General features: G+C 42.3%; 109 protein-coding genes (1 of these 109 cut by a window edge). 45 read left to right on the top strand and 64 right to left on the bottom strand.

From position 1 onward, the window contains the following. Positions 1 to 323 precede the first annotated feature (323 nt). Positions 324 to 2,159: an excinuclease ABC subunit UvrC gene (gene uvrC, locus AAFN85_RS15735; RefSeq protein WP_347528521.1), complete on the top strand. Its 1,836-nt coding sequence runs from the start codon at positions 324 to 326 to the stop codon at positions 2,157 to 2,159. 55 nt (positions 2,160 to 2,214) lie between these two features. On the opposite strand, the gene AAFN85_RS15730 is transcribed toward uvrC, so the two are convergent. From AAFN85_RS15730 to AAFN85_RS15690, 9 genes are all read right to left on the bottom strand, one after another. Continuing rightward, the gene (locus AAFN85_RS15730; RefSeq protein ID WP_347528520.1) at positions 2,215 to 2,610 is read right to left on the bottom strand and encodes a hypothetical protein; all 396 of its coding nucleotides are present in this window, start codon (positions 2,608 to 2,610) and stop codon (positions 2,215 to 2,217) included. A gap of 441 nt (positions 2,611 to 3,051) precedes the next feature. Beyond that, complete coding sequence (locus AAFN85_RS15725) at positions 3,052 to 3,444, bottom strand: hypothetical protein (protein ID WP_347528518.1); 393 nt, start codon at positions 3,442 to 3,444, stop codon at positions 3,052 to 3,054. Between the two features lie 392 nt (positions 3,445 to 3,836). Beyond that, a complete protein-coding gene (gldN, locus tag AAFN85_RS15720) occupies positions 3,837 to 4,823 on the bottom strand; it encodes a gliding motility protein GldN (protein ID WP_347528516.1) in 987 nt (328 codons plus the stop codon). Between the two features lie 6 nt (positions 4,824 to 4,829). Next, positions 4,830 to 6,347: a gliding motility protein GldM gene (gldM, locus tag AAFN85_RS15715; RefSeq protein ID WP_347528514.1), complete on the bottom strand. Its 1,518-nt coding sequence runs from the start codon at positions 6,345 to 6,347 to the stop codon at positions 4,830 to 4,832. Positions 6,348 to 6,394: 47 nt separating this feature from the next. After that, positions 6,395 to 7,198 (bottom strand): gliding motility protein GldL, encoded by an 804-nt coding sequence (gene gldL, locus AAFN85_RS15710; RefSeq protein ID WP_347528512.1) that lies wholly within the window; start codon positions 7,196 to 7,198, stop codon positions 6,395 to 6,397. Positions 7,199 to 7,265: 67 nt separating this feature from the next. Continuing rightward, positions 7,266 to 8,582, bottom strand: coding sequence for an SUMF1/EgtB/PvdO family nonheme iron enzyme (locus AAFN85_RS15705; RefSeq protein WP_347528510.1), 1,317 nt, complete (start codon positions 8,580 to 8,582; stop codon positions 7,266 to 7,268). A 254-nt stretch (positions 8,583 to 8,836) separates the two neighbouring features. Next, positions 8,837 to 9,565: a uroporphyrinogen-III synthase gene (locus AAFN85_RS15700; RefSeq protein ID WP_347528589.1), complete on the bottom strand. Its 729-nt coding sequence runs from the start codon at positions 9,563 to 9,565 to the stop codon at positions 8,837 to 8,839. Positions 9,566 to 9,613: 48 nt separating this feature from the next. Continuing rightward, entirely contained in the window at positions 9,614 to 10,558 is a 945-nt protein-coding gene (locus AAFN85_RS15695; protein ID WP_347528508.1) for a DUF4271 domain-containing protein, read from the bottom strand. Positions 10,559 to 10,759: 201 nt separating this feature from the next. Further along, positions 10,760 to 11,467: a hypothetical protein gene (locus AAFN85_RS15690; RefSeq protein WP_347528506.1), complete on the bottom strand. Its 708-nt coding sequence runs from the start codon at positions 11,465 to 11,467 to the stop codon at positions 10,760 to 10,762. A 155-nt stretch (positions 11,468 to 11,622) separates the two neighbouring features. Between AAFN85_RS15690 and AAFN85_RS15685 the strand changes: the two genes are divergently transcribed. The 5 genes from AAFN85_RS15685 (at position 11,623) to AAFN85_RS15665 (ending at position 16,620) form a co-directional block, all read left to right on the top strand. Next, positions 11,623 to 12,774, top strand: a complete 1,152-nt coding sequence (locus AAFN85_RS15685) for a hypothetical protein (RefSeq protein WP_347528505.1) — start codon at positions 11,623 to 11,625, stop codon at positions 12,772 to 12,774. A gap of 30 nt (positions 12,775 to 12,804) precedes the next feature. Next, positions 12,805 to 13,926, top strand: a complete 1,122-nt coding sequence (gene hemW / locus AAFN85_RS15680; RefSeq protein ID WP_347528503.1) for a radical SAM family heme chaperone HemW — start codon at positions 12,805 to 12,807, stop codon at positions 13,924 to 13,926. 100 nt (positions 13,927 to 14,026) lie between these two features. Next, positions 14,027 to 14,572: a fasciclin domain-containing protein gene (locus AAFN85_RS15675; RefSeq protein ID WP_347528502.1), complete on the top strand. Its 546-nt coding sequence runs from the start codon at positions 14,027 to 14,029 to the stop codon at positions 14,570 to 14,572. Positions 14,573 to 14,732: 160 nt separating this feature from the next. Next, on the top strand, positions 14,733 to 15,611 hold the full coding sequence (locus AAFN85_RS15670) for a cupin-like domain-containing protein (RefSeq protein ID WP_347528500.1): 879 nt from the start codon (positions 14,733 to 14,735) through the stop codon (positions 15,609 to 15,611). A 127-nt stretch (positions 15,612 to 15,738) separates the two neighbouring features. After that, entirely contained in the window at positions 15,739 to 16,620 is an 882-nt protein-coding gene (locus tag AAFN85_RS15665) for a cupin-like domain-containing protein (protein WP_347528498.1), read from the top strand. Positions 16,621 to 16,848: 228 nt separating this feature from the next. Here AAFN85_RS15665 and AAFN85_RS15660 read toward each other — a convergent pair whose 3' ends face one another. Continuing rightward, positions 16,849 to 17,823: a phytanoyl-CoA dioxygenase family protein gene (locus AAFN85_RS15660; protein WP_347528497.1), complete on the bottom strand. Its 975-nt coding sequence runs from the start codon at positions 17,821 to 17,823 to the stop codon at positions 16,849 to 16,851. 127 nt (positions 17,824 to 17,950) lie between these two features. Between AAFN85_RS15660 and AAFN85_RS15655 the strand changes: the two genes are divergently transcribed. Continuing rightward, entirely contained in the window at positions 17,951 to 18,802 is an 852-nt protein-coding gene (locus AAFN85_RS15655; protein WP_347528495.1) for an AraC family transcriptional regulator, read from the top strand. A gap of 63 nt (positions 18,803 to 18,865) precedes the next feature. Here the strand turns inward: AAFN85_RS15655 and AAFN85_RS15650 are convergent, their stop codons facing one another. Together AAFN85_RS15650 and AAFN85_RS15645 are read right to left on the bottom strand one after the other, a co-directional pair. Next, entirely contained in the window at positions 18,866 to 19,345 is a 480-nt protein-coding gene (locus tag AAFN85_RS15650; RefSeq protein ID WP_347528494.1) for an adenylyltransferase/cytidyltransferase family protein, read from the bottom strand. A 63-nt stretch (positions 19,346 to 19,408) separates the two neighbouring features. Continuing rightward, positions 19,409 to 19,828 (bottom strand): nuclear transport factor 2 family protein, encoded by a 420-nt coding sequence (locus tag AAFN85_RS15645; RefSeq protein ID WP_347528493.1) that lies wholly within the window; start codon positions 19,826 to 19,828, stop codon positions 19,409 to 19,411. A 188-nt stretch (positions 19,829 to 20,016) separates the two neighbouring features. Here AAFN85_RS15645 and AAFN85_RS15640 point away from each other — a divergent pair, with 188 nt between their 5' ends. The 7 genes from AAFN85_RS15640 (at position 20,017) to AAFN85_RS15610 (ending at position 27,267) form a co-directional block, all read left to right on the top strand. Then, positions 20,017 to 20,895: a carbohydrate kinase gene (locus AAFN85_RS15640; protein ID WP_347528491.1), complete on the top strand. Its 879-nt coding sequence runs from the start codon at positions 20,017 to 20,019 to the stop codon at positions 20,893 to 20,895. A gap of 219 nt (positions 20,896 to 21,114) precedes the next feature. After that, a complete protein-coding gene (locus tag AAFN85_RS15635; protein WP_347528489.1) occupies positions 21,115 to 22,212 on the top strand; it encodes a VWA domain-containing protein in 1,098 nt (365 codons plus the stop codon). A 163-nt stretch (positions 22,213 to 22,375) separates the two neighbouring features. Then, positions 22,376 to 23,881, top strand: coding sequence for a sigma 54-interacting transcriptional regulator (locus AAFN85_RS15630; protein ID WP_347528487.1), 1,506 nt, complete (start codon positions 22,376 to 22,378; stop codon positions 23,879 to 23,881). 14 nt (positions 23,882 to 23,895) lie between these two features. Next, entirely contained in the window at positions 23,896 to 25,194 is a 1,299-nt protein-coding gene (locus tag AAFN85_RS15625; RefSeq protein WP_347528485.1) for a metallophosphoesterase, read from the top strand. Between the two features lie 31 nt (positions 25,195 to 25,225). Continuing rightward, on the top strand, positions 25,226 to 26,116 hold the full coding sequence (locus AAFN85_RS15620; RefSeq protein ID WP_347528484.1) for a UbiA family prenyltransferase: 891 nt from the start codon (positions 25,226 to 25,228) through the stop codon (positions 26,114 to 26,116). Positions 26,117 to 26,122: 6 nt separating this feature from the next. After that, the gene (locus AAFN85_RS15615) at positions 26,123 to 26,743 is read left to right on the top strand and encodes a class I SAM-dependent methyltransferase (RefSeq protein ID WP_347528482.1); all 621 of its coding nucleotides are present in this window, start codon (positions 26,123 to 26,125) and stop codon (positions 26,741 to 26,743) included. A 29-nt stretch (positions 26,744 to 26,772) separates the two neighbouring features. Then, complete coding sequence (locus AAFN85_RS15610) at positions 26,773 to 27,267, top strand: hypothetical protein (RefSeq protein WP_347528480.1); 495 nt, start codon at positions 26,773 to 26,775, stop codon at positions 27,265 to 27,267. Between the two features lie 194 nt (positions 27,268 to 27,461). Here the strand turns inward: AAFN85_RS15610 and AAFN85_RS15605 are convergent, their stop codons facing one another. The 3 genes from AAFN85_RS15605 to AAFN85_RS15595 are packed head-to-tail and all read right to left on the bottom strand — an operon-like array spanning position 27,462 to position 31,676. Then, positions 27,462 to 28,154, bottom strand: a complete 693-nt coding sequence (locus AAFN85_RS15605; protein ID WP_119407045.1) for a response regulator transcription factor — start codon at positions 28,152 to 28,154, stop codon at positions 27,462 to 27,464. A 3-nt stretch (positions 28,155 to 28,157) separates the two neighbouring features. Then, entirely contained in the window at positions 28,158 to 29,804 is a 1,647-nt protein-coding gene (locus AAFN85_RS15600) for a HAMP domain-containing sensor histidine kinase (RefSeq protein ID WP_347528478.1), read from the bottom strand. Positions 29,805 to 29,813: 9 nt separating this feature from the next. Beyond that, positions 29,814 to 31,676 carry a prolyl oligopeptidase family serine peptidase gene (locus tag AAFN85_RS15595; RefSeq protein ID WP_347528476.1) on the bottom strand — a complete coding sequence of 621 codons (1,863 nt, stop codon included), beginning with the start codon at positions 31,674 to 31,676 and terminating at the stop codon, positions 29,814 to 29,816. Positions 31,677 to 31,857: 181 nt separating this feature from the next. On the opposite strand from AAFN85_RS15595, the gene AAFN85_RS15590 reads away from it, so the two are divergent. Both AAFN85_RS15590 and AAFN85_RS15585 read left to right on the top strand, forming a co-directional pair. Then, positions 31,858 to 33,660 carry a tetratricopeptide repeat protein gene (locus AAFN85_RS15590; RefSeq protein ID WP_347528474.1) on the top strand — a complete coding sequence of 601 codons (1,803 nt, stop codon included), beginning with the start codon at positions 31,858 to 31,860 and terminating at the stop codon, positions 33,658 to 33,660. A gap of 121 nt (positions 33,661 to 33,781) precedes the next feature. Then, on the top strand, positions 33,782 to 34,084 hold the full coding sequence (locus AAFN85_RS15585; RefSeq protein WP_347528473.1) for a DUF4286 family protein: 303 nt from the start codon (positions 33,782 to 33,784) through the stop codon (positions 34,082 to 34,084). A gap of 338 nt (positions 34,085 to 34,422) precedes the next feature. On the opposite strand, the gene AAFN85_RS15580 is transcribed toward AAFN85_RS15585, so the two are convergent. The 19 genes from AAFN85_RS15580 to AAFN85_RS15490 all read right to left on the bottom strand — a co-directional run bounded on the left by AAFN85_RS15580 (position 34,423) and on the right by AAFN85_RS15490 (position 54,372). Then, positions 34,423 to 35,253, bottom strand: coding sequence for an OmpA family protein (locus AAFN85_RS15580; RefSeq protein WP_347528471.1), 831 nt, complete (start codon positions 35,251 to 35,253; stop codon positions 34,423 to 34,425). Positions 35,254 to 35,276: 23 nt separating this feature from the next. Beyond that, the gene (locus tag AAFN85_RS15575; protein WP_347528470.1) at positions 35,277 to 35,939 is read right to left on the bottom strand and encodes a DUF2461 domain-containing protein; all 663 of its coding nucleotides are present in this window, start codon (positions 35,937 to 35,939) and stop codon (positions 35,277 to 35,279) included. Positions 35,940 to 36,383: 444 nt separating this feature from the next. After that, entirely contained in the window at positions 36,384 to 36,662 is a 279-nt protein-coding gene (locus tag AAFN85_RS15570) for a hypothetical protein (RefSeq protein ID WP_347528468.1), read from the bottom strand. Between the two features lie 25 nt (positions 36,663 to 36,687). Further along, positions 36,688 to 37,263: a DUF420 domain-containing protein gene (locus tag AAFN85_RS15565; RefSeq protein ID WP_347528466.1), complete on the bottom strand. Its 576-nt coding sequence runs from the start codon at positions 37,261 to 37,263 to the stop codon at positions 36,688 to 36,690. A 6-nt stretch (positions 37,264 to 37,269) separates the two neighbouring features. Continuing rightward, positions 37,270 to 37,968 (bottom strand): SCO family protein, encoded by a 699-nt coding sequence (locus AAFN85_RS15560; protein ID WP_347528465.1) that lies wholly within the window; start codon positions 37,966 to 37,968, stop codon positions 37,270 to 37,272. Then, positions 37,968 to 38,318, bottom strand: coding sequence for a cytochrome C oxidase subunit IV family protein (locus AAFN85_RS15555; RefSeq protein WP_347528464.1), 351 nt, complete (start codon positions 38,316 to 38,318; stop codon positions 37,968 to 37,970). Before AAFN85_RS15555 ends, AAFN85_RS15560 begins: the two co-directional genes overlap by 1 nt. A 13-nt stretch (positions 38,319 to 38,331) precedes the next feature. Further along, positions 38,332 to 39,051: a cytochrome c oxidase subunit 3 gene (locus AAFN85_RS15550; RefSeq protein ID WP_347528462.1), complete on the bottom strand. Its 720-nt coding sequence runs from the start codon at positions 39,049 to 39,051 to the stop codon at positions 38,332 to 38,334. A 21-nt stretch (positions 39,052 to 39,072) separates the two neighbouring features. Continuing rightward, positions 39,073 to 39,657 (bottom strand): cytochrome c oxidase subunit 3, encoded by a 585-nt coding sequence (locus AAFN85_RS15545; RefSeq protein WP_347528460.1) that lies wholly within the window; start codon positions 39,655 to 39,657, stop codon positions 39,073 to 39,075. Between the two features lies 1 nt (position 39,658). Then, positions 39,659 to 40,522 carry a heme o synthase gene (cyoE, locus tag AAFN85_RS15540; RefSeq protein ID WP_347528459.1) on the bottom strand — a complete coding sequence of 288 codons (864 nt, stop codon included), beginning with the start codon at positions 40,520 to 40,522 and terminating at the stop codon, positions 39,659 to 39,661. Beyond that, positions 40,519 to 41,577, bottom strand: a complete 1,059-nt coding sequence (locus tag AAFN85_RS15535; RefSeq protein WP_347528458.1) for a COX15/CtaA family protein — start codon at positions 41,575 to 41,577, stop codon at positions 40,519 to 40,521. Before AAFN85_RS15535 ends, cyoE begins: the two co-directional genes overlap by 4 nt. 142 nt (positions 41,578 to 41,719) lie before the next feature. Then, entirely contained in the window at positions 41,720 to 43,609 is a 1,890-nt protein-coding gene (locus AAFN85_RS15530) for a cbb3-type cytochrome c oxidase subunit I (RefSeq protein WP_347528456.1), read from the bottom strand. Between the two features lie 20 nt (positions 43,610 to 43,629). Then, the gene (locus tag AAFN85_RS15525; protein ID WP_347528455.1) at positions 43,630 to 44,820 is read right to left on the bottom strand and encodes a cytochrome c oxidase subunit II; all 1,191 of its coding nucleotides are present in this window, start codon (positions 44,818 to 44,820) and stop codon (positions 43,630 to 43,632) included. A gap of 48 nt (positions 44,821 to 44,868) precedes the next feature. Continuing rightward, a complete protein-coding gene (locus AAFN85_RS15520) occupies positions 44,869 to 46,137 on the bottom strand; it encodes a quinol:cytochrome C oxidoreductase (RefSeq protein ID WP_347528453.1) in 1,269 nt (422 codons plus the stop codon). A 12-nt stretch (positions 46,138 to 46,149) separates the two neighbouring features. Then, complete coding sequence (locus tag AAFN85_RS15515; protein ID WP_347528452.1) at positions 46,150 to 46,734, bottom strand: cytochrome c; 585 nt, start codon at positions 46,732 to 46,734, stop codon at positions 46,150 to 46,152. Next, positions 46,718 to 47,254: a DUF3341 domain-containing protein gene (locus AAFN85_RS15510; protein ID WP_347528451.1), complete on the bottom strand. Its 537-nt coding sequence runs from the start codon at positions 47,252 to 47,254 to the stop codon at positions 46,718 to 46,720. The genes AAFN85_RS15515 and AAFN85_RS15510 overlap by 17 nt, the downstream gene beginning before the upstream one ends. A gap of 7 nt (positions 47,255 to 47,261) precedes the next feature. Continuing rightward, on the bottom strand, positions 47,262 to 48,734 hold the full coding sequence (gene nrfD / locus AAFN85_RS15505; protein ID WP_347528449.1) for an NrfD/PsrC family molybdoenzyme membrane anchor subunit: 1,473 nt from the start codon (positions 48,732 to 48,734) through the stop codon (positions 47,262 to 47,264). 25 nt (positions 48,735 to 48,759) lie between these two features. Continuing rightward, positions 48,760 to 51,822, bottom strand: a complete 3,063-nt coding sequence (locus AAFN85_RS15500; protein WP_347528447.1) for a TAT-variant-translocated molybdopterin oxidoreductase — start codon at positions 51,820 to 51,822, stop codon at positions 48,760 to 48,762. A gap of 36 nt (positions 51,823 to 51,858) precedes the next feature. Continuing rightward, entirely contained in the window at positions 51,859 to 53,139 is a 1,281-nt protein-coding gene (locus tag AAFN85_RS15495; RefSeq protein WP_347528445.1) for a cytochrome c3 family protein, read from the bottom strand. A 252-nt stretch (positions 53,140 to 53,391) separates the two neighbouring features. Further along, positions 53,392 to 54,372, bottom strand: coding sequence for a deoxyhypusine synthase family protein (locus AAFN85_RS15490; protein WP_347528444.1), 981 nt, complete (start codon positions 54,370 to 54,372; stop codon positions 53,392 to 53,394). 205 nt (positions 54,373 to 54,577) lie between these two features. Between AAFN85_RS15490 and AAFN85_RS15485 the strand changes: the two genes are divergently transcribed. Next, entirely contained in the window at positions 54,578 to 55,705 is a 1,128-nt protein-coding gene (locus AAFN85_RS15485; protein ID WP_347528442.1) for a polymerase, read from the top strand. 133 nt (positions 55,706 to 55,838) lie between these two features. On the opposite strand, the gene AAFN85_RS15480 is transcribed toward AAFN85_RS15485, so the two are convergent. Next, entirely contained in the window at positions 55,839 to 56,441 is a 603-nt protein-coding gene (locus AAFN85_RS15480) for a hypothetical protein (protein ID WP_347528440.1), read from the bottom strand. 43 nt (positions 56,442 to 56,484) lie between these two features. Between AAFN85_RS15480 and AAFN85_RS15475 the strand changes: the two genes are divergently transcribed. The 3 genes from AAFN85_RS15475 to AAFN85_RS15465 all read left to right on the top strand — a co-directional run bounded on the left by AAFN85_RS15475 (position 56,485) and on the right by AAFN85_RS15465 (position 59,755). Continuing rightward, positions 56,485 to 57,357 (top strand): transglutaminase-like domain-containing protein, encoded by an 873-nt coding sequence (locus AAFN85_RS15475; protein WP_347528439.1) that lies wholly within the window; start codon positions 56,485 to 56,487, stop codon positions 57,355 to 57,357. A gap of 187 nt (positions 57,358 to 57,544) precedes the next feature. Continuing rightward, positions 57,545 to 59,074 carry a histidine kinase gene (locus AAFN85_RS15470; RefSeq protein WP_347528437.1) on the top strand — a complete coding sequence of 510 codons (1,530 nt, stop codon included), beginning with the start codon at positions 57,545 to 57,547 and terminating at the stop codon, positions 59,072 to 59,074. A gap of 3 nt (positions 59,075 to 59,077) precedes the next feature. Next, on the top strand, positions 59,078 to 59,755 hold the full coding sequence (locus tag AAFN85_RS15465) for a LytTR family DNA-binding domain-containing protein (RefSeq protein WP_347528435.1): 678 nt from the start codon (positions 59,078 to 59,080) through the stop codon (positions 59,753 to 59,755). A 174-nt stretch (positions 59,756 to 59,929) separates the two neighbouring features. Here the strand turns inward: AAFN85_RS15465 and AAFN85_RS15460 are convergent, their stop codons facing one another. From AAFN85_RS15460 to AAFN85_RS15440, 5 genes are all read right to left on the bottom strand, one after another. Continuing rightward, the gene (locus AAFN85_RS15460; RefSeq protein WP_347528434.1) at positions 59,930 to 60,361 is read right to left on the bottom strand and encodes a hypothetical protein; all 432 of its coding nucleotides are present in this window, start codon (positions 60,359 to 60,361) and stop codon (positions 59,930 to 59,932) included. A gap of 98 nt (positions 60,362 to 60,459) precedes the next feature. Next, positions 60,460 to 60,906 (bottom strand): ankyrin repeat domain-containing protein, encoded by a 447-nt coding sequence (locus tag AAFN85_RS15455; RefSeq protein WP_347528432.1) that lies wholly within the window; start codon positions 60,904 to 60,906, stop codon positions 60,460 to 60,462. Positions 60,907 to 60,916: 10 nt separating this feature from the next. Beyond that, complete coding sequence (locus AAFN85_RS15450; protein ID WP_347528430.1) at positions 60,917 to 61,828, bottom strand: alpha/beta hydrolase; 912 nt, start codon at positions 61,826 to 61,828, stop codon at positions 60,917 to 60,919. A 235-nt stretch (positions 61,829 to 62,063) separates the two neighbouring features. After that, positions 62,064 to 63,156, bottom strand: a protein-coding gene (gene prfB, locus AAFN85_RS15445; protein WP_347528429.1) for a peptide chain release factor 2 whose coding sequence is annotated in 2 segments (ribosomal slippage) — positions 62,064 to 63,095 and positions 63,097 to 63,156 — 1,092 coding nt in all. Because the reading frame shifts where the segments join, the coding sequence is not laid out codon by codon here. A gap of 105 nt (positions 63,157 to 63,261) precedes the next feature. After that, positions 63,262 to 63,699, bottom strand: coding sequence for a hypothetical protein (locus AAFN85_RS15440; RefSeq protein WP_347528427.1), 438 nt, complete (start codon positions 63,697 to 63,699; stop codon positions 63,262 to 63,264). A 253-nt stretch (positions 63,700 to 63,952) separates the two neighbouring features. Here AAFN85_RS15440 and pgi point away from each other — a divergent pair, with 253 nt between their 5' ends. Then, entirely contained in the window at positions 63,953 to 65,599 is a 1,647-nt protein-coding gene (gene pgi, locus AAFN85_RS15435) for a glucose-6-phosphate isomerase (RefSeq protein ID WP_347528425.1), read from the top strand. A 108-nt stretch (positions 65,600 to 65,707) separates the two neighbouring features. Here the strand turns inward: pgi and AAFN85_RS15430 are convergent, their stop codons facing one another. The 6 genes from AAFN85_RS15430 to AAFN85_RS15405 form a co-directional block, all read right to left on the bottom strand. After that, positions 65,708 to 66,103: a DUF805 domain-containing protein gene (locus AAFN85_RS15430; protein WP_347528424.1), complete on the bottom strand. Its 396-nt coding sequence runs from the start codon at positions 66,101 to 66,103 to the stop codon at positions 65,708 to 65,710. 182 nt (positions 66,104 to 66,285) lie between these two features. Then, positions 66,286 to 67,365, bottom strand: coding sequence for a glutaminyl-peptide cyclotransferase (locus AAFN85_RS15425; RefSeq protein ID WP_347528423.1), 1,080 nt, complete (start codon positions 67,363 to 67,365; stop codon positions 66,286 to 66,288). Between the two features lie 4 nt (positions 67,366 to 67,369). Further along, the gene (locus tag AAFN85_RS15420; RefSeq protein ID WP_347528421.1) at positions 67,370 to 67,738 is read right to left on the bottom strand and encodes a YraN family protein; all 369 of its coding nucleotides are present in this window, start codon (positions 67,736 to 67,738) and stop codon (positions 67,370 to 67,372) included. Beyond that, on the bottom strand, positions 67,738 to 69,687 hold the full coding sequence (dnaG, locus tag AAFN85_RS15415; protein WP_347528420.1) for a DNA primase: 1,950 nt from the start codon (positions 69,685 to 69,687) through the stop codon (positions 67,738 to 67,740). Before dnaG ends, AAFN85_RS15420 begins: the two co-directional genes overlap by 1 nt. A 92-nt stretch (positions 69,688 to 69,779) precedes the next feature. Then, entirely contained in the window at positions 69,780 to 70,265 is a 486-nt protein-coding gene (locus AAFN85_RS15410) for a hypothetical protein (protein ID WP_347528418.1), read from the bottom strand. A 6-nt stretch (positions 70,266 to 70,271) separates the two neighbouring features. After that, a complete protein-coding gene (locus AAFN85_RS15405; protein ID WP_347528417.1) occupies positions 70,272 to 71,141 on the bottom strand; it encodes a DMT family transporter in 870 nt (289 codons plus the stop codon). A gap of 111 nt (positions 71,142 to 71,252) precedes the next feature. On the opposite strand from AAFN85_RS15405, the gene AAFN85_RS15400 reads away from it, so the two are divergent. The 4 genes from AAFN85_RS15400 to AAFN85_RS15385 all read left to right on the top strand — a co-directional run bounded on the left by AAFN85_RS15400 (position 71,253) and on the right by AAFN85_RS15385 (position 74,318). Beyond that, positions 71,253 to 71,720, top strand: a complete 468-nt coding sequence (locus AAFN85_RS15400; protein WP_347528416.1) for a DUF6252 family protein — start codon at positions 71,253 to 71,255, stop codon at positions 71,718 to 71,720. 72 nt (positions 71,721 to 71,792) lie between these two features. Next, positions 71,793 to 71,999 carry a hypothetical protein gene (locus AAFN85_RS15395; protein WP_347528414.1) on the top strand — a complete coding sequence of 69 codons (207 nt, stop codon included), beginning with the start codon at positions 71,793 to 71,795 and terminating at the stop codon, positions 71,997 to 71,999. Between the two features lie 197 nt (positions 72,000 to 72,196). Then, the gene (gene asnS / locus AAFN85_RS15390; RefSeq protein ID WP_347528412.1) at positions 72,197 to 73,633 is read left to right on the top strand and encodes an asparagine--tRNA ligase; all 1,437 of its coding nucleotides are present in this window, start codon (positions 72,197 to 72,199) and stop codon (positions 73,631 to 73,633) included. Positions 73,634 to 73,847: 214 nt separating this feature from the next. Further along, positions 73,848 to 74,318, top strand: coding sequence for an SRPBCC family protein (locus AAFN85_RS15385; RefSeq protein WP_347528410.1), 471 nt, complete (start codon positions 73,848 to 73,850; stop codon positions 74,316 to 74,318). Between the two features lie 10 nt (positions 74,319 to 74,328). On the opposite strand, the gene AAFN85_RS15380 is transcribed toward AAFN85_RS15385, so the two are convergent. Then, positions 74,329 to 74,811, bottom strand: coding sequence for a hypothetical protein (locus tag AAFN85_RS15380; RefSeq protein WP_347528409.1), 483 nt, complete (start codon positions 74,809 to 74,811; stop codon positions 74,329 to 74,331). Positions 74,812 to 75,076: 265 nt separating this feature from the next. Here AAFN85_RS15380 and AAFN85_RS15375 point away from each other — a divergent pair, with 265 nt between their 5' ends. The 15 genes from AAFN85_RS15375 (at position 75,077) to AAFN85_RS15305 (ending at position 89,167) form a co-directional block, all read left to right on the top strand. Then, on the top strand, positions 75,077 to 75,448 hold the full coding sequence (locus AAFN85_RS15375) for a methionine-R-sulfoxide reductase (RefSeq protein ID WP_347528407.1): 372 nt from the start codon (positions 75,077 to 75,079) through the stop codon (positions 75,446 to 75,448). A 560-nt stretch (positions 75,449 to 76,008) separates the two neighbouring features. Further along, the gene (locus tag AAFN85_RS15370; RefSeq protein ID WP_347528405.1) at positions 76,009 to 76,983 is read left to right on the top strand and encodes a ribonucleoside-diphosphate reductase small subunit; all 975 of its coding nucleotides are present in this window, start codon (positions 76,009 to 76,011) and stop codon (positions 76,981 to 76,983) included. A 172-nt stretch (positions 76,984 to 77,155) separates the two neighbouring features. Then, a complete protein-coding gene (locus AAFN85_RS15365; RefSeq protein WP_347528403.1) occupies positions 77,156 to 79,528 on the top strand; it encodes a ribonucleoside-diphosphate reductase subunit alpha in 2,373 nt (790 codons plus the stop codon). A gap of 125 nt (positions 79,529 to 79,653) precedes the next feature. Further along, complete coding sequence (locus AAFN85_RS15360; RefSeq protein WP_347528401.1) at positions 79,654 to 79,917, top strand: cysteine-rich CWC family protein; 264 nt, start codon at positions 79,654 to 79,656, stop codon at positions 79,915 to 79,917. A gap of 77 nt (positions 79,918 to 79,994) precedes the next feature. Then, positions 79,995 to 80,747, top strand: a complete 753-nt coding sequence (locus AAFN85_RS15355) for a hypothetical protein (RefSeq protein WP_347528400.1) — start codon at positions 79,995 to 79,997, stop codon at positions 80,745 to 80,747. A gap of 74 nt (positions 80,748 to 80,821) precedes the next feature. Further along, the gene (locus AAFN85_RS15350) at positions 80,822 to 81,796 is read left to right on the top strand and encodes a hypothetical protein (RefSeq protein ID WP_347528398.1); all 975 of its coding nucleotides are present in this window, start codon (positions 80,822 to 80,824) and stop codon (positions 81,794 to 81,796) included. A 109-nt stretch (positions 81,797 to 81,905) separates the two neighbouring features. Beyond that, on the top strand, positions 81,906 to 82,094 hold the full coding sequence (locus tag AAFN85_RS15345) for a hypothetical protein (protein WP_347528396.1): 189 nt from the start codon (positions 81,906 to 81,908) through the stop codon (positions 82,092 to 82,094). Between the two features lie 523 nt (positions 82,095 to 82,617). Further along, entirely contained in the window at positions 82,618 to 83,358 is a 741-nt protein-coding gene (locus AAFN85_RS15340) for a hypothetical protein (protein ID WP_347528395.1), read from the top strand. Positions 83,359 to 83,521: 163 nt separating this feature from the next. After that, positions 83,522 to 83,935 carry a 30S ribosomal protein S12 gene (gene rpsL, locus AAFN85_RS15335; RefSeq protein ID WP_073405808.1) on the top strand — a complete coding sequence of 138 codons (414 nt, stop codon included), beginning with the start codon at positions 83,522 to 83,524 and terminating at the stop codon, positions 83,933 to 83,935. A 19-nt stretch (positions 83,936 to 83,954) separates the two neighbouring features. Further along, positions 83,955 to 84,422 (top strand): 30S ribosomal protein S7, encoded by a 468-nt coding sequence (rpsG, locus tag AAFN85_RS15330; RefSeq protein WP_347528393.1) that lies wholly within the window; start codon positions 83,955 to 83,957, stop codon positions 84,420 to 84,422. A gap of 141 nt (positions 84,423 to 84,563) precedes the next feature. After that, positions 84,564 to 86,669 carry an elongation factor G gene (gene fusA / locus AAFN85_RS15325; protein ID WP_347528392.1) on the top strand — a complete coding sequence of 702 codons (2,106 nt, stop codon included), beginning with the start codon at positions 84,564 to 84,566 and terminating at the stop codon, positions 86,667 to 86,669. Between the two features lie 134 nt (positions 86,670 to 86,803). Continuing rightward, entirely contained in the window at positions 86,804 to 87,109 is a 306-nt protein-coding gene (gene rpsJ / locus AAFN85_RS15320; RefSeq protein WP_022830652.1) for a 30S ribosomal protein S10, read from the top strand. 105 nt (positions 87,110 to 87,214) lie between these two features. Further along, positions 87,215 to 87,424, top strand: a complete 210-nt coding sequence (locus AAFN85_RS15315; protein WP_347528390.1) for a DUF2683 family protein — start codon at positions 87,215 to 87,217, stop codon at positions 87,422 to 87,424. Continuing rightward, entirely contained in the window at positions 87,421 to 87,708 is a 288-nt protein-coding gene (locus AAFN85_RS15310) for a hypothetical protein (RefSeq protein WP_347528389.1), read from the top strand. The genes AAFN85_RS15315 and AAFN85_RS15310 overlap by 4 nt, the downstream gene beginning before the upstream one ends. A gap of 385 nt (positions 87,709 to 88,093) precedes the next feature. Further along, positions 88,094 to 89,167 carry an Ldh family oxidoreductase gene (locus tag AAFN85_RS15305; RefSeq protein ID WP_347528387.1) on the top strand — a complete coding sequence of 358 codons (1,074 nt, stop codon included), beginning with the start codon at positions 88,094 to 88,096 and terminating at the stop codon, positions 89,165 to 89,167. A gap of 284 nt (positions 89,168 to 89,451) precedes the next feature. Here the strand turns inward: AAFN85_RS15305 and lepB (AAFN85_RS15300) are convergent, their stop codons facing one another. From lepB (AAFN85_RS15300) to AAFN85_RS15270, 7 genes are all read right to left on the bottom strand, one after another. Next, positions 89,452 to 90,933 (bottom strand): signal peptidase I, encoded by a 1,482-nt coding sequence (gene lepB / locus AAFN85_RS15300; protein ID WP_347528386.1) that lies wholly within the window; start codon positions 90,931 to 90,933, stop codon positions 89,452 to 89,454. Between the two features lie 21 nt (positions 90,934 to 90,954). Further along, positions 90,955 to 92,097 carry a signal peptidase I gene (lepB, locus tag AAFN85_RS15295; RefSeq protein WP_347528384.1) on the bottom strand — a complete coding sequence of 381 codons (1,143 nt, stop codon included), beginning with the start codon at positions 92,095 to 92,097 and terminating at the stop codon, positions 90,955 to 90,957. A 262-nt stretch (positions 92,098 to 92,359) separates the two neighbouring features. Further along, complete coding sequence (lepB, locus tag AAFN85_RS15290; protein ID WP_347528383.1) at positions 92,360 to 93,799, bottom strand: signal peptidase I; 1,440 nt, start codon at positions 93,797 to 93,799, stop codon at positions 92,360 to 92,362. Positions 93,800 to 93,835: 36 nt separating this feature from the next. After that, positions 93,836 to 94,585, bottom strand: a complete 750-nt coding sequence (gene dapB / locus AAFN85_RS15285; protein WP_347528381.1) for a 4-hydroxy-tetrahydrodipicolinate reductase — start codon at positions 94,583 to 94,585, stop codon at positions 93,836 to 93,838. Between the two features lie 24 nt (positions 94,586 to 94,609). Then, positions 94,610 to 95,302 (bottom strand): DUF5683 domain-containing protein, encoded by a 693-nt coding sequence (locus AAFN85_RS15280; protein WP_347528379.1) that lies wholly within the window; start codon positions 95,300 to 95,302, stop codon positions 94,610 to 94,612. Positions 95,303 to 95,317: 15 nt separating this feature from the next. Next, a complete protein-coding gene (locus tag AAFN85_RS15275; protein WP_347528378.1) occupies positions 95,318 to 96,229 on the bottom strand; it encodes a ParB/RepB/Spo0J family partition protein in 912 nt (303 codons plus the stop codon). A gap of 3 nt (positions 96,230 to 96,232) precedes the next feature. Then, positions 96,233 to 97,036, bottom strand: coding sequence for an AAA family ATPase (locus AAFN85_RS15270; RefSeq protein ID WP_347528376.1), 804 nt, complete (start codon positions 97,034 to 97,036; stop codon positions 96,233 to 96,235). A gap of 299 nt (positions 97,037 to 97,335) precedes the next feature. Here AAFN85_RS15270 and AAFN85_RS15265 point away from each other — a divergent pair, with 299 nt between their 5' ends. Further along, a complete protein-coding gene (locus AAFN85_RS15265) occupies positions 97,336 to 97,857 on the top strand; it encodes an NAD(P)H-dependent oxidoreductase (RefSeq protein ID WP_347528374.1) in 522 nt (173 codons plus the stop codon). A gap of 316 nt (positions 97,858 to 98,173) precedes the next feature. On the opposite strand, the gene AAFN85_RS15260 is transcribed toward AAFN85_RS15265, so the two are convergent. Both AAFN85_RS15260 and AAFN85_RS15255 read right to left on the bottom strand, forming a co-directional pair. After that, positions 98,174 to 99,100, bottom strand: a complete 927-nt coding sequence (locus AAFN85_RS15260) for a gliding motility-associated C-terminal domain-containing protein (RefSeq protein WP_347528373.1) — start codon at positions 99,098 to 99,100, stop codon at positions 98,174 to 98,176. Positions 99,101 to 99,182: 82 nt separating this feature from the next. After that, positions 99,183 to 101,141: a gliding motility-associated C-terminal domain-containing protein gene (locus tag AAFN85_RS15255; RefSeq protein WP_347528371.1), complete on the bottom strand. Its 1,959-nt coding sequence runs from the start codon at positions 101,139 to 101,141 to the stop codon at positions 99,183 to 99,185. Positions 101,142 to 101,306: 165 nt separating this feature from the next. Here AAFN85_RS15255 and AAFN85_RS15250 point away from each other — a divergent pair, with 165 nt between their 5' ends. Both AAFN85_RS15250 and AAFN85_RS15245 read left to right on the top strand, forming a co-directional pair. After that, positions 101,307 to 102,638: a sorbosone dehydrogenase family protein gene (locus AAFN85_RS15250; protein ID WP_347528370.1), complete on the top strand. Its 1,332-nt coding sequence runs from the start codon at positions 101,307 to 101,309 to the stop codon at positions 102,636 to 102,638. A gap of 129 nt (positions 102,639 to 102,767) precedes the next feature. Continuing rightward, entirely contained in the window at positions 102,768 to 104,846 is a 2,079-nt protein-coding gene (locus tag AAFN85_RS15245) for a TonB-dependent receptor (protein ID WP_347528369.1), read from the top strand. 244 nt (positions 104,847 to 105,090) lie between these two features. On the opposite strand, the gene AAFN85_RS15240 is transcribed toward AAFN85_RS15245, so the two are convergent. Further along, a complete protein-coding gene (locus AAFN85_RS15240) occupies positions 105,091 to 107,646 on the bottom strand; it encodes a family 20 glycosylhydrolase (protein WP_347528367.1) in 2,556 nt (851 codons plus the stop codon). A 376-nt stretch (positions 107,647 to 108,022) separates the two neighbouring features. Then, a complete protein-coding gene (locus AAFN85_RS15235) occupies positions 108,023 to 108,949 on the bottom strand; it encodes a cobalamin-binding protein (protein ID WP_347528365.1) in 927 nt (308 codons plus the stop codon). Positions 108,950 to 109,159: 210 nt separating this feature from the next. Between AAFN85_RS15235 and AAFN85_RS15230 the strand changes: the two genes are divergently transcribed. Next, positions 109,160 to 109,783 carry a LysE family transporter gene (locus tag AAFN85_RS15230; protein ID WP_347528363.1) on the top strand — a complete coding sequence of 208 codons (624 nt, stop codon included), beginning with the start codon at positions 109,160 to 109,162 and terminating at the stop codon, positions 109,781 to 109,783. 107 nt (positions 109,784 to 109,890) lie between these two features. Here the strand turns inward: AAFN85_RS15230 and AAFN85_RS15225 are convergent, their stop codons facing one another. The 5 genes from AAFN85_RS15225 to AAFN85_RS15205 all read right to left on the bottom strand — a co-directional run bounded on the left by AAFN85_RS15225 (position 109,891) and on the right by AAFN85_RS15205 (position 113,893). Next, positions 109,891 to 110,817 carry a bifunctional riboflavin kinase/FAD synthetase gene (locus AAFN85_RS15225; RefSeq protein ID WP_347528361.1) on the bottom strand — a complete coding sequence of 309 codons (927 nt, stop codon included), beginning with the start codon at positions 110,815 to 110,817 and terminating at the stop codon, positions 109,891 to 109,893. A gap of 75 nt (positions 110,818 to 110,892) precedes the next feature. Then, positions 110,893 to 111,615 (bottom strand): tRNA pseudouridine(55) synthase TruB, encoded by a 723-nt coding sequence (gene truB / locus AAFN85_RS15220; RefSeq protein WP_347528359.1) that lies wholly within the window; start codon positions 111,613 to 111,615, stop codon positions 110,893 to 110,895. A gap of 149 nt (positions 111,616 to 111,764) precedes the next feature. Beyond that, positions 111,765 to 112,559: an undecaprenyl-diphosphate phosphatase gene (locus AAFN85_RS15215; protein WP_347528357.1), complete on the bottom strand. Its 795-nt coding sequence runs from the start codon at positions 112,557 to 112,559 to the stop codon at positions 111,765 to 111,767. Between the two features lie 77 nt (positions 112,560 to 112,636). Next, positions 112,637 to 112,924 (bottom strand): DUF3098 domain-containing protein, encoded by a 288-nt coding sequence (locus AAFN85_RS15210; protein ID WP_347528356.1) that lies wholly within the window; start codon positions 112,922 to 112,924, stop codon positions 112,637 to 112,639. Between the two features lie 90 nt (positions 112,925 to 113,014). After that, complete coding sequence (locus tag AAFN85_RS15205; RefSeq protein ID WP_347528355.1) at positions 113,015 to 113,893, bottom strand: permease-like cell division protein FtsX; 879 nt, start codon at positions 113,891 to 113,893, stop codon at positions 113,015 to 113,017. 484 nt (positions 113,894 to 114,377) lie between these two features. On the opposite strand from AAFN85_RS15205, the gene AAFN85_RS15200 reads away from it, so the two are divergent. Then, positions 114,378 to 114,581: a hypothetical protein gene (locus AAFN85_RS15200; RefSeq protein WP_347528353.1), complete on the top strand. Its 204-nt coding sequence runs from the start codon at positions 114,378 to 114,380 to the stop codon at positions 114,579 to 114,581. Positions 114,582 to 114,652: 71 nt separating this feature from the next. Here AAFN85_RS15200 and AAFN85_RS15195 read toward each other — a convergent pair whose 3' ends face one another. Next, positions 114,653 to 115,343, bottom strand: partial view of an ABC transporter ATP-binding protein gene (locus tag AAFN85_RS15195; protein ID WP_347528587.1) — the end only. It continues 1,061 nt past the right edge of the window; the window shows 691 of its 1,752 coding nt (coding positions 1,062-1,752); the start codon falls outside the window, past its right edge; the stop codon is at positions 114,653 to 114,655.

The raw sequence follows: 115,343 nt of genomic DNA, 5'->3' as shown, positions 1-115,343 counted from the left end.
ATTTTTGTTAAGGGTTAATCCCGCACCGCCATTGCGAGGCACGAAGCAATCCCCAATAAGCAGAGCCGCTCTGTAAAGTTCGGGATTGCTTCGTTCCTCGCAATGACGTTTTAAAAGAAAAATGTTTCTCTTTTAGAAGTTGTTCAAAAACATATCCAAGCCGTCATTGCGAGGTACGAAGCAATCGCGAATAAGCAGAGTGACTATGCAAATCCGCCCTGTAAAGTTCGCGATTGCTTCGTACCTCGCAATGACGTGGGAGATATAGCGACTTTATTGAATCGCCTTTAAAACAGCTTCTTACATTTAAAACCAATAATTCAGTGAGCGAGAAATTTGATTATAGAGAAGCGTTAAAGGCCATTCCTCACCGCCCTGGTGTATATCAATATTGGGATAGTGAGAATGAACTGATATATATTGGCAAAGCCAAAGATCTGCGCAACCGCGTGGGATCGTACTTTAACCAGGATATTCATATCAATGCCAAAACACGTGTGCTGGTATCTAAGATCCGTGCTATAACTTTTACCATAGTTGATACCGAGGTTGATGCCTGGCTACTGGAAAACAGCATGATCAAAAAGCACCAGCCACGCTACAATGTGTTGTTGAAAGATGATAAAACCTATCCCTGGATCATCATCAAAAATGAAAACTACCCCCGTATTTTCTGGACACGCCGCATTGTAAAAGACGGATCGAAATACCTTGGCCCTTATGCTTCGGTGAGCATGATGCATAATATTTTAGGGCTGATCAAAGAAACTTATCCACTGCGTACCTGCAACCTCGCACTTACCCGCGAAAATATTGATAAAGGCAAATTTAAGGTTTGCCTGGAATATCAGTTGGGCAACTGCAAAGGCCCCTGCCAAAACTTCCAGACTGAGGATGATTACGATAACAGCATCGAAGAGATCAAAGATATCCTTAACGGTAAAATAGGCGCGGTGCTTCGTCGTTTAAAAAACGAAATGGAAGCCGCTGCCATGGATATGAACTTTGAGCTGGCCCACCGGCTTAAACGTAAGTTTGATATGCTGGAGAATTATCAAAGCAAATCAACCATCGTAAACTCGTCCATTACTGATGTGGATGTGTTCAGTATTGCTTCGGAAGAAAAACTTGCCTTCGTAAACTTCCTGAAGGTGATGAACGGCACCATCATTCAAACTCAAACCATCGAACTAAAAAAGAAACTTGACGAAACCGACGAGGAATTGCTTACACTGGCCATATCCGAGTTCAGGAGCCGTTATAGCAGTGACAGCAAGGAAATCATCGTTCCGTTTGATATCGACCTTGAAGATCATCCTAACATCAAATTCACAGTACCCAAACTGGGCGAGAAACGCAAACTGTTAGACCTGTCGCAAAAAAACGTGCAGTTCTTCAAAAAAGAAAAGATAGATCAATATGAGAAACTAAACCCCGAGGTACGCACCGAGCGCCTGCTTACGCAGATGATGAAAGATCTGCGCATGAACCAGTTGCCACGACATATCGAGTGTTTTGATAACTCCAACTTTCAGGGTAAATACCCGGTTTCGGCCATTGTGGTGTTTAAAGATGGGAAACCATCCAAAAAAGATTACCGCCATTTTCACGTAAAAACGGTTGAAGGCCCTAACGACTTTGCTACTATGGGGGAAGCAGTACACCGCCGCTACCGCCGGATGCTGGATGAAGGAACCGAACTACCACAGCTTATAGTGATCGACGGTGGCAAGGGGCAGTTATCATCGGCCATGCACAGCCTTAAATTATTGGGTATCGATAAAAAAGTAACCGTTATCGGCATTGCTAAACGGTTAGAAGAGCTTTACTATCCTAATGATCAATATCCGATGTACCTGGATAAAAAATCGGAAACGCTGAAAGTGATCCAACACTTACGGGATGAAGCCCACCGTTTCGGCATCACCTTTCACCGCAAAATACGCGACAAGGGCACGTTGGTTACCGAGCTTGAACTTATAGATGGCATTGGCAAAACAACGGCCGAGAAGCTTTTAAAATACTTTAAATCGGTAAAAAAAGTGCGTGAGGCTAATGAGGAAGTGCTATTGGAAGTAGTGAACCTAAAACAAGCCAAAGCGATACTGGGTTATTTTAGCGGAGGAGAAGAAACCATAAAAAATCAAGCGGCTAATTAAAACAAAAGCCCCGGCTGTAAAAACCGGGGCTTTGTTAATATATATGGTGGAGTAATTATTTCTGAGCGATATAGAATAATTTATTGTCGCCGTCCTGGTAAATGCGTACAGTTTCGTTGGTCACTTTACCGTCGGTAGTTATTTCGAGTTTGTATTCGCCTAAATCAAGTTCAGAGAATACGTAACCTTTGCTTACATCGGTTTTGGTATTAACCACATCTTTCATTATAAGCTGGTTGTCTTTATTGTAGAAGCGCACATAAGTACGACCGCTTTCTGATTTGGCTAAGGTAAGTTTCAAACCGCGATCGTGATCAAGAAGATCATAACTTACGGTTTGTTTTGCTTTAGGGGTAAGGTCTGTATTGTCTTTAGCCTGGGCTGCATTGGTAGCAAAAACGCCTGCACTTAATAAGAAAAATAATGCTGATAATTTGATTGAGGTTTTCATGGTTATAGAGTTTTATGAGTGATTAAAATTTGTTGTTGTTTGTTTCAATGATCAAATGAACAACATAATTTTCACCTGCTAAAAAGCGTTATACAACCTCCCGAAACAAATAGACCAACGCCAAAAAAAGGTTAAAATCGCTAAAAATGGGGTTTCGTCGATAGGTTTGGCGTTGGTCGGCTATTTCGGGTAGTTTGTCGAACGGCAGCAATAATTGGTCTTACGCGATGGCAGAAACCAACTCTAAAAATGGAAATTTTAATTAGTTAAAGATGATATAAGTCTCCTTTTGCTCTTGGTGAATAGGCAGTTAGTAAAAGGACAATTAATTAACACTATTTATCCCATCAATTGGGAGGATGATATACAATCTAACATCTTTGTAAACAAAAAAGCCCCGGCGCTAACGCCAGGGCTTTACATATATGATGGGGTTAATTATTATTGAGCGATATAGAATGATTTATTGTCGCCATCCATGTAAACGTGCACGGCTTTTTTAACCACTTTATTATCTGAAGCTATCTCGAGGGTATAATCGCCGCACTCCAATTCAGATAACACGTAACCTTTTTCAACATCGGTTTTAGTGTTCACATTATCTTTTAGCAAAAGCTGTTTATCGCTGTTGTAAAAACGAACGATGGTTTTACCGCTTTCTGATTTTGCGATGTTAGCTTTAAAACCACGATCATTTCCCAAAACATCAAAAGTTACGGTTTCTTTTGCTTTAGGGGTAAGGTCTGTATTGTCTTTAGCCTGGGCTGCGTTAGTAGCAAAAACGCCTGCACTTAATAAGAAAAATAATGCTGATAATTTGATTGAGGTTTTCATGGCTATAGAGTTTTATGAGTGATTAAATTTTGTTGTTGTTTGTTTCAATGATCAAATGAACAACATAATTTTCACCTGTTAAAAAGTGTTATACCACCTCCGGAAACAAATAGACCAACGCCGAAAACGGCTCGGCAAGCGCTAAAAACGGTGTTTCGTCGAAATATTTGGCGTTGATCGGTTATAGAAGGGAGTTCGTCGAACCAACGTGATAGTTGGTCATTAGCAGAGTGAAAATCGCACAGAAAAAGAAAAGTGACAATACCGTAGAAGCAGACTTACGAAGTTTTAGAAAATCGTAACTCTTAACAAGGCTGAGATGCAAAATCAGGTATAACAAAAAAGCGCGATGAAATTCACCGCGCTTTGTATATCTTAAAATATTTTAGCTATTAGTATTGCCAAAGGTTAAGCTCCCAATCCATCAACTCTTTTTTGATCCTTTCAGATTCGTAAAGCTTGTCGATACCTTGAGCGTAGTCTTTTATACGTTCGTCTTTATCGTTGCTTTCTTTTACAATGTAACTTGTAAAGATGCGTTTCATAAACACGTCGTCGAAGCTTAAGCCAGTTGCATCGCTTGCGCGGCTAACAACTTCTTTAGTGGCCAAAATAGGTCTTGCATCCTCAAAACGGATCCAAAATGCTGGCTGATAGTCAATATCCAAAGAACCGGCACCTTTAGGTTTGATCAAAGGAGCGATGCCAACAATGCGAGGCTCAAATATTGAACGCTGTCTGTCAAACACCCAATCCTCCTTAATACGGAACTTCAATACACTATCCGGGTTAAATTCACCAGCTACCATACTTGACGAGATCACGTTATTATCTTTATCACGTTTTTCAACCACACTGCTATCAGAAGCAAGGCGACCACGGGCCTGTCCGCCCGTTAAAGGTGTTGAAAATTCGTCACCATTAACATCATCTTTTTTACCAGGCGTAGGATCATAAGCAGTAAGCTCACCTGCAGAAATGGCATCAAGTAAAACATCGATCAAACGGCGTTTTGGCGATGCCAGGTATTGGTTCATTTTTTCGCGAACATCAATTTCACGCCATACCCTTTTTGCAAAAGCTACATCACTTTCACGCAGATTTGGATAAGGAGTAACCCTTGCGTTCAAAATATTCGATTTTTTATAGTAACCATCAAGCGGCCTTTCAAAAGGTTTACCGTTGGTTTTAGGATTTGCATCTAAACCTGTTGGTTGCTGACTGGTAACATTATCAGGCTGAACCTGCGTAGGCGCCTTTGTTACCTGTTTTGCTGTTGCGGCCGGTTTTCTTGCCGGAGCTCTTTTAGTACGTTTTTTCTGAGCAAACGCGGTTACGCATGCCAGGCAAAGTACAACAACTAAAATTCTCTTTTTCATACGCTTTTAGTTTGCTGATATTACAATCGGATCCAAAGATCGCGGTGAATGATCGGGGCCAACTGCTATAATATCTTTAAATACAATAGTAGTTCCGGGTGTAACTGTATTTAAGGCAGCATGCATAGCGCTGGTTAAGTCGCCGCTGCTTCCTGGTAAAATAATCGCATCCTGACGTGGTTTTACAACCAGCATAGTAAAGTGTGTTACGCTAAATTTAGCATCAAAATCAAAGTTATCCAACTGGGCAAAAAGCCTGTCTTGCGCTTTGATGTTTGCAGTACCAACGTTACCACCGCTTCTACCAGCAAATTGAGGCTTAGGATCCGGAATACGTTTGATACGGAACTCGGTTGAACCTAATACCATGCCTTTTTCGCCGGTAATGGTAATAGTTGTTTTTCCGATACTACTTACAGTTGCCGTAAAATGGCCACCTGAACCACTCAATGAACCGCTGGTCATGCGGGCATTGATACTGCTGGTTGGCACACCAGGTGCTGATACCGAGATAGGGTTTGGCACACCGATATAAAGCACGTTCATTTTATCAGGAGAAATAACTGCCGATGGTTTGGCAACTACGTAAGAACCACTAATTGGGTATGGTTGTGGTGGTCCGTCAACCTGCTTCACTAACAGCTGACCGCTCCAGGTATGCACACCTTCTCCGCTTGCAGTTGTAGTATAAACACCTACACCATTACTGGTTGGTACCTGTGAACCACCTACAGTAATGGTTGGGTTTGAATTTTTATCGTAAGCAGATAAATAAATTTCAGCTTTATAAGGTTGACCTGCTATTACATAATTGCTTGAAGGTACCACTACAGCTTTAAACGCGTTTAAAGTAACCTGCGCCTGGTCTATTTTACCTAACACTTTTTTAACAACCTCGTTTTCGGCATTTTTGTTATCAGCCTGGATCTTTGCTAAAGTTGTGATAGTTGCGCCCAATGGGATACCGTCGCCAAAATAAGCCTGCTGCCATGTTTTTGATGGGATACCGGCACGTTTTGGAGGATCGTTAGCATTTAGTGAAAAGTTTACGCCTACGCTATCTTTACCTAATATCTCAAATAATTTAGCCCTTGTAGCTCCAATTTTCTCTTTCAAAACATCGGCCTTTTTATGGTTGATCATTATTTCGGGCGAGATATCCAGGTTATCCCTTGCTTCGATATCATCGATCTCGGCACTGATACCACCACCTTGTTTTACCAACTCGGCTTTTAACTCTTCAATGTAAGCATTTAAGTCGTCAGTAGCTTTACTGGCTTCATGGGCCCTATCCAATAGCTGTTTAGCTTTTTCGGGCTGCTCTTTCATTTTAGTAGCCTCGAAAGCGCTGTATGTAGTTTGCAAGCTGGTAGTAACGTTATTTCTTGACGCATCCAGGCTTCGCGTTATGTTTTTGAAAGCGTCAAGTAAACTATCCGGTACGTTAAGGGCGATGAGGCCCAATAGTACCAGGTATAGAATACCTATCATTCGCTGTCTTGGGGTTTCCTTACCTCCGGCCATTTATTCTAAATCTTTATCTGGTAATCAACTAATTATTAATACTATAATCAAACTCGTGGTTGGTTCATGGCAGTAAGCATATTGCCATAAATTGAGTTTAATGATGCCAGGTTTTTAGCCAAACGGCCTACCTCTTCCTTAAACTGTTTCGAATCATCCATAGATTCGTTGAAGTTGTTCATGGTAAGAGCAAGGTTTTGGTAAAATTTATTCATTGATTTTAAGTGTGCGCTCGAATCCTGTAGCTCCAACTCGTAAACCGCGTTAAGGGCTGAGAGGTTTTTAGCCAGGCTGTTAACTTGCTCATGATAAGCCTTCGAATCAACGTTTGTATTAGCCATCTCGGTTAAGTTAGCCGATGCTTTTTCGAACGAGCTGCTTAATTTATCATAGCTTTCGGTTGCGGCTTTAACTTTAGAGGTGAATGCTATAGTAGCCTCTCCAGCGTCAGTTACACGTGAAATAGCAGCTACTTTATCGCCAAATGAGCGTAAACCATCGCCCAGGCTGCGTACCAGTTCCGGACCGATCTTAGCATCTTCCATCATTTTATCTAAAGCAACTGTAGTTGAAGGGCCAACATTGGCACCACCACCTCTTACAGTAGCTTTTGGTAGTTCTCCCTGAAAATCTTCATTTAACTCAGGATATACACGCACCCAATCAACTTCCTTATCTTCACGTTGAATACCTAACAATAAGAACAAGAACGCTTCCATGCCCAAACCTGCGGTAATGAATTCCGACGCGAAATGCCAGTGCTGAATTTTAAATAACAGACCGATAATTACTACGGTTGCACCCAATGATATTACGTTCCCAATTCCGAATGGTTTTTTCTTTCCAGCCATAATAATTCAGAAATAACTTTTATTAATTGTTTTTTTGATTTGCTTAATTATAAACTAACGTATGTTATTAGCGTTTGTCTTTAATGTCGCGACCCAGATAGTGGGTTACGCAACGGAAACCGATGTATGATTTAGCGGTATCCTGGTACTCGTACGAGCGGGTTGAATTTTGAAGGAAATAACCTATATCTTTCCATGAACCACCGCGTACAACTTTACGCTTAAGCACTTCCGGATCGGTAGCTTTAGCTTCGTAGTTAAATGTTGGTGCCTGATCATGCACAAATGTTGATGCCGATTCGTCGAATGCTGATAGTGTCCACTCGGCAACATTACCTGCCATATTATATAACCCGTAATCGTTAGGGAAATATGAACGAACGCTTACTGTATATGCACCACCATCATCAGTATAGTTACCACGGCCTGGTTTAAAGTTGGCCAGTAAACAACCTTTAGCATTTTTGATGTACGGACCACCCCATGGATAATCTGTACCTATCCTTCCACCACGTGCAGCGTACTCAAACTCAGCCTCGGTTGGCAAGCTGTAAGGAGCACGAAGTGGTAGGTGACGTTTATTTTTATACGCATCATTGTAACGTGTACGCCATACAGTGTACGCGCGGGCCTGCCTCCATGTTACACCCACTACAGGGTAATTACGAAAAGCCGGATGTGAAAAATAAGCCTCAACCATTGGCTCGTTAGCAGCGTATGAAAAATCGCTTAACCACACCAATGTATCAGGATAAACGGGAACCGTATCGCGAAAAATGAAATCAGAGCGTTTTTTTGATTTATCGTTGTGATAATTTGCAGCATCGCGCAGTGTATATAACGAGTAGTTATATTTTAACACACGCACATCCACCTCATCGCGGTCAAACACGCGGTCATCACCCTGATAGTACATGCCCTGTAACTTCTGTGAGTTATTGGCCTGACCTTTTTTGGTATTCCAGATAGGATTTTTCTTTACATAATCCCAGTTGATATATTTTTTACCATTACCACTTTTAGCGGCACCGCCCTGAGGCTGGATATAATATTTATTATCGTTTATATACTTTGATATAGCTATCGAATCCCTAACCCAGTTTACAAACATTTTGTACTGGCTGTTGGTGGTTTCGGTTTGATCCATAAAAAATGGAGGAATGGTTACCTGCTTTGTTTGCGCTATCTGCGCAAAAGTAACGTCCTGATCGGTTTGACCCATCAAGAAGCTGCCACCCGGAATATAAACCATGCCGTAAGGAACTTCTGCCCTAAACGAACGTGCCGGAACGCCTACAACCTCTCCCCTGTCGCCACCACCGCGGCCACAGCTACTCAATACACCACCAGCTAAAACAACTATTAAAAAGTATATCTGCTTCATTTTCAATTTCAAAATCTGTTATATCACTTATACACAATGCGACGCCCGAATATATTACATTTTGCGCAATGTACGTGATAAAAAACAATAATTGGGTAATAGTGAGTCGACACATACCACAGCCGGACAAACGCGCACAGCAAAAACGCTGTACACTTGAAGCCAAGCTAACTAATTGTTAATATGTCAATTAGTTAGCGGTTATACGGTATAATACGTTTAAAAGTTGCAGTAAGTTTGAATAAATTTGCAATTTATTTATTCACCAGCTTTGTATATTGCTCAATGGCCATGGTCATTGAAGGCGCTCCAGGGGTTGGGGCTGGGATATCCAAAATCAAACCAGCCTCAAGCACAGCCTTATGCGTTGTAGCACCAAAGGCAGCGATGCGGGTATTGTTCTGTTTAAAATCGGGAAAATTTTTGTATAAAGATTGGATACTTGACGGACTGAAAAAAGCGATCACATCATAAAATACATCAGCCAGATCAGAAAGATCGCTGCAAACTGTGCGGAACAGCACGGCCGGTGTAAAGTTATAACCGTTCTCCAACAAAAAGCGCTGAGTTTCTTCGGCAGCTACATCAGAGCATGGATATAAGAATTTTTCTGACGAATGCTTTTTCAACACCTCAGCCAGATCGGCAGCGGTTTGTTTGCCAAAAAATATCTTACGCTTGCGGTATTGGATATATTTTTGAAGATAAAGTGCTATCGTTTCAGACAGGCAGAAGTATTTCATTTCAACCGGCACCTCAAACCTCATCTCTTCGCAAATGCGAAAAAAATGATCAGCGGAATTACGGCTGGTAAAGATCACGGCAGTAAAATCGGCCAGGTTGATCTTTTCCTTCCTGAAATCTTTAGCTGGTACGCCCTCAACATGAATAAATGATCTGAAATCAATTTTCAGGTTAAGCTTTTTTGCCAGCTCGGCATAAGGATTTTTGTCGTTTTCGGGCTTAGGCAAGGTAACCAGCATGCTTTTAACCTTTTTCTTTCTATCTTCCAAATCAGTGCTTTTAATAACCTAAATTCTAATATTCAATGCCTTTATTAAAATCAAAACAGGGCAAATTTCGAGGGCACAAAGATACGTAAATAAATAAAATTTATGAAATCGAAACGTAGAAATTATGTTTACGCTGCTTCTGATGTATTGCCAAACGAAAATTATGATGATGATTACAAGGGTAATTGCGAGTAAAAGAGGGATATATTGCGCCCCAAGCAGACTAAAGCAAATCACTACAGGTAAAAAAGCGAAAGCTATATTAAAATAAGTAAGGTGCAATATGTTCAAATATTCGCTCACTAATTTATTGATATCAAAAACAAAGCCTAAAACCTTTAAAATTAAAAACTTAAGCGAAAACAATATAACAACAGCCACTACTATATATATAAACAAGCGGCTACCCGCTACACTGTAATATACCCCCTTGTAGGCGGCCAATTGAAACAGAAATAAGCCGAACGTAGCACAAAACAGCGCAAATAAACCCAGGAAGGCCCAAGTGCTTACCGGCCCTTCTTCTTTGCCTGCTATAGAAAGTACGCGCTTGCTGTAAAATGAGGTATAAACATTACTAACATCTTTATTTAAAACCAGGTTTAAAACAGCAATGTACAGTAACATACCAATTATGGTAACAACCGTCCAGGGATCGCGTGAGGGGCGGGCGTGGCCCTCCATTACTTTGTTTTTTGATTGTGAATGCAGATCCATAAAACCATAGCCATGATACATTTCCTTTTTGAATACGCTATCGGCGTATTGTGTACGCATAGCCTCATCGGGTGCTTTTAAATAACGCATCGAGACCGAGTCGGCTATAAACTTATCACGGTTTTGCATGGCATTGGCTACAGAATCCAATACCGAATTTCCGGGGCGGAAAGCCCGCGCACGTGTTGTTACCGGTGTATCTGCCGCTGTGGAGTCCTGCTGCGCGAAAGCGGCAGTACAGCTCATCAGGAAAAGAAAGCAACACCAAACAAATAAACGCATTTTTAAAGCTTAAACCGGGGCTATTATTTGGCTGCAAAAATAGGGTAATTATCTGAACCCGAATTTTATGAATTAAATATTTTTTATTTGATCACGAATTGATTTGTTTGGCGTAGAGGATTTAATCGATTTACACGAATTTTAAATTCTTGCAGGTCGCTTTAATCACCAGATAACTCCGGTGGCGGCCCAAAATACAAGATACCCTGCCGTGCTTTTACTTACCACAACACTTTTAAGGATCCTGTTTTTGTCGGGATGGATATTCAATGCGTTGATGTTGTGATGATCTGACTCGGTCATGTTGTTTCTTGGGCCCCATTTGGCCAGGTTATGTACAACGTAACTTAAATCCAGGTTGCTTTCGGGGATATCATCATAATAATCGGGCAAGGTAAAATCTTTGGTTCCTGATCCATCAGCATAATTAAATATGATATGCAGTTGTGATGGACCTTCGGAGCTGGTGAGACTAAGGTATAATCCCGAATATCTTTTATGAGGAATATCGATCTTAAAACTATCTGCGCCCGCAATATTGCGGGTTTGATTGCCGCCATCCCCGTTTTTGTAATGAAGCAAAATTGCGGGATGTTTTGCGTTGCCCGAAACTAAGGGATCATCGGGCAGGGCATAAGCGTTTTTATCGCCGTTAATTATAGCAGCAGCAGTGGTAAGGTAACCGTCACCTTTGCCTCCTCCATCGATGCCTGTTGTCCAGCTTTGTAGTTTACCGTTGGCCGCGGTTGTTACCGGGCGGGCGTTTAATAGTTTATCGATATTGATCTGAATGGTTTTGTCTTTATATTGAGCATTTGCAAGCAAAGCACAAAGTAAACAGCCCCAAAAAAGGATGAGTGGTTTTATTCTCATATATTGGTAAATTGAAAAAAGCAACTAAAGATAACTCGTTGAAGGGTTAAAAAATAATCGCGGTTATTTACTTTTGATAGGCAGCCTGTTTAAATCCTCATTTTCGATTTTTATTCGTTGTTCACTAACCTAAAATCACAAGCAAGTTGAAATATATGAAACGTATATACTTTCTACTAATCATTATAGCATCTTTAAATACCACAATAAAAGCACAAATAAATATCCCAACTTATTTACGAGTTGACACCCCCGACTCTTCCAAAACATTACTACTTGCCTCGCTGGATACCCTTTTCAAAACCATCAGTACAGGGAAAACACCCACTAATATCACCACAGGGAAAAATGCTAAACTTACCGCGTCGATATTAGGTAGCTTTAAAGGTTTAGAAGTTAATGAAAAAACCAAACAGGCTGATTTTTATAAAAAACAGTTAATTAATTGCTATTCGCTTGATAGCAACAACTTTGCTTTATCTATGGCTTACATAGCGCTCCAGCAGGATAGCTTGCCGAAGCTAAAAAACATCATAGCCCTCAACGCTCATATCGAAAACAAACATGTAACATACAGCCTGCCGCTACAGTATTTAACAACCAACTGGACCTTAAAAAAAGTGGGCGGCATCACTTATCACTACACAGGCAAGTTCAGTGCAAGTGTAGCTGCGGGATTTAATCGTACAAACAGCGAAATAGCAAAAAAGCTGTCACTCCCTACAGAACAATTTGATTTTTACCTGTGCGATAACTATCAGCAGATACTTACTCTTTTAGGATATACTTATGATGTTGATTCAAACGGGCGCACCAGAGATGGGTATGGAGTTGACGCGAACACCATATTTTCAATAATGCACAGCGAGGATTTTTCGCATGACCTGGTTCACTATTATATATCAAAAATCAGGACCGCGCCCCGAAACACCTTCGCAGAAGAAGGATTAGCCTATTATTGGGGAAATGCATACTACACCAATAACGAGGGATTAATGATAACACAACAAACATTAGTAAAAGCCTTACGTAAATATCTATTGGAGCACCCCGAAGTTACCCTTCTTTCGCTTTTCAAAAACAATCCTAAAGTATTTAATGAATATGCCCGCGAGCTATCGGTAAGGTCGGTTATTGCGGGCATTATTTGCGCTAAGGTTGAAAAAGAAAAAGGCGTAGCCGGTATAAAGGAACTGGTTAACTGTGGCCGGGGTGACGATAATTTTTATAAGGCGATAAACAAACTTGTTAACATAACAGAAACCAATTTTGATGAGGTGTTGAGACAACAAGCCTTCGGCAATTAATTAATACGGCACTTTATTTACCTTTGCCGCATGGCAGGCATTTACATCCATATCCCTTTTTGCAAGCAGGCTTGCCATTATTGCGATTTCCATTTCAGCACATCGTTAAAATATAAGGACGAAATGCTGCATGCACTGCTACGGGAGATCAAACTGCAAAAAAGCTATCTTGATAACGAAACCATCGAAACCATTTACTTTGGCGGCGGTACCCCATCTGTTTTAGAGGGAGACGAGATCAGCCGGATCATCAACACCATTACCGAACTCCACACCGTATCATCAACCGCCGAAATAACTTTAGAGGCCAACCCCGACGACCTGAAAGCGGATAAGTTGAGAGCGTTGAGAAATACCGCCGTTAACCGCTTCAGCATCGGCATCCAATCATTTTATGATGAAGATCTGGTTTGGATGAACCGCGTGCACCGTGCGCAGGAAGCCGAAGCAGCGGTTAAACGGGCGCAGGATGCGGGCTTTGAAAACATTACCGTGGATCTGATTTATGGCTATCCGATGCTAAGCGATACCAAGTGGAAAACCAATTTGGATAAAGTTTTCGAGCTGAATGTACCGCACTTATCCAGCTATTCGATGACAGTTGAACCTCAAACAGCGTTGGCCGCTTTCATCAACAAAAAGAAGCAGCCCGCCATGAACGAGCAGCAAAGTGCCGAGCAGTTTACGGTACTGATGGATGCCATGCAGGCTCATGGGTTTGAACATTACGAGATCTCGAACTTCTGCAAGCCAGGACATTATTCCCGTCACAACTCCAATTACTGGAAAGGCGTAAAATACCTGGGCATTGGCCCATCGGCTCACTCTTACAATGGCGATACCCGCACCTGGAACGTTGCCAACAATGCCAGGTACATCCAATCGCTCGAAACCAACAAGATCCCGGCCGAGACCGAAGAACTGACCGAAGAGAACCGGTTAAACGAATATATCATGACCTCGCTCCGCACCATTTGGGGGCTTGATCTGGATAAGCTGAACCAAATTGCTAAAGGAGCATCAGATCAATTATTAAAAGAAGCTGCCGAATTTTTTGAACGGGAATGGATCACCCAAAAAGAAAAAGTTATTTACCTCACCCCCACCGGTAAGCTTTATGCCGATCATATTGCGGCCGAATTATTTTTCTAAACCTTTGCCGTTTTTTATAGTCAGTACTTTGTTACAAAGCAAAATGGTTTCAAAAACTGTTTATCTTTATTAATCGTATTGTTTTATATAACCTGCAATCATGAAAAAATTATTCATTATCGCTTTATCATTTATAGCTGTTACTGTATCATCTAAAGCATTCGCTCAAAAAACTTTGGGTGGCGCAGTAATGTCGCCAACTAAAAATATTGTACAAAACGCGTCGGGATCAAAAGACCATACCACGTTAGTAAACGCCATCAAATCTGCCGGGTTGGCACCTACACTCTCTGCCGCCGGGCCTTATACCGTTTTCGCGCCAACAAACGAGGCATTTGCCCAGCTACCGGCCGGTACGGTTGATAATTTGCTGAAACCTGCAAGTAAAGCAAGCCTGATCAAGTTGCTTACCTACCATGTAGTACCTGGAAAATTAAGTTCGGCCGAGTTGTTAACTAAAGTAAAAGAAGGAAAAGGCAAACTGGAACTAAGCACATTGAGCGGCGGTACCATTACCGTAATGTCGCAGGGTGCTAAACTTTATTTGGTGGACGAGAAAGGCGGTAAAGCATTTATTACCATTCCCGATGTAGCCCAAAGCAATGGCGTTATCCATGTGATTAATTCGGTTCTGAAAACGAATTAAACCTTTCAGTAAGCAGTTTGCAGTTGATTAATTCAAACCTGCAAACTGCCTGCTTACAACTGCAAACTGTACAAAAACTGTCAGCAAAATTTCAAAATCCGCCAAAGGCGTTTACATATTTTTTACAAAGAATTAATTTTGCGCGTTAATTAATTGTGAAATGAGTATAACGCTTACACCTATAAACAGTGTAGACAATATAAGCAGAGAGGATTTTGTTAACAATTACTTAAATCCGCGTAAACCGCTTATTATTCGCAAAGCTACCGAAAGCTGGCCAGCCCTTCAAAAATGGACATTCGATTACCTGAAAGAAACCGTTGGCGACATCACCGTTCCCCTGTATAACAGTGCCAAAGCCGATCCATCAAAAGCCATCAACGCATCGGCCAGCGAGATGAAGTTTGGTGAGTATATTGACCTCATACAAAAACAACCTACCGATTTAAGGATCTTTTTGTTCGACCCAATAAAGCACGCCCCCAAACTGCTGGACGACTACCGCTCGCCATCCGACTTAATGGGTGGTTTCCTGGATAAATACCCAAACATGTTTTTCGGCGGTGCAGGTTCGGTTACGTTTTTACATTACGATATCGACCTGGCCCATATTTTCCATACCCATTTTAACGGCCGTAAACACGTAATGCTGTTCGACCAAAAATGGAGCGAGCGCCTGTACTGTATCCCATTTGCCACCTATGCGTTGGAAGATTATGATATCGCCAACCCCGATTTCAGCAAATTCCCGGCGCTTGATGGCATTGAAGGGCAGGAGGCTATTTTAGAACATGGCGATACCCTGTTTATGCCAACAGGCTATTGGCACTGGATGAAGTATTTAACCGGTTCGTTCTCTATCTCGTTGCGTGCCTGGGATAAATCATGGGCCATAAAAGCTAAAAGCCTGTATAACTTAACCGTACAGCGCAAATTTGATAACCTGATGAAGGCACGCTTTAAAAAAGATTATATGGATTGGAAGGAAAACCTGGCCATTAAACGGGCCAACAATGCACTTGCCGCGAGCAAGCCATAATATTGAGAATATCTTTATACTACTTTGGGGTTTATTTCGTTATTTTGAATGCTTTTAAATAACTAAGAAACATTGTTGTAACTTTATTTTAAAACAAGCATAATTCCCTAAGTAATAAAAACTATATATGTGCTTCATTCTTAACCCGATCGATACGGTTGAAAATATTTCTCCCGAAGACTTTAAGAAGAATTATTTAGACCCTCGTTGCCCGTTGGTTATTAAAGGGCTTACCAAAAGCTGGCCTGCCCGCGAAAAATGGACACCCGAATACCTGAAACAGGTGGTTGGCAACAAAGTGGTGCCACTTTACGATAATTCAAAAGCCGATCCATCAAAACCCATCAACTCAAGAGCATCAGAAATGCCATTTGATGAGTATATCGACCTGATCCGCAACAAACCAACCGAACTGAGGATCTTCTTCTTCAATATATTCAAACAAGCGCCTCAACTTTTAGATGATATTGTATTGCCTAAAGATTTGATGGGCGGTTTCCTGGAAAGCATGCCCGCCATGTTTTTCGGCGGATCAAATTCTGTTACATTTTTACATTACGATATCGATCTTCCGCATATTTTCCATACCCATTTTGGTGGCCGCAAGCATGTGATCCTGTTCGAGAATAAATGGAAACGCCGTTTATATTGCATCCCCAATGCTACTTATGCTTTGGAGGATTATGATGTATTAAACCCGGATGTTAAAAAATTCCCGGCATTGGATGGTGTTGAAGGCATCGAAGTATTCCTGGAACATGGCGACACCCTGTTTATGCCTACCGGCTACTGGCACTGGATGAAATACGTTGATGGCTCATACTCATTAAGCCTACGTGCCTGGGATGCAAGCCTTAGCCGTAAAGCGGCGAGCCTGTACAACCTGGCCATTAAAGGCGGGGTTGATAGCGCTTTAAAAATGATGTTTAAAGGTAAATATGCCAAATTCCGCGAAGGATTGGCCGTGAAGTGGGCCAATAAAGAACTGGCGGAGGGAAAGCCTTTTTAAGTTCGAAGTATTAAGTCTTTAGTTCAAAGTCTTTAATCATAAAACAAAAACAGCGATTGGCTTCTAATCGCTGTTTTTGTTTTATCCCTACGTTAGATCGTGTCTTTACGACCGGCTTTTCGTTCACTAAAATGATTTGGCTTGATGCGCGTGGAGACACGCGCATCGGTGAATGTCCGGGCGGCCGTGTCTCCACGGCCGCCTACTTGTTATTCACATTCATCAAACTTACCATCGCTCCAAACCCAACAGCCTTTTCCCTAAATCACTCAACTCAGCAACCTGGTTTTGTTTTTCACGTTCCATGGGATCGCCGGGAAAAGCGTAGCCCTGCATGGCTTCACGACTTTGCCAGCTGTTAATGCGCCATTGCCTTAGTTCTTCGTTATCTTCCTGGGCGGGCATCATGGAGATATACTGGGCTATGCGCACTTTATCTTCACTCCTGTTGGGCCTGATACCATGGGGTTGCAGGCTGTTAAATATCAATAGATCTCCGGCTTCCAGTTTTACTTTTACGGTTTCAAAACCGGTGGTATCGGGTTTATAGTGATCTCTGTCTTCGGGTTGGGTTAGCTTCCAGGTATCATAAGTACGATATAGTGCGGGGATGCATTGAAAGCCGCCCATGTTTTCATCAGTTTGATCGGCAAGGGCTAATACACCCTGTACATTTTGAGGTTTGGTTTCAGGGTCATAATCCCAATGGATAAATCCTTTATATTCAAAGCCTGGCCTTAAGGGAAAGTTGAGATTAGCCCTATCAATAGTAACCCACAGTTTTTCGGTTCCCCAGATATCGGCAAAGGCTGCATGAACTTTTGGATACTGGCGGTTATCCCACATAAATTGGTGGTTATAAATTTCAACCATCCCGGTATTGTTGAGTTCGCTCATTTGCATTTGGGCGTTCGGTTTTTTATACCATGTTTCTATATCGTTAGCATCCTTGCCCTCGTATTGCCACAGGTAGTTCGCCATTTTTTCAACTTGTGCTTTAGGTACCGCGTTTTTGATAATTACATAACCGTTCTCTATCCAAAACTTCCAATCATCTTCACTTAATACATTCAACGGCTCATTATTGGCCCGTTTATTCAGGCCTGCGTGACTTGATTTTGCTGTTGATGGATTGCCTGGAATTTCTTTATGAGCATTGGTTGGGCCGGGGGCCATGGTCATGGTTGCATTTTCGGTCTTCATAATTTTGTTTTGATTTACAATTCAAAATTAGGTGTGCATTCAGGACAACTTATTCTGTATAATGATCAATATTTGCTCTGTATTGATCATTATACTTACCTTCAATTAATTTAATACTCAATGCAACATGGATAAGATCCAGTTAGAGAAAGTAGATTTTGAACCGGGCAAATCATTTAAACTGTTTTCGCCGCGGCTCCGTAATACTTTCTTATGGCATTATCATCCCGAAGTTGAGCTGGTTTACGTAGAGGCCGATGCCGGGATCAGGCATGTAGGTTCGCATATATCAGGCTATACCCAGCAAGACCTGGTGTTGATAGGCAGCAACATCCCCCACCTAAATTTTGACTACCGTTTGCGAAGCGACTACCAGCAGATTGTGGTACAGTTAAAAGAGGATTTTATGGGAACGGCTATTGAGGCAACACCCGAGTTTGCTGCCATCAATCATCTGTTTAAGAAAGCTGCCAACGGCATAGCTTTTCATGGCGAAACCCGCGCTGTAGCCGTGGAAAAACTAAAGCAGCTACCTGGCATGGGCTCTTTCCAACAATTATTGGGATTGATAGAGATTTTCAATATCCTCGCGGCATCAAGCGAGTACACTGTTTTAAATAATGATGAACTGAACCTCCAGTTCTTTTTAAAAGATAAGATCAGGATGGGAGCGGTTTACGAGTACATCGACAAAAATTACAACCTTAAGCCCGATGTGAATGAGATAGCTGCTAAAGTAAATTTTGCCACCGCGGCGTTTTGCCGCTACTTTAAAAAGCAAACCAAAATGACCTTTACTGACTTTGTGAACCAATACCGGATAGATGTAGCCAAAAACTTATTGATGCAGGATAAAAACGTAACCGAAACATGCTACGCTGTGGGATTTGAAAGCCTATCGTACTTTAATAAGCTTTTCAACAAAATAGTGGGGATAAACCCCTCGGAGTTTAAAAAGGAGTGGGTTGATAGAAATTGACGTATCCCCCGGTGGTTGTATCTCCACGACCACGCGCTGTGTAATCAGATATGAATTTAAAGATTACACCTGTACTTTATAATACTCCCGCACAGCTTCGGGTATCAAGTGCGCGTATAAAGCCGGTTCTTCACGGATCCTGGCAGCAGCTACCGGCACTACCTTGCAGGGTTCTTCATAAATAACGCTTTCGCAATCCAAAAAACGGCTCATATAGGCCCCATACGATTCGGAGGCGAATATTACATCAATGCGCGGCAGGTTCTTTTTAAGATAACTGGCCCACAATCTCGACATGTTTTCGATCGAATCTGCTCCGGGCAACATCGCCTCATCATAGCTCAATAAAATTGGTTTAACCCGGCTATCACCCGCATAAGTTTGTTTAAGCCATTCCAATCGCACTTCGCCTGGGATAGGCTCGTCATCACTCGCACCAATTACCACCTCCAATTCATCGCAATGCTCAAGGGCATAACCAATCAGGGCCATATGCCCTATGTGCAGCGGCAAAAACTTCCCAATTACCAAACCTCGTTTCATGCCGCAAAATTAAACAAATTTGGAATTATTTAGCCAAACTCTAATTACCAACCAACAATCACCTCAACTCGTATGATCACAAACTATTTTCCACTTACCATCAATCTTCCTGAACCATAGCGTAAAGTAACCGCCGGGAGTATCTTTTTCGCGGGTAAGCTTCCATCCGCCCAAAACAAAAGCATTTTTTGGGTCGAGCACTTTTACCTGAATAATATTAAAGGCCAGCTGCCCCATAGCCGCCTTATCGGGGTATGTTTTTTTATAATGATCGAGCGTGGTTTGCCAGCCATAGGTCGGTGCTTCCTTGCCAACAAACAGCAACGAATCTGATTTCCAGTAGCCCTGCATAAAATCGCCAATATCGCCGCGGTTCCAGGCAAGTTCCTGAGTGTGGAGTACTTTAAGAATAGCCTGCTTATCCTGCGCGAAACAGAAAACCGACATGGTTAGGAGAAGGATGCTTAAGGTTAGTTTTTTCATATCTGTTTTTGTCTGAACCTGAATTTTAAGGAATTATCCGAATTAACAGAATAATAACAAGAAATTCTACTAATTATTTAATTCGTTTAATTCGAGTTCAGAAAAAATCAGCGAAATCAACGCAATCATTCAAATCAACGGTTCAGACATACTATCTTTGAGTTTCACCCTCATCAACATTATCAACTATGGGAAATAAAGTATTAAGCTTTGGCGAAGTTTTGTGGGATGCCTTTGGCGATGGTAAAAAGGCCGGCGGCGCGCCTATGAACGTGGCGAGGCACCTGGTGCAGCAAGGCATGGATGTAAGCTTTGCCAGTTCGGTGGGGATGGATGGCTCAGGCGATGCACTGATCGCTTTCCTGAAAAGCAATGGCCTGTACTCCGACCTGATCCAACAGGACGATGAGTTTCCAACCTGCGAAGTCACCGTACAGCTTGACGAAAATAATACCGCCACTTATATTATTCCTCAACCGGTATCGTGGGACAATATTGAAACGACTACTGCGCTAACCAAAGCGGCACAAACGGCCAGGGCAATTGTATTTGGCAGTTTGGCTTGCCGTGATGTTACCACCCGCGAAACATTGCTGAACCTGCTTGATGAAACCCCTGCATTAAAAATATTTGATGTAAACCTTCGTCCTCCGCATTACACGCTATCAACCATCGAAACCCTGGTAGCCCGTGCCGACGTGGTGAAAATGAACGAAGAAGAAGCCGACCTGCTAATTGGCGGTAGCAGCTCCTCCCTTCGTGATAAGATCAACGAGTTCCGCTCCAAATATCACGTAAAAACCATCTGCGTAACCCGCGGCGAACATGGCGCGCTGGTATGGCATGATCATGAGTTTTTTGACAGCCCCGGCTGCCCGGTTAAAGTGGCCGATACGGTTGGTGCCGGAGATGCTTTTCTGGCAACATTTGTTTCGGGTTTGCTTTCTGGCAGGCCTATGCAACAGGTGGTTGATAAGGCTTGCTCGGTAGGCTCATATGTAGCCAGCCAGCGTGGCGCTAATCCAGTTTACCCAGCCGAGTTGTTGAATAGTTTGGCATATATTTAATTTCGGATTTGGGATGTTCGATTTCGGATTTGTTACGTTGCGGATATTTCTTTTCAAATCCCATCGAACATTCGAAAATTTGAAATCCAAAAATCCCAAATCGAACATCCCAAATCCAAAATCTAATTGTCATGCTTACCTAACAATTTACTTTATCCCCCGCGCGGCCAAACTTTTCATTAAAATAATCCGTTCCTTTATGTACAGAAAGGACAAAATATGCGTGGTTTTGGATTTTCCAAATTTAAGCCCAACCAAATCCATAAAGGCGGATTTGACGAATTATTGAAATTATTCCTCGAGTTGCTCAACTACACTTCGGGCGACGCAGGCGAAGCTTTAGCCTGGCTTAACGAACTCGATAAGCAATACAACCTCACCAACGATGACTATGGCATGGGCGATTTTATCGACGAGCTGAAGCAAAAAGGCTATCTGAATGAGGATAATCAAAGCGGTGAGATCAAGATCACCGCTAAAACAGAGCAAAGCATCAGGCAATCGGCACTGGAAGAGATCTTTGGCAAACTGAAAAAATCGGGCAAAGGCAATCACCGATCCCCTCAATCGGGCCAGGGCGACGAAAAAAATGCCGAACGCCGGGAGTTTGAGTTTGGTGATAGTCTGGATCAGATAGATATGACCCAATCTATCCACAATGCCCAGGTAAACCATGGCATCGGCGATTTTATGATGACCGAGCGCGATCTGGAAGTTGAAGAAATGGACTACAAAACCCTTACTTCAACCGTGCTGATGATCGATATTTCACACTCCATGATCCTATACGGCGAAGACAGGATAACCCCAGCCAAAAAAGTAGCTATGGCGCTGGCCGAACTAATCCGCACCAAATACCCTAAAGACACTTTGGATATTGTAGTTTTCGGTAATGATGCATGGCCAATCAGTCTGCAGGATCTGCCTTATTTACAGGTAGGTCCCTACCATACCAATACCTACGCAGGGTTGGAACTGGCAACCGATCTGCTCCGCAGAAGAAAAACCCACAACAAGCAAATTTTTATGATCACCGATGGTAAGCCTACCTGCTTAAAAGAAGGCACCCGGTACTATAAAAACAGCATAGGTCTGGATAGGAAAGTGGTAAATAAAACCCTGAACATGGCTGCCCAATGTAAACGGTTAAAAATACCTATCACCACATTTATGATAGCTAAAGACCCATACTTGCAGCAGTTTGTACGTAAATTCACAGAAACCAACGGCGGCAAAGCTTTTTACAGCTCCCTAACCGGTTTGGGTGAATACATTTTTGAAGATTACATCAAAAACAGGAGAAAGACTGTCAGGTAGGCCCCCCGGCCCCCTAAAGGGGGAGGAAAACAGGTTAGTGGTTAGTGGTTAGAGATTGGATACTGACGAATCGGTGAAATCATAACAATCATCAAAAATCACAAAAACAAAAAAATCGGTGAGATCACAAGCAAATCTGTGAGACCCCAACAAATAAAAACGAATGAGCAAATTATTAGATATAAAAACTCTCGGCCAATTGAAGCAAACGGGCTACAAAAGCCGATCTGTTAAAGATGAATTACGTGCTAACCTTATTGAGCAACTAAAAAAACGCGAAGGCGGCTTTGAGGGTATTATCGGTTTTGAAGATACTGTTATCCCCGATTTGCAAACCGCCATTTTATCGCGCCATAATATATTATTGTTAGGCTTACGCGGCCAGGCTAAAACCCGTATAGCACGCTTGCTGGTAAACCTGCTCGACGAGTATGTGCCTTATATTGAAGGATCAGATCTGTTTGATGATCCATACAATCCTATATCATGGTATGGCCATAGTGTGATCACCGAAAAAGGTGATGATACTCCTATCGGCTGGATCCACCGTTCGGAGCGTTATACCGAGAAGCTGGCAACCCCGGATGTTACCGTTGCCGATTTAATTGGCGATGTTGACCCTATTAAAGCCGCTACATTAAAATTAACTTATTCGGACGAACGTGTTATCCACTTCGGATTGATCCCTCGTGCGCACCGCGGTATATTTGTAATTAACGAATTGCCCGATCTGCAGGCCCGCATCCAGGTATCGCTGTTCAATATTTTGCAGGAAAAAGATATCCAGATCCGTGGCTTCAAACTGCGTTTACCATTGGATATCCAGTTTGTGTTTACCGCAAACCCTGAAGATTATACCAACCGTGGTTCGATAGTTACGCCGCTTAAAGACCGTATCGAAAGCCAGATCCTTACCCACTACCCACGTTCGGTAGAGATCTCGCGTAAGATCACCCAGCAGGAAGCATCTTTAACCGATGATCAACGCATAGCTATTGAGGCTGATGGCCTGGTGAAAAACCTGGTTGAGCAGATCGCGTTTGAAGCACGTAATTCAGAATATATCGACAAAAAATCGGGCGTATCGGCACGTTTAACTATTTCGGCTTATGAAAACCTGATCAGTAATGCCGAACGCAGGATGATCATCAACCACGAAAAAACAACCTTCGTGCGTATTACCGACTTTTTAGGCGTTATCCCTGCCATTACCGGTAAAATTGAACTGGTTTACGAAGGTGAACTGGAGGGACCAGGCAAAGTGGCCAATATTCTGATAGGTAAAGCGATTAAAAGTTTGCTGTTATCCTTCTTCCCTGATCCTGAAAAGGCTAAAAAAGCCAAAGCACCTAACCCATACGCTACTATCATTAACTGGTTTGGCGATGGCAATAATTTAGCTTTGGTTGATGATATGCCACTGCAGGAGTATAAAAAAGCATTGGAAGAAGTGGCCGGACTTAAAGACCTGGTTAAAAAAGTTCATCCACGCTTAGGCGAGAGTCAGCAATTATTGCTGATGGAGTTTGTATTGCACGGCCTGTCGGAGTTTTCACAATTGAACAAAGGTTTCCTTGATAATGGCTTCGCGTTTTCGGATATGTTTAACAGTTTGTTTAACTTGCAGACCGATGATGACGACCTTGATCTCGACGACGACAGATACTAAACACCAGCGCTAATATGATACTAAAAGCGCTGAGTCTTTTATTTTGGATAATTATTGAAATACTTGTCGACAGTTATACCCTGACGGGTATACACGGCGCTTTCCCAAAATGGCGATTGCTTAAATCAAAAGCATTCGCCATTTTTTATTGGGGAAGTTCGGCATTGGTTGTTGCCGCGTTATTAACGGGGGCATATGTACCTTTTGCCGGTACCGGCGTACGTGCCGCATGTTTGTTAGTCACATTTTTATTGTTGATTTGCAAAGTAGTTTTCATTCTTTTTGTTTTTGCCGATGATATAAGGCGTAAGTTGATCTCTAAAAAGAAAACAGTTCCTGCTACCACCCAAACAATTGCTACTGCTGCTGAAATTCCTGCAACCGCGTCCGCTGATGCCATCCCTCGTTCCGAGTTCTTATTAAAAGCCGGTCTGCTTGCTGCGGCAGTTCCGTTGGCTGCTATAAAAAAGGCGATGCCCAAAGGTTCGTATGATTATCATGTACTTTATCAAACCATGTACCTGCCTAATCTGCCCAAAGCTTTTGATGGCTTGCGGATAGGCCAGATCTCGGATATCCACTCGGGCAGCTTCTACAATAAAACAGCCGTGCTTGGCGGTGTGGAAATGCTACTGAGAGAAAAAACCGATGTAATATTTTTTACAGGCGACCTTGTTAACGGCGAAGCTTCGGAAATGATCGATTACCAGGATATTTTCAGCAAGGTAAAAGCGCCTCTTGGTGTATTCTCAACCCTCGGCAATCATGATTACGGCGATTATGGTGATTGGAGTTCTGTTGTAGATAAAAAGCGAAACCACAAGGATCTGATAGCCACCCACAAAAATATGGGTTGGGATTTACTGCTTAATGAGAACCGCCGTCTTAAAGTTGGTAACGAAGAAATAGGCATTTTAGGTATCGAAAACTGGAGCGAATACAGCCGTTTCCCTAAATACGGCCGGATGGACCTGGCCACCAAAAACACGGATGATCTGCCTGTAAAATTATTGTTATCGCATGATCCATCACACTGGCGCGCCGAAGTATTGCCCAAGTATCCACAGATAGATGCCATGTTTGCCGGGCATACCCATGGGATGCAATTTGGCGTGCGTACCGAGCATTTTCAGCTTAGCCCCATAACTTATGTATATAACGAATGGGCCGGCCATTATCAGGAAAGCAAGCAACAACTATATGTAAACGTAGGCTTTGGTTTTGTTGGTTTAACCGGCAGGGTTGGAATATTGCCGGAGATTACGATATTTACATTAAAAGCAGGGCCTGATCCATCACCACCTGTATCTTAAAACATCAGGCCATAAGTTGTTATCATTACCGATGAAGAAATTATTACAATCTGTATTAGATTTTCTGCTCTTCAGTAATATTTTCATGTCGCTTTGTGCCGTTGCACAGGCTTTGCTTACGTTTCACCTCATCGGATCGAAACCGGTATTCCCTGTTTTAGGTTTGCTGTTTACCTCAACCCTTGGTATTTACAATTTCTGCATCCTGGTAACTAAACCTGCAAAGCCAGAAACATCACCTTATAAGCGGGTAAGATGGTTTTTTGCCCATTACAGGCTAATGGTAACGTTTACCATTGTTTCTACACTCTCGCTGGTTCCGCTGTTTTTTATCATCACTACCGAATCAAAGATCCTGCTCATCTTTTTAGGCATTCTATCGCTTGGCTATGGCTTACCTTTATTTTCAATAGGTGAACAGAAATTCGGACTCCGCAATATCCCGGGGCTAAAAGCCTTTTTAATAACCCTGGTATGGACAATGAGCTGCGTGTTGTTCCCGGTACTGGAGTCAATGCATAGGCACCTTACCGATGTTACCATGCGCGATACCACTATACTCATCGCCAAACGCTTTTTATTCATCGGAGCACTTACGGTACCCTTTGATATCCGCGATCTGTTCGACGACCGCAAAGTAGGCTTAAAAACCATCCCGGTAGTTTTGGGTGAGAAAAAGGCGTACCTGTTTTGCCAGGTTTTGTTAGCGGGCTATATTGTATTACTGTTCCTGTTCAGGCAGCACGGTTTTAATCTTGATTTTTTCGCGCTTACACTTACCGTAATACTTACCGGCTGGTTGATCTTTAAATCGGCCTGGCAAAAGGATGAGTATTATTATTTCTTCTATATGGATGGCGTGCTCATTCTCCAATACGTTATCATCGTGGCGTTTAACGCTATCCAATATTTTATTCGCTAATTGCTCATGGCCGCCAATTACGATAATTCGGCCTGGTTTTACGATAAACTTTCTCGTTTAGTTTATGGCAAGGCATTAGTAAATGCCCAGGTGTATTTACTGCGTTTTGTACCCGCAAACAGCAAAATACTGATAGCAGGCGGCGGAACAGGTTGGATATTGGACGAGCTTACCAAAATACATCAATCTGGATTAAGTATCACCTACGTCGAGATCTCGGCCAATATGCTTGCCCTTTCCCAAAAAAGAAATACCGGCAACAACGAAGTTGTTTTTGTTAACAATGCTGTTGAAAATGTGAAACTTGCCAAAGGTTTTGATGTGGTGATCACCCCCTTTTTGTTCGATAACTTTTTGGATGAAACCGTAAATAAGGTTTTTAACCATCTGCATCGCTTGCTTAAACCCAGCGGTTTATGGCTTAATGCCGATTTTCAGCTAACCGGCCACTGGTGGCAGAATGTTATGCTACAAAGCATGTTTGTTTTTTTCAGGTTGCTTTGTGGGATAGAAGCCAGCAGGTTACCGGCTATTGAGCAACGGTTTGATAATGCAGGGTATCGTGTGATTGAGGATAAGACCTTTTTTGGGGAGTTTATTGTGGCGAGGGTGTATCGAAGAAGGTAATTTAGAATACTAACTTAACCTTAAACATCATGAGAACAAGATATATTTACTTTGAAACTGACGAAGAACAGTGGCGATGGGACTTTGGTGTCTACCTATTGATTATCTACTATGCAAATGAGTTAAACAAGGAAAAAGCAAAAGCACTACTGGCTACCACCTTGAGTGAATTTGACTTTAGATTAAGCAACGGTCTTCCAACAGAGGATATTGACACAGAAGATAACACTTGCCATTTCGATTTAAATAATCTTGAACTTGCTATCAATTTCATTGACGCTGAACTAATCTCAGCGCTTAATAACGAGCCTGTAGGTTTGCTAACTAAATATGGAGGGGAAAGGAAATTCCTTGAATTATTTGATCTCACCACTGATATTTCCGCAACCATTGGCGTTAGTTATGGAGAAGAAGAATTTCTAAAAGGCGACGTCGGCTATTGTAGTCATATAGTGACTCTTTATAGAGAGTTTCTTCAGAAAGCTTTAGATTCAAATAAGCCGTACGAGGTTTACGTATATTAATAGTGATCAGAAATCAATTACGATAAGGTAAAACTTTCAGACTTACGAAGTTTTGGAAACTTCGTAAGTCTTTACTGCTTGTATAACCATAGCCGTTTTGCTTCCGTTCGATTGCTTCGTACCTCGCAATGACGTGGTGGTAAGCATGTTTCAAGCCGCTGCCAACTGCATACTCAAAACTGCAAACTGAAAAACTACTGATTATAAACAAACTTATACCCAATCCCCCTAACAGTTTGTAAATACTGCGGTGAATCGGCATTAGTTTCAATTTTTTTACGCAGGCGTACAATATGCATATCCAGTGTCCGGGTATTTACATCGGCATTGTAGCCCCAAACTTCCATCATTAGTTCTTCGCGGTTTATTACCTTGTTTTTGTTTTTGAGGAAGTAAAGCAGGATCCTGTTTTCGAGGATGGTGAGTTCTATTTTACGTCCATCACGGATAAGCAGGTGCGTGTTAGGCAGGTGCTCCATGTTGGCAAATTTGTACGATTCGGGTTTTTCGCTGTTTAACGAAAATTTGATCTTGTTTTCTATCAATGCTACCAGTACATCCATATTGTATGGCTTGGTGATATAATCGGATACGCCGAAGTTGTAGGCTTCTATCTTGTCAACATCCTGGGCTTTGGCGGTCATCATGATGATGAGCTTGTCAAAACCTTTTTCGCGGATGTTACCGCAAACTTCCGAGCCTGGTTTGCCTGGCAGCATCCAGTCTAACAGTACAATATCGGGTTGCTCGTCCAATATAATGGTTTCGGCGTCGTTACCGTTATCGGCTTCCAATACCTTGTAACCTTCCGATTGTAAGCGTTCGGCAACCAGGAAACGCAGGTTTTCGTCATCTTCAACCAGCGCAATTTTAATTTCTTTGTTCATATCTTAATTTTCGTATGGAAGCGTAACTATAAATTCCGAGCCTTCGTTAACCTTACTGTGTACGGTAATATCTCCGCTCATAAAATTAACCAGTTCTTTACAAAATGCCAAACCCAGGCCAACGCTCCCGTTTTGATTATATTGGTTCTCTATCCTGTAAAACTTTTTAAAAACATTACCCAACTCATTTTTGGGTATCCCTATCCCCTTATCAGCAAATGAAAATACAATATTGCGCTTTTCTTGTGAAATATTGATGAACAGCTCTTTCTGTTGCGGATGCGAATATTTATACGCGTTTTCTATCAGATTTTGAAACACGCTCCCTAATAATACCGGATCGGTGTAAAAAGTTTGCACACCGGTAACTTTATAAAGCAATTTAAAATTAGGGTATTTAATTTTAAAAGTTTCAATGTACCTGCCAACAAAACTTTCCAGTACTATCTCTTCTTTTTTTAGGGTGATGGATTTATTTTCGAGTTGTGTAAAGGAGAGCAGTTTGTTCATCAACTCGTTCAGCTTATCGGCCTCTTCATCCAGGATCTTGCCGTAGTGACGACGCTGCCGTTCGGTCAGTTCACCATCACCTTTCAGGTTGGAGCCTGCTATTTTTATAACGCTTACCGGCGTTTTAAACTCGTGGGTAAAGTTGTTGATAAAATCGTACTGGAGTTTAAACAGTTTGATATTCACATTCAGGTTGCGGTAAATAAGCCAGCCTATCAGCATTAAAATACCTGTCATGAGTAATACCACGGCCCCTATCGGCATAAACCTGCGGTTGATCTCGGCAGTAAGATACCCCTGCGCCGAACTGAAAAACAATTTGTAATCAGAAAAAGCCCCAGGGAATGCGACCTCGGTGATCAGCTTATCGCCCTCGCTATCTATGGGGTCATATACAACCGGTGTAATGGTTACGTTTTGGTACAACTCGGGATGCGTGTTTTTTACCTTCATCAAATAAGGATCAAGGTAAAAAGTCATCATGTTTTGTTTATAGGAAGCACCCCGGCTATTGCCCTGCAATTGCAGATCGCGATAAATACGTACATCTTCCCGTCGCAATATGTTGGTATAACTGATCTTGTCGGGTTTTACATCCCAAAAAGCTTTAAACAATTCGTCCTGGGTGGATATTTTTGAGGTATCTGAAAAAGCCACGTAATTGCTCAGCTTTACTGCCATTTCCCTAAAATCGTCCTCGTTCGTGGCATTGCGTTGCCTTGAGCCTTTAACTACTCCTTTTACATTCCAATACTGGTAAATTGCCTGGGCAGATATACTCAAATTGTTCCGGTTTACAGTCAGGCCTTCTTTGCCACCTATCCGCGCATCGTAAAAAATGATACGACGTACAAAGCCGAAATCGCTAAAAACCGTGGCTGCATATTTTCCGGCCGAGGCCGAATCCAGGAAGCCCTGGTATGAGGTTATTTCGGGAATTTTATTTTGGAAAAAATCATTGTAAGGTTTAACGGTTTGCTCCAATACCTCTATCTTTTTGGATGCGAACTCGTTCTCTACATATTTGGCAGTTAAATTATAGGATATAAAAAGCGCCACCACAAATGTTATGGAAATAAACACCAAAAACACAATGATCAATGAACGATTTTGCCGGTAAGCGTTTTTCTGTACTGCCATAGTAGCGGCTTATGGTTTAACCCGCATATTTTTATCTAAAAACTTCTCAATTTCAGTGTACATCTCCATACGGTTATGTTCGCTCCTGAAGTAAGCCCTTTCGTTAGGTTTTAAAAAGTATTTCACATCGACATTCCGTTTGCGCAGCTCGCGTACAAACTGGTTAAGCTCGCTAATGTTTGCCCGCTGATCTTTAGCCCCCTGGAAAATAATTAAAGGTACCTTAATTTTATCGGTATGAAAAACCGGCGAAATAGCCCTAAGCTGATCGGCATCCGTTTCGGGATTGCCCACCATTTCGTAGGTCATTTTTAAATATGGTTTAACAAACGGCGGGGCATCTTTAATGTAAGTAAAAAAGTTGATCAGCCCGTATTGTACCACCGCACAATTATATAATTCCGGGTGGAACGATACGCCATACAACGCAGAGAAGCCACCGAAACGACCGCCAAAAATGGCTATCTTTTTAGGGTCGGCTACTTTGGTATCAATCAGCCAATGTACACCATCTGTAATGTCATCCTGTATCTTTCCGCCTACTTGTTTATAACCCGCACTACGAAAAGCCTTACCGTAACCTGTAGAACCACGGTAGTTAACCTGGAAAACAGCATAACCTCGGTTAGCCAAAAACTGCACCTGCTCGTCATACCCCCACGAATCACGCGCCCACGGGCCATCATGCGGCATTACAACAACCGGAAAGTTGTCTTTTTTATCGCCATGGGGAAGTGTTAAATAGCCATTTATCAGCAAGCCGTCGCGGGCTTGGTATGATATAGGTTTCATATCACACAAGTCACTGGGCGACAAGGCAGGATTCACATCCGCCAGCTTACTTAGCTTGCCGGTAGTTTTTTCATACAAATAAAACGATCCCGGGTTACGGTCGGTAAAAGTATTTACAATGAATTTGTTTTCAGAACTATCGCGATCAACTACCCTTATCTGGTTCCCTTTCAGTTGTTGCTGTATGGTGTTATATACCTGCTCAATGTCAGGAGCCAGGAAATGTTTGCGGGGCATGGCCTCATCCCAGGCTGCGTACTCAATGCGATGTTTGTTTTTCGAATAATCAACCCAGGCAATATCTGCCATGTCGCAGCTAAAAATAGTGCGCTGTTCTTTACCGTCTTCCGCGTTGATCTCAACAAGGGCCGTTTTATCGCGGTTAACATTTGATAGTGCGTAAAAAAGGTTTTTAACACCGGTGAAGGCTATCGGCCTTACGTTGTTCTTAAAATTATTTTCGATGATGGGTTTAAACGGCGCGTTCTCATCCGGGCGAAACAGGATAGTTTCGTTTACCCCGTCGGATGCCCTTTCCAGCCTGATCCTGCCATCAGCATCAGCAAACCAGTCGGTAATATTACCGGGGTTAAGCAGGTAGGTTTTCATCTCGCCTGTTTTTATATTAAGGCGATAAACATCAAAGTTGGCGGGGTCACGTTCGTTCGTTTTTATGGTGATGATATCCGGTTGTTGCCTGTTGCGGTTCACCAGGCCAATCTTCACATTTCCGAGCGACAAAATGGTGCGCGTTTGGTTTGAGGCCACATCAAGCGCGTACATTTTTACCGAATCGGTAGCGATAATATCCTGCGAAAAAACAAGCTGATTGGCGTATGTCCAAAAATAATCGCCCCTAACCGAGTAATCGTTAAACGAAGTAGCCATATGCTCCTTACCATCAGCCAACGATTGTATAAAAATGTTTTGCTTATCCTTATAGGGCTTCAGGTACGATACATAATTACCATCGGGCGAGATCTTATAAGTACTTCTTTCGGGTGTTTTAAAAAAATCGATAATAGGGATGCGCTTCACCTTATTTCCATTGCAGGAAAAAATGGCGATGATAGTGCTCACGAGAAGAAAAAACCTGGTGCGGCTTAACATATTACAAGTACCCTATTTATTAGTGGTGTCAAATTAGATAAATAAGTTCGATGTTATCAAGATGTCACTACAATTTTACCCTGATATTCCGTTATATAAATAATACTATCGCGTAGGTAATCAATACCTTTTATTGACTATTTTTGAGCAGATGAGGGTTTTATATACTGTTATTATTTTCATTTTATGCTTTAGTGCCCGCACGTTGGCGCAGGACAATGAGTTGGCTTTGGCCAGGCAATACAGTGCCAATGGCGAGCCGCAAAAAGCGCTTGAGATTTTCCAAAAGCTGTACAAGCAAAACAACGAAACCTATTATAGCAGTTATGTAAACGCCCTGTTAAATCTTAAAAAATTTGACGATGCCGAAAGCATCACCAAAAAGCTTCAGCGCCGCCATCCGGAGGATCATCAGTACGCCATTATGTTAGGCAACATTTACACCCAACAGGGTAACATGACCAAGGCGGATGCTATTTATGATGACCTGCTTAAAAGCCTCCCTGCCGATCAGGGCGAAATCTCGGCGCTGGCATCGCAGTTTTATCAAAACTCCAATATTGATTACGCTATCAAGATCTTTTTGCAAGGCCGTAAGTTGCTCAAAAACGATAATGCTTTTGCTTACGAACTGATCAACCTATACCGTTACAAGCGCGATAAAGCATCCCTGACCGAAGAGTATCTCAACTTTTTGCCTCAAAACCCTAATTTCATAAACCAGGCCGAAAACGCCTTTTCAAATTTATACGAAGGGAACGCCGATTATGATATGCTGAAATTTGCGCTGTTAAAGCGGATTCAGAAAGATCCGCAGCAAACCATTTATGCGGATCTGCTTACCTGGCAATACCTGCAGCAAAAAGAGTTTGGGTTAGCGCTTAACCAGGCTTTAGCTTTAAATCGCAGGCAAAATGATGATGGCAATAGTATTTATGAGCTGTGCCGCACCTTTATCCAGAACGAGGCTTATGATGAGGCTATCCGTGGCTATGAATATATCATTACCAAAGGGCAAACATCACAGCTATATATCCCCTCAAAAATTGAGCTGATCAATACAAAAAACCTCAAGATCACGTCGGGTAAATATCAACAGGAGGATCTGCTCGGGCTTGAAAAGGATTATGCAGACCTGCTAACAGAGTTTGGCCGCAATGCCAGCACCGCCTTTGCCATGCAAAAGCTGGCTAACCTGGAGGCTTTTAAGCTGCATAAATTTGCCGATGCCCAAAAGTTATTGGAAGAGGCTACCCAAATAGCAGGAATCCGCCCCGCCCTACTGGCGGATTGTAAGCTTGATCTCGGTGATATTTACCTGCTTAATAACCAGCCCTGGGAGGCTACCCTGCTGTACAGCCAGGTTGAAAAAGATTTTCCGGCTACCGCCATTGGTCAGGATGCCGTTTTCAGGAATGCTAAACTGGCTTATTACACTGGTGATTTTACCTGGGCCAAAGGTCAGTTGGATGTATTGAAAGCAGCTACCTCGCAATTGATAGCTAACGATGCCCTTAACCTGCTATTGCTGATTCAAGATAATCTTGCAGCCGATAGCACAGGGGCCGCTTTGAAAATGTATGCCCGTGCCGATCTGCAGATCTTCGCTCAAAATACTAATAAGGCAGTTATGGTGCTGGATAGCATCGGCAAAAAATTCCCGAACAATAGTTTGGAGGATGATATCCTGATGTCGAAATCACGCATCCTCATCCAGCAAAAGGATTACCAGGGTGCTGTGCCCTTATTAAAAAAGATATTGGAAACACACCCTGCCGACCTATGGGCCGATGACGCTGTTTTTATGTTGGGCGATATCTACGAAAACCGCCTCGACGATAAAGCTACCGCCAAAACCTACTACCAAAAAATTATAAGTGATTATCCCGGCAGCCTCTGGATAAACGAAGCCCGTAAGCGCTTCAGGTTGCTGAGGGGAGATAAACCTGCGTAGTCATTGTTTCATTGAGTCATTAAGTCATTGCTTAGCATCTGGCAATTATTCTTCATCATTCAAAAAAATGACACAATGACCTAATGACTCAATGACTAACGGAAAATGATTATTTTTGAAAATGATTGTATACAACGATACCATAATAATTGACGAAAGCATTCATGATGAATGGCTTAACTATATTAAAACTGTTCATATCCCGGCTATAATGGCCACAGGACTTTTTGCTTCGTATAAAATGCTTACGGTGATCGATTCGCCTAATGAGGGCGTTACTTACTGCATTCAGTATAATGCCGATACCATCGATCATTTTCAGCAGTTTTATATGAACCACCTGCACAAATTCCAGGCTATCCACCAGGAACGCTTTGCCGAAAAATTTGTAATGTTTAATACTTTGATGGAAGAGGTTGAGTAAGCTCCTTCCCCAATATTATTGCATCACCTATCACGTCATTGCGAGTAAGTAAAAGCGGTCGCCTCTGAAGGATTATATGACATTAGGCGGGTCAGCCTGTCACCCTGAGCTTGTCGAAGGGTCGCGCGCAGAGGCCAGCCCACCATGCTTCGACACGCTCAGCATGACACCCTTTTTTAAACTTGTCATGGGTAGGTACGAAGCAATCGCACGGAAGCAGAGGGGCAATGCAAATCCGCCCTGTACAGTTCGCGATTGCTTCGTACCTCGCAATGACGTTGGGGGATAAGCGGATAAATAACTGAAAAGGCTCCCGGAATCCCGGAAGCCTTTTCTTTTTATTTAGTTGTGATCAAATTATATAACTCATCAAGCTTCGGCGTAAGCACAATTTCAATCCTCCTATTCTTAGCCCTTGCTTCATCTGTGCCGGTAGCATCTATCGGCTGGAACTCGCTTTTACCTGTGGCGGTCAGCCTTTTCGGATCAACGCCTTCGGTTTCGGTAAGGTAACGGGTTACCGATGTAGCGCGTAGTACGCTCAAGTCCCAGTTGTCTTTGATCTGGCCAAGGTTTTTCACCTTTTTATCATCGGTATGGCCTTCAACTGCCATGTTAATATCCGGTTCTTTATTTACCACTACAGCTAATTGTTTAAGGGCCGCTTTACCTTTTTCATCAATAATGATACTGCCTGATGGGAAGAGCAGCTTATCGGCTAAAGAAACATAAACTTTACCGTTCCTGATATCAACTGTTAAACCACTTTGCTGGAAGCCTAACAATGCTTTCTGTAGTTTATCCTTCAACGCGTTAGTAGCCTCATCGCGTTTTTTGAGTATATCTTCAACTTCTTTTAAGCGGGCTTCGCGTTTTTTCAGGTCGGCTTCAAGCCTTGCAGCTTGCGAGGCCAGTTCGTTTGCTTTTGACGAGGTTGCATCGAGGTTACTGTTCAGCACACTATTATTGCTGCGCAGATCGGCAAGCTGGCGATGCAGACGGGCAGTGTCCGATTGCAGCTGGGCAAGCTGTCCTTCTAAAGTGGTAGTACGGTTTGCCAATGAATCGCGCTCAGCAACAAGGTTTTTGTAGGCTTTGGGCGACATGATCTTGCAGGAGTATGTTGTTAAACATACCACAAGCACTAATAAAGCATATTTAATTTTCATTGTAATTAGGGGTTTGTTTATGATTACGCAAGAGCGTTATTTAAAAAAACATTCAATGGATGTATGCGACTACAGATATCGATGATCAGTTTTTCGGCACCGGCTTTGGTCAATTCCTTATCATCCAGTTTATGCCAAGCTACAAAGCTTTTAAGCTTTATCAGGTCGAGATTTTCATTATCCGGCTCGTAGCCTTTAGGTAACGATTTTAATTGCTCCTGGCTCCTGAAACTGCCAAAAAGCTTAATAAACCCCTTATCATCGATGATCTTTTTAAGATCGGCCGCGTTATAGTCAATTTCCTGGCGGATGGCCTTCAGATGCGGGGCCTCGGGCATCCAGTAGCCGCCGCCAATAAATGAGTTGCCAGGTTGGATGTGAAAGTAATATTCAACACCGCCCCCCTTTGTGCCGGTTGTCGGGAAACTTACACCGAAGTTGTTTTTATATGGGGTTTTATCTTTACGGAAACGGATATCCCGGTAAATACGCATTACACATTTCTTCGCGTCAAGGTTTTCGTCCATCCCGGCTTCTATCTTGCGTACGCCATCAAGTACCTTGGCTGTAAAGTCAACTACATTTTCGCGGGCTTTTTCGTAGCGTTCCTTGTGGAGGGCAAACCATTCGCGGTTATTATTTTCGGCGAGATCCTTTAAAAAATCAAGACTTTCCTGGTATATCATCAGTATCTAAATAGGATTGGTAGTGTATTTTGGGCGATAACCAATATAACAAAATAACACGCGAATATCTGAAATTTATAGGAGCGAGTAAAAGGCAGCCTAAAATTATCGTGGCCAAATACAACCAGGGCGAATCGTCATTATGTGTAACCAGGTAGGTAAGCATGGCAATCCCGATAGCCTCGCCTACGTTAAGTGCATAACTCACGTACATGGCCGCGTAAAAGTAACCGGGTTCTATCTCAAAGAATAGGTTGCAACGGGGGCAGTTAAGATTAATTTTATTGTTGAAACTATAAGGGCCGCCCTGAAACATATCGCCCCTACGGCAACGGGGGCATTTACATTTAAGCATTGCCCATGACTTGGGGGTTTCAGACATGGGAAGAGAAGTTTTAAAATGACAATGCCGGTGATCATCTCAACCGGCATTGGTATATTTTTTTAATTAAGATTAAGCTTTTCGGTACGCATATCCAGCTTTACATCTTTACGGCGATAGTTTTTGTACCAAACATAACCGCCTATAGCTACTGCAAGGTATGGAGCGGCTAATAAAACCAGGATACCGTTGTTTAAGCCATTTGCTTTGGTGCTTCCTGCCTGCGTGCTGGTTTCAACCTGGGCGGCACATTGCGCGCACTGCGCGTTGGCCGGTACACGGGCAATCAGCATTAAACCAAAAGCCAATACAAAAAGGATAATTTTAAAGCCGTTTTTCATAATCACAAAGTTAACCAATTATAAATTAAAAATGATAATACGGGCGGATCATCAGGTAAACCACAACCCCACTTGCTGTAACATACAGCCAGATAGGGAATGCCCAACGCACCAGCTTGCGGTGTTTTTCAACCTGCATTTGTAAGCCGCGGTAAAAACTCAATAATATTAACGGTAAAACGGCCGCGGCAAGTATAATATGGGGAGTTAAAATGGCAAGATATAACGGACGTAAAAATCCGGCCGAAGCTTTCTCTGCCTCTGATAACTGCCCATCACCATTGATATCACCATAAAAGATCTCATTACGCATCAGGTAATGAAAAAGAATATACGACACCAGGAAAAGCGACGACAAGCAAAACGTAAGGATGTTAAGGCGCTTGTGCACCGTAACATTTCCTTGTTTAATGTAGTAAAGCGATGCAAGCAGCAATATGGTACAGGTACCGTTTAACACCGCATTAAGCATTGGCAGGTAAGGCGTAAACGCCGGGGCTACTGCAGGGCCGGGAATAAGGTGCCTGTTCAACAAAACAACCACCGCAATTACAAATATGGTAACACCCGCAACAAAGCGGATTATAAATTTATCGCTCATGATCAATTAATAAAGGGGCTTATCTATTTTACGCAACTCTTCGGCTATTAACACCTTTATCTCGTCGTTTAGGCGGTTAACCTCGCTGGTTACAGCCGCACGGTAATATCCGCGGATGCGGTGTTCCTGATCTATCAGTACAAAGTTATCGCTGTAGATAAAATCACTGCCAGCTTTGGCGGCATTGACAAACAAACCTTTGCGGGCAAAGTTATAAACAGCAGAGGTATCGCCGTTGCACATCAGCCAGCGGTCTGATTCGGGTTTAAAAGTTTGCAGATATTTGTTTAACACATCGCGGGTATCGTGTTCCGGATCAACCGTAATGGTTAAAAAGTACACCATCTTATTTTTATAATAGGTGCCCACAAGCCAGCTCATGTTTTTATTGATGGTTTGGCAAACTGTAGGGCAACCGGTATAAAAAAAGTTTATTACGAAGATCTTGCCTTTAACGGTTTCGAGGGTTACCGCTTTACCGTTTTGATCGGTAAGCTTAACATCAGGAAGGGTATGGTAAATAGTATCGGGGATATACTCGCCATGCACCTTGTGGCCGGTTTTGGCAACCACTTTAGGGCCGAAAACAGCCAGCGGTTTGTACCTGTTTTTACCCTTAGCGGTAAGTAAATAATATAAAAATCCTGGTACTGCTAATATGAGCACCAGGATCGCTATTTTTTTTCCTATTGCAGCCTTGTTCATTAGAACGCAGGGCGCAGGTCAACCCAGTGGTGGCTTTCGTTAGTAAGTACCAGGATCAAACCTATTATGAATATGATGGGAATAACCAATGAAAGGATCAAACCCATTTTTTCAAACTTCAAGTGCATAAAGTACGCAACGATATAAAACGCTTTAAGCAATGTTAAAACGATATAAACCGGGTTTGCAAATTTCAACAAGTTAGGATGGCTTGGAATAATTGCAAGCGCTATGATAAACTCAACACAAGTAATAAGCGTTAAGATACCAGCAACCTGCCAGATACGCTTTTTGCTCATTGATTCGTGCTCACCATCGTGGTGAACTTCGTGAGATTCTGCTGATGACATATGTAAATGTTTTTTAAACTAAGTAAAAGAATGTAAATACGAATACCCAAACAAGGTCTACAAAGTGCCAGTACAAACCAACTTTTTCAACCATTAAATAGCTACCGCGTTTTTCATATGTACCCTTCAATACGTTAACAGTAATGATGATGTTGATAATAACACCTGTAAATACGTGGAAACCGTGGAAACCTGTGATAGTGAAGAACAAGTTAGCAAACTCCTGCGAAGTCATATGCTGAACTGCTTCTTTACCACCGGTAAACAAATGTTTCAGTTCCTCAGCAGGCGGCACGCTACCCCACCAAAAACCTTCGTGGTGTAAGTGTCCCCATTCTAAAGCCTGGCAACCTAGGAACATAAAACCACCTATAACGGTAGCTATCATCCATCCTAAAACTTCTTTTTTGGCGTTACGGTGTCCTGCTTCAACCGCAAGTACCATAGTTACCGAACTTAAGATCAGGATAAAGGTCATTAAACCTACGAAAACCAAAGGGGCCCCATGATCAATTAATCCGGGTACTGATTGGAAAACTTTATCTGCAGCCGGCCATACATCAGCACTAAAACGTAGTGCGCCATAAGCTATCAATAACGATGAAAAGGTAAATGCATCCGAAAGGAGGAAAAACCACATCATTATTTTTCCGTACTCCACGTTGAACGGGGATCTTCCTCCCGACCAGGGCGAAGTTTTTACTTCGTCAATTTGTGAAACTGTTGTACTCATCTGTACTAATCTATGGGTGTATTAATTATGATTCAAAAGTAAAAAAACATACAGATAAATCCATATAATATCGAGAAAATGCCAGAAAATGGAGGTAAACTCCATCTTAAACATGTTCTTAAATTGGGGGATATTACGGTATGTACCTATAAGTGTATTTATTAGCAATAACACGGCCGCTAAAATGTGCAATAAATGCGCGCCTACAAAAACATAAACAAAAGAACGGGATGCGTTAGGATCAACAAAATAGATCCCCATTTTGAACGTTAGCACATAACAGGCATAAACCTGTAGCGCGAAAAACGCCAAGCCTAAACCCAGGGTGATCCACAAATACAATTTTTGTTTATCAAACTGTGATTGCTTTGCTGCCCTCGATGCTAAAAATAAACTAACGCTGCTTAAAGCAATAACAACGGTGCTATATAAAAACGAGCCCGGCAAGATCACGTTTAAGCCATGGCCGCTGCCTCCGCTGTAAACGATAAAACCACTGGTAAGCGCAGCAAAAAGCATAAACGATGTGAATATGAAGATCCACATGTTAAACTTTTTGGCACCAAGGTTAAGCCTGTCGTTATCTTGTTCAATCCTTGCCATCATCTCACTTAACTACAAAATTCACTAAAAACATTATCTGAACTACCGGCAGGTAAAAAAACGAGCCGAACATTAATTTACGTGCCTCGGGGATTTCACGTGTACGTAATAACATAAATGCCTGGTATAAAAAGATCAGGCTGCATATCAATGATACGCCACCTACCCAATAACCGCCGTAACCGTAAATAGTTGGCAATAAACTTACCGGCACCATCACAATGGCAAATATAAAGGTAATTACCGCGCTGGTTAAATCTCTTTTTCCCGATGGTAATAACCTGAAACCAGCCAATTTATAATCATCATCCAATACCCATGCAATGGCCCAAAAATGGACAAACTGCCAAATGAACTGGATGCTGAACAATATTATCGCTATCTCATCAATCCTACCGTGCACCTGTGCTGCCACATACCCGATAAGCGGTGGTAAAGCACCTGGTATAGCTCCAACAAAAACCGCTATCGGCGATTTACGTTTCAGCGGTGTATAAGCAAAAGCATATAACAATATCGAGAACACCGATAGTAATCCTGTCAATAAGTTTAAGCTTCCTAACAGGTAAGTACCAGCCATTCCCATTCCTAAACCTAATACAAGCGCTTGTCCGGTTGTCATTTTTCCCGAAGGAATAGGACGATCCATGGTACGCTTCATCAGTTTATCAAGATCCTTTTCGATGATCTCGTTAAACGAATTGGCAGCTGCGGTAACCAGGAAACCACCGATGATCAACTTAACCCAATCAATCCAGATAACGTGGCCATTGGCCCTACTACCTATTAAAAACGATATTGATGCCGAGAACACTACCAAAAAGGTAAGCCTCGTTTTTATTAGTTTTGAAAAATCAGCCCATTTCATTTGCTTACCTCCCTACCTTTAACACCCTGAAATAAATTCAAAAGCAAATAAAACTGAGCACCGAACAATAAACTGGCCAGCACAATGTGCGATGCTTGTGCCACCGGAGGTAATGCCATATAGGATAGTAATATGCCGGTAACGATCTGTAAAGTGATGATCAAAAATGTAAAGCTCATCAACTGCTGTTGTGTAGAGTGACGATTAAAACTTTTCCTGATCAATGCAAACAAAGCTACGTTCAATATCAAAACTATAATGGCGATATCCCTGTGCTGCTGAAATATCTCTCCTGCATTAGCAACCCAACTATCACGATAACCTCCCTGAAAATGGTTGGCAACCGCGTCTATCTTTTCACGGACTTCAGTACCGAAAGCTATTTGCATAGTGCTAATAACAAGCGCCGCAAAAGTTACTATAAATACCAAAGGCTTAGCACTACCTGTGTGTTTACCGGATATACGCGCTGCATGATAGGTATAAATACATATAGCCAATATAGCCAGGGCAAGCAGCATGTGTACGGTAACTATCCAGGCAACCAAATTTGTTGATACAACTATAGAACCTAACCAAGCCTGAAAACCTACCAATATGAGATTAAAAAAACTCAGTACAGCAATACGTTTATCTGTTTTCCAATAGCTGAAAGAACAAACTAATGATGCCAACAGGAAGAAACCAGATAAAACGCCTACCAAACGGTTAACATATTCTGTCCAGGTTTTGCTTGCGTTAAACTCTTCCGGAACAAGGATCGACCTGTCTTCGCGAATGCGTTTTGCAAGGTCGCTGTAACCAAATACATCCAGTGTTTTAGCAAAACGTTGGTTCTTCTCAATCCGCTTGGCTACATATTTTTGTTTGTAATCCTTCGGTAGTTCGCTGATATCAGTTGGAGGAATATACCTTCCAAAACATTTTGGCCAATCAGGACAGCCCATACCTGATCCTGAACTACGTACAACACCACCGGCAAGTATCAAAACAAAAAGTACAATAATTGTAGCAAGATTGACTTTCTGAAACCTATTTTGTGCGGCTGTGCTCATCTAAATATTTCTAAAAATTTAGGGCACCTTGCCAAGTCGGAAGTTCTAAGTTTTAAGTTCAAAGTATTATAAACTCAGGACCTAAAACTTCCGACTCAGGACTTAACCGGGTACCCTAAAAGATCAGATTATAGTATTAAATCTATTTAACTTGTTCGTTTGCTTTCAGTGTACTTGTGTACTTATTCAATGCTTCCAAACCTGCAGGATTATCTTCAAAATCGTGCGGAAGGTTTGAGCTCATGGTTTGAGAATAAGGCACTGTTTGCGGGATATAATCCTCTTCTGCCCCTGGCTTGCTGTAATCATATGGCCAACGGTAAACAGTTGGGATCTCGCCTGGCCAGTTGCCGTGTAAATGTTCTACCGGAGTAGTCCACTCCAAGGTGTTTGACTCCCATGGGTTCTGAGTAGCTTTAGCACCTCTAAACATCGATACAAAGAAGTTATAAAGGAAACCAAACTGGCTCAACGCCGCGATGATAGCTGCCCATGTAACGAATGTATTGATGGTTAACCATTTTTGCATTGAAGCAAACTCGGTGAATGCATAGTAACGACGAGGTACACCGTCCAAGCCCATAAAGTGCATTGGGAAGAATACCAGGTAAGCACAGATAAATGTTAACCAAAAGTGCAGGTAACCTAATTTCTCGTCCATCATACGGCCGAACATTTTAGGAAACCAGTGGTAAACACCTGCAAGCATACCAAATATCGCTGCCGAACCCATTACTAAGTGGAAGTGGGCAACTACGAAATAAGTATCGTGTAAATTGATATCCAAAGTAGCGTTACCCAGGAAGATACCTGTTAAACCACCAGAGATAAAAAACGAAACCATACCGATAGCGAACAACATAGCAGGTGTAAACCTGATGTTACCGCGCCATAATGTAGCTAACCAGTTAAATGTTTTTACCGCCGATGGTACCGCAATGATCAACGTAGTGATCATGAATACACCACCCAAGAATGGGTTCATGCCAGTAACAAACATGTGGTGTCCCCATACGATGAACGATAATACTGTGATACCGATCAGTGAGTAAACCATCGCGTGGTAACCGAAGATAGGTTTACGCGAGTTTACCGACATTACCTCTGATGAGATACCCATCGCAGGCATAATTACGATATATACTTCCGGGTGACCAAGGAACCAGAATAAGTGCTGGAATAAGATCGGGCTACCACCTTCAAACGGTTGTTGTACACCGTTCAATACGATATCAGATAAGTAGAAGCTTGTACCAACGCTACGGTCAAATATCAACAATACCACACCGGCAACTAATACAGGGAAAGCAAGGATACCTAATATAGCGGTTAAGAACAATGCCCAGATAGTTAAAGGCATTTTCCAAAGGTCCATACCTTTTGTACGCATGTTTAATACAGTACTTACGTAGTTGATACCACCCATTAATGATGATGCAACAAACAATACCATACTGATCAACCACAAGGTCATACCTTCACCAGAACCTGGCATAGCTTTAGGCAATGCAGATAATGGGGGATATATTGTCCAACCACCACTGGCCGGGCCTTTTTGTACAAAGAATGATGATAACATGATAACACTGGCCAAAAAGAATAACCAGTACGAAAGCATGTTCATGAATGGCGAAGCCATGTCACGTGCACCTACCTGCAATGGGATAAGCAAGTTGGCAAAAGTACCACTCAAACCTGCAGTTAATACAAAGAATACCATGATGGTACCGTGAATGGTAACCAATGCAAGATAAAAATCAGGGCTGATACGTCCGTTAGGAGCAAAACGACCTAATAATGTTGTTAAAAGTGGGAATGTTTTTTCAGGGTAAGCAAGCTGGATCCTGAATAGTATCGATAATATCATCGCGATAACCGCCATAGTAATACCTGTTATCAGGAATTGCTTGGCAATCATCTTGTGGTCCATGCTAAATACGTATTTAGACAGGAATGATTGGTCATGGTGATGTTCGTGACCGTGGTCGTCGTGATGGGCTACTTCGTGGTCGTGAACTGCTAATGTTGACATATCTCTCTTTCTTATCTTAATTAATTATTTACCGCTAACCTATTTGCTGAAACATTACTTTGCGGCTCATTGGCCGAAGCGAAGTTCAACTCTTTCTTTAAAGCATCATTGAGGTAAGGTTTTTGCCTTGACAACCATGATTGATATTCGGCTTCAGAAACTACACGCACAACTTTTTGCATGTTGTAGTGACCGCCACCGCATATCTTGTTACATAAAAGGATGTATTCGAACTTAGGATCATCCAATTTTGTACGCATTTGCGCGGTAGTAATAGTAGGTACAAATTTAAAGTAGGTTGGTAAGCCAGGAACCGCGTTCAACTGTACCCTGAAGTAAGGGATGTAAACGCTATGGATCACGTCTTGAGCCAAAATGTTAAGCCTGATAGATTTATTAACAGGTAGGTACATGGTATCAACCTTTAAATCGTCAAAGCTGCTTTTCTTTTTGAAGTTTACGCCCAGGTTATTATTGGCGCTTACCAAACGGAAATCTTTAGGACCTAATTTACCATCTTTACCAGGGTAACGAAGTTCCCATGCAAACTGATGACCGGTTACATCGATATTGATATCGCCATCAACGTTTTCGCTGTTCATAATTTTTTGCCATGTAAAGAAACCGAACACTACCAGGATTGTTAAAACAACAGCTGGGATAATGGTCCAAATTTTCTCGATGGTATTATTATGCGGCAGGAAGTGCGCGCGGCGTTTTTCAGAATAACGGTACCTGAACAGGAAAGTAAACAGCAAGATCTGGGTGATGAAAAACACTATCATCGTTAAAATTGTAGTGACGGTAAACATCTCATCAATTTTAACACCGTGTTGCGAAGCTGCTTCCGGCAAGGTCATGCTTCCCTGTTCGGTAAACGACCAGTAGGAACCATAAAGACCAAGGATAAGGAAAATGAGACAGATGATTCCCATTACATTATTCCATTTCAAACCTTTTTTACCCTGCATTTTCAGGGTTAGGTCATACACTTTAAGGATTTTGCCAACAATAGCAATACCTAAACAGATCAGGAAAAATATAAGCACATAGTATGCAACCCCTGTCCAGTCAACCTTTGGAGCTTCCGCCTGGCCTGCAGCTGTACCGCCGGCTTCGGTTTGCGCCATCAACAGGTTCGTGCCCAAAAGCATGAACGCCGCGAAGAACGATAGTAATTTTTTAGAATTTATTAATTTTCTGAATCCCATTTTAGTATGCTGTTTGGTATTCCGTATTTTGGTGCAAATGTAATAATATTATATGTGTAGGTGTAAGCTTTCCGACAAGAACGGGTGCTTTTTAGGAGCCAACGCCTTGAACTTGGTTAAAGCTGTCATTGCCAGGAAGGTGAACAAGCCACCAAAGCCTATAAATGTACCTGCCTCTATCCAACTGATCTCGGTGTACCAGTGTTCAGTTGGGCCAATTGTACCTGGCATAACCATCATAAAGTAATCTAACCAGTGACCGATGATCAGGATAATACACATGATCTCAACTGTACGGTAAATACGTTTTGAATCGCGCGACATTAACACCAATAATGGAGTAAGGAAGTTAATCACGATATTGATCCAGAACCAAGGTTTAAACTCAGGCTCCCAACGTTTAAAGAAGTAAACAGTTTCCTCAGGTAAGTTAGCGTAGTAGATCAGCAAAAACTGAGCGAACCAAACGTAAGTCCAGAAGATAGAGAAACCAAAAATGAATTTGGTTAAGCTATGCATATGATCTTCAGTAACCCATTCAAAATAACCGATCCTTTTTAGCCTGATCAATACAAGTGTGATAACCGATAAACCGCTTACCCACATTGCAGCGAAGTTATACCAACCAAACATGGTTGAGAACCATTCTGCCTCTAAAGACATGATGGTATCGAACGCGTAGATAGGAGTTGTAAAACCGAAGATCACCAGGAACAAGCATGACATGTTGAAGCTCTTTTTGTAGTAGAACATACCACCCAGATCGTCTTCCAATTCTGAATATTTAGCTAATAACCTGCCGAATATGCAATATGAACCAAGGAATACAACTAAACGGCCCAAAAAGAACCATTTGTTCATGTAACCTGATTTACCTGCGATAATTGCGTTATAATTTTCGCTGTGAGGATCGGTAACACCAACAGCACCCCAAATTTTGTATAAATAAGGAGCCACCACTTCTTTACCTTCCTCGTTAGTAACGTGATGAGTTATAGAAAGACCGGCCAAAACAACAGCGATCAAAATTAAAGCCGCAATTGGAAGTACTTTTCCAAAAGCCTGCGGAATCCTGATCATTGAAGCCGACCAACCAGCCTGCGCAGCGTATTGCACCGCGCAAAAGAAAATACCGCACATACAAACCGCTGCGAAGTAATACGACATGATCAAAAGGTTAGCGAATGTACGCTCGGTTTGACCAACCGCGAAGCCTAAAGCTACGATAACCAAACCAACCACGATAGCTGCAAGGCTCCATGTTTTGGCTTTGCCCACAAATTCGTATCGTGCGTCAAAATTATTATGAGTCTTCATTAATATCTTTTCTTATAAGGTTTGTAAATGGTGAACATACATTACCACTTTCCAACGTTCTTCCGGAGATAACTGTGATGCGTATGAACCCATCGCGTTTACGCCGTAAGTAATGGTGTGATAAATTTTACCGTCGGTAAGATCTTTCATTGCACCACCGCGTGATGACTGACCTTTTGAATATGACGGTGGCGGCGGATAACCGTGTTTGGTTACTTCACCATCGCCCTGTCCGTTAATACCGTGGCAAGGAGAGCAAAAATGCGCGAACAATAATTTTCCATCCGCATAGTTTGCCTGGGTTTGCGCAATTACGGTTTTAACCTCAACGCTGGCCAGTTCATAACCATCTTTAGTATTTGGATAGTCAAACCTTGTGAAACCAATTGGAGTAGTTCCCGCAGGTGGCACCTGCGCGGTTTTACCATCTTTAAAATTGTTATTTTTCTGATCAGGATCGTATGCCAAATGCTCGTACATATTAGGTGCATACTCCCAGCCCGTGCTCCTTTTATCTTTGCACGACGTGAAAACTATCGCAGCGGTGATAATAGTAACAAGTGTTCCTAATACTTTAATTTTATTCATAGCTAACATATTTTCTATCGTTATGCTTCACTTCTGTAGCACCCGCTTCTTTTAGTAAATTAGTGATATCGTCGTGTGGGATATTTCCTTTAGCGTTGATAGCGATCACAAACTTGTCGTCAGTTGCCCGCAAATCCATTACCCTTGGCGTACGGCCGGGGAAAAGGTGAGTAGCAAAGAAGAAAGTGAAAGTCATACCGAACGAAGTCCACAAGATTGTCCATTCGAAAGTAACCGGAACAAAATCGGGGATAGCAAAAGAGTTTTTACCACCGATGTTCATAGGCCAGTCATGAACCAGCATGTAATAAACCATGCTAAACATGATCGATCCACCTAAACAACCGAACATAAATGCCGCGTAACCCAAACGCGAATCCTTAATGTTCAATTTAGCCTCGATACCGTGGATAGGCATCGGGGTATAAACATCATAAATAGGAACGCTGTTTTTTTGCAGCTTATCGATCCCGTGCATCATTTCATCGGGATCATCAAAAACGCCTAATATATATTTAGTGCTACTCATTGTAATATTATGCTTTTAGGTATTCAGACTGGTCAACACTATCAAATTTCTCCAATGAAGCGATGTAGAATTCTGCTTCTGCAGGTACCACATGGCCTTCTTCCATAAGTTTTTTCTTAGACTGCTCGCTCGAGCTTTTCAGCAATAGTTTAACTTCGGCCATAGCCACTGAAGGTAATACCCTGATGAACAACAGGAACATGGTAAAGAATACACCTATCGAACCGATGAAAACGCTTACGTCAACCCAGGTTGGATAAAACATCGCCCAGCTTGATGGGATAAAGTCGCGGTGTAACGAGGTTACGATAATTACGAAACGTTCGAACCACATACCGATGTTTACCACGATAGATAATACCCATGACAATGGAATATTGGTACGGATCTTTTTAAACCAGAACAGCTGAGGAGTAATTACGTTACAGGTCATCATGCTCCAGTATGCCCACCAGTACGGACCCGAGATACGGTTTGCGAACGCGTATTGCTCGTATTCGTTTTGTGAGTAGAAAGCGATGAACAATTCTGTTAAATAAGCCACACCTACTATCGAACCGGTTAACATGATGATCTTGTTCATCGATTCGATGTGGAACATGGTGATGTAGTTTTCCAAACCTAATACTTTACGTGCGATAAGCAACAGGGTTTGCACCATGGCGAAACCTGAGAAGATAGCACCCGCAACGAAGTATGGAGGGAAGATGGTGGTGTGCCATCCTGGTTCCAGTGATGTTGCAAAGTCCATTGATACAATGGTGTGTACCGAAAGTACCAGTGGTGTTGAAACGCCCGCAAGGATAAGCGATACGGTTTCAAAACGCTGCCAGGTTTTTACTGAACCAGTCCAGCCGAATGAAAGTACTGAATAAATTTTGCGGCGTAAGCCTTGTGCACGGTCACGGATGGTAGCGATATCAGGCAATAAACCTGTGTACCAGAATACCAATGAAACCGAGAAGTATGTTGAAATCGCAAATACGTCCCAGATAAGCGGTGAGTTCCAGTTTACCCATAATGAGCCATACTGGTTTGGAAGTGGCAATGAATATACTGCCATCCAAGGGCGACCCATGTGAGCAGCGATATAGGTGGCCGCACAAATTACCGCGAAGATCGTCATCGCTTCTGCAGAGCGGTTGATGGAGTTACGCCAGTTTTGACGGAACAGTAACAATACGGCCGAGATCAATGTACCGGCGTGACCGATACCTACCCACCATACGAAACCGGTGATATCCCATGCCCAGCCTACTGTTTTGTTCAAACCCCACTCGCCCAAACCGAACCAGAAGGTCCAGCTGATAGCGAAAACCCAAAGCAGAGCGCCAAGCGAGGCTACGCTAAAACCGATCCACCAGGCTTTACCCGGCATATTTTCTACAGGGCGTAATACATCATTCGTAATTTTTGCATACGTGATGTCCTTACCCGTAATTAACGGTTCCCTTATTATTGATTCACTATGAGATGCCATATATCTTAATCTCTGTATATAAAATTTATGCCTGAGCTTCAGTTTCTACTATGTTCCTGATTTTGGTTTGGTAACCAATACCTGGTTGTACGTTCAATTCTTCAAGCACGTAGTAAGTTCTTTCGCTTGCAAGTGCTTTTGAAACCTCCGAGTTAGGATCGTTCCTGTTACCGAACACGATAGCGTTAGCTGAACATGTTTGCTGACAAGCCATTTTGATCTCGCCATCTTTCAATGGGCGTTTTTCAATTTTAGCTTTCAGTTTACCGGCCTGGATACGTTGGATACACATTGAGCATTTCTCCATAACACCACGGAAACGTGTAACTACGTCTGGGTTCAATACTAATTGTGTATGCTCACCTTGCAGGTAGTTATCGAAACGAGCGTCGTTCCAGTAGTTGAACCAGTTAAAGCGGCGTACTTTGAACGGACAGTTGTTAGCGCAATAACGTGTACCTACGCAACGGTTGTAAGCCATGTGGTTCAAACCTTCTGATGAGTGAACGGTAGCTAATACCGGGCACACAGTTTCGCAAGGTGCGTGGTCACAGTGCTGACAAAGCATTGGCTGGTGAACAACCGATACATTATCAAAGTTATCAAGCTTATCTATCTCTTTCTCTTTAGATACTGCTTCTTCAGCATCACCATGATCATTGTAAGCATAGTAACGGTCGATACGGATCCAGTGCATTTCACGGCGACGTGCAACCTCTTCTTTACCTACAACCGGGATGTTATTTTCAGCGTTACAAGCTACCACGCAGGCACCGCAACCGGTACAAGCATTAAGGTCGATAGCCATAACCCAGTCATAAACAGGGCGATCGTGGTTATCCCAAAGTGATTCTGCATTGTAATCTTTACGGCCATGCTCGTTACCACTACCTTTAGCAGGGTTCTTTTTGTATTCAACAAAAGTAGCCTCGCGGATCACGCTCCTACCCTCGTACGAGTGGTGGGTTTGTGTTTGAGCTAACGGAGATTTGTAACCTGAAGATTTGAATGAAGCTACAGCTGCAGTTTGGAAAGTACCATTGCTTAAGCTGAAGAATGGGTAAGCATTTTTACCTACGTTGTTACCAACCGGACCAGCATTTGTACGTCCGTAACCTACAGCTACTGATAAAGTGCCTTGAGTTTGACCTGGCTGAGCCAATACCGGCAACTCTACTGAGTAACCATTAGCATCAATTTTGATCACATCACCCTCTTCCAGTTTCAATTTCTTCATATCAGAAATTGACATGGCAGCGAAGTTATCCCAGGTAACTTTAGATACCGGATCTGGCAGCTCCTGTAACCATGGGTTGTTGGCAAATCTTCCATCACCAATAGCCGGGCTTACGTAAAGGCTCAATTCAAATTTGTCGCCATTAGCAGCAACAGCTTTGCCTTGAGTTAATATTTTTTGAGCTACACCGGCAAGGTCAAGGCTAAAAGTATAAGAAGCCGCGGCTACAGGAGCAGCGATCACCATACCTGTTTGCAACAGGGTTTCCCAACCTTTTTGGCCAGCTAAACCGCCTTTTGCTAACAAACCCGAATCCCAGGTTTTGCGAACGTAGGTGTAGTAATCTTTTATAGGGTTTTCCATCCAAACCAATAAGCTATGCTCGGCCTGGCGGGTGCTGTAAACAGGATTAATAGTTGGCTGAATTACAGTGTAGTAACCTTCAACAGCGTTGGCATCACCCCATGATTCAAGGTAGTGGTGATTTGGCGCGTTAACTGAAGATAATAAAGCAGTTTCATCAGCATGATCAGCAAATGATACGCTTAAACGTGCTTTTTTCAAAGCTGCTGTAAACTCAGCACCTTTATAATAATCGTAAGCAGGGTTAACATTCAGGAAGAATACTGCACCTACATCACCACGGTTAAGTTCACTTACAAACTCAACAAAAGTAGCGTCGTTACCGGCGTATTGTTTTGATGGGTTATCCAGATCAATAGTTGTACCGTAGCTACCTAACAATGAGTTGATGGCGTTAACCAATACTTGTGTAGCAACATCGTTTGATCCTGAAACAACAAGGGCTTTACCTTTAGCTGCAACAAGTTCTTTAGCTGCCAACATAATTGCGGTATCAACTTTTTTGCTGCCGGTTGCTTTTGAACCAGCTAAAGTGGTACCTGCAATAGCATTGTATAAGTTGATCAATGCAGCACCCATTTCTGATGGTTTGGTAGTGATACGAGCATCGGCGTTAGTACCGGTTAAGCTCATACCAGTTTCAAACTGAATGTGGCGCGACATTTTTTTGTTAGCAAGCGATTTGCTGTTACGGTTTGATACGTACTGGCGGGTAAATTCTTCGCCCGAGATCCAGGTACTAAGGAAATCAGCACCAAAGCTTACAATTACATCAGCTTTATCAAAGTTGTAGTGAGGCAATACTGCTTTACCAAAGCTGTTTTGATTAGCCTGGATGATACCGGTATATGATACCGCATCATAATTGATGTGTTTTGTAGTAGGGTATTTAGTGATGAACTCGGCAATAACAGCTAACGTTGAAGGGCTGTGTACAGTTGAAGTTACTATACGGATACCTTTACCTGAAGCGGCAACAGCGGCAAGTTCTTTTTTAACATAAGCATCTGCTTCTTCCCAGCCTGCTTCAACACCTTTAATTTTAGGGTTTTGCAAACGGTTTACATCGTACAGGTCAAGTACAGAAGCTTGCGCCTGTGCACTTAAACCACCTTTTGAAAAAACATCGTTAGGGTTACCTTCAACTTTAATAGGACGGCCTTCGCGGGTTTTAACCAGGATAGCCTGACCTTCGTAGCTTGAAGAGTAGTAGTTGGCCACACCCGGGGTTACCTCTTCAGGTTTGATCAGGTATGGGATCGATTTATGCACCGGCACTTTCTGACAAGCCGCCAATGTAACCGCACCTACACCAAAGCCTAGCGCCTTTAAAAAGTCGCGGCGTGGGGTTGGAGCTGATAAACCAGATCCGCTAAGCAGTTCCTCGATAGGAAGCGGCTCGGCAAATTCGTTTTTATTTTTCTCAACAAATTCTGGTGTTCTGTTTAGTTCTTCTAAACCTTTCCAGTATTTTTTATTGCTGTCCATTTAAGCTATATAAACTGTAATGCTAAATTCTTTTTATTAATAGTGACATTTACCGCACTCGATACCGCCTAACACTGCTGCGGTAACTTTCTCACCTTTCTTGATCTTATCGTGAGCGGCCAGGATGCTATCGTAGTAAGCATTGCCTTTACCGTTAACTTCGGTACGTTTGTGGCACTGGATACACCATTTCATAGTAAGCGGAGAGTATTGGTAAACCTCTTTCATGGTTTGTACCGGACCATGACATTGCTGACATTTGATACCACCAACTTTTACGTGTTGAGAGTGGTTGAAGTAAGCAAGATCTGGCAGGTTGTGGATACGTACCCACTGAATTGGTTTAGCCATTGTGCTATCATACTTCTGGGTTTTAGGATCGTAACCCAAAGCGTCATAGATCTTATGTATCTCTTCCGACTCGGTTTTAACAACCTTGTGGCAGTTCATACATACGTTTAATGAAGGTATTGAAGCATTTTTTGATTTGTATGCACCTGAGTGACAGTATTGGCAATCAATTTTCATCACACCAGCGTGTAACTCGTGCGAGTATTTGATCGGTTGAACCGGCTGATAACCTTGGTGAACGTTAGTGTTCCACAAAGTTTCCCAGCCCCAGCTACCCATGGCGATGGTACCACTAACCAATATAAAGAATACCAGTTTTTTGTTTTTAAGGATCTTGGCGATGAACGCTTTCCTCGCGTCGATAGCAGCCGTACCGGCAGCTTCTGCAGCAAGTGCATCTTCAACCAAAAGGTCTTTGTTTTTCAGTAATACACGCTCTAACGAACCTACTACCCTGTTCAATACCAGGATAACAATGAACGCGATAATGATAATACCGATCAACCCGAAAACAACCATTTCGCTTGGACCACTTTCGGCAGCTGCTGAAGGAGCAGGTGCTTTAGCTTTATCTTCCTGGATCTTTTTCCAGTCTTCGCGAATGTAAGTGATGATGTTGGTTACATCACCTTCGCTCAGGCTGCTAAATACAGTCATACCTTTTTGTTGGTATTTGTTGTAAATAGCTAAAGCTTTAGGATTTTTAGCGGCGATCAATGCCTGGTTGTTCTGGATCCACTGCACGAGGTATTTATCGTCAGTTTCTTCAGTAAGTTGAGGACCGAGTGCCGGACCAGTCATTTCCTGGTCGATTTTGTGACAAGCGGTACAGTTTGCCTTAAAAAGGGCCTCGCCTTTGGCCGCGTCACCTTGAGCGTGTGCAACGGATAAACTTCCAAATGCAAACCCTGCAATCAGTAAAACCGACCTTGAGAATTGTTTAAGAATCAATGAGAAGCTTCTCATACAGTGTATTTATGCTTAATAAATTTGTATTAGATGTGTGAAATTGTTGAAAGAACTTCGTTTCCTCGGGCAATTACAGGCACAAAAGTATAATTTTATAGGCTATCGGTGACACATTTATGACACCAACTATCAATTTATAATCGTTCTAAATAGTTTAAAAATGCCTTTTAAACGCTGCTAAATGCATATTAATGTCATTTAGCATTTTTTTAGCCCAATTGCAGCCAAACTTTAATTATGAAATTTTGACTATTGTTTTAATAACCAGGCAAAAATGAGTGGTGCAACAATAGTTGCATCACTTTCAACTATAAATTTTGGTGTATGAATATCAAGCTTGCCCCAGGTAATTTTTTCGTTTGGCACTGCGCCGGAATATGAACCGTATGAGGTAGTTGAATCAGAGATCTGGCAGAAGTAGCTCCAGAACGGAACATCGTGCATTTCCATATCCTGGTAAAGCATAGGTACCACACAAATAGGGAAATCGCCGGCAATACCACCACCTATCTGGAAAAAGCCAATGCCTTTGCCCGATGAGTTTTTAGTGTACCAATCAGCCAGCCAAGCCATGTATTCGATACCGCTTTTCATGGTTGAGGCTTTAAGCTCACCTTTAATTACGTATGAAGCGAAGATGTTACCCATGGTTGAATCTTCCCAACCTGGTACCACGATAGGCAGGTTTTTCTCGGCAGCAGCCAGCATCCATGAGTTTTTTGGGTCTATCTCATAGTATTGCTCCAGCTCGCCGCTTAATAATATTTTGTACATGTATTCGTGCGGGAAATAACGCTCACCGGCGTCATCAGCATCTTTCCAAATTTTGTGGATATGTTTTTGCAAACGACGGAAAGCTTCTTCCTCCGGGATACAGGTATCGGTTACACGGTTGTAGTGATTTTCTAATAAGTCCCACTCTTCCTGAGGGCTAAGGTCGCGGTAGTTAGGTACGCGTTTGTAGTGCGAGTGTGCTACCAGGTTCATGATATCCTCTTCGAGGTTGGCACCTGTACATGAAATAATGGCGATCTTATCCTGACGGATCATCTCGGCCAGCGAAATACCAAGCTCGGCTGTACTCATGGCACCAGCTAAGGTTACCATCATTTTACCGCCTTCTTCAAGGTGTGTTTCATAGCCTTTGGCTGCATCCATTAATGCCGCGGCGTTAAAGTGCAGATAGTTTCTTTCAATAAACTGCGAAATAGGTCCTCTTGTAGTGCTCATAGTATTTCATTAAAAATTCAGGCGCAAAAGTAGGCATTTTAGTTAAATTGAATTTCAAATGATACTTTATCTTTTTGTGAAGATTTAGCAGTCTCAATTATCTCTCCCCAAAATCACCATTCGCCTCCCCTACCCCGTGTAATTTAAAGTGTAGCTTTACAAACCTTATGCGGCAAATTGGGTTATATTAGCCGCAATAAATACTATGAAAAAGATTATCACAATTACGCTGTTTGTTGCCGGTTTTCAGAGCGCTAATGCACAAATAACCAAGGTGATAAAGCGGATGTATTTTGATAAAGATACCACCCGCAAAAGTAGCTTCGTTATTTTACCAGTGCTAAGTTCGGCCCCCGAAACGGGGTTAGAAGTAGGTGGCGCGGGCTTGCTTTCTTTTTATACAGATACCTCCAAATCAAATACCCGTGTATCAAACGTATTTGCTTACGCCACTATAACAACAAAAGGGCAAAGCCGTTTAAGCCTTACCAGCAACTACTGGACACCCGGCAACAAATACCATCTTACAGGCGGCGTAAGCTATATTAACTTTCCGTTTGATTTTTATGGAATTGGTAACCATACGCTTAAAGCAAACTCCGATCGTCTTGGTCAAAAACGCGTGAAGGTTAATTTCATTGGCGAGAAAAGGATCACCAATAACCTATATGCCGGGATAACCGTGGGGGCATGGGATTATAGCTTTAGGGACGAAGATAAAACGGGGATTTTTTACACCGATCCGCGAGTTGAATATCGTGGCGGTGGCCCAAGTGCCTACATTGGGCCAACTTTAGTATTTGATAACAGGAACAACAACACTTATACCACCAGTGGTATGGTGATCAATACCTCGTTCGAGGCTATACATGGCATGTTCAGCAACAACGGTTATAAAGGCGGTTTCTTCAATATTGAATATTCTCAATTTTTTCTGCTGGCACCTAAATGGGTTCTTGGCCTGGATATCCAGGAACAAAGCCTTACCGGGACTGATTCGCCATTTTATTTATTGCCTGATCTGGGCAGCGATGAGCTGATGCGCGGTTATTACAACGGTCGTTTTCGGGATCGTAATATGATTGCTGGTCAGGCCGAGCTGCGTTATCGCCTCAGCAACCGAATAGGCTTTGCCGGTTTTGTAGGAGGTGGCGAAGTATTTCAAAGCAGTTTTAAAACATCCGAACTAAAACCGAACTACGGCGGCGGCATCCGTTACTTTTTTGATGTGGAGAAAGGGTTGGCGGTACGTATTGACTATGGTGTAGGGCAGAAAACACCTAATGAAAAAAGGTTGACTGGATTTTATATCGGGTTGGGGCAATCGTTTTAATTTCTGAATCAGAATTTACAGAATTTTAGGATTCACAGAATGGCATAGCAATACCCGCTACTCTTTAATTTTAAGCAAGGCATTCTTTATTCTGAAAATTCTCAAATTCTGTAAATTCTGATTCAGACAACCGCTAATACCTCACCCTAAAATCTTCCTTACTCATCCCCGGTTTAAAAAACACCAGCCCGAGGTAATAAAGATCGATAGTTACCCGCACCCGCTCATCTGCTTTTAAAATGCTCCAACCTTTTTTTGTTTTTTGGTTGCGATGAATATTAGTAAACATCAATGTGGTATCATCATGAATATAATGCAGAACTTTTTCAAGATATTGGGTAATATCGTGCACAGCAGCATCGATAATGATCATGTCTGCCGATGCACCCTTTGTGGGTTCAGGCAGATCTAAAAAAGCCACATTGGGAATAGCCTTTTTTATCGGTAGTGACAAAAAACCGCTCTCACCTCCATCAATCGCAACCGTACTCGGCTTAAAATAAACAGCGAAGCGATAAATTAATTGATACACTTTAAACGGCAGCTTATTTATCACCCGCCCGTCAGGATGTTGTGCTTTGACGGTACTTTTAATTTCCCGGTACACTTTTTGGGGGCGATAATCGTATATAACCGTATCGATCAGCTTGTAAACAAATGGCGAATGGATACCGTGCCTGTTGTTGGCTTTGAACCGGTGCAGCAGGTAACTGAGCCCGTACCTAATATTATACATCGCTGTAAAAATAGAAAAGGTTTAGTATTTTAGCATACAGCGTATGATTAATCCCAACGAAGTAAATTCATTGATCCGCCTGTTGGACGATCCGGATGGCGAAATTTTCGATCATGTACATGGTAAGCTCCTTGCTTACGGAGCCGAGGCTATAACTTACCTCGAATCGGCTTTTGAGCAGGCTTTCGATCCGATACTACAGGAACGCATAGCCGATCTGGTTCATGAGATCCAATTCGGCAGTCTTAAAAATGATCTGAAACTGTGGAACCAAAGCGGCGCTTTTGATCTGCTGCAAGGCATCCTCATCATCAACCGTTATCAATACCCCGATCTTGATGAGCAAAAAGTAATTAACCAGATAGAGGCTATTAAACGTGATATCTGGATCCAGATGATGAACGAGGCCAGCCCCAAAGAGCAGATCAAACTCATTAACCACGTTTTTTATAATATATACGGTTTTAGCGGTAACACGGCCAACCACCTCGACCCGCAAAATAGCTACCTGAGCCAGGTGCTTGAAACAAAGAAAGGCAACCAGATCTCGCTGGCTATTATCTATTCAATAGTGGCCCAAAAACTGGATATCCCGGTTTATGGTGTAAACCTGCCCCAGCATTTCATCCTTGCCTACCTTGATGAAAGCCTGCAAAGCGAATTTGAAAGCGGCATTATGTTTTACATCAACGCATTTAACAAGGGCCTGTTATTTGGCAGGCGCGATGTTGATATGTTTTTAAAACAGCTTAACCTAAAATACGATAAGCAGTTTTACGAGCCATGCTCCAACACTGATATCATTAAACGCGTGCTCCGCAACCTCATTAGCGCCTACGAAAACCTTGGCTCGGCCGAGAAGGTTAGGGAATTGAACGAGTTGCTTCAAATAATGGAAGCCCCCCTTGGCCAGTAGGCAGTTGGCGGTTTGAAGTATGCCGTTTATAATGGGCGGTTAAACTGCCAGTAAACAAACTTTCAACTGCAAACTGTCCGCTATAAAACTGCAAACTGATATCCCGTCACACAGGGAAGCGGTTTCATCCCATTTATTTATTCAGTAGTATTGTGCATTATACCTTGCGGGCATAATTAAAAACACAATGAACCAACTGCTAAAAAAGAACCTTAACCTGGGCAAAATTGAATTTTGGGCCGCAAGTACCATTTATGCTTTTGCCGTTATGCTGCTGCTGGCCAAAGTAGCCAATAGTGGTGATACTGAAATATGGACCCCGTACCGGTACATGTTCAATAACTATCACCTCCATTATTCTTACTCTAAATATTATTTCTTCCCGGAGGTGTTCAGGTACACTGGTTATTACGGTGGGTTCCTGCTTTGGAATTTTGTTATTATACCCGCCCTTGCCGAAAAACGCAAAGTGTTTTGGCATGTAACGTTAGCCGCGACACTGTTACTATTTTTCTGGGGATTATTTGGCATCACCGATACCTGGCTTAAAGGCTACCTTTTTTACCACAAAACCGCCGATTACGTTTATAATCTCGTTTTTAAACTGAACGTGATCTACGCCCTGTGGGTTATGATGATGCTTACTTTTTACAGCGCTATCAAATACTCGGCCCAGTTTCTGTTAGGTAATGTTGATAAGATCCAGGCCAAATACCGCATCCTTACACAGGATTGTATTACAGCGATAGTGGTTGTAATGATCATAGCGTTTTTAATGACGCTGGTTGATGCCCAGGTTGAGCTTATCACTACTTTTATTATTACAGCCCCAACCGCGATAGGCATTTATGCATTATCGTTTTACAGCCTCATCCCTCAAACGCTTGATAAAAACAAAGGCGTTTTTATTTACCTTTTAAAAGTTGCCGGTATAATGGCACTTATCAGCATACCTATCGCATTTTTAACGGCGTTGATATTTGATCAGAAAGATCCGGTTGGTATCGTATTCGCTTTTAATTGCAGTATCCAGATCTTGTTAACTGGTCCATTCGCGTGGATAGTTTACAAGCGTAAAATGGCAGGTAACCAGGAGATCACGTTTTTGAAAACCGCACTCGGTCGCTCTACTGCCGATCTGGATTTTCTTCGCTCGCAGATCAACCCCCATTTTTTGTTTAACGCGCTTAACACCCTTTATGGTACAGCTTTACAGGAAAACTCCGACCGTACGGCCGAGGGCATCCAGCGCCTGGGCGATATGATGCGCTTTATGCTACAGGAAAACATGCAGGAGAAAATACTGCTGGTACGCGAGATCGATTACCTGAACAATTACATCGCCCTGCAAAAGCTGAGAGTGCAAACCTCGCCCGATATTGCTATTGTTTTACAGATAGAAGAACATGTTGAAGGGTTGCAGATAGCACCTATGCTGTTGATCCCTTTTATTGAAAATGCTTTTAAGCATGGTATCAGCCTGCGCGAGCCATCGCACATCAACATCAGCTTGCAAACTAAAGATAGCACGCTTTATTTTGATGTTCATAACAGCATCCATGCTAAAACAGCTAACGATACCGAGAAGTATAATAACGGCATCGGCCTGGAAAATGTAAAACAGCGGCTCAGCCTGATGTACCCGGCCAAACACGAGCTGGTGATCCGCGAAAGCGCGAAAGATTTTTTCATACATTTAACTATCCAACTTAAATAAGCATTGATAACAGCCATTGCCATTGATGATGAACCTATAGCGCTTGATGTGGTGCGTTCGCATGCGGCCAAAGTACCTTTTGTAGATCTGAAAGCGGAGTTTACAGATGCTTTTAAAGCGATGGAATACCTGCAACGCAACCCTATCGACCTGCTGTTTCTGGATATCAAGATGCCCGATATATCGGGCATCGATTTGTTAACGTGCCTCAATAAAAAGCCGCTGGTAATATTTACCACAGCCTATACCGAGCACGCAGTAACCAGCTTTGAACTCGACGCGGTGGATTATCTACTGAAACCGTTCCCGCTTACACGTTTTATGAAAGCCTGCAACAAAGCCTATGAGCTATATAATTTCAGGAACACGGCTGAAGTAAAAGATTATGTTTTCCTGAAAACAGGCTACGAGCAGGTAAGGGTAAGCTTTGACGACATTTGCCACCTTGAAGCCACAGGAAACTATGTAAATTTTATTTTGAAGGATAATACGGTAGTAACCCGCATGACAATTACCGAGATTGAAGCGTTATTACCTACAGACAAATTTGTACGGATCCACCGCTCGTTCATAGTAGCTATTAACAAAGTTGATAAAGTAGAGCGGCACCAGATAACGGTTAACGGCTTTGTATTGCCTGTGGGTGGGGCTTATGTGCAGAATTTGGGGATAATTAAATAGGAACATTTCGACGAACAGCGCGTTAGGTAAGTGCGCGGGGGAGGAGAAATCTTGTACGCCATGCATGCCAAACTGTGCATGGCCACTTTGCAGGACGTATAAGATTTCTCTTTCGCTCCCACACTCAACCCACCCCGGCTCTATCGAAATGACATTTTTTTATTTTATGCGAATTTACTCCACCACCAGCTTCTTCAGCATAATACCAATCGTAGCCGTTTTCCGCTTCACCGCCGCGCCATAGCTAAACGCTATCTTATACATTTTTTTGGATTTGACCCAGTTGATAAACTTCGGATCGCAAACGGCGTTTAGTTTATAAACGTGCTGCTCGGGATCGGGTTTATTAACTTCAGATACGGCGACGTAAATAGATTCAGGATTTTTGCAATCGGCGGGGGCATCAGGATCACCTTGCTGGTCGGCTACCAGGTAAACTGCTATATTGAGTGTTTTATGATCGGTATATACGTACCGCTTTTGCAGGTTATTTAAAACGTAGGTAAGATCCTTATTTGATACGTTTTTATAATTGATAGCTTGAGCTAAGGAATTAAAAGCGGCACCTATGGTTATCAGCGCCGCCAACAATATTTTCTTCAACATAAAATGATGTATTGTTAAGGTAATAGCTTTATAAATTCTGTTTACCTCAACAATAAAATCAAGCTACGGTTTTTCTGGTCATTAAAATTCAACAACGTTTATTTCAGGCTGTCTTCTATCAGTTTGATCGCATCGACATTTTTACCTTCTTTAGCTGCAGATAAAACCGTATTGCCCTGCTTATCGGCAAAATGTACATCAGCTCCGTTTTTAATTAGATAACTGATGATTGCAACATTACCTTTATAGGCGGCGTACATTAACGCGGTGCTGCCAAACCAGTCTTTCCAGTCGATATCAATTTTATGATCTACTAAGATCTTAACCATTTTTACCTGGCTCTGCTCAACTGCCAAGATCAATAAACTCATCTCGGCATTCATCATTTTTGGCCTGAAATTAACATCGGCGCCGTTGTTAATTAACTTTTCGGCAACGGTAGTATCATTGGCCTTTACAGCCTTATATAAGTTATCATTACCCGTTTGCGCCTTTACACAAATAGCAGATAGCGCGAAAGCCAGAAACAGGACAAAGTGTTTCATCAACATGAGGTTACTTTCCGCTTAAAAAGCCATTCTCATCCAACCATGAAGCAGCCCATTCAAACCATTTGCCTTTGTTTTTAGGATTGTTCATACCGAAGCCATGGCCACCTTCCTGAAAAAGGTGCATCTCGGCTTTAACCTTATTTTTTAACAAGGCATCGTAAAACAGCAAGCTGTTTTGCACCGGCACAACATTATCATCTTCGGCGTGGATCAAAAATGTTGGCGGGGTATTGGCAGTTACCTGTTTCTCGTTCGAGTACAGATCAACCTGCGCTGCCGATGGCGTTTTACCGATAAGGTTTTCCCTCGAGCCAACATGAGCGTATTCACCAAAAGAGATTACGGGATAGATCAGCATCATAAAATCCGGGCGAACGCTGATGTTCTCTTTATCTTCAATAACAGGCTTATCAAAGTGTGTACCCTCGGTGGAGGCCAGATGCCCACCTGCCGAGAAACCGATAATGCCTATTTTTGAAGGATTGATACCCCATTGGGCAGCATTTTTGCGTACAATATAAATAGCCATCTGCGCATCCTGTAACGGCCCGATAGATTTATCGGCCATGATATCATCACTTGGCAAGCGGTACTTTAGTACAAACGCGGTTACACCAATATCTGCAAACGCCTTAGCAACAGCTTTACCTTCATGATCTGAAGCGAGGCCTGAATATCCTCCACCAGGGCAAACAACTATAGCCGCGCCGTTTGCTTTTCCTTTTTCTGGCAAATAAGGTGTAAGCGTTGGGTCGGTAACTTTGTAGATCCAGTTTCCATCTATCTTTTCGACGTATTCTGCCGGTGCTTTTTTTGAATTGGGTACGCCTTTTGGATAAAGCGGGATCGGTTTTTCCTGTGCAAAGGCAGTTAATGTCATCGCGGTTAAAATGATGGCTGATAGGATGATTTTCATAATTAGTTATAAAGGCAAATTGGATCTGTCCAAAATACAATTAATCTGCCTAAAACAAAAAACGGAGTATCATTTCTGATAACTCCGTTTTTGTTAGATTGATATCTATCAAAGTCGTCATTGCGAGGAACGAAGCAATCCCCGACTGTACAGGGCGGATTTGTATAGCCTCTCTGCTACTTGGGGATTGCTTCGTACCTCGCAATGACGATCTATTTATTACTTTGTTATTTTTTTAACTCTTCGGCCCGCCAAACTCCATCAGGTAGGCTTTCAGAAAATCATCCAGGTCACCATCAAGCACCGCGGCGGCGTTTGAGGTTTCATGATCGGTACGTAAGTCTTTCACCAGTTTGTATGGGTGTAACACATAGTTACGAATTTGCGATCCCCATTCAATTTTCTTTTTATTGCCTTCAATGGCGTTGGTTAACTCCATACGCTTACGCATCTCAATTTCATATAACTGCGATTTAAGCAAGCGAATAGCGTTATCCTTATTTTGTAACTGTGAGCGTGATTCCTGGTTTTTAATAATAATGCCCGATGGTTTGTGGTATAAACGTACGGCAGTTTCCACCTTGTTCACGTTCTGGCCACCGGCACCGCCTGAGCGGAAGGTTTCAAACTCGATATCGGCCGGGTTAACTTCGATCTCGATAGTATCATCAACCAATGGATAAACGTAAACCGAAGCAAACGAAGTATGGCGTTTAGCGTTAGCATCAAAAGGCGATACGCGCACCAGGCGGTGTACTCCGTTTTCACCTTTAAGGTAACCGTAAGCAAATTCGCCTTCCAGCTGCAGGGTTACGGTTTTTACGCCGGCAACATCACCTGGTTGGTAATCCTGTTCGGTTACCTTAAAGCCACTTTTTTCGCCGTACATAATGTACATGCGCATCAGCATACCGGCCCAGTCGCAGCTTTCGGTACCACCGGCACCAGCCGTGATCTGCAATACCGCGTTCAGCTGATCTTCTTCGGCCGAGAGCATGTTTTTAAATTCAAGTTCTTCAACCGCTTTTATGGCGATATTAAATTGCTCCTGCATTTCGGCCTCGGTAGCATCGCCGCCCTGGTAAAATTCAAACATCACCACGGCGTCGTCAACCACCGATACTACTTTTTGAAAAGCATCTGTCCAAACCTTTTTTAGTTTGATGGATGCCAGTACTTTTTCGGCTTCTTTGGGATGGTCCCAAAAATGCGGACCAATGGTTATTTCCTGTTCTTCGTGTAGTAATTCAAGCTTCTTATCAATGTCAAAGATGCCTCCTCAGGGAAGTTACTCTATCCCTTAAATCCTGAACTTGTTCTTTAGTCATACGGCAAATATATATAATTTGAAAATCGCCATAAATAAAAAAGACCTGCAAATTGTTTAACAATCGGCAGGCCCTTCCAGTAGGCAGATGTAATAATATAGATCGTTAAGCAACCATCAGGTTCTTTACAAGCGGATTTAGATCTGTACGGTTTCCGTTAAGTTTGGTTAACAGGGTTCCCAAAGCAAATTCTTTGGCCTCACCGCTTTTTGTTTCTTTAACCAACTCGTTCATTACATTAGGGATCAATGCTTTCGCGGCGGCTAAAGCATTAGCCGGATCAATACTGTAAAAATTGTTAAGCTTGTTAGCAAAACTGTTGGTGATGCTTGATACTAATGAATTGTTGTAACTACCCGAAAACTGAAAATACTTGATCAATTCTTTTACCTTACCACTCTCTAACTGGCCCTTTAACACTTCAATAATAGAACTTGAAGCTTCATTGATCACCGCCTCGTGATGTTTTGCGGGGATTACGGGGTTGTTGATAACAGCCGTCCCGGCGTTATCTTTTACAAGCAAAAACAGTTTCTCAAACATAGTAGTACGTGCTTTTAAAGTAAATTGACAAATTGATGATAAATCCCTCATTTGATTACCATCGACACAAAGATGATAAATAAAAATTTACAAATCCTAAATTATTTTGTAATTCTATTGTAATTCTGGCAATTTTTTGGTGTAAAACAAACACTATCCATACCGTGTTTAATAAACACTATGCCAGACAATTATTTTATTTAACAACCACCTTACAATTAACTTTTTACTTTTGTTAAAAAACAACACAATTATGCTGCCAACTACCGATTTTACAACAACCCAGGCGTATAAATACCTTACAGATCATTACATTGATATTGTATCAAAAAGCCTTAAAGAATTATTCGATGCTGATGATCAGCGTTTTAATAAATTTTCTATCCAATTTGAGGACATCCTGCTGGATTACTCAAAGAATCGTATTGACGATGAAACCCTTGCTTTGCTGATTCAATTGGCTAAAGAGTGTTCATTAAAAGAGGCGATAGAAGCCATGTACAGTGGCGAAAAAATTAACGTTACCGAAGGCAGACCAGTACTGCACATCGCTTTGCGTAACCGCAGCAATACGCCTATTTATGTTGATGGCAAAGATGTGATGCCCGATGTAAATAAAGTGCTCGACCAGATGAAAGCTTTCAGCGAAGCTATCATCAGCGGTGAGTGGAAAGGCTATACCGGCAAACCTATTACTGATGTGGTAAACATCGGCATCGGCGGTTCTGACTTAGGCCCGGTAATGGTTACCGAAGCTTTAAAAGCATATAAAAATCATTTAAACCTCCACTTTGTAAGTAACGTGGATGGTACCCATATTGTTGAAACCCTGAAAGCGGTTGACCCTGAAACTACACTATTCCTGGTAGCTTCAAAAACTTTCACCACGCAGGAAACCATGGGCAACGCTCACAGCGCCCGCGATTGGTTCCTGGCCAGCGGCGCTACCGAGGCTGATGTAGCTAAACACTTCGCGGCGTTATCAACCAATGCAGCAGCTGTTGAAAAATTTGGTATCGATACCAAAAACATGTTCGAGTTTTGGGATTGGGTAGGCGGTCGTTACTCTTTATGGAGCGCTATCGGTTTATCTATCGCCCTGAGCATCGGTTTTGAAAATTTCGCCGATTTGCTTGCCGGTGCCCACGCTACCGATAATCACTTTAAAACTGCCGAATTTGATCAAAACATCCCGGTTATAATGGGCTTGTTAGGCATCTGGTATAACAACTTCTTCGAGGCCGAAACCAACGTGATCCTTCCTTACGATCAGTACCTGCACCGTTTCTCGGCCTATTTCCAACAAGGTGATATGGAAAGTAACGGTAAACATGTTGACCGTAACGGCAAAGATGTTGATTACTCAACCGGTCCGATCATCTGGGGCGAACCTGGCACTAATGGTCAGCACGCGTTTTACCAATTAATTCACCAGGGTACTAAATTGATCCCTGCCGATTTTATCGCTCCTGCACAATCACACAATCCGCTGGGCGAGCACCACAATATGCTGTTATCAAACTTCTTTGCACAAACCGAAGCTTTGATGAACGGTAAAACCGAAGAGGTAGTTATCGAGGAATTAAAAGCAGCCGGTAAATCGGATGAAGAAATTGCCAAGATCGCTCCTTTTAAAGTGTTTGAAGGCAACCGCCCTACAAACTCGTTCCTGATCAAAAAGATCACTCCTTATACATTAGGTGCATTGATCGCTGCTTATGAGCACAAGATCTTTACTCAAGGTATTATCTGGAATATTTACAGCTTTGACCAATGGGGTGTTGAGCTTGGTAAACAACTTGCCGGCAAGATCCTTCCTGAATTGAAAGATGATGCTGAAATTTCAAGCCATGATTCATCAACCAATGGTTTGATCAATCAGTATAAAGCCTGGAGGTAAATCCCCCGCTCCCTAAAGGGGAGCTTTAGTATAAAACACAAAACGCCCGGAATAATTCCAGGCGTTTTGTGTTTTATGTTAGTATTCTCAAGCTATAGTGTAGAATATCTATTCTTTGGTTTCTGAATAAGTTTCTGTTGATGATTCTTGTTGACCAGGAAACGGGCTTTTGTAATCGTAAGGATCATATGGGTCGTTCACAGCTTTTGGATTTTCGCCGTATTGGTTTTCGCCTGCCCTTCCTTCCTGAAATATCAGTGCTAAAAAATAAAAAGGAATAAGCTGATACCAACCGCTATTGCCTAAATCGTGGCAACGCTTAGCTCCCTGCGACCAAAAAAACCACAATAGCGGAACTAATGCAAGAACCCCTATCCCTGCAATCGCACTGCCCGACTGCAAAATAGCGAGTGTTATCACATAACAAATTGCATAAATAATAAAGCTGATACCATACTCGGTTCTGCGGATGCGCCCCTGGAAAGAAAATAGATTTCGGAACATGATTAAATGATTAGGTTAGGAATAAAGATATATTGTTTAGATATAAAGCTAAAAATATTTTTTCTTATTTAGTTGTTGGCTCAACGGTTGAGGGGTATCCATATAACAACAACGGCCCGGGAAAATCCCGGGCCGTTGTTGTTATATATTTTCTCGAACTATAAGTTCTCCCCTTCTGCGGGTTAGGGGGCAACCGGGCTAAACTTTACCTGGTATATATAAGGCCATCTTTTACCGGTTACAAATAAACGCTGTCCTTTAGCATCCCAGGCTATACCGTTAAGCACATTATTATCCCAATCCCTGCCTTGCGGACGACTGGCTACCGGGTAAATCTCCTTCATATCAATCACCTGCTCAACAGCGCCGGTTTTAGGATCTATCACCAGGATATTATCGGATTGATAAATATTAGCATAAATTTTACCGTTAATGAACTCAAGCTCATTAATGGAATCGATCTGTTGTTTATCGTCACATACGTCGATGTGGCCAATTTGGTGATAATTATTTTTATCCAAAAACCAGATGCGGTTAGTGCTATCATCCATGTATAGTTTGGTACCATCAAAACACATTCCCCATCCTTCAGGGCCAACATTATTTGTAAAATTGCCTAAAAGTTTCAGGGTATTTTTATCATACACAAAACCAACTTTTTCTCTGTAAGTAAGCTGAATTACCTTATTGCCCACTACCGAGATCCCCTCGGCAAAATACTGGTCATCTACTTTGGTTTGCTGCAAAACCTTGCCGGTATTCAAATCAACCTTGCGAATAGCCGATTGCTTATACTCGCCTATACTTTCATACAAAACGCCATCAACATATTGCAAACCTTCGGTATAGGCAGCAGTATCATGAGGGAAAGTTTTTTCAACCTTATAGGTGTATCGGGCGGGCGCTTTAGCAGCCAGCAACAGGATATTGGTTGATACATCGTTACTTGTACCACCGGCATAAACTTTAGCAGTGATGATCCGGATACCTAAACCTATACTATCAGTTTTCAGGATTACAGCCGCGGTGTCTTTACTTGATGTGATCCGGGCTGAATCAAGCAGGTACACTACCGAGTCGACTTTGCTACCGCTGGGGTAACCTACTTTAATGTCGATCTTATCGCCTGCTTTGTAGGTTGCGCCAGCTTCAGGCGTTATAGTATAATCGTTAGCAGCGCTATCTGTTTTAGGCTTACAGCCGTAATAACCAATTGCTGATAAGGCGAGTACTGCAAAAAATAGTTTTATGTTTTTATTCATAGTATTAAGTGGCCGAAGGCCAAAACGCATCTTCAATGTGGTTTAGTATATAATTGCCCGCTTTATCAAACAAAATAGCGATGATATCAAAGCGCACTTCGCCCTGGTGGTTCATGAGGTAAATGTATTCGTCAGCGGCATCGGCCAGTAGCCTTTGCTTACGGTTATCTACAAAATCCTCAGGCTCGCCAAAACTGTTGCCTGTGCGGGTTTTTACTTCGGTAAATATAATAACCTTGTTTTTATAAGCAATGATATCTATTTCAGCTTTTCCGAAAGTCCAGTTTTCGTCAAGTATTTCGTATCCTGTCTTTTCGAGGTGTGTTTTGGCTAAAGCTTCGCCGGTGCGGCCCAGTTCAAGGTGTTGGGCCATTATTTGATAATTACTGAACCCAAGAAATCGGATATGGATTTTTCAACCTTTTTCATGCGCATGTATTGGTTAAGCAAAATCTCGGTATCCGCTTCGTTATCAGCTATTTGAAGTTGCGTACGCAGGTCCTCCAGCATTTTACCAACTTTATGCTTTTTGAGGTGGAAAATAGCGCCGAGGATGGTGGCTTTCATATTTTTCTGCTCATCATTCACGGTAATTTTGTGCATCTCGTACCAGTTTTCGCTTAAAGAGTATCTGCTGGCCAACATGTTTATAGTCAGATCAACAATCTCTTTATCCTTATGGTGAATAAAGTAATTATCTTCCGGCAGCACACCGTTTTCAACTTCACGGCGGTACATTTCTGTTATTTGCTTACAAACCGGGTGCTCGAAAGTAACATCGCTCAGCTCGGCTATGATGAAAGGGCCTATGTATGTATTAGCGATGCCATCCCAATCAATCATACGACTGCCATAGTGAAGCAGTAAGCGCACAATTTCCTTTTCCTGGTGGGCCTCATCTTTTGGTGCCGGCGGGGGCAATTCAACCGGTTCATCAAAAAAGTGCGGTTCATCGGGCGGCAGTTCAGTATAGCGGGGCTGTTGCTGCTGTTGGCGTTGCTGCTCTTCTTTTTTAGCCTTAGCAGCACGCATTTTGGTCAACTCGGATAACAGCGCGCGCTCGTCAATGTGTAGTAAGCTACTGCACTCCTTTATAAACACCGAAGCCTTGATGCTATCCGGAATCTTGGCGATACTTTCCACTATCTCGCGGATCACGTCAGCCTTCTTTATCGGGTCGTTACCAACCTCTTTAAGCAGGATCTGCGTTTTATAAAGGATAAAATCTTTTTTATTTTCTTCGATGTGCTTTTTAAAAGCACTCGAACCTTTGGCCTGTACAAACGAATCCGGGTCGTGCCCATCCGGGAAGGACACTACTTTTACATTCAGACCCGCCTCCAAGATCATGTCTAACCCACGAAGCGATGCTTTGATACCTGCGGCATCGCCATCATAAAGAATGGTGATGTTTTGAGTAAAACGGGCAATTAACTTGATCTGTTCGGTAGTGAGCGATGTGCCTGATGATGCTACCACGTTTTCAACCCCTGCCTGGTGTACCGAAAGTACATCGGCATAGCCCTCAACCAGATAACAGTTATCCTGCTCGCGGATAGCTTTTTTGGCGAAGTAAAGCCCGTAAAGGATGTTTGATTTATGGTAGATCTCCGACTCGGGCGAGTTAACGTATTTGGCTACGTTTTTATCTTTTTTAAGTGTACGGCCACCAAAGCCTATTACCCTGCCCGTAAAGCTATGGATAGGGAACATTACCCTGCCGCGATACCTATCAAACAACGAACCGTTATCGCGTTTTACCGATAGGCCACTCTCCACCAAAAACTGTTCTTTATAACCCTGGTTTAATGCCGCACCGGTAAATGCTTCCCATTGATCGGGCGAGTAGCCTAAATCAAATTTCCGGATAGTTTCGGCATTAAAACCGCGTTCTTTAAAATAGCTTAAACCAATACTTTGCCCCTCTTCGGTGTTAAGCATGGCTTCATGAAAGTATTTGGCAGCAAAGGCCGTTACTATCATGAGGCTTTCGCGGCGGAGCTCTTCTTCCCGGTTTTCCGGGGCTTCAATAGTTTCTTCTACCTCGATGCCGTATTTTTTGGCCAGCCATTTCAGGGCTTCAGGATAGCTGAATTTTTCCAGCTCCATTAAAAATGTAACTGCCGAACCGCCTTTTCCTGTAGAGAAATCTTTAAAAATACCTTTAGCCGGCGATACCGTGAACGATGGAGTACGCTCGTTGGCAAAAGGCGAAAGACCTACGTAGTTAGCACCACGTTTTTTTAACTGCACAAATTCCCCTATCACCTCCACAATGTCGGTGGCTTCCATAATACGGTCGATAGTGGATTTTTGGATCATGAGTTAATTGCAAATGTAGGCAAAGATCATCCCCCGCTCTAAATTCGAAAACGTTAAAATACGCTTTTGTTTGATAACGAGGGGTTTAAAATTCAATTCCCGTTGCGAGCAAGTGTACCATTTAATACCTTGAGAAAAATCCTGCGATATACTCCGGTTTCATATTTCACAAACGCTATTAGTAAAAAATACCCCAATAGGGCAACAACCAAAGGAACCCAATAAGGAATGCCGCCGCCCTCCTCCGAAAATGTTAAACAAATCAGTATAAATTCAAAAACAAGGAACATGCAAACTGGCATAAGGCTCCAGGGAGCAGGAGATACCTTCACCTCTATTTTACAGCTTTCGCCGTCAGGCAGTATAATACCGGCAAAACTTATTATCAGACCACTTCTACCAACTCTCGCTTTTTCAATCTTAAATTTTCCGTTTAATGCAGTACCATTATAGTCGGGATATTTTATCTTTTTAGAGTTTACAAATTGAGGTGTTATCAGGATGTTTAACTGAGCTTCGGCATCCGCTGAGCTAAGCGGGCTGATAATACTAAAATCGCGATAAGGGAAAAGGTTCATCAAGTATTAAATTACTACGTTTTCTTTTCGACTTCGAGGTTTTAAAAATGTTACCGCTATTCCTCCTAAAACAATTACACTTCCCAGTATCTCGTTAAACCCCAACCGCTCATTAAGCAAAAAAGCAGCAAGCAATCCCGCAAAAACAGTTTGACTAAGCAAGGCGATAGATACTTTGGTAGATTCAAGGTACCTCAAAGAATAATTAATAGTAAGCCACCCGGCCAGCTGGCAGATCAATCCTATCCCTATAAAACACAACCATACTTTTGGCGACAGGTGAATAATATCATTATGCATATAGCCATTTATCAGCAATAAAAATATACTTGAGCTTAGCATGCTGTAAAACATAAAGGTGAACACATCAATACCGGCCATAATATTTTTGGTGATCATGATATAGGTGGCATAAAAAAAGCTGGCCAAAACAGCCAGTAATATGCCCGTATTAAGCTCCAGGTGTAAAATGTGCTGATAGCCTACCAGCACTATCATACCAATAATAGCTATTATGGTACCCAACCAAAACAGCAGGCCCGATTTTTTCCTTAAAAACAAAAAGCTCATCAAGCCTACCCACACCGGGGCCAGGTTGGCTATCAGGGTTGATACCGTAGCGCTGATCTTTAACAGCGAGATATTCCAAACAGCAATATCCAGCGCGAAAACCATACCCGCCACTACCGAAATAATCAATTGCCTTTTTTGAACAGCGAGCTTCTTTTTAAAAACACAAAATGGTGCCAGGCATACCCAGGCCACAAACACCCTGTAAAACGCCGACCCAATTGGCGATACCCCGGCAAGCTTTACAAATATTGGCGAAAAAGAAATACATAAAATGCCAATAATAAGGCTTACCCTGGGGTTCATGAGCGATAATTAAATGAGCGGCAAACTTACTGAAAGCCTGCTTAATATGGCTTACTTTTAGATATCTTTATATTTCCTGTACGTTCTGTTAACTTATCATTATTCCAGGCAATGAAATACATTTGGTTTGTGTTGACCATGGCGCTACTTTTTCAATCGTGTAAGAAAAAAGCTTGCTGCGATATTCCTGTCGCGCCAGATTTTATGCTGGCACAAAAAAACGGTGCACAATGGGAAGCGAGCTCCTCAGGTTCAAACCTAACAGGCGATACAATTACCATATCGGGAATAAACCAGGACGAACAAATAGCTTTTAAAATAAGGTTTGATGGCCTTGGCTATTACACGCTTAAAGCAAATGAAAACTATTACAAGCTAAAAGGCACTTCGGCAGTAAGCTACCAACCCGATCCTACACATGTTAATAATGTAACCATAATAGCTTATAACCAAACCGGCAAAATAATACAGGGATTTTTTGAACTCCGTTTTATAAAAATAAGCGACGATGCAAATAATTCGGCTCCAGATAAGATTATTGTGAGCGGAGGGAAATTTAAAGCTACTTTAAATCACTAACTTATTTTAAATTATAATAACTTTGAAACCATTTTAACTATTATTCGTAATAGTTGTATATCCGTATTAAATATGAAAAAAACCTTATTAGCCATCGCTGCAATTTCATTTTTAGCATTTGCAGGCTGTCAAAAAAACAATGTAGCACCATCAAAAGATAGCGTTTCTACAAAAAGCACTAAACTTGATGCTGCAAGCAAAAGCAAAGATACCATCTGGATCTCGAGCAAAGCTGCACCAGCTAAATCAGCTCCAAAAGATACTATCTGGCTTAAGTAAAAAAATTGACAAGCAACCTGTCCCCATCGGACGGGTTGTTTGTTTTCTCCACTTCCGCGCTATACGGTGTTTCTCCCACCGGCCACATTTTCTCCTCAAACAATCGGGCATTTTAGCTAAGCTTTATAAATAGCGGTTACATAATTAATTGTATTTTTGCGGCTCTAAATTTTTATACAAATACATAATTACAAATTATGAGCCAGCGAACTAAGATCAAAGCATTGCTGCAAAGCCAGCAAACCGAAATTGATGTAACCGTTAAAGGATGGGTGCGTGCATTCCGTTCCAATCGTTTTATTGCTTTGAATGATGGCTCAACTAATAATAACATCCAGGTAGTTGTTGATTTTGAAAACACCGATCCGGCTTTGCTTAAACGCATCACCGTTGGTGCAGCGCTTAGCGTTCAGGGTAAACTGATAGCATCGTTAGGTAAAGGCCAAACTGTTGAAGTGGTAGCTACTGATATCGAGATTTTAGGTGATAGCGATCCCGAAAAATATCCTATCCAACCTAAAAAACACAGCCTTGAATTTTTAAGGGAAAATGCTCACTTGCGTTTCCGCACCAGCACTTTCAGCGCTATTTTCAGGGTGCGTAACAGCCTGGCATTCGCGGTGCACCAGTTTTTCCAGGAGAGGGGCTTTGTTTACCTGCATACGCCTATCATCACCGCATCGGATGCTGAAGGTGCGGGCGAAACTTTCCACGTTACCAACTTCGATCTGGATAACATCCCGAAAACTGATACCGGCGAGATCGACTTTAAGCAAGACTTTTTTGGTCGTGCGGCTAACTTAACTGTATCTGGTCAGCTGGAAGGTGAGTTGGGCGCTATGGCTCTGAGCGATATTTATACCTTCGGCCCGACGTTCCGCGCCGAAAACTCTAACACTACCCGCCACCTGGCCGAGTTTTGGATGATCGAGCCTGAAGTTGCCTTTAATGACATTGTTGACAACATGGACCTTGCCGAGGACATGCTGAAATACGTGATCAAATACACGCTCGATAAAAACGCCGACGATATTGAGTTTTTAACACAGCGTTTGGAGGAAGAAGAAAAAACTAAACCTCAAAACGAGCGCTCGGAAATGACGTTGTTAGAAAAACTGCAGTTTTGTTTAAATAACGATTTTGAACGACTTACTTACACCGAGGCAATCCAGATATTAAGGGATTCTACTCCAAACAAGAAGAAAAAATTCCAATATCCGGTTGAAGGTTGGGGAACTGATCTGCAAAGCGAGCACGAACGTTACCTGGTTGAAAAACACTTTAAAAAACCGGTGATCCTGACTGATTATCCTAAAGAGATCAAATCGTTTTACATGCGCCAAAATGACGATGGCAAAACGGTAGCTGCAATGGATATCCTTTTCCCGGGTATTGGCGAAATTGTAGGTGGTTCACAACGTGAAGAACGTTTGGATAAGCTTGAGCAGCGTATGGACGAAATAGGTATCCCTAAAGATGAGCTTTGGTGGTACCTGGATACCCGCCGTTTTGGCACTTGTCCGCATGCCGGTTTTGGTTTAGGCTTTGAGCGTTTGGTGTTGTTTGTTACCGGTATGGGTAACATCCGCGACGTGATCCCTTTCCCAAGGTTCCCGAAAAACGCAGAATTTTAATTTGGGGGATTACACCGATTGATTTTTTGATTACACCGATTTTTTCGGGTTGAGTTCTGATGATTATACTTAAATACTAATTATCTTAACTCGACCCGAAATGACGATTTCAACTTTCAATCGGTACAATCATTTTAAAGGTGGCGGAATCCTTAAGTGAAGCAATCGTAAATCGGTGTAATCATCCTAAAAATCGGTGTAATCCCAACAAAAAATGTCATCACAGATCCTGCTTGCCACCCATATTAATGCCCCGGTTGAAAAGGTTTTCGATATAGCCCGCAATATTGATATCCACATAGAATCAACCAAACATACCGGAGAGCGTGCCATTGCCGGGCGAACCAGCGGCTTGATCGAACTGGGAGAAACGGTTACCTGGCGGGCTAAACATTTTGGTGTGTGGCAAAACCTCACCTCAAAAATTACCGAAATGGAATACCCTTACCATTTTACCGATATTATGGTTGAGGGGGCTTTTAAAAACTTTACGCACGAGCACTATTTTTATCCGGTCCTCAATCAAACTATGATGCGGGATATTTTCACGTTTGAATCACCCGGCGGGATTTTGGGCGATGTGGTGAATAAGCTTTTTCTTTCGGAGTATATGACGAGGCTGTTGTTGACGAGGAATGAGGTGATCAAGCAATACGCTGAAGCTGCCCCACGCCCTGAAAGATGAGCTTTTTAAGCTACGCTACACCATTAACCGAAAAACTAATAACTTTTCCTGTTTTTAGATTTAGCCTTACCTGAAAGAAGCAATTTCCACCGTCGAACACTGTTTCAAGTTGCTTGTCCCAATTCTTGAGATTTCGAATGGCGCACAAACAGTTTAGGTACACTTCCTTTTCCCCTTTTTTATTTATCACTGCTATAATCTGCTTATAGTATGTATCCGGATTGTATACAAACCCGTATTCTTTTCTGTCGTTATGATCTTTTACCGCTTTAATTAAAGCGTTGTCGATCTCTACAAAATCTACTCCTGTTAATGTTGTGCTATGGTAACCTTTTCCAAACCATGAATCAATTAATTCCTGTCCCGCTGGTAAAACAGTATATTTTGACATATCAACAGCATGAAGTTTCTTGTACTCAAACAGGGACTTAGATTTGCCAAGCGGATTTACCGATTGCAATAAAATGAATAAGGATAAAATAGCTAAACGCATAATAAAAGGTAAATAAGTTTTAAGTTACTTCTAAACGTTAATTGAGGTTTTTTATTTGACTGGTTGAACACCGAAAGATGTAATCAATCAATCTGCATATCTAAAATCCGCACATTTGCACATACATGCCCTCCCCGTCAAACCAGTGTAAACATCATTTCGACAAACATAATATCGCTTCAATTTGTCGTATCTTTATATATCATTATAAACCGAAATGAAATCGGTGTAATCATCAAAAAATCTGTGTAATCCCAATAGAAAAATGGAATACAATCAATTAACGCCCGATGAAGAAAGGGTAATATTATACAAAGGTACCGAGCGCCCGTTTACCGGCTCATTGCTCAACAACAAAGCACAGGGCCTGTACGTTTGCAAACGTTGCGACGCGCCGTTATACAATTCGGAAGATAAATTTGAATCGTTTTGCGGCTGGCCAAGTTTCGACGACGAGATTCCCGGTGCAGTGCGCCGTGAGGTTGATGCCGATGGCCGTAGGGTTGAGATCCTTTGCGCCAATTGTGGTGCACACCTTGGTCACGTGTTTGAGGGCGAGTATATGACCCCTAAAAACACCCGTCACTGTGTAAATTCAGTATCGATGAAATTTGTTCCGATTGAGGACGTAAAATAAATCGTAAAACTTTAAGGAGTACGCCCGTTGGTTTATCACTAACGGGCGTATTTGTTTTCCACATACGTGTTAACAAGGTACTTTTAGCCTGCCATTTACATATTGATACCGTCGCGAAGCAAAAGCATTTCGTTATTGGTAATAATTGTCGGTGTTAAGTCAAGTAATTTATAATGTTAAATTATTGTAATCCGCAAGTATTGAAGCCATTAATTTCTATCCACATTTTTAATTGGCTGTTTTAAAGTTCATTAATTTTTAGTGTTTACAACTTGCATGTATGAAGTGTTGATAACTCGGCACTTTGTGAAAAACTATCATTAACAAGTACACAACCCAAACATTAACTTTGCTGTACAAGGTAATAAAAAGGCACTCGGCCGACAGCCCGACGCACTCGTCAACCCCTAATTAAACTACTGGCTGTCAGAAAGTTACAAAATACAATTGCTAAGGAGTGATCTGAAGGCAACAAAATGTAAGGCTTTATTGAAAAGTAAGGCTGGCTTTCGTGTCTGAATACCTCAACTGAAGGAAAAAATAAAAAAAGGTAAACGTCTATGAGTTTGGAAAACGAATTATTGCTACGGGAAAACAAGGACCGGTTTGTTATCCTTCCCATCAAGTATCCCAAAATTTGGGAGATGTATAAAAAGGCGGAAGCCAGCTTTTGGACTGCCGAAGAGATCGACCTGTCGGACGATCTTAAACATTGGGAAAACCTTAATTCGGGCGAGAAACATTTCATTTCACACATACTTGCATTTTTCGCGGCAAGTGATGGTATTGTGAACGAAAACCTGGCAGTAAACTTCATGAGCGAGGTTCAATTGCCTGAAGCACGTTGCTTTTATGGTTTCCAGATCATGATGGAAAACATCCACTCTGAAACCTACGCCCTGCTGATAGATACTTACGTTAAAGACGCGGCCGAGAAAGACCGCCTTTTCCACGCCATTGAAACTGTACCATGTGTAGGCAAAAAAGCTGAGTGGGCATTGAAATGGATCAATAACGGCAACTTTGCCGAGCGTTTGGTTGCTTTCGCTGCTGTGGAAGGAATCTTCTTTTCGGGTAGCTTTTGCTCTATATTCTGGCTTAAAAAACGCGGCTTGATGCCGGGCTTAACATTCAGCAATGAGCTGATCTCGCGCGATGAAGGTTCGCACTGCGAATTTGCCTGCTTATTATATAGCATGCTCGAAAACAAACTATCACAAGAGCAGGTTACCAAGATCATTACCGACGCGGTAGAGATCGAGAAAGAATTTGTTACCGACGCGCTGCCGGTTAACCTGATAGGCATGAACGCCAAACTGATGAACCAGTACATTGAGTTTGTGGCCGACAGGTGGTTAGGCGAACTTGGTTACGATAAATATTACAACGCAACCAATCCGTTCGATTTTATGGAGATGATCTCCTTACAAGGTAAAACCAACTTTTTTGAAAAACGCGTAGGCGATTATCAAAAAAGCGGTGTGCTAAACGCGTCTGCCGAGAGCAAAAGCTTCTCGTTAGATGATGATTTTTAGGTTTAGAGATCAGAGGTTGATGAGAGAGATCAGAGACTGGAGATTAGAGGTTAGGCCTCGCTTCAATATCAAGTAATTCTCAAATCAAAAGAATCAAGGTTCAGAAAATAATCAAATCACAATAATATTAACTTAAAAAAGCTTCGCTTTTAACGGGGCAAGGAGGGGGAAAATGTTCGTAGTAAAAAGAGACGGTAGAAGAGAGTCCGTAAAATTTGACAAGATCACAGCACGTATTGAAAAACTGTGCTACGGGTTTCAATATGTTGACCCGATTGATGTAGCTAAAAAAGTAATTGAAGGTTTATTTGATGGCGTAACCACCTCCGAGCTGGATAACCTGGCTGCCGAAACCGCCGCTTCATTAACCACCAAACACCCGGACTACGCTTTATTAGCGTCGCGTATCGCGGTATCAAACCTGCACAAAAACACCATCAAATCGTTTTCTGAAACCATGCGCCTCCTGCATGAGTATGTTGACAAGAAAACCGGCAAAGATGCATCGCTTATTGCCGATGACGTGTGGGAAGCGATCCAGGAAAATGCTGAGTTGCTTGATAGCACCATTATTTACGACCGCGATTTCGGTTTCGATTATTTCGGTTTTAAAACCCTCGAAAAATCATACCTGTTAAAAATAGACGGTAAAATTGCCGAGCGCCCGCAGCACTTGTTTATGCGTGTTTCGGTAGGTATCCACAAAAATGATATTGAGAGCGCCATTAAAACATACCATTTAATGAGCGAGCGTTGGTTCACACACGCTACACCTACATTATTTAATGCTGGTACTCCGAAACCGCAAATGTCGTCATGCTTTTTGTTAACCATGAAGGATGACAGCATTGAAGGTATTTATGATACATTGAAACAAACCGCTAAAATTTCGCAGAGCGCGGGTGGTATTGGTTTAAGCATCCACAATGTACGGGCTACAGGTTCATACATCAGCGGCACCAACGGTACCAGCAACGGTATAATCCCAATGCTGCGCGTATTTAACGACACTGCTCGTTATGTTGATCAGGGCGGTGGCAAGCGTAAAGGCGCTTTCGCTGTGTACTTAGAGCCATGGCATGCAGATATCTTCGAATTTTTGGATCTACGTAAAAACCACGGTAAAGAAGAAATGCGTGCCCGCGATTTGTTCTATGCCCTTTGGGTATCTGACCTGTTCATGCAACGCGTTGAAGCCAATGAAGATTGGAGCTTATTCTGCCCGCACGAAGCACCAGGCCTGGCCGATTGCTGGGGTAAAGAATTTGAGGCCCTTTACACTAAATACGAAAAAGAAGGTCGTCAGCGTCGTACAGTAAAAGCACAGGAACTTTGGTTCGCGGTGTTAGATGCACAAGTTGAAACCGGTACGCCTTACTTATTATATAAAGATGCTGCCAACGGTAAATCAAACCAGCAAAACCTGGGTACCATTAAAAGCTCAAACCTTTGCACCGAGATCATCGAGTACACCGATGCAAACGAGGTAGCTGTTTGTAACCTTGCTTCATTAGCACTGCCACGTTACATCAACAACGGCGCTTTTGATCATGATAAACTGTATGAAGTTACTTACCAGGCAACTATCAACCTTAACAGGATCATTGATGGTAACTACTACCCGGTTAAAGAAGCTGAATATTCAAACCTACGCCACCGTCCTATCGGTTTAGGTGTACAAGGTTTGGCCGATACTTTCATTCAGCTACGTATGCCGTTTGAAAGCGATGAAGCTAAAAAACTGAACATCGAGATTTTCGAAACCATCTACTTTGCAGCTATGACAGCTTCTAAAGATATGGCAATTCAGGATGGCGCTTACGAAACTTTCAAAGGTTCACCACTGTCACAAGGTAAATTCCAGTTCGATCTTTGGGGTGTTAAACCAGAAAGCGGTCGTTGGGATTGGGAAAACCTTCGTTTAGACGTAATGAACCATGGCGTGCGTAACTCATTGTTAGTTGCTCCTATGCCAACTGCTTCTACATCACAAATTTTGGGTAACAACGAGTGCTTTGAACCATACACTTCAAACATTTACACCCGCCGTGTATTAAGTGGAGAGTTCATTGTAGTGAACAAATACTTACTGCGTGACTTGGTTAACCTTGGTTTGTGGAGCACCAGCATGAAAGATAAGATCATCAGCGCCAACGGCTCGATCCAGGATATTGCCGAGATCCCTGATGAAATTAAAGCATTGTACAAAACTGTTTGGGAGATCAAAATGCGCAGCATTATTGATATGGCTGCCGACAGGGGCGCTTACATTTGCCAGTCGCAATCGTTAAATCTGTTCATCAACTCGCCAAATGCTTCGAAGCTGACTTCAATGCACTTCTACGCATGGAAAAAAGGCTTAAAAACAGGTATGTATTACCTGCGTACTCAAGCTGCATCGCAAGCGGTTAAATTTACAGTTGAAAACCAGGGCGGTAAAAACATGGATCCGGTTATCCCGGCCGTTGTTGACGCCGTTGCCGACGAAATTCCTGCAGGCCCAACCTGCTCAATGGAAGAAGGCTGCGTGACTTGCTCGGCGTAAGTTTTAAGTCGGGAGTCCGAAGTCGGAATTCCGGAAGATAATTTCAAAGCCCATGAACTTCGGTTTATGGGCTTTTTGTTTTAGTGGGATTTCTTTGACACTCTGCACAAGTTTAATTAATACTTTTGACCAATGACTTCCGCATCCCCCTTTCGGACTTGCGGACTTCGGGCTTAAAAAGAATGACCAAACACGAGATCATCCGTTGCGAACGCTGCCAAACGCCTTTTGAATGTAAAGCCAATTCATTCACAAAGTGCCAGTGCAGTACGGTGCAGCTTACCATTAATGAGGTGCAGTATGTTAGTGAATTGTACGATGGGTGTTTGTGTGCTAATTGTTTGCTGATCATTCAGCAGGAGTATAGGGAGAGTATGGGGTTGGTTTGATAAAAACCGCAGGATTGTAAATTCATTTATAATTCATTGAATGCAATTACTTTAGCTTACCAATTTCTAACAAAGAAATGAAAAGCCTAAAAAGTTCCCTTGCATTATTGTGCCTTTTTCTGTTCATAGTAACCGCCTGTACCAAAAACGGCGAGCCTAATGCTCCAAACGGGCAAATAGCTATCAGCAAATTAAAGTTAAAAATTAACCAGCCCGACTCGATGCTGTTGGTTGGTGCGGATACTACCAAATCTGTAACCTGGACTATCAACCCTACTGGTTCGGATGATATTCAAACCCATACCATTGCTGCGCTGATCAAATTTAGCAAAGCCGGGCAGTACACTATCAAGGCAAGCAATGGCGATATTACATCCAATACCGTTACCGTAACTGTAATTGATTCTGTTTACGAACCGGTTTATAACGCTAAGTTCTCTGCGGGTGAACAGATCAACCTCACCCCCCGGATTATTAAAAGCACTAAATCCGATTCAAGTTATATGGGTTTTACAGCTACTACCAAAAACAGTTACTGCACCAATTCACGGCTGGACTATGGCATATATTTCGGCGCGTCTACTTATTACATCCAGTTCAATGGCATATTTTTCGTAACACCAGAATGCGGTATTGGTAGCAGTCCGGTTTCGGCCAGCAACGATTTTAGGTCGTACTTAACCCCGCTAAAGCTGGGAAGCTATCCAATTCATATTTCTTTTGAGGGTACGAATTACGATGGAACTATCGAGGTAACTCAAACACAGGTTATCTTTCATTGGGATAACTCCTCGGGTATTATAATTTCGCCAACTACGTTAACGAGGTAGGGCGGTTGCTTTGATAGTTTTAGAGGTTGCTTTATTTTATTTCTCTACCTTTATATCTAATATTCAACAAACTAATGAAGCCTATCCTTATCCTGCTATTACTTTCCATACTTTGTTCTAACTCATTCGCCCAAACTATTGAATATTCGCTGCCTCCCAACCTCGAAAAAACAATCAGTCCGAAAGATTATAAAACAATTGTTGATCAATCGGTTGGGCTTGTTTCAAAAAAATATAAAATTGAAAGCGTAAAGGATGCAACCATCACCATGGATGGGCATCAGATGTTTAATTTGGATAACCTGATCAGTAAATGTCTTGCCGAAACCGATCATGCCAAATGGCAGTCAGTGATTAATGATCATTTCAATGCGCTGTTTGTCTCGATGGAGCAGAAAGGAAATATCGACCTTCACAATTACGAAGCTGTAAAACCATACTTAAGTATCCGTATTTACCCAACAATTACGGTGAATGAGAGAGGGGGAACAGACAAGCTAATTACACAGAACGATCTTGAAGGCACACAAACCTTACTTATGCTCGATCTTCCACAAGCCTTTACAACAGTATCAAAAGCTGATTTTGAAAACTGGCATAAAACCGCTGAAGAAGCGTTTAAAGCCGCATCAGAAAACATCGCGAAGCAACCCGTAAACAAAGCCAGCAAAACTTTTAAGATTGACAATACCGACGTTGAATTTAACTTTATCGAGAACGAAGACTACGCCGCCAGCTACGCGCTCAACCTCGAAGCAAATGCTCCGGAGATGGTTGGCGAGTGGGGCTCGGTAATGGCTTTTCCTAACAAGGGATTGGTAACTGTATGCAAGGTAAGCAAAGCACATCCGGTTGAATTTGTAAAATTTATTCAGCGCATTAAACCCTTGATTGATCAATCGTATTCACAACATGCTTACCCGGTGTCGACAAACTTTTTTTGGTATTACCAAGGTAAGTTTACCACTATTCCCATCAATGTAGATGCCCAAGGAATACTGCATGTAACAGCTCCTATTGGGTTAGGAACGCTGATGGCCGGTAAATAATTAAACACGTTATATATATTAAACTAACTGCCGATTAATCCTTTTCCATTTCTATTAGTCATATATGTGTACATCTTCAATATAGATGATGGATTAAAGAATTGACGCCATGAAAAGGAAATTTGTTGCTTTGGCACTATTAATATCAGCAGTAGTATCTGTAACCTCAGGTTGCATGGTACGTGAAGACTACGGTGGCCGCGGTCGCCACAGATACCATAATGGTTATAATAACGGCTATAACAATGGCTACCAAAACGGTAGCGATCATGGCCATTATCACGACAGAGGTTATTAATTTAAGTTTTCCATAAGTAGTTTTATTGAGTGAGTGATGAAAGAGGGCGTCGGTTTACCGGCGCTCTTTTTTAGGGCAATATTTAACCGTCATAAAAACATTAAACAAATTTAATATCTAAAAATAAAAATAAACAAAATTTAATTTTGTTTATTTAATGTAAAGTTATAGCTTTGATCAGCAAACAAGCTTTCTCCTAAAACTATTGATAAAGATATATGGGCCGGCCCGCTGTTTCCTAAACCAGGTCACATCGGTAACCGGCCCTTTTTATTGTGCTGTTATATAGTACGCATATCAGCAGAAACGAAATTTGCAATAGGGATGGGAGCGGATAACAGTGCGTTAGCTAACTGATAAGGACCGTGCAGTATAAGCGCACAGCTCGGGCCGGAGGCATTGCTATTATTCTGAACTATTGATATTACTAACATCCCGGACTTGTAATCAAATCACATTATAAATAGTCGTTTTCATACGCTGGTAATTATCACGTATCTTGTTTTGATAAATACTATTTGCTATGATCAACGAGTTTTCATTAAACACCAATTCGCCCAATCAACTGATTGCTGAAATTTCTGATGCTATTGTAAAATATTATCCAATTGGTATAGACAATTTCGATCCAGCCTATTCAGAATATCCTGGATTTGTTGAACAAACGAAAATTGTCAACGAAAACATGATGAATTATAAGAGGTCATTTAAACCGTGGAATGATTTTCTGAAAAAGGTAAGAACCGGCACAACAAAAAAAGTACACAACAGCGGCTTCCCACACGAGATAGCCTTTAGTGGCGAATTGATTGTCCAACGCAATAGTTATAAATCAGTTAAGCACACAAAAAAAATAGTTTTTTCGGTAAGCATGCTGGCACCTCTTTTTTCAGTTTTTGGGATAGATGAAACTTTTATACCTGCTTATGATGATACATTGCAGCGGGAACTTACCTATAGTGCTATCAACGTGGTGACTACTTCCCCTTATCAGGAATTTGAAAGCGGCTTCAACTATATCATGCAATTGATACAGGAACAATTCCCCAATCACAAATTTGTTGCTTTTCAATTAACTCAACGATTTGTTAAAGGCTTGCACACCCCGGATAACCATACAAGCAAAGCGAGGGTACACAATGCGCTTTTCAATGGTCTTTTTAATTTCAGTCCTGATACGATCTTTACCAAAGGGGATAGGTTTTTTGGATTAGAAAAAGGCAATACAAAAGCTGTATTACTCCCGCCAGCCCCAACTGATTAATTGGCGTTATTAGCCATCATCAAAAACAAAATCTAAACCATCTCAACTTCAACCCCTTCCCCCTCAAAAAAACTTTCACACAACTACTTGAAAATCAAAAATAATGTTCGTACTTTTGCAGTCCCGAAATGCGGGATAAAATAATTAGACAAAAAAGCAAGAAATGCCTACTATTCAGCAATTAGTTAGAAAAGGTAGAGTAGCTCTGGTTGACAAGAGTAAGTCACCAGCGTTGGACAGCTGTCCACAGCGAAGAGGCGTGTGCACCCGTGTGTACACCACTACCCCTAAAAAACCAAACTCAGCAATGCGTAAAGTTGCCCGTGTGCGCTTAACCAACGGTAAAGAAGTAAACGCTTACATCCCAGGTGAAGGTCACAACTTACAGGAGCACTCTATCGTTTTGATCCGCGGTGGTCGTGTTAAAGACTTACCAGGTGTACGTTACCACATCATCCGTGGTGCACTGGATACATCAGGTGTAGCTGGCCGTAACCAACGTCGTTCAAAATATGGTACCAAACGTCCTAAACCAGGTCAGGTAGCAGCAGCGCCAACAAAAGGTAAAAAGAAATAATTAAGGAGGATAGAAAGCAATGAGAAAGTCAAAACCAAAAAAGAGAATTATCCTTCCTGATCCAAAGTTCAATGATACTTTGGTAACAAGGTTTGTAAACAACATGATGTATGATGGTAAAAAATCTACCGCGTACTCTATTTTTTACAACGCTGTTGATATTGTTGAGAAAAAAACAAGCGAAAACGGCTTAGAAACCTGGAAAAAAGCTTTGAACAATGTAATGCCTGCTGTTGAAGTAAAAAGCCGCCGTGTAGGTGGTGCTAACTTCCAGGTACCTACAGAGGTTCGTCCGGAGCGTAAAATAGCTTTGGGTATGAAATGGCTGATCAGCTATGCTCGTCGTCGTGGTGAAAAAACCATGATGGAGAAATTAGCCGGCGAGATCATCTCAGCAGCTAAAGGCGAAGGTGCCGCTGTTAAGAAGAAAGAAGATACGCACAAAATGGCTGAGGCTAACAAAGCGTTCTCACACTTCAGGTTCTAATTAAGGATTACACCGATATAAAAGGATTACACCGATTATATATTAAGATTATATTGATTTACTATGATTGCGCCTTTTAGGCATGATCTTAATAAATCAGTGAAATCATAACATAATCGGTGTAATTATAAAAAAACAAAAATGTCAAGAGATCTAAGATATACAAGAAACATAGGTATTGCCGCTCACATTGATGCTGGTAAAACTACCACTACCGAGCGTATCCTTTACTATGCTGGTGTAAGCCACAAAATTGGTGAAGTACACGAAGGTGCTGCTACCATGGACTGGATGGCACAGGAGCAGGAACGTGGTATTACCATTACATCGGCTGCTACTACTGTTAACTGGAAATACAGAGGCCATAACTATCACATGAACATCATTGATACCCCGGGTCACGTGGACTTTACCGTAGAGGTAAACCGTTCATTACGTGTACTTGACGGTTTGGTGTTCCTTTTCAGCGCGGTTGATGGTGTTGAACCACAATCTGAAACTAACTGGAGGCTTGCTAACAACTATAACGTTGCCCGTATCGGTTTCGTTAACAAGATGGACCGTTCTGGTGCCGATTTCTTGAACGTTGTTAAACAAGTTAAAAGCATGTTGGGCAGCAACGCTGTTCCACTTCAGTTGCCTATCGGTGCCGAAGAACACTTTAAAGGTGTTGTTGACCTGATCAACTGGAGAGGTATTGTTTGGAATGAGCACGATAAAGGTATGACCTTTACCGAAGTTCCTATTCCTGATGATATGCTTGAAGAAGCTACCGAGTGGAGAGAGAAATTGCTTGAATCAGTAGCTGAGTATGACGAAAGCCTGATGGAAAAATTCTTCGAGGCTCCTGAAACTATCACCGAGCGTGAAGTGCTTGACGCTTTACGTAAAGCAGTTTTAGATGCTAAGATCGTTCCTATGGTTTGCGGTTCATCATTCAAAAACAAAGGTGTACAAACCATGTTGGATTACGTGATGGAATTGCTTCCTTCACCTATGGATGTTGAAGGTATTGTTGGTACTAACCCTGATACAGGCGAAGAGATCTTACGTAAACCAGATGTTAAAGAACCATTTGCAGCTTTAGCATTTAAAATCGCAACCGATCCATTCGTAGGTCGTTTGTGCTTTATCCGTGTTTACTCAGGTAACCTTGAAGCTGGTTCGTATGTTCACAACATGCGTTCAGATAACAAAGAGCGTATTTCACGTATCTTCCAGATGCACGCTAACAAGCAAAACCCTATTCCTAACGTAGGTGCAGGTGATATTGCTGCGGTAGTAGGCTTTAAAGATATCAAAACAGGTGATACCCTTTGCGACGAGAAACACCCGATCATCCTTGAATCAATGAACTTCCCTGAGCCGGTTATCGGTTTGGCAATTGAGCCAAAAACTCAGGCCGACGTTGATAAATTAGGTATGGCTTTAGGTAAACTTGCCGAAGAGGATCCAACCTTCCGTGTAAATTCTGACGAAGAAACCGGCCAAACTGTAATTTCAGGTATGGGCGAGCTTCACTTAGATATCATCATGGACCGCTTAAAACGTGAGTTTAAAGTTGAGGTTAACCAGGGTGCTCCACAAGTAGCTTACAAAGAATCTATCACAGGTACAGTTCAACACCGCGAAACATACAAGAAACAAACCGGTGGTCGTGGTAAATTTGCTGATATCCAGGTTATCCTTTCTCCAAACGACGAAGGTAAAGAAGGCTTACAGTTTGTGAACGAAATTAGCGGTGGTTCAATCCCTCGTGAGTTTATCCCATCTGTACAAAAAGGCTTCGAAGCTTCAATGGTAAACGGTGTATTAGCCGGTTATCCATTAACAAGCTTAAAAGTACGTTTAATTGATGGTTCATTCCACGCTGTCGATTCGGACGCTTTATCTTTCGAGTTAGCTGCTAAAATGGCTTACCGTGAAGCATTGCCAAAATGTAAACCGGTATTGCTTGAGCCGATCATGAAAATCGAGATCCTTACCCCTGAAGAAAACATGGGTGATGTAATCGGTGACATGAACCGTCGTCGTGGCCAACTTTTGGGTATGGATTCACGTGCCGGTGCACAGGTTATTAAAGCAACTGTACCACTTTCAGAAATGTTTGGTTATGTAACTCAGTTACGTACTATCACTTCTGGCCGTGCTACTTCAACCATGGAGTTTGATCACTATGCTGAAGCACCACGTAACGTACAAGACGAAGTTGTAGCCAAAGCAAAAGGCAAAAGAGCAGGTCAATAAATAATATTTGGTTGATTGGGTTGGATTAAGTGAATGGTTTCATTCCTGCTTATTTAACCCGATCAACCTAATAAACATAATCAACCAATCACTTATAATTAATAGCTCTTATAGGTGGTTAAATTTTAATTAACATGAGCCAAAGAATCAGGATCAAATTGAAATCTTACGATTACAACCTGGTAGATAAATCTGCCGAGAAAATCGTAAAAACAGTAAAGCCAACAGGCGCTGTAGTTAGCGGACCACTTCCGTTACCAACCGAAAAGAAAATCTTCACCGTATTACGTTCACCACACGTAAACAAAAAAGCACGTGAGCAATTCCAACTTTGCTCATACAAACGCTTATTAGACATTTACAGCTCGAACTCGAAAACTGTAGACGCCCTGATGAAGCTTGAATTGCCAAGCGGTGTTGAGGTTGAGATCAAAGTTTGATAGACGACCGGCCTACTGAAAGGTGTAGGACTAAAAAATAAAAAGACCATTGCGTAAGCGGATGGTCTTTTTTGGTTATAACGATATTTTGCAATAACTTTAAATATGGAAGCATACGTAGTATATCCCTCAAAAGCGCAGGAAAAAGTTATTAAAGCTTTTTTCGAGGCATTAAACATTCCTTTCGAAAAGAAAGAAGAGGAAACTTTACCACCTCATGTTATCGAAGGCATCGCTAAAGGGCAGGCAGATATTGAAGCTGGCCGTACAGTAACTTTTGAAGATTTCAAGAAGCGACTGACTATTTACGAATGAGTTATAATTTAGTATTTTCTTCCCATGCTATTGAATCATTTGATGCTATAAAATCACAACTGCAGGAAAAATGGGGAACTAAAATAGTTTCAAACTTTGAAAAACGTACAGTTAAAGTACTTGAAACGATCAGTATCTCGCCGCTTATTTTTCAGGGAATAAAGCATGCCCCTCAAATCAGGAAAGGTTTTATTCATAAAAACTGCTCCGTATTTTACGAGATAAAGCAAAATCATATCAATATTCTTTTCTTTTGGGATAATAGACAGGAGCCGCTCTCTTAATTTGTGGGCGTTGCCTGCGGCCGGGCTGTACGCTCATACTGCACGGGCATTAGCCACAGGCCGGTATCCGCTCCCATCCCTAACGCAAAAAGTTGTCTGAACCGTGATTTGGGGGATTAAACAGATTATGGGATTTTACTTATCCGCTTCCTTTGTCTGAACTCGAATTTGGGGGAATTATTATAATTTTTCGAATTTGCCAGACATTCTGTTAATTCCTTAATTTCATAAATTCGAGTTCAGACAAAAAATCCTGCCCATCCCAAAAATCCCCCCAAATTCCTGTTCAGACAAAATCACTGCAATCAAATCAATCGGTGAAATCACTAATCAAAAATCAACGAAATCAGCGTAATCAAAAAGATCAACGGTTATCTTTGCCTCTATGCTGATATCACCATCTACCCTACGCACCTTTACCGAAGATATATTCAAAGCCATCGGCTGTAGTAATGAACACGCCGTATTAGCTGCCGATGTTTTGCTAAAATCAGATTTAAGAGGCATCGACTCACACGGCGTAGCCCGCCTAAGCGGCTACGTACGCCTATGGGAGAAGAAACGTATCAATCCCACACCCAATATCCAGATAGTACACGAAACCCCCACCACGGCCACTATTGATGGTGATGCGGGCCTTGGTTTGGTGGTTGCTCCCTTTGCAATGGAAGTAGCCATTAAAAAAGCAGAATTATATGGCTCGGGTTGGGTATCGGTACGCAATTCCAATCACTTTGGTATTGCCGGTTATCATGGGCTGATGGCTGTAGCAAAAGATATGATCGGCTTTGCAATGACCAATGCCAGCCCGCTGGTTGCACCTACTTTTTCAAATGAGCGATTATTAGGTACTAACCCCGTGTGTTATGTTTTCCCGGCAGGTAAATATCCACCGGTAATTGTGGATCTGGCTACCTCGGCTGCGGCCAATGGTAAGTTGGAGATAGCTCAGCGTTTAGGTAAACAAGTACCAGAAGGCTGGATCCAGGATAAAGAAGGGAATTATACTACTGATCCTCATGCACTTAAAACCGGCGGCTCGCTTTTGCCACTTGGTAGCGACCGTGACCATGGCAGCCACAAAGGTTTTGGCTTAAGTGCCACGGTTGATATACTATCAGCTGTATTATCAGGTGCAAACTATGGCCCTTGGGTACCTCCGTTTGTAGCCTTTCTCGATCCGCCTATCGATCCGGTTGGTGCGGGCATAGGCCACTTTTTAGGCGCTATGCGGGTTGACGGCTTCCGCCCTGTTGATGAGTTTAAAAACCATTTGGATAACTGGATAGAGCGGTTCAAATCATCCACCACGGTTGATCCGGATCAGAAAGTAATTATCCCCGGCGAACCGGAACTGGAGGCAGAAGCTGATAGACTGGCTAATGGCATACCATTAGTTGATGCAGTTGTAGAAGATTTAAATAAATTGGCCGAGCGGTTTAATGTTAAACCACTATAAAAAAAGGGAAACTGCCGCGGGTTTAGCGCAGCGTAACCCGTGGCGTAAAACGAGTTAAGTCTCTGACTTAACCCCAATAAAACCAGTAGTATATCATCTGCCAAGCGTTTAAAGCCTATGGCAAATATCAAGGCCTTAAGCAGGCTCGCCATGTTACTTAAGTCAGAGACTTAAGTGATTTTGTACCACGGGTTACGCTACGCTAAACCCGCGGCAGTGCTAAAAAGTAAAGGCCTGTTTCGCTTCCGCAAAACAGGCCTTTACTTTGTTCCCCCTTCAGGGGGTTAATGAATCAGGTTAAACAACCTGCTCCAGCGTATTTTATGAAGTATAGACGAAGCATTATCATCTATACTCATCCAGATAAATAGTGCCTTACCTACAATATGATCTTCGGGCACAAAACCCCAGAAACGTGAATCTTCCGAGTTATGGCGGTTATCACCCATCATAAAGTAATAGTTTAATTTAAAAGTGTAGCTATCGGCTTTTTTACCATTGATCCAGATCTCATTACCTTTTACTTCTACCTTATTACCTTCATATACCGAAATGCAGCGGGCATAAAGCGGGTAAGTCAGGCTATCCAGTTTTATTGTCCCGCCTTTTTTAGGCACTACAATTGGTCCGAAGTTATCTACGTTCCATTTGTAATCCGGGATTTTAGGGGTAAGTACCGAATTTGCAAACGCAGCAGGATATACAGCATTCAAGGCATCAGAAGCACCACGCGGACTGATCCTCGGCGTAACCGATTTGATGTTGGAATAGCCGCGTAGAGCTTTGGCCGATTCTTCGGTAGTATTGGTTATAAACTCAGTATTATTTACCGATTGCATATCCGATAGATGCAGATCTTCCGCAATTTGCGGGTTAAGTTCGCTGCCATCAGTTTTCACGGTGTAGGTGATCTCGCCATTAGGCGGGGTAATAGCAGCTTTGCTATTAATATATACCTGCGCATTAACAACGCTCAATGTATCTCCCGGTGTTCCCTGGCAGCGTTTAATATAATTTTCACGTTTATCAACCGGGCGGAAATAAGGAGAATCGGCATCCATAGGATAGTTAAATACTACTACATCGCCTTTTTTAACATCGCTTAAACCAGGCAAACGGTAGTAAGGCAATTCAATTCCATCCCAATAAGCCTTGGTATTGATAAGCGGCATGGTATGGTGCGCAAAAGGGAATGCAACCGGTGTCATTGGCAAACGGGCACCGTAGTTAACCTTGCTTACAAACAGGTAATCGCCAATAAGCAATGAACTTTCCATCGAGGCACTTGGGATCACGTAAGCTTCAATAAACAGCGTGCGGATCATTGTGGCGGCAATCACCGCGAAAATAATAGCATCCCCCCATTCGCGGGCCTGGCTTTTCTTGAGGGCCTTCTTATACTTTTCTCTAAACTCGGGTGTTGCCGACAGGCCTAAGTATTTGGTATCTTTATCAAAACCCCATTTAGGCAAATAAATAAATTGCAAAACTATCCCTGCAATATGCTCAGCGAGGCTAAACTTGCCGTAACACTTTAAAAAATCAATGGTTATACCTAATATAACTAAAAAGTTTAATCCCGGAACAAGTAATAAAAGCATCCACCACCGCGGCCGGCCACTTAGCTCAAGCATTACATAAATGTTATAAATCGGGATAATAGCCTCCAACCCATGGCGGTCTGCTTTTTGAAACAACTTCCATAAGCCTATGTAAGGCAATACGATAAAAATTATGATTGCAATAAAAAATGCTACAACGTTCACTATACTGTGTTTAAATTACTATTAATGTATGCCCCTGAATAAACGGTTCCAGCGGATCTTGTCAAAAAATGTGGCGGTACTGTCAATACTCATCCAGGTAAATAAAGCCTTGCCTACTACGTGATCTTCGGGCACAAAACCCCAAAAGCGCGAATCTTCCGAGTTATGACGGTTATCGCCCATCATAAAGTAGTAGTTCATTTTAAAAGTATAAGTATCGGCTTTTTTATCGTTAATCATGATATCCTTGCCTACAACTGTTACTTTATTATTTTCATAAATTTCGATTGCACGACCGTAAACCGGGAAGGTAAGGCTATCCAACTTAACTGTCCAACCTTTTTTAGGGATAATGATAGGACCATAGTTATCTACATTCCATTTAAAATCCGGAAAATGTGTGGTGATCTTGTACTTCGGATATTTAGCCGGGTAAACAGGGTTCATTGGATCAGAAGTGCCTTTAAGCGTAATTGCTGGAACAATTGATTTTACGTTTGAATATGTTTTTAAAGTAGCCGCGGCCTCTTTGGTCATTTTCATTTCGTAACGGTTATCACCCATTGGGGCCGGATCTTCTATTTTAAGCTCAGTGAGGATAGCCGGATTAAACTCGGTTCCGTTGGTTTGAACATAATAGCCTTCTTTCCCCCGTTCAGGATTAGGTGCAGCTTTTCCATTGATGTAAACCTGGGCATCTACAACGCTTAGCGTATCGCCTGGGGTACCCTGGCAGCGTTTAATGATATTTTCACGCTTATCGACCGGGCGGAACCACGGTGAATCGGCCTCTATAGGTGCGTTGAATACTACGATATCCTGCTTTTTAATATCACTTAAGCCAGGCAGGCGGTAGTATGGTAATTTCACCCCATCCCAATACGCTTTGGTACCAAAAGGAGTGGTATGGTGCATAAAAGGGAACGACACCGGTGTTATAGGCATCCGCGCGCCATAGTTTACCTTACTTACAAACAGGTAATCGCCAATAAGCAATGAGTTTTCCATCGATCCACTGGGAATCACGTAAGCTTCAATAAAAAGCGTACGGATGAGCGTGGCAGCTATTACAGCAAAAATGATGGCATCGCCCCATTCGCGAAGCGCGCCTTTTTTCTTTTTTACCTTACTTGTATCTTTCTTTTTCCAGAATTTCCAGTTCATGATTCAGATGTGCAAATTTCAGATGTGCAAATGTGCAGATTTTTTGATGTTTATATTTTATGTATAAGATATATGTTACACGTTATATGTTACGCTCTTCAATATTAATTATAGGTTTTCATTAATCAACTATCAGCCCATTCAAAATTTGCAAATCTCCTCATCTATTATCATTTGCACATCCGCACATCTGAAATCCGCACATCTACCTCATTTATTCTCATTTACACATCCGCGCATCTGAAATCTGCACATTTAGCATCTAATTGATCAACCTAAACACCCTGTTCCACCTGATCTTATTGAACGATGGCGCTTTCGCATCCCAGCTCATCCAAACAAAAACAGCCTTGCCAACTATATGGTCTTCGGGCACAAAGCCCCAAAAACGTGAATCTTCTGAGTTATGGCGGTTATCGCCCATCATCCAGTAGTAGTTTAGTTTAAAAGTATAGCTATCGGTCTTTTTTCCGTTAATAAATACGTCGGTGCCTTTAACTTCAAGTTTGTTATTTTCATAAACCGAGATAGCCCTTTTGTAAAGGGATAATGTCAGGCTATCCAACTTAACAGTCCATCCCTTTTTAGGGATAATGATAGGGCCGAAATTATCTTCGTTCCACCTGAAACGCGGATTATGCGGAAACACATCCGGATCGTACACACCAGTTAACTTGATATCCGGCCTTAGCGATTTAATATTAGGATATGCTCTTAGTTTTTCGGCAGAGGCAGCGGTTGTGTTCAGCGTATAATCCACCTTAGTAAACCGCTGTATATCTTCTAAATGAAGTTTATACCGGGTATCGGGATCAAATACTTTTCCGGGCTGTTGCGTACGCACCTGGTATTCCATTTGCGCGTTTAGCGGTGCGGCTATTAGGTTTCCGTTGATGTAAACCTGTCCAAATTCCATTTTCAGGATATCGCCGGGTGTACCTTCGCAACGCTTTATGTAATTATCACGCTTATCAATCGGGCGGTAAAAGGGCGAATCGGCATCCATGGGATAATTGAACACTACCACATCGCCTTTTTTAACATCGGTTAGTCCGGGTAAACGGAAATAAGGCAAATGAATAAGATCTGAATATGAGCGGGCACCGGTATAAGGCATTGCATTATGAGCAAACGGAAAAGCCAATGGCGTAATGGGTAAACGTGCCCCGTAATGTACTTTGCTAACAAACAGAAAGTCGCCCACCATTAATGAGCTTTCCATTGATGATGAGGGGATGGTATAGGCCTCAACAAAAAATCCCCTGATAACGCAGGCGGCCAGCAGGGCGAAAAAAACAGCCTCCGCTAATTCGCGCGTAGCCGATTTAGCCCGGTTTTTACCATACTTATTTTTAAAATCATCGCCACCCGGCGGACCGATATACTGCGTGCTTTTATCAAAACCCCATTTAGGGATAAATATAAAAGGCAACAGTATCGACATGGTGATCTGCCCTACGCGCACTTTACCAAACGATTTGATAAAATCGACCAAAATACCAATACACAAAATCAGATTGATACCGGGAATAACCAGCAGTAAAAGCCACCACCATGGCCTTTCGGTTAACTTCAGCATGATGTAAAGCTGATAAACCGGGATCAGCGCTTCCCATCCTTGCCGGCCGGCCTTTTCAAACAGTTTCCAGTAACCGGCCAGTACCAATAAAAATAGCGGGCCTATGATGACGTAAACACTCATATAGCCCGCTATTCCCATTTTTATAAAGGGTGATGATTAGCTGTTAAAATCAAACATGGCCTCAACCGAGTGGAAGCCTTTTTTATCGTGAAGCCACTCGGCAGCCAATACAGCGCCTAAAGCAAAACCATTACGGTTATGCGCGGTGTGCTTAAACTCAATGCTATCTACTTCCGAATCGTAAATAACGGTATGCGTACCCGGCACGCTATCAATCCTTAACGATTCGATAAGCAACTGATTAGGGACAACATTTTGATCGTCGTCCTTATCATCGGTAGTTAACACATTAACCCACTCATTTTTGCTATCGGTATTGTTGATGATCCCTTCGGCAATAGTGATGGCCGTGCCACTTGGCGAATCCAGTTTTTGAATGTGATGAATTTCTTCAACCTGTACCTCATAATAAGGGTAGCGGTTCATCACTTTAGCCAATAGCTTATTAACATGAAAAAACACGTTAACGCCAACACTAAAGTTTGATGCGTATAAAAGCGAATTATCACTCTCTTCGCACAACTGCTTTACTTCGCTTAATTGTTCGTACCAGCCCGTAGTACCAACCACAATAGGTACGCCCGCGTTAAAGCAATGCTTAATATTATCCAATACCGATGCAGGCGTAGTAAACTCAATTACGGCATCGGCTTTCTGAAGATTTTCGGGAGTAAGCTCATGAAGGTTTTCATGGCTAATGGTCAGTACAATTTCGTGCTTGCGGCTAAGGGCGATTTTTTCAATGATCTTGCCCATTTTTCCGTAGCCAAGTAACGCTATTTTCATTTCGGGTATCTGGTTTTCCTTGATTTAAAACGTAAAGGTAACTTTTAAACCCGGAATATAAGTATTGTTAGCACCCACTGCATAAACCGGCTGGTTAATTAATCCCGGCGATACTTTAAACGACAGGTTATTATCAACCGTGTACGAATGGATAAACTTAGCATCGATATAGGCATCGATGATCTGGATACCCCAAACACCTAAAAAGCCGAAAATACTCAGGTCGCGGTTACGACGGGCGTTCTCACGCGCGTCGTTCAGGTTGGCATCCGGGACCACGCCCTGAAAATCAAGGTATTCCTGGTAATAAGGATCGCCAGGTTTTGGGGTTAACCCTGCCCTGTATTTTGAAATAGTAAGATACTCTTTATAATAATGCTGATTATCTATAATGTTTTTTGCAAATAGCCCTAAACCAACATAAATAGCAGGCATTTTCCACCACCAGCCGGTACGGTTATACCACTGGCCCCAGCCCGGTACCATTAATGAACGCATAACCGCTTTGTGAGGGCTATGTAAGCTATCGGGGTGATATATTTTTTCTTTAGCGGGATCAATGCGTGGCGCAAATGATCCAACTTGCGTGCCAGAGGCTTTTTTCTTTACTTTTTGTACCGTATCAACTTTCTTCGCCACTGTAGTATCAGCCTCCTGGGCTTTTGCCACAAAAGCGAAAAAAGTAAATACGCCTAAAAATAACAGATATCTATACATTACAAATATTAACGTTTACCAGTCAAGCATCTCAAGGATACGACCAAGATCATCTTCCGAAAGGAATGGGATCTCGATAACGCCACTACCCCGGCTGCCCACTTTAAGTTTTACACGTGTGCTGAACTTTGAAGCCAGGTCATCCTGGATCTTCTGTAACTGGTACGATACCGGCTCGGGTTGTTTACCCTCTTTTTTTACCGGGGATTTTTGCATATCCCTTACCAGTTCTTCAACCTTACGAACGGATAAACCTTCCTTTATAATATGCTGATGTATAAATAATTGTTTTGCAGGGTCGGTAAGCGTTAAAATAGCTTTCGCATGGCCCATGGTAAGCTCACCATCACGTATCGATGCCTGGATTACCGGCGGCAACCTTAACAAACGCAAATAGTTGGTAACAGTTGAGCGGTTTTTGCTCACTCTATCGCCCAATTCTTCCTGTTTCAGGTTACATTCCTCAATCATCCGCTGAAAGCTCAGGGCAACCTCAATGGCGTTCAGGTTTTCGCGCTGAATGTTTTCAATAAGGGCCATCTCCAGCATCTGCTGGTCGTTAGCAGTACGAACGTAAGCCGGGATCTGAGTTAAGCCAGCCAGCTTTGATGCACGGAAACGGCGCTCGCCCGATATCAGCTGATATTTATGCGCGCTTAGTTTACGCAGTGTTATAGGCTGAATAAGGCCCTGCAGCCTGATCGATTCGGATAGCTCGGTTAAGGCCTGCTCGTCAAAATCGGTACGGGGCTGAAAGGGGTTAACCTCAATTTCATCCAGTTTTATTTCATTTACCGAGCCAAGATCGTTTACCTCGGCTGGGGTTGCAGTTTCTCTTGGCTTGTTTTGATAGGGTTGTACGTTGGGCGTATCATTCAACAGCGCGCTCAGTCCCTTGCCCAGGGCATTTCTCTTTTCACCACTCATTTGTTATACTGTTGCTGTTGCAGTTGCCGGTTCGTCTTTAACCAAACCATTTTTGGCTAATATCTCGCGGGCCAGGTTCAAATAATTTACCGCGCCTTTACAGGTAGCATCGTGCATAATTACCGATACACCAAAACTTGGAGCCTCGCTTAAGCGGGTGTTACGTTGTATAATGGTATCAAACACCATATCCTCAAAGTGGGTACGCACCTCATCAACTACCTGGTTACTCAGGCGTAAACGCACATCGTACATAGTAAGTAATATACCTTCAATTTGCAATTGCGGGTTTAAGCGCGACTGAACAATTTTGATGGTATTTAACAATTTACCTAAACCTTCCAAAGCGAAGTATTCGCACTGCACCGGTACAATTACCGAATCGGCAGCGGTTAAGGCATTAATGGTGATCAAACCTAATGATGGCGAGCAATCAATAATGATAAAATCATACTCATCGCGCACTTTATCAAACACCTGCTTCATTTTGTATTCGCGGCCGGTTAGGTTGATCATCTCAATCTCGGCACCTACCAGGTCGATATGGGCTGGTAGCAGATCAAGATTTGGGGTTTCAGTTTTCTGGATGGCTTCATGAGGGTCAACCTCATTGATAATACATTCGTAGATACTGTTTTTTATGTTGCGGGGATCAAAGCCGATGCCCGATGTTGAGTTAGCCTGTGGGTCGGCGTCAACCAATAACGTTTTATAATCTAATACAGCTAAACTTGCGGCCAGATTTATAGATGATGTAGTTTTTCCTACGCCACCTTTCTGGTTGGCCAACGCAATAATTTTACTCATTCTATAGTTTAAAAAAATTTATATTACTGTGATTTATAACAACGTAAAATAGAAACAGAAATTTCTACTTTCGTAAAGTTTTTATCCGGTGATAAAGATACGGAATTAAATATTGTAGAATATCCACAGGTTTTGCCTATTTACAAACATAATTATTGAATTGGCAGGTTATTGGTTTAAAGGTTTAGCTGAAGATATGATCCATATCACAGTAAAATAAACAACTCAATAACAAGATATTATCCGATAAACAATAACTACATTGGCCAATTTAATTATTAATAATTACTAACATATAAATGATAACCATAATATCCTCAACAAATCGCCCCGGAAGTTCAACGCTTAAACTGGCCAAAGTTTATCAGCAAAAACTTAAAGAAAAGGGAGTTGAGGCAGGCATATTATCATTAGCCCAGTTACCTCCAAACATCATTGTAAGCGACCTGTACAACAAGCGCAGCGCCGAGTTTGAACCTATCCAACAAATAGTTACTAATACCGATAAGTTTATATTCCTGATACCTGAATATAATGGCAGTTTTCCCGGTGTATTAAAGGTTTTTATTGATGCCTGTAGCTTCCCCGAAAGTTTTTATGATAAAAAGGCGGCGCTTGTTGGCCTGTCATCGGGCAAGTACGGCAACATTCGCGGGGTTGATCATTTTACAGGTGTGTGCCATTACCTTCATCTCAACATTATGGCGCTTAAAATACATATAGCTGCCATTAATAAAGAGTTTGATGAAGAAGGCAACCTGTTTAAGCCCGATACCATTAAGTTTGTTGATGAACAGATAGGTAAGATCATAGCCTTTTGATCTTTTAATAATTTTCGAGAAATACCAATCACTTCATTGCGAGTAAGTAAAAGGCGAGGCCTCTGAAGGAGTAATGACATTCGGCGGGTGGGCCTGTCACCCTGAGCTTGTCGAAGGGTCGCGCGCAGAGGCCCTGCCCACCATGCTTCGACAAGCTCAGCATGACACCTATTTTTAAACATGTCATGCGAGGAACGAAGCAATCGCAAATTATACAGGGGGGAGTTGCATAACCGCTCGACTTCCGTGCGATTGCTTCGTTCCTCGCAATGACGCCTTTTTGATTATCTTGCAGCGTACTTGTCCTCTCTAAATACTACCTCATCAAAAACACCCATCCCGATATCCTCGGCAAATAGTTCTTCCTGTCAATGACATAATAGTAAGTGCCCATATCCAGCAGGGTGCCGTTGCGTGTACCATCCCAGGGCTTATCATAGCCTATACATTTAAAAACCACCGCCCCGCTCCTATCATAAACTGTTAATACGCAATCGGTATAGGCACTTAAATTAACAATGCGCCAAACATCGTTTACTCCATCGCCATTGGGCGAAAACATGGTAGAAACGGTAACCTTCGGCGCGCTGGTCACAAATTCGATATCATCCAACAACAGATCGTTTCCGGGGCCGCCCGGTGCTTTGTTGCTGATCTTTAATACCAGGCTGGTCACATTATCGGGCGTTTTAAAACTCAGCTTATACTTTTTCCATACGGGTGTGCTGGTAGCCGGTATTGGCTGGGTTTGCAATGTTTCCAGCACTTCGCCTGTTGTAGTTTCGATAGAGAACAGAATATCCGGCTGTTGCACTGTTGGCCCTATAATGGAACTTTTGAGCAGGTTAAGAATATAGGCCGAAAACTCATAAGTGGTATTAGGGCAAAGCGATGGTACCATGCGCGAATAAAAAGTGCTTGGCTCGTTAGATGCATTGATCATCATCATGTAACCGTTTTTATTACCGGTATGATCATACTTCACCCTATGCCATTCGTTTTCACTGCAGCCTTCGGTACTGTTAACCAGTGTATAATAACCATCGGCAGGGCAATCGGGGGTGTAATACATGTTGGTAACACCTTCAGGTAATGCCGGGCCATGCCCTATGCCAGCACCAAAATCTTCCTTTACAAGCCAGTGCCCAAACTCGCCGGTACAATCATTGGTTTGCGCGTCACTTAACTTACCGGCTATAACAAGCAGCAATACAAAAAAAGAAAAAGGAAGACGCGCCCGCATGACAAAATCAACAGTTGAACATCAAATTTAAGTTCAACTGTCGGCGTTGGTGCAGTACTCTACTGTCAGTTTTTAAGCAAAGTTAACGTGCTAAATAAACCCAGCCAGACCTCACCGGTTCGCCATCTTTTAAATCGAGGGTGTAGTAATAAGTTCCTGAAGGTAAAACATATCCGTTGTATCCCCCATTCCATGGTTTACTGTAACCTTTACTACTAAATACGGTTTGGCCGTTACGATTAAAAACTTTCAATTCGCACTCGGGATATGTTTCCAGTGCTTCAATATTCCAGGTATCGTTTTTACCATCTCCGTTAGGCGTGATTACAGTAGGTATGGTTATTTTTTTAAATACCCTGACAAAAACACTGGCAAAGGCAGGTTCACAGCCATTATCGGACATAGCCTTTACGGTATATGTAATATCATCGGTAGGGCTGGCGACAGGATTTTTCTTTGTAGGATCGTCCAACCCAGTTGAAGGCGTCCACAAATAAAGATCTGCATCATGCGCCTCTGCATCCAACACAACCGATTTACCCTCGAATATTTTTTTCACAGCGCCGATGCTTACCGTTGGCGATGGGATCACCTCGAGGGTTATCTGTTTACTATCTATACAGCCGCCATTATTTGTTACTGTTAAAGTGTAAGTTGTGGTTTGAGCAGGGCTAAAAATCGGATTGGGCGAAGTGGGATCTGATACACCTTCAACAGGTAACCAACTATAAGTTTTAGCATCAGTAGGCGAAGCTTGTAACGTAACCGAAGTGCCGCTACAAACCGTTGATGGGCCGGTAATAGCTGCTACCGGCTTAGCGCTAACAGTGATGTGTATATTATTTGATGGTGTTGTACAGCCATTCGTCGATTTCACATCAACGTGATAATCACCTGCATCAGCAAACGTAACATTATCAATTGTTAAACTCGCCCCATGCTTTTTATCTGGTGTTACTCCCGGACCAAACCACTCATAACTTGCCCCTCCCGATGCATTCAAAGTAAACGATTCACCAATACAGGCGGGAGCCGGATCTATTTGAGGAACTACAGGATAAGCATCTACATTAATAGTTAGCACGCCCGAATAGGTACGGCAATTTGGCGAGTTGATGTTATCACCCTCCGCAACAGCAAGGCGGTATTGATAAGTACCGGCATCAGCGCTAAAATTCAGATCATATTGAGGCGTGGTAGCCTGCGGTCCTGTTAAATTTGTCCAGGTGGCTCCCATATCACTGCTTGTTTGCCATTGATATTTAGGATTGTCATAACCAGCTCCCGGATTGGCAACCAGGTGATAAATTTGAGGATCACTGGCGCAAGCCGGCTGGGGCTGATTATTACCTACCGAACCGAAGCCTACGGGTATAGCAGGGCCACAAGCTCTAAATTCTATATCATCAAGCAGTAAATCATTTCCATTACCACCAGGTCCGTTATTAGTTATCTCGAGTATTATACTGGTAACACCAGGAAGGGTTGAAAAGGGCATACTGTATTTCACCCATTCCGGATCAGCAGTAGGTGGTATAGTACCTGTATCATACTGTTTTAAAATTGTACCATCCTGCTTTTTTATGGTAAACAGCAAGTCGGGTTGTACAGTTCCTCCAACACTTGCCGAAAGCTTTAAAAGGTTAAGTACATATGCCGAAAATTCATATTTGGTATTTTCACAGAGATCGAGATTTTTGGTTTGTGTAAAAAAAGCCTTCGGCAAAAACGAAGCGTTTACAAGCATCATATAGCCCCCTGGGTTCCCTGTATGATCATGCGTAACCACATGCCATGTATCATGACATGAAATTTGGCTGCTCACTATCGAGTACTGACCGTCATCGGCACAATTGGGCACATATACATATTCGGTAATACCGCTTTCAAGCGGCGGTCCTGTTGTGCTGGTCCCCGATCCAAAATCAAGCTTAACAACCGGATCCCCATAACTTCCCTCACATTGCTGCGCTTTAGCTACCGAAATGTTCAATAATACCAGGAACATCAACAGGGATAAAAAGGGAAAACGTAGATACATTAATGGGGGATAAAACTTAGAAAATCAAAAGTATATTTTTTTGGCAATCGCGGTGCATAATTGCCTATAAAACAATGAATATATTACACACCAGAAAATGCTTATTTACCGGCAAACAAAGCCAACACTCAAAAGTTAACTAATAATATACAAACCCCTGCTAATATGAAAGCCAATCATATATTATACTTGTTGTTTCAATTGGGTTTACTATTTACAGTTACATCGTGCAAGCAAAAACAGCATGCAAACTATAACAAACCAGATACAGTACTGACCGATGGCCGACAAGAGGTAAGATTGCCTGCTCCATATGAAACGAAGGCTGTGAAAACCTTTTGCCAGGTAATTGGATGGCCAAATGGCAAAACACCGATAGCACCTGACGGATTTTCAGTAAGTCTTTATGCCGATAACCTGAATAACCCACGCAATATTTATGTAGGCCCTAACGGGGATGTTTTTGTGTCGGAAGCCAATACCGAGATAAGTGGGGTAAAAAAGATAGGCGCGGATATTATAGGCGCGAGTAAATCGCAGTATTATGGCAAAAGTGCAAACGATATCATTTTATTTCAAGATACTAATGGCGATGGGCAAGCGGATTCAAAAACAGTATTACTAAGCGGTTTAAACCAGCCCTATGGCATGCTGATACTGGGCGGTTGGTTTTATGTAGCTAACACTGATGGCTTATGGCGCTACCCATACAAATTGGGAGATACAAAAATAACCAGCCCCGCCGTTAAAGTGCTCGACTTGCCCGCTGGCGGTTACAACAACCACTGGACACGTAATTTGCATGCTAATGCCGATGGCACTAAAATATATGTTTCGGTAGGATCGGGCAGTAATGTGGCAGAGCATGGGATGGAAGCCGAAAAACGCCGCGCCAATATCCTCGAAATTAATCCAGATGGCACCGGCGAACGGATTTATGCCTCCGGGTTGCGCAACCCGGCTGGTATTGATGTACAGCCAGGAACAGGTAAGTTGTATGCCGCAGTGAACGAACGCGATGACCTTGGCGATAATCTTGTACCCGATTATTTAACCAGCGTACAGGAAGGCGGTTTTTATGGTTGGCCATGGGCTTATTTTGGCCGGCATGAAGATCCCGTGCTGAAACAAAAAGATCCCAACCCTGCAATGGTTAAAAAGTCTATAGTGCCCGATGTTGCCCTTGGCTCGCATACAGCGTCATTGGGGCTTGCATTTTATAACGGTACAAGCTTTCCGCAGGAGTACCATAACGGTGCGTTTATTGGCCAGCATGGTTCATGGAACAGTTCAAAACTGGTGGGTTACAAAGTAGCTTTTGTACCTTTTAATGGCAATAAGCCTACCGGGCATGTTACCGATTTTTTAACCGGATTTATTGCCGATAGTGCCAAACATAAAGTTTACGGTCGCCCGGTTGGCGTAGCTGTAGCTAAGGATGGCTCACTGCTTGTGGCAGATGATGCGGGCAATAAAATTTGGAGGGTGAAGCATTAATATCTTTTGGGATCTGATAAAACTTGCGAAGTTTGGTCTTCCCTAATAAAGCATCGGGATATTTACATTAGGGCGATGTGTTTTTATAAGTATAAACACCTATTTTTGGTGCACATCGTTCCGCTATCTATGTTAAAATCAGTTACTACTATTGCTTTTGTTTTAGCCGCTACTGTTACGGTTAACGCCCAAAACAAAATCCACCCCAAAAAAGATACTACCCGGTTAGAGCCTGTTGTTATTAAAGGCTACTTAAACGAGCAACCAATTATTACAGTACCGGCATCGGTAAGTGTGCTGGGTGCAGCCCAACTCCGTATCCAACCTGATAACTCATTTGTAAACGCCTTGAATACCGTACCGGGTGTACGTACTGAAGAGCGGTCGCCGGGTAGTTACCGGTTATCCCTTAGGGGAAGTTTATTACGGTCGCCGTTTGGGGTACGGGATGTAAAAATTTATTTTGATGATATTCCTTTAACAGACGCAGGCGGCAATAGCTATTTAAATGCTATTGATATAGCTGCTATACAAAAGGTGGAGATATTGAAAGGCCCGGATGGTAGCTTATTTGGAGCAAACTCGGGAGGAGTGGTGATATTAAGTCCGCTTAACAGGTATAATGATAGTACATTTATTTCGGCAGGGGTGAGCGGTGGTTCGTATGGATTATTTCATGAAAAGGCCAATGCCCAGGTAACAACCAGCAATTACACATTCAACATTAACCAAAGTTTTCAAACCTACCACGGCTACCGGCAAAACAGCGATACGCACCGCAATTACATCCAACTGGCCGATAGCTGGAATTACAGCGGCAAAAACACACTGAAAGCGTTAGGTATCTATTCCGATCTGGCTTACCAAACTCCGGGCGGACTTAACCTGACACAATACACATCAAATCCGCGCCTGGCCCGCCAACCAACCCCCACGTTACCCGGGGCTATTCAGCAACGTATAGGCATCACTACTAAAATGTATTTGGGCGGCTTAACCAACGAATATCATTTTAATGATCACATCCGCAATGTGCTGGCCGTTTTTGGCAACCATGTTGATTTTGCCAATCCCTTTATCACCAATTACGAACAGCGAAGCGAAAACACCTATGGCTTCCGTACCTATTTTGAACTCAGCGGTAACAAAAAACCAAACCTGGATTGGAAAGTTGATCTGGGTTTTGAATGGCAGCAAACTAATTCGCACATTGCCAATTACGGCAACAAGCAGGGCGTAAAGGATACTACCCAAACCGTTGATGATATCCATACCAACCAGCATTTTGTATTTGCGCGTTATACTGCTGATGTTTATAAACGCCTGCATATTGAGGCCGCGGTGAGTTTAAATGATTATGGTTACGATTTTAAAAACCGCTACCCCTTAAACCAACAGGATTTCACTAACCGTAATTTCAGCGCGCAGTTGATGCCGAGGTTGGCGCTATCCTACCAGATCATTAATCCGTTGGCCTGGCGGGCAAGCGTAAGCCGCGGTTACTCCAGCCCTACCACTGCCGAAGTACGCCCTACTGATAATATTATCAACACCAGCCTGCAGGCCCAATATGGCTGGAATTATGAAACAGGTTTCCGCCTGCGCAACAGTGATGAAAGTTTTATGCTTGATGCATCGGTGTATTATTACAGGTTGGATAATGCCATTGTACGCCGCCTTAATGCAGACGAAACGGAACACTATATCAATGCCGGGGGCACCAACCAGTTAGGTACCGAAGCTTCGTTATATTGGTGGATCATCCGGCCAAACGGGAATTCATTTGTTCGTGGCTTGCAGTTTAATGAGTCGTTCACGTACAGCCATTTCAGGTTCAGGGATTATATTGTTGCCGATGCCAATTACTCGGGTAGCAGGCTAACCGGTGTACCTAAAAACGTATTTGTTACCAGCGTACAGGTTAGGTTCCCTGAAAATATCTCGGCCTTTGTACAGCATACTTTTACTTCCAAAATTCCGCTTAATGATGCTTCAACAGTTTATGCCAACCGATACAACCTGTTACAAGCCAGGGTAAGCTATCAGCCAACCATCGGTCGTAAAACACGCTTTGAAATTTTTGCTGCCGCGGATAACCTGCTGAATGAAAAGTACAGCCTGGGGAATGATTTGAATGCGGTGGGTAATAGGTATTACAACGCAGCGCCTTTGAGGAATTATTCGGCAGGGATGAATTTTAGATATTAATACAACCATCCACAGACGCTCGGCTCTTGCCGAGTGTCGTTAACTTAAGAGAATATCTTAGCGTCAACGTTTTAAAATCCCCTCTTAAGAGTGTGATGGGAAAGAGCGGGAGCAGGGGTGTGTTATACGAGCGATAAACCGCATGTTGAGCAGAGCGGCGGTTGAAAGTGAAAAGGGCTTATGTTTCGCAAAACATAAGCCCTTTTTTGACTTGCAAACTGCAAACCTAAAACTGCAAACTGAATTAAGGATTAATGCTATTGCCGCCCTCAGCTATATTCCCTCCCCTGCCTTTAGGATCAAAAGCGCGGAATTTGATAACACCGCCATTATAATTAACCGGACCGGTATAAACCTTGCTACTGGCATCCGGATCTTTTCCGTTGGTAGTATATCTAATGGTTAAGCCCGGAAACTCCACATTGCTCAGGTATTTGCCATCTTCAAGGCTGATACCCGGCTTAGGTACACGGTAATCATAACCGCCGTTATAATAGCTCAAACGCGGCAATTCGCGCTTGCCTAATACATTCAAAAAGTTCGACCAGGCCAAATCATATTCGGCTTTGCTTTTAGCCGGATCTTTTTCGGTAGCCCATGCCGGGTCAGGTGCCCAGGCGCGTTCGGCCAGGCCAAGCAGGCGTGGGAAGATCATGTATTCCATCCGCTCGGGGCTTTTTACCGTTTCGGCCCAGAGCGCGCCTTGTAAACCCGCTATATTGCTTTTGCCATAATCGGTAAGGCGTTGCTTGCCGATAAATATATTTCGGTTTATCGGGTTGCCTTGTTTATCAACATCGGCGTTTTTAAAATAGTCGTAAGGGATAAACGAATAGAATTTATCAATCCCCAAAAACGCGCCCCAGTAGTAACCTGGCTCGTCAAATGATTTGTAGTTGGCCATATCAAAATACAGGTTGGTAACGCAGGTTAGTACAACCTTGTAGCCGCCATTGGCTAAACGATAAGCCAGATCTTCCTGTCCACCGCCTAACACGTTATTCCAAACATCTACCTGTAAATGTTCTTTGTTAAAATCGGGATTCGGCACATAAGCTGGCTGGCCATCGAGTGTGGTTTTGCGTAGGGCCATCTCTTCCCAGCCTGAAAGCAGGATGCCTTTCTTTTTCAGGATCTCGTTAACGCGACCGTAAAAATAATACCACAGATCATTAGTGCTTTGGATTTCGGGGTGACTTGCCTTTAAAGCCAAATAAGCTGGCGACTTTCCCCAAACATTAGCAGGCACTTCATCACCACCAAAATGAACTGTTGGCAGCGGGGCACCGGCTTCTTTATAAATGCCGATCAGATCATCAACTACAGTCTCCACAAAGTTGTAGGTTGAAGGCAGCGATACATCAATTACATTATCATTCCAGTATTGTACCGAGCGGTATTCTGATTTATCGTTGGCATCATACAACAAATATTTCTCGGCATCCGCTTTTTTTCCTTGCGCCATGAGCCGATCATAACGTGCATTCATTGCTTTGATAGATGCGCGGGCATGGCCGGGAGTCTCAATCTCCGGCACTACGGTAATGTGGCGGTCGTTGGCATATTTCAGGATCTCGATATATTCAGCTTTGGTATAGTAACCGCTACCTACAGTATTGCTAACATCCGGGCCTGAACCATGCGACGGCGGCAAATGAGTTTTGCTATCCAAAGTATGGCCGCGTTTTGATCCTACCGAAGTAAGCTCAGGCAGTGATGGGATCTCTATCCTCCAGCCTTCATCATCCGTTAAATGCAGGTGCAAAACGTTTAGTTTATAAAGACTCATGGCCTCCAGCAATTTCAACACTTGTTGTTTGGATTGAAAATTACGGGCCACATCCAGCATTACGGCGCGGTGTGCAAAGCGAGGAGCATCGGCAACCTCAACGCATGGTATTTGTACTGAAGCCGGCGCTTTTGCAGAAACACTTGCCGGGATCATGCTTTTAAACGATTGGATGCCATAAAACATCCCCGCATTTGTAGATGCCCGGATAGTAACAGATGCAGGCTTTACACTCAATTCATAAGCTTCATCGGCCAAACCGGCTTTGTACTCAAGAGAGATAGCATTGTCAGAATAACGGTTAGATCCTTTCTTTCCCAACAGTGTTAAAATGTAATTATCTAACACGGTAACTTCTTTATTAAACCGGGCATCCTGAGCCGAGATGTGAATATTAGATGCAAAAGTAAATGAGCCACTCCCCGCAGTGTAACTTGCCGGAGTTGGAAATACTTTTATCAACTGGTCTGCTGGGATATCGGCAACGGTTTTGTTCCTGTTGTAAACTATTTCGGGAGTGATGAGGCCTTGGTAGGTCGGTTTGTATGGTGTGATATCATACGAGCCAAACGAGTAGCCTTTTTCAGGTTGGGCATCCCAAACAAGGTAGGGGCCTTCGGGGGCATCGGTAATGTTCACTACCGGGTCGTCGCAAACAAATTCAATGCGGGCGATTTCGCCGGGTTTCAGGTCTTTAAAGCCTGCGGTCGGGGTAATGCTGTACATATCACCGTTTACCTGCTCAATAATAGCGTTATTGCTTACCGCATTTTTTGTAAAACCACGGCCCGAGTTAAAATAGATCTTCCATCCACTGGCAGGCAAAACTTCATGACTATTGTTGGTAATTGCCAACGCTGTTAAAGCTTCATTTTTATTTTGATAGTTATTGTCTACCACCTGCCAGTTCAGGTGCAGATCGGCAATGTTCGGTTTTTTATCATCAATAAATTTAAAACCGCTGCACACAAAAACCGCGGCGATAACCATCATCGTAAAAAGTTTATTCATAATTGATTGCTGTGCCTGGAGGATAGCAGACAGGTAAATATAATTACTTTTTAAATTATTTTAATAAGTAATTTATATTGATTTGCTGCTCACCGTGGGCTTGGGATGTGACGCCCCTGGTTGGCTATTCCTTAGAAGTTATTCTAACACATATAAAAATCGTCATTGCGAGGTACGAAGCAATCCCCAAGAAGCAGAGCGGCCATGCAAATCTCCCTGTACAGTCGGGGATTGCTTCGTACCTCGCAATGACGCTCAAAGATAAAGCAGCTTTACTTGATTTTTTTGAGCACCTTCTTGGGGTAAGGGGACTGAAGTTGGAAACTTCAGTTATGGTAAACCACAGGTTACGCTAAACCTGCGGCAGCGATTTGTTTTATAAAGAAAATTTGATCCACCCCTCACCCTCATACCCAAATATGAATTGTTTAGGACGAATGATCTCGGCCAAAATCTCGATCGAATCAATAATCCGTGGACCGGGACGATTGAAATACTGGTTGCCATCGGCAATATAAAACCTATCATTTTTTACAGCTTTCAGCTCAGTAAAACCAGGAAGTTCTAATAATAAATTGATCTCTTTCATGCTACGCTCAATGCTGAAACCGCATGGCATTACCACAATAATTTCTGGATTCTGTAGCCTGATATCCTCCCAGGTTACATAGGGCGAATGTTTGCCATCCTGTGCTAAAACCGGCGTGCCACCTGCAATGTCAACCAGTCCCGGCACCCAATTCCCTGATATCATCAGCGGATCAAGCCATTCTATGCAAGCCACAGTAGGCCTACTATCTATAAATTTGAGTTTATGCTTAATAATATCCACCCGTTCCTGCAAGCTTTCAAGCAGATCAGCACCGGCTTGCGGCACGTTTAGCGCGGCAGCGATGGTGGCAATGTCCTTAAAAATATCATCGAGGCTATTAGGCTGCAGCGAGATGATCTGCGCTTGCTTATCCAAATAATTCTCTAAAGCTTCTTCCACATCTTTTAATGATACGGCGCAAACCTCGCATTGTGCCTGCGTCACTACCACATCGGGGGCAAGGGCTTTGATCTGCTCGCGTTTTACGGTGTAAACAGAAAGCGCGTCGGCCAGGATCTCTTTTACTTTGATATCGATATCCCCGCTGCTCAAACCATCCGGAAAGTTAGCTTCCGTGCAAATCGGTAGTTGTTTTACTAATTCCGGAAAATCACACTCGTGCGAGCGACCAACCAAATTCTCTTCCAATCCTAAGGCACAAATTATTTCGGTAGCGGCAGGCAGTAATGAAACTATTTTTTGAGCTGACATATTAACAAATTAAAAGGTTGCAAATGTAAGAATTATAGATGTGCAAATTTCAAATGTGCGGATGTGCAAATTCTAATTATTCGAATTTCAGATTTGCAAATCATTGCATCCGGTGACAGTTACTTATTGTAACAGCATCAATTTGTACTATCATACATCTGCACATTTGAAATTTGCACATCTGCACATTAACAACCTATCTTTACAGCGATGATATTTTTAACGTTTTTCATCGGGCTTATAGCTAATTTCATCGGCTACATACCGCCCGGCAACATAAACCTAACTTTAGTACAGATCACCATAAACCGTGGCATTAAAGAAGCCGTGCGCTTTATAACCGCTTTTTCTGCCGTCGAGTTTTTCTTTACTTATTTCATTATGCATGCCGCGAGGTGGCTTTCCGGCCAATTAAAGCTCGGAACTATTATCGATTGGATCATGGTTGTGCTGTTTGGCGTGATGGGATATATTACATGGATCCATCGTAACACGCCGCCAAAATCAAACTACTCCGAACATGCAAGTATTAAGTATGGGATACTATTAGGCTTTTTAAACCCCATGCAAATACCATTTTGGATGGTAACCGGCACCTATCTAATTACACACGAATGGATTTTAGATGGCCGTGTAGCACTGGTTATTTTCAGCCTTGGATCGGCAGCAGGGGCTTTTTTATGTCTGTTCATCTACGCCAAATTTGCCAAATATATCCAGGAGAAATTCGCGTTGAGTAATAAGCTGATCAATACCAGTATAGCGGTGTTATTTTTTGGATTCGCGGCGTATCATGTGGTGAAGCAGATATATTTGACATTTTTTAAGCATTAATTAAAAAACGTCATTGCGAGGTACGAAGCAATCGCACAGAAGCATAGCCGCCCTGTATAGTTCGCGATTGCTTCGTACCTCGCAATGACGCTTTGGGGATACGCATTCTAAAAATCAAGGTTCAAAACATCCACCTTATCCTGCGCCAGCTGCACTTTCAATTCATCCAACGAAGCAAACTTCACATCACCACGAATGTAATGGTGAAACTCCATGCGGATGGTTTGGTTGTAGATCTCCTCGTTAAAATCAAATATATTCACCTCGATATTACGGGTTAGACCATTAACTGTAGGGCGGGTACCTATGTAAGCCATGCCTTTATATTTTTGATCGGCGATGATCACCTTTACCGCGAAAATGCCATCAGAAGGAATGAGTTTGTATTTTTCCTCTACTACGATATTGGCTGTAGGATAGCCTATTTGCCTGCCGATTTGATCTCCTCTTACTACCTTACCGGTAATAAAAAACGGATAACCTAAACAAGTATTGGCCAGGCTAATATCGCCGCTTAGCAAAGCCGCACGGATCCGGGTTGAACTGATGGCCACTTCATTAATGTCCTGCTCAGGAATTTCCACAACATCAAAACCATAAACCGGCCCGAGGCGTTGCAAATCTTCCAGGCCTCCTTGCCTGTCTTTACCAAAACGGTGGTCATACCCTATCACTATTTTTTTTGTGCCGATCTTTTTCACCAACACATCGCGGATATAATCTTCGGCGGTTTGGTTGGAGAAATCTCGAGAAAAGGGAGTGATGATCAGGTGGTCAATACCGAGGCGTTCCATCAGCTCGGCCTTTTCATTAATGGTGGTGATCAATTTGATACTTTCATCTTCCGGGTTCAGGATCATCCTTGGATGCGGAAAAAAAGTCAGGATCACGGTTTCGCCGCCAATGCTATCGGCCAGCTCTTTGATGCCAGCAATTATTTTCTGATGACCGAAGTGTACGCCATCAAATGTACCGATGGTGACTACCGCATTGTTAACCGCTGTAAATTCGTTAATGTTATTGTAAACCCTCATTATAGGAGTAAAACACAAAATTAATTTTTAGTTGATGGGATTAACCACCAGAGTGTTTACGCTTTGTCAATTTTATTAACGCGCGGTATGCACATCTGATACTTTTAGCTCCCTGATGGTATTTACGAGTTCCATCACCTCCCAGGCATCTTCCACTTTAAAGTTTCCACTACGTGTGCGTCTTAATTTGGAAAGATAAGCCCCGTTATTTAAAGCCGCGCCAAAATCATTCACCAACGATCGGATGTAAGTCCCCTTGCTGCACACCACCCTGAAATCAATTTCGGGCAGTTCAACACGGGTAAGCTCAAATTCGGTGATAGTTACACTGCGTAGCTTAAGCTCTACTTCCTCTCCCCGGCGGGCTTTTTCATACAATCGCTCGCCACCAACCTTAATGGCCGAATGTGCGGGTGGATATTGTTGAATATCACCTGTAAACTGTTTGCAGTTGTTACGGAGTTCTTCTTCGGTAAGTTGGCTGATGTCAAAACTTTTATCTGGTTCTGTTTCCATATCGTACGATGGGGTGGTTGCGCCCAGCACCATGGTACCTGTATATTCTTTCTCCTCGGCCTGGAAAGTATCTATCTGTTTGGTCATTTTGCCTGTGCAGATAATGAGCAAACCGGTAGCCAGCGGATCGAGCGTGCCGGCATGACCTACTTTTAATTTTAGCGGCTTAAACGAGTTACGAAGTTTACCAACCACATCAAAGCTGGTCCACTGGTAAGGTTTGTTAACCAGTAGCAGCTGGCCCTCGGCAAATTCTTCTATTTTGGTGTACGTGTTCTTCAAATCCTGTTAAAATCCATCCGGCTGTTTACCGGATTTTCACAAAGGTACAATTTCTGCTTTGATTGATGTTATTGCAGATCTTTCCGAAAAAGTGATAAAACATAAACGGGGCCTATAGCCCCGTTCGCACTTATTAAAATGAGTTTTATTTAAACGTTTTGCAACTGATACCCGCTCAACATCAAACCGATGATGATAGCACCAACAATGATCCTGTACCAGCCAAATACCTTAAAGCCTTTGCGCTCAACAAAACCGATAAAAGTTTTAATAGCCAATAAGGCAACTATAAAAGCGATAACGTTACCTATAGCCAGCAATTTTATCTGTTCGCCGGTAAAAGCGTGGCCTTCTTTATAAAAGTCATAAAGCTTTTTGGCGGTGGCTGCAAACATGGTAGGTACAGCTAAAAAGAAAGAAAATTCTGCAGCAGCTGTGCGGCTTAATTTTTGGCTCATGCCACCAACTATGGTAGCTGCCGAGCGTGATGTACCAGGGATCATGGCCAAACACTGGAAGAAGCCTATTTTAAGCGCCGTTAAATTGCTGATATATTTCTCTTCTTTAACAACCGGTTTATTGAACCATTTATCAACAAACAATAAAATGATCCCGCCTACAAAGAGGGTAATGCCTACTACATAAACACTCTCCAACAGAGCATCAATTTTTTTGCTGAACAGCAAGCCAAACACCGCAGCAGGTATAAAAGCGATAAGCAGTTTAAGATAGAAATTAACCGATTGCAAAAACCTTTTCCAATACAATATCACTACCGAAAGGATAGCGCCCAATTGTATAGCTATGGTAAAAAGCTTAACAAAAGGATCGGCAGCTATGCCCATTATGGATGACGCGATGATCATGTGACCGGTTGATGATACCGGCAAAAATTCAGTTATCCCTTCAATTATAGCAAGGACAATAACGTGGATTAAATTCATTAGGGCTTAGGGTTGAGGTGGGGTAAACTTCGTTCAGGATTATCTCCCTACAAAGCGCACTCAATTTGTTATTTATATTAATTAGCCGAAGGTTTTTTAAGTATAGCGTAAAAGCCCAAAGCAAAGCCGGCCAATACTACAACAGGAGCAATAACTATTTTGGTGGTGCTGTAAATATCAGTTGTGCCCGACATTAATACGAAACCGAAAGCAACAATAGCAACGCTGATGATCAGGAAGCGGTAATTGCTTTTATCAAAAATAAACTGTACCGGCTGTGACGCTACAGGCGCTTTTGTTGCAGCTGCCGCAGGCGCGCTGGCGGTAGTTTTTATAGTAGCTGTTGGCTTAAATTTCTGTGCCATATCTTTTTTAATTAGTGATTTAGTGAGTTATTGAATTAGTGATTTTGGAGCGAAGTGTTCCTTTTAGTTTTAACCTTTCACCTTTAACCGCTATCTATATAAATCGTATATTTTTAAACGTAAAAACTTGTTAACCGCCAGGAAGGTACTGAAACCTGAAATAAAAATACCCAGGCCAACCACTCCTAAAAATACAACGCCAAACTCGTATGGGTTTTGTAAAAACACAAGTTCGGGCACGTTGTCGTACGCCACGTATAAGGTGCCTATCAACAGGATAATAGCGATCAATCCCCCTAATAAGCCATGCCATAAACCGTACAGTAAAAACGGTTTGCGGATAAAACCTTTTGTAGCGCCAACCAACTGCATTGATTTGATCAGGAAGCGTTGCGAATAAATAGCCAGCCTGATGGTATTATTGATCAATGCTACCGAAAGTACCACGAAAATACCAGCGAACGTAAGGATGATCAAACTGATGGTAGTTACGTTCTGGTTCATCTGGTCAACCAGCGATTGTTGGTATTTTACCTCTTTTATCAGCGGGTTTTTCAGCAGCTCGGCTTTAAACTTTTCGATATCCTTGTTATTGGCATAGTCGGCTTTCAGGTAAATATCTACCGATTGCGATAGCGGATTATAGCCCAAAAACTTCACAAAATCTTCGCCGAGGTCTTTTTGCAGGTTACGGGCAGCGAGCTCTTTACTTACGTATTGGGTTTGCTTCACCATTACATTGCCGTCCAGCTGTTTTTGAAGTTGCAGTACATCACTTTCGTGAGCGGCATCATCAACAAAAATATTGAGCACGATATTTTCTTTTACGTAGCTCGATATATTTTTAGCATAAACCAAAATAAGGCCCAGTAAGCCCACCATTAACAATACCATGGCAATACCAAATACAGTTGAAATGTATATGGTTTTGGTTTTTTTTGACGAGGCACTTGCTTCAAATTCTTCCATTTAGCCTTTTTAGATGTGGGATGTTAGATTTCAGACCCGAGAACACAGTATGTTCCCTCACCTCAATCAACATCATATTTGTGCGAAAATAAGAAACCCACCATAAAGGTAAAAGTTTATTACTTATAAATATTGTTTAATAACCCTTTAGCTAAACAGATTTAACATTTTTAACAATTATTAACACCCAACGTTGAGTTTTATTTCTGGGATTACACCGATTATTTTTTGATTACACCGATTTTTCTGAACCTTGATTTTTAAGATTTGATAGGCATGATGCTTTTTTTTCTGAACTCGAATTTTATGAAATTCAAGGAATGATCAGAATACTAAGCAAATTCTATACATTCTTATAATTGCTTAAAATTCGAGTTCAGACAATCCGGTAAATTCTGATTCAGACAAATTAACCATCCAATTCTGATATAAATCTGAAGTGCTGAACTTAAACAAAGCGCTATTGCTACTGTTATAAACTATTATGACAAAGCCAGCAAACGAAAAAGATAAACCATCACCGTCAGATACCCCGACTGAAAGGCCGGTAGATGATGGACATAAAAGCAAAGTGCGTAAAGAGGATAAACAATATCATGCTGATAGCCCGCATGGCGGCGATATTGCTAAAAAGCACGAGAAAGAGGAACAACCTGTGCATTCGGTGAAAAGCGCTCCTAAATCATAAGTTCTAAGTATTGAGTCGTAAGTTGGGATGTTGGATAACGCCCTTAGAACTTATGACTCAAGACTTAGAACTTACGACTTAACTATCCCTGCCGAATTAAACTGCAGATCATACAATTTGCGGTAATGCCCGTTCTCAATTTTAAGCAGTTCCTGGTGGGTGCCCATTTCCATGATCTCGCCATGGTCAAGTACAATGATCCTATCGGCGTTTTGAATGGTTGATAGGCGGTGGGCTATAACTATCGCGGTACGCCCCTGCATTAGTTTATTGATAGCATTTTGAATTAAAATCTCAGTTTCGGTATCTACCGATGATGTAGCCTCATCCAATACCAAAATAGCAGGGTTATAAACCAGCGCCCGGATAAAGGAGATCAATTGCGATTGCCCTGCCGAAAGCGTTGAACCGCGTTCCATTACATTGTAATCATATCCGCCTGGAAGGCGTTCAATAAAATCATGGGCACCAACATCTTTGGCTGCCGCGATGATTTGTTCACGGGTGATGGATTGATTATTCAGGCTGATATTGTTGGCTATGGTATCGCTAAACAAAAACACATCCTGTATTACAGTAGCAATTTGTGAGCGCAGGTAGTTCACATCATAATCGTGAATGTCATGCCCATCAACTTTAACACATCCTTTACCAATCTCATAAAAACGGTTAAGGATATTTATGGTTGACGATTTGCCGGCGCCAGTTGCCCCTACCAGGGCCAGCGTTTCGCCGGGTTTGATGTGGAAGCTGATGTTTTTC

It is taken from the genome of Mucilaginibacter sp. CAU 1740 (assembly GCF_039839285.1).
Taxonomy (GTDB): Bacteria; Bacteroidota; Bacteroidia; order Sphingobacteriales; family Sphingobacteriaceae; genus Mucilaginibacter.
This window is presented reverse-complemented; position numbering and strand designations above follow the sequence as displayed.

What these genes read in the sequence shown, in the direction of transcription:
- AAFN85_RS15530 (WP_347528456.1), bottom strand. Translation starts at nt 43,609, where the DNA reads ATGTCAACATTAGCAGTTCACGACCACGAAGTAGCCCATCACGACGAC.
- AAFN85_RS15490 (WP_347528444.1), bottom strand. Translation starts at nt 54,372, where the DNA reads ATGAGCACTACAAGAGGACCTATTTCGCAGTTTATTGAAAGAAACTAT.
- AAFN85_RS15515 (WP_347528452.1), bottom strand. Translation starts at nt 46,734, where the DNA reads ATGTTAGCTATGAATAAAATTAAAGTATTAGGAACACTTGTTACTATT.
- AAFN85_RS15240 (WP_347528367.1), bottom strand. Translation starts at nt 107,646, where the DNA reads ATGAATAAACTTTTTACGATGATGGTTATCGCCGCGGTTTTTGTGTGC.
- gldN (WP_347528516.1), bottom strand. Translation starts at nt 4,823, where the DNA reads ATGAAAAAGAGAATTTTAGTTGTTGTACTTTGCCTGGCATGCGTAACC.
- AAFN85_RS15370 (WP_347528405.1), top strand. Translation starts at nt 76,009, where the DNA reads ATGAGTTTGGAAAACGAATTATTGCTACGGGAAAACAAGGACCGGTTT.
- AAFN85_RS15510 (WP_347528451.1), bottom strand. Translation starts at nt 47,254, where the DNA reads ATGAGTAGCACTAAATATATATTAGGCGTTTTTGATGATCCCGATGAA.
- AAFN85_RS15315 (WP_347528390.1), top strand. Translation starts at nt 87,215, where the DNA reads ATGGAAGCATACGTAGTATATCCCTCAAAAGCGCAGGAAAAAGTTATT.
- gldM (WP_347528514.1), bottom strand. Translation starts at nt 6,347, where the DNA reads ATGGCCGGAGGTAAGGAAACCCCAAGACAGCGAATGATAGGTATTCTA.
- AAFN85_RS15590 (WP_347528474.1), top strand. Translation starts at nt 31,858, where the DNA reads ATGAGGGTTTTATATACTGTTATTATTTTCATTTTATGCTTTAGTGCC.
- AAFN85_RS15470 (WP_347528437.1), top strand. Translation starts at nt 57,545, where the DNA reads ATGAACCAACTGCTAAAAAAGAACCTTAACCTGGGCAAAATTGAATTT.
- AAFN85_RS15255 (WP_347528371.1), bottom strand. Translation starts at nt 101,141, where the DNA reads ATGTATCTACGTTTTCCCTTTTTATCCCTGTTGATGTTCCTGGTATTA.
- AAFN85_RS15430 (WP_347528424.1), bottom strand. Translation starts at nt 66,103, where the DNA reads ATGTTCCGAAATCTATTTTCTTTCCAGGGGCGCATCCGCAGAACCGAG.
- AAFN85_RS15450 (WP_347528430.1), bottom strand. Translation starts at nt 61,828, where the DNA reads ATGAAAATCATCCTATCAGCCATCATTTTAACCGCGATGACATTAACT.
- AAFN85_RS15670 (WP_347528500.1), top strand. Translation starts at nt 14,733, where the DNA reads ATGAGTATAACGCTTACACCTATAAACAGTGTAGACAATATAAGCAGA.
- AAFN85_RS15355 (WP_347528400.1), top strand. Translation starts at nt 79,995, where the DNA reads ATGAAAAGCCTAAAAAGTTCCCTTGCATTATTGTGCCTTTTTCTGTTC.
- gldL (WP_347528512.1), bottom strand. Translation starts at nt 7,198, where the DNA reads ATGGCTGGAAAGAAAAAACCATTCGGAATTGGGAACGTAATATCATTG.
- AAFN85_RS15350 (WP_347528398.1), top strand. Translation starts at nt 80,822, where the DNA reads ATGAAGCCTATCCTTATCCTGCTATTACTTTCCATACTTTGTTCTAAC.
- AAFN85_RS15620 (WP_347528484.1), top strand. Translation starts at nt 25,226, where the DNA reads ATGAAGAAATTATTACAATCTGTATTAGATTTTCTGCTCTTCAGTAAT.
- AAFN85_RS15565 (WP_347528466.1), bottom strand. Translation starts at nt 37,263, where the DNA reads ATGAGCGATAAATTTATAATCCGCTTTGTTGCGGGTGTTACCATATTT.
- rpsJ (WP_022830652.1), top strand. Translation starts at nt 86,804, where the DNA reads ATGAGCCAAAGAATCAGGATCAAATTGAAATCTTACGATTACAACCTG.
- AAFN85_RS15685 (WP_347528505.1), top strand. Translation starts at nt 11,623, where the DNA reads ATGAAACGTATATACTTTCTACTAATCATTATAGCATCTTTAAATACC.
- AAFN85_RS15725 (WP_347528518.1), bottom strand. Translation starts at nt 3,444, where the DNA reads ATGAAAACCTCAATCAAATTATCAGCATTATTTTTCTTATTAAGTGCA.
- AAFN85_RS15645 (WP_347528493.1), bottom strand. Translation starts at nt 19,828, where the DNA reads ATGAAAAAACTAACCTTAAGCATCCTTCTCCTAACCATGTCGGTTTTC.
- AAFN85_RS15425 (WP_347528423.1), bottom strand. Translation starts at nt 67,365, where the DNA reads ATGAATAAAAACATAAAACTATTTTTTGCAGTACTCGCCTTATCAGCA.
- asnS (WP_347528412.1), top strand. Translation starts at nt 72,197, where the DNA reads ATGAGCCAGCGAACTAAGATCAAAGCATTGCTGCAAAGCCAGCAAACC.
- AAFN85_RS15420 (WP_347528421.1), bottom strand. Translation starts at nt 67,738, where the DNA reads ATGGCCCAACACCTTGAACTGGGCCGCACCGGCGAAGCTTTAGCCAAA.
- AAFN85_RS15275 (WP_347528378.1), bottom strand. Translation starts at nt 96,229, where the DNA reads ATGAGTGGTGAAAAGAGAAATGCCCTGGGCAAGGGACTGAGCGCGCTG.
- AAFN85_RS15580 (WP_347528471.1), bottom strand. Translation starts at nt 35,253, where the DNA reads ATGAAAATTAAATATGCTTTATTAGTGCTTGTGGTATGTTTAACAACA.
- AAFN85_RS15570 (WP_347528468.1), bottom strand. Translation starts at nt 36,662, where the DNA reads ATGAAAAACGGCTTTAAAATTATCCTTTTTGTATTGGCTTTTGGTTTA.
- dnaG (WP_347528420.1), bottom strand. Translation starts at nt 69,687, where the DNA reads ATGATCCAAAAATCCACTATCGACCGTATTATGGAAGCCACCGACATT.
- AAFN85_RS15205 (WP_347528355.1), bottom strand. Translation starts at nt 113,893, where the DNA reads ATGGAAGAATTTGAAGCAAGTGCCTCGTCAAAAAAAACCAAAACCATA.
- AAFN85_RS15385 (WP_347528410.1), top strand. Translation starts at nt 73,848, where the DNA reads ATGTCATCACAGATCCTGCTTGCCACCCATATTAATGCCCCGGTTGAA.
- AAFN85_RS15410 (WP_347528418.1), bottom strand. Translation starts at nt 70,265, where the DNA reads ATGAACCTTTTCCCTTATCGCGATTTTAGTATTATCAGCCCGCTTAGC.
- AAFN85_RS15600 (WP_347528478.1), bottom strand. Translation starts at nt 29,804, where the DNA reads ATGGCAGTACAGAAAAACGCTTACCGGCAAAATCGTTCATTGATCATT.
- AAFN85_RS15585 (WP_347528473.1), top strand. Translation starts at nt 33,782, where the DNA reads ATGATTGTATACAACGATACCATAATAATTGACGAAAGCATTCATGAT.
- AAFN85_RS15200 (WP_347528353.1), top strand. Translation starts at nt 114,378, where the DNA reads ATGACAAAGCCAGCAAACGAAAAAGATAAACCATCACCGTCAGATACC.
- AAFN85_RS15705 (WP_347528510.1), bottom strand. Translation starts at nt 8,582, where the DNA reads ATGAAGCAGATATACTTTTTAATAGTTGTTTTAGCTGGTGGTGTATTG.
- AAFN85_RS15495 (WP_347528445.1), bottom strand. Translation starts at nt 53,139, where the DNA reads ATGAGAAGCTTCTCATTGATTCTTAAACAATTCTCAAGGTCGGTTTTA.
- nrfD (WP_347528449.1), bottom strand. Translation starts at nt 48,734, where the DNA reads ATGGCATCTCATAGTGAATCAATAATAAGGGAACCGTTAATTACGGGT.
- AAFN85_RS15365 (WP_347528403.1), top strand. Translation starts at nt 77,156, where the DNA reads ATGTTCGTAGTAAAAAGAGACGGTAGAAGAGAGTCCGTAAAATTTGAC.
- AAFN85_RS15260 (WP_347528373.1), bottom strand. Translation starts at nt 99,100, where the DNA reads ATGCGGGCGCGTCTTCCTTTTTCTTTTTTTGTATTGCTGCTTGTTATA.
- lepB (WP_347528383.1), bottom strand. Translation starts at nt 93,799, where the DNA reads ATGAGTGTTTACGTCATCATAGGCCCGCTATTTTTATTGGTACTGGCC.
- AAFN85_RS15395 (WP_347528414.1), top strand. Translation starts at nt 71,793, where the DNA reads ATGAAAAAAACCTTATTAGCCATCGCTGCAATTTCATTTTTAGCATTT.
- AAFN85_RS15340 (WP_347528395.1), top strand. Translation starts at nt 82,618, where the DNA reads ATGATCAACGAGTTTTCATTAAACACCAATTCGCCCAATCAACTGATT.
- AAFN85_RS15310 (WP_347528389.1), top strand. Translation starts at nt 87,421, where the DNA reads ATGAGTTATAATTTAGTATTTTCTTCCCATGCTATTGAATCATTTGAT.
- AAFN85_RS15230 (WP_347528363.1), top strand. Translation starts at nt 109,160, where the DNA reads ATGATATTTTTAACGTTTTTCATCGGGCTTATAGCTAATTTCATCGGC.
- AAFN85_RS15270 (WP_347528376.1), bottom strand. Translation starts at nt 97,036, where the DNA reads ATGAGTAAAATTATTGCGTTGGCCAACCAGAAAGGTGGCGTAGGAAAA.
- AAFN85_RS15690 (WP_347528506.1), bottom strand. Translation starts at nt 11,467, where the DNA reads ATGAGAATAAAACCACTCATCCTTTTTTGGGGCTGTTTACTTTGTGCT.
- hemW (WP_347528503.1), top strand. Translation starts at nt 12,805, where the DNA reads ATGGCAGGCATTTACATCCATATCCCTTTTTGCAAGCAGGCTTGCCAT.
- AAFN85_RS15480 (WP_347528440.1), bottom strand. Translation starts at nt 56,441, where the DNA reads ATGTATAATATTAGGTACGGGCTCAGTTACCTGCTGCACCGGTTCAAA.
- dapB (WP_347528381.1), bottom strand. Translation starts at nt 94,585, where the DNA reads ATGAAAATAGCGTTACTTGGCTACGGAAAAATGGGCAAGATCATTGAA.
- AAFN85_RS15655 (WP_347528495.1), top strand. Translation starts at nt 17,951, where the DNA reads ATGGATAAGATCCAGTTAGAGAAAGTAGATTTTGAACCGGGCAAATCA.
- AAFN85_RS15460 (WP_347528434.1), bottom strand. Translation starts at nt 60,361, where the DNA reads ATGTTGAAGAAAATATTGTTGGCGGCGCTGATAACCATAGGTGCCGCT.
- AAFN85_RS15455 (WP_347528432.1), bottom strand. Translation starts at nt 60,906, where the DNA reads ATGAAACACTTTGTCCTGTTTCTGGCTTTCGCGCTATCTGCTATTTGT.
- AAFN85_RS15610 (WP_347528480.1), top strand. Translation starts at nt 26,773, where the DNA reads ATGAGAACAAGATATATTTACTTTGAAACTGACGAAGAACAGTGGCGA.
- AAFN85_RS15475 (WP_347528439.1), top strand. Translation starts at nt 56,485, where the DNA reads ATGATTAATCCCAACGAAGTAAATTCATTGATCCGCCTGTTGGACGAT.
- AAFN85_RS15440 (WP_347528427.1), bottom strand. Translation starts at nt 63,699, where the DNA reads ATGTTTGAGAAACTGTTTTTGCTTGTAAAAGATAACGCCGGGACGGCT.
- AAFN85_RS15650 (WP_347528494.1), bottom strand. Translation starts at nt 19,345, where the DNA reads ATGAAACGAGGTTTGGTAATTGGGAAGTTTTTGCCGCTGCACATAGGG.
- AAFN85_RS15640 (WP_347528491.1), top strand. Translation starts at nt 20,017, where the DNA reads ATGGGAAATAAAGTATTAAGCTTTGGCGAAGTTTTGTGGGATGCCTTT.
- pgi (WP_347528425.1), top strand. Translation starts at nt 63,953, where the DNA reads ATGCTGCCAACTACCGATTTTACAACAACCCAGGCGTATAAATACCTT.
- AAFN85_RS15405 (WP_347528417.1), bottom strand. Translation starts at nt 71,141, where the DNA reads ATGAACCCCAGGGTAAGCCTTATTATTGGCATTTTATGTATTTCTTTT.
- rpsG (WP_347528393.1), top strand. Translation starts at nt 83,955, where the DNA reads ATGAGAAAGTCAAAACCAAAAAAGAGAATTATCCTTCCTGATCCAAAG.
- AAFN85_RS15305 (WP_347528387.1), top strand. Translation starts at nt 88,094, where the DNA reads ATGCTGATATCACCATCTACCCTACGCACCTTTACCGAAGATATATTC.
- AAFN85_RS15250 (WP_347528370.1), top strand. Translation starts at nt 101,307, where the DNA reads ATGAAAGCCAATCATATATTATACTTGTTGTTTCAATTGGGTTTACTA.
- AAFN85_RS15555 (WP_347528464.1), bottom strand. Translation starts at nt 38,318, where the DNA reads ATGTCATCAGCAGAATCTCACGAAGTTCACCACGATGGTGAGCACGAA.
- AAFN85_RS15380 (WP_347528409.1), bottom strand. Translation starts at nt 74,811, where the DNA reads ATGCGTTTAGCTATTTTATCCTTATTCATTTTATTGCAATCGGTAAAT.
- AAFN85_RS15675 (WP_347528502.1), top strand. Translation starts at nt 14,027, where the DNA reads ATGAAAAAATTATTCATTATCGCTTTATCATTTATAGCTGTTACTGTA.
- AAFN85_RS15485 (WP_347528442.1), top strand. Translation starts at nt 54,578, where the DNA reads ATGAAAAAGATTATCACAATTACGCTGTTTGTTGCCGGTTTTCAGAGC.
- AAFN85_RS15635 (WP_347528489.1), top strand. Translation starts at nt 21,115, where the DNA reads ATGCGTGGTTTTGGATTTTCCAAATTTAAGCCCAACCAAATCCATAAA.
- AAFN85_RS15345 (WP_347528396.1), top strand. Translation starts at nt 81,906, where the DNA reads ATGAAAAGGAAATTTGTTGCTTTGGCACTATTAATATCAGCAGTAGTA.
- AAFN85_RS15235 (WP_347528365.1), bottom strand. Translation starts at nt 108,949, where the DNA reads ATGTCAGCTCAAAAAATAGTTTCATTACTGCCTGCCGCTACCGAAATA.
- AAFN85_RS15375 (WP_347528407.1), top strand. Translation starts at nt 75,077, where the DNA reads ATGGAATACAATCAATTAACGCCCGATGAAGAAAGGGTAATATTATAC.
- AAFN85_RS15700 (WP_347528589.1), bottom strand. Translation starts at nt 9,565, where the DNA reads ATGCTGGTTACCTTGCCTAAGCCCGAAAACGACAAAAATCCTTATGCC.
- AAFN85_RS15210 (WP_347528356.1), bottom strand. Translation starts at nt 112,924, where the DNA reads ATGGCACAGAAATTTAAGCCAACAGCTACTATAAAAACTACCGCCAGC.
- AAFN85_RS15665 (WP_347528498.1), top strand. Translation starts at nt 15,739, where the DNA reads ATGTGCTTCATTCTTAACCCGATCGATACGGTTGAAAATATTTCTCCC.
- AAFN85_RS15245 (WP_347528369.1), top strand. Translation starts at nt 102,768, where the DNA reads ATGTTAAAATCAGTTACTACTATTGCTTTTGTTTTAGCCGCTACTGTT.
- cyoE (WP_347528459.1), bottom strand. Translation starts at nt 40,522, where the DNA reads ATGAAATGGGCTGATTTTTCAAAACTAATAAAAACGAGGCTTACCTTT.
- AAFN85_RS15550 (WP_347528462.1), bottom strand. Translation starts at nt 39,051, where the DNA reads ATGAGTACAACAGTTTCACAAATTGACGAAGTAAAAACTTCGCCCTGG.
- AAFN85_RS15605 (WP_119407045.1), bottom strand. Translation starts at nt 28,154, where the DNA reads ATGAACAAAGAAATTAAAATTGCGCTGGTTGAAGATGACGAAAACCTG.
- AAFN85_RS15615 (WP_347528482.1), top strand. Translation starts at nt 26,123, where the DNA reads ATGGCCGCCAATTACGATAATTCGGCCTGGTTTTACGATAAACTTTCT.
- AAFN85_RS15695 (WP_347528508.1), bottom strand. Translation starts at nt 10,558, where the DNA reads ATGAGCTGTACTGCCGCTTTCGCGCAGCAGGACTCCACAGCGGCAGAT.
- AAFN85_RS15400 (WP_347528416.1), top strand. Translation starts at nt 71,253, where the DNA reads ATGAAATACATTTGGTTTGTGTTGACCATGGCGCTACTTTTTCAATCG.
- AAFN85_RS15575 (WP_347528470.1), bottom strand. Translation starts at nt 35,939, where the DNA reads ATGATATACCAGGAAAGTCTTGATTTTTTAAAGGATCTCGCCGAAAAT.
- AAFN85_RS15520 (WP_347528453.1), bottom strand. Translation starts at nt 46,137, where the DNA reads ATGAAGACTCATAATAATTTTGACGCACGATACGAATTTGTGGGCAAA.
- AAFN85_RS15215 (WP_347528357.1), bottom strand. Translation starts at nt 112,559, where the DNA reads ATGAATTTAATCCACGTTATTGTCCTTGCTATAATTGAAGGGATAACT.
- AAFN85_RS15535 (WP_347528458.1), bottom strand. Translation starts at nt 41,577, where the DNA reads ATGAGCACAGCCGCACAAAATAGGTTTCAGAAAGTCAATCTTGCTACA.
- AAFN85_RS15280 (WP_347528379.1), bottom strand. Translation starts at nt 95,302, where the DNA reads ATGTATAGATATCTGTTATTTTTAGGCGTATTTACTTTTTTCGCTTTT.
- AAFN85_RS15660 (WP_347528497.1), bottom strand. Translation starts at nt 17,823, where the DNA reads ATGAAGACCGAAAATGCAACCATGACCATGGCCCCCGGCCCAACCAAT.
- AAFN85_RS15545 (WP_347528460.1), bottom strand. Translation starts at nt 39,657, where the DNA reads ATGATGGCAAGGATTGAACAAGATAACGACAGGCTTAACCTTGGTGCC.
- AAFN85_RS15630 (WP_347528487.1), top strand. Translation starts at nt 22,376, where the DNA reads ATGAGCAAATTATTAGATATAAAAACTCTCGGCCAATTGAAGCAAACG.
- AAFN85_RS15265 (WP_347528374.1), top strand. Translation starts at nt 97,336, where the DNA reads ATGATAACCATAATATCCTCAACAAATCGCCCCGGAAGTTCAACGCTT.
- fusA (WP_347528392.1), top strand. Translation starts at nt 84,564, where the DNA reads ATGTCAAGAGATCTAAGATATACAAGAAACATAGGTATTGCCGCTCAC.
- AAFN85_RS15560 (WP_347528465.1), bottom strand. Translation starts at nt 37,968, where the DNA reads ATGAACAAGGCTGCAATAGGAAAAAAAATAGCGATCCTGGTGCTCATA.
- rpsL (WP_073405808.1), top strand. Translation starts at nt 83,522, where the DNA reads ATGCCTACTATTCAGCAATTAGTTAGAAAAGGTAGAGTAGCTCTGGTT.
- AAFN85_RS15730 (WP_347528520.1), bottom strand. Translation starts at nt 2,610, where the DNA reads ATGAAAACCTCAATCAAATTATCAGCATTATTTTTCTTATTAAGTGCA.
- AAFN85_RS15500 (WP_347528447.1), bottom strand. Translation starts at nt 51,822, where the DNA reads ATGGACAGCAATAAAAAATACTGGAAAGGTTTAGAAGAACTAAACAGA.
- AAFN85_RS15625 (WP_347528485.1), top strand. Translation starts at nt 23,896, where the DNA reads ATGATACTAAAAGCGCTGAGTCTTTTATTTTGGATAATTATTGAAATA.
- lepB (WP_347528384.1), bottom strand. Translation starts at nt 92,097, where the DNA reads ATGAACTGGAAATTCTGGAAAAAGAAAGATACAAGTAAGGTAAAAAAG.
- AAFN85_RS15225 (WP_347528361.1), bottom strand. Translation starts at nt 110,817, where the DNA reads ATGAGGGTTTACAATAACATTAACGAATTTACAGCGGTTAACAATGCG.
- AAFN85_RS15525 (WP_347528455.1), bottom strand. Translation starts at nt 44,820, where the DNA reads ATGGGATTCAGAAAATTAATAAATTCTAAAAAATTACTATCGTTCTTC.